Genomic DNA, 115,343 nt, shown 5'->3' on the forward strand with positions numbered 1-115,343 from the left:
GCCTGCGCCTGCGGCTTGGTGACCCACTCAAGGTGGGCAACGCGACGCTGGTGGTGCGCGATGTAGTGCTGCAGGAGCCGGATCGGCCGGTGAACTTCTTCTCGCTCGGGCCGAGGGTTTTCGTCGCCGCCGCGGACAAGGACGCCCTGGGGCTGATCGGGCTTGGCAGTCGTGTCGAGCACGTAACCCTGCTGAAGCTCGCACACAAGGGAGACCTCGACGCCATCGCCGCGCGCCTTTCCTCCGTCAGCGATGAAACCCGCGTGCGCGTCGCCACCTACAAAAACGCCGGTTCACGCGTAAAGCGCTTCTTCGACAACCTCTTGTTTTTCCTCAACCTGAGCGGCATATTTACGTTGCTCCTGTCCGGCTTCGGCATCCAGAGCACGCTCTTCGCGCTGTTGAAGGAACAGGAGCGGACCATCGCGGTGTTGAAGGCGCTCGGTGCCAAGAGCCGCTTCATTATCGGCCACTTCCTCACCGTCACCCTGGTCCTCGGCGCCATCGGCACCCTGGTTGGCCTCACCGGTAGTTTCGCCTTGCAGCACTTCCTCCCCTCACTGTTCAGCGGGCTGATTCCGGCCCAGGTCACGCTGCAGATCTCGTTCAGTGCGATCTGGCAGGGGGTGCTGATTGGCCTGCTGGTAGTGCTCCTGTTCACCGCCCTCCCCCTGTACCGGCTCAAGGAGGTGAAGCCCCGCGCCATTTTCGGCAAGGAGGAAGCCGCACGGATCTGGAGCCGCTCCACGTGGGTCATCGCGGGCGTGGGCGCGCTCTTTTTCCTGTCCATGGTGCTGATCCGGTTGCGCGACCTGAAAACCGGCCTGTACTTCGTGCTCGCGTTGGTGGGGTTGATCCTGGTCTCCTACCTCCTCGCCTCCGTGGTGCTTTGGCTGTTGCGAAAGAGCAGCCCCAAGAACCTCGCGCTCAGGCAGGCCCTCAAGGGGCTGTTCCGGCCGCACAACGCTTCGCTCTCCATCATCGTCACCCTTTCCGCCGCGCTCGGCGTGATCTTTTCCCTTACCCTGGTGGAAAAGAACCTCGACGCCAGCTTCATCGAATCGTTCCCCCCCGGCGCCCCCAACGTATTCCTGATCGACATCCAGCCGGACCAGAAGGAAGGTGTGGCGCGGCTTTTGGGTCCCGGCGCCACCTATTACCCCATCGTCAAAGGCACGGTCAGCGCGGTGAACGAGAAGCCGATCAACCCCGAGCAGGAGCGGAAATCGCGCGGCGACAACCTCGGGCGGGAGATGAACCTTACCTACCGCAACGACCTACTTACCGACGAACGCGTCGTTACCGGCGGCACGTTGTTCAGAAAGGATTGGGGCGACACTTTGCAGGTATCCGTGCTGGACACGGTGCTCAAGATGCACGACATGAAGGTGGGCGACAGTATCACCTTCAAGATCCAGGGCGTCCCGATGACGGCACGGATTGCCAGTATCCGGACCCGCACCAGCAGCGGTTTTACGCCCTTCTTCTATTTCGTCTTCCCGCCGGAGGCCATCGCCGGCGCACCGCACACCATCTTCGCGGCGGTCCGGGTGGACAAAAACAGGATCAGCCCGCTGCAGAATCAAGTCGTCGCCCAGTTCCCCAACATAAGCGTGATTGACCTCACCGAGACCGTGGTCATCTTCGGCCGCATCATGGCCAAGCTTTCCACCATCGTCCGTTTCTTCACCTCGTTCAGTATCGCCGCAGGGGTACTGATTGTGGTAAGCTCAGTCTTCGCGACCCGCTACGCCCGCATCCAGGAGGCAGTCTACTTCACCATCCTCGGCGCCAGGCGCAGGTTCGTGCTGGCCGTTTTCGCCGCGGAAAACCTGCTACTGGGGCTCGTCAGCGGCGCCATCGCGCTGCTCATGTCCCAGGTCGCGAGCCTGCTCATCTGCCGCAAGGGGCTCGATATGGAGTACCTGCCCTACCCCGCCGATAGCCTGTTGCTGCTGGCCGCGACCACGCTTCTGGTGGTCCTGGTCGGTATGGCGGTGACCCTCCCCCTGCTGCGCCAAAAGCCGGTGACCTTCCTGCGCGAGCAGTCGGACGAGTAAAAAAGCGAGGGCTCGGACTACTGGGACTGGCTCAGCAGGTGCCAGTCCCCGTAGTCTTGCTGTGCCAGTTTCACAGCTTAGCTTCGCCGCGTCAACCGCCATAGGAGAACAGCATGCGAAACCTTTTCACTATATTCACCTTGGCCATCTGCGCCATGACCGGTGCGGGCCCGGCCTTCGCGGCGGGTGCTGACAAGCCAGCTAGCAACGGCACCATCGTGGCCTTCGGCGACAGCCTCACCGCCGGTTACGGCGTGCCGGAGTCGGAAGCCTACCCGGCCCAATTGCAGCGCAAACTGCACCAGGCGGGCTACCAGTGGACCGTGATCAACGCCGGCATCAGCGGCGAGACCAGCACCGGTGCCCTCGCCCGCGTCGAATGGGTCATGAAGCTGAAGCCCGATATCGTCATCCTGGAAACCGGCGCCAACGACGGCCTGCGCGGCCAGGACCCCGTACTGGCCTACAGAAACATTGACAAAATCGTTGCCACGCTGCAGTCCAAGGGGGTAGTCGTGGTCCTCGCAGGCATGCGCATGCTGAAGAACCTCGGCCCCGCCTACACGACCAAATTCGCCGCCATCTACCCCCGCGTCGCCAAGGAGCGCAAGGTAATCCTGGTCCCGTTCTTCCTGGAAAAGGTGGCCGGCAAGGAGGGGCTCAACCTCTCTGATGGAGTCCACCCAACCGGCAAGGGGTACGCCATCGTTACCGAGACCGTCTACCCCTACCTCGTTAAAGCGATCAAACAAAAGGGCGGAGCGTGACTCACAGCTACTGTTTCAGATCTGTTAAAGTTGCCTGAACCCGCGTCTTGTCTTGCTTTTTTGCTCGATTTAATGTACACGTACTCTGTTAAACTGGGCGCCAATACTTACAGCCGAATCCGGCTATTCGTAGCAGCAATCGACATGATGCGTGGACCTGCCTTCTCCATGACCAAGCCTTGTCTTTCTGCCGATCCAGTACCATTACGCCATCACAACTCCGCTACAAATTCGTGGCAACAGGAGAATCCCGTTTGGATCTTTTTTCTCTTCAGGGCGAGTCTGGCGCTAGCTCTGGCAAATCCAAGAGTTCCGAGCCTGCCGTTATGAGTCTGAGAGACGCGCTCCGCGTCGTGCGTCACCCCCTGTACCTGGTGCAGCGGGACGGCGAACTGGTCCCCGAGCTTGGGGGCGCCGGCAGCGTCAATTCCTGCGTGGGTTATGCACCGGCCTGCCTCCCCGAAAACCTGGGCGACCCCTCTTTTTGCCGCGAGATCGGCATCCGCTTCCCGTACGTGGGAGGCTCCATGGCCAAGGGGATCAGCTCCGCCGCCATGGCCGAGGAACTTGGGCGCGCCGGCATGCTCGGTTTCTTCGGAGCCGCAGGCCTGCCCATCTCCACGGTGTCCGATACCGCTGACCGCCTCAAGCAGTCACTGGGCGACATCCCCTACGGCTTCAACCTGATCCACTCCCCGCACGAGCCGGAGTTGGAAAAGGAACTGGCCGAACTTTATATCCGCAAGGGTGTACGCATCATCGAGGCCTCTGCGTTCCTCGCCCTCACCCTTCCCCTGGTGCGCTACCGCCTGCACGGCATCAAGCGCGCCGCCGACGGCAGCATCGTCACGCCCAACCGGATCATTGCCAAGGTTTCCCGCGAGGAATTGGCGGCGAAATTCTTCGCTCCGGCGCCGGAGAAGCTTTTGCGGGCCCTCGTGGAGAACGGCTCCATCACCGCCGAACAGGCTGAACTTGCCGCGCACGTGCCGCTGGCGCAGGACGTCACCGCCGAGGCGGATTCCGGCGGTCACACCGACAACCGTCCGGCCATGGCCCTGTTCCCGACCATCAACTCGCTCGCAGCACGGTTAGAGCGCCAGTACGGCTACGACTGCAAGCTTCGCGTCGGTCTCGGCGGTGGCGTTTCCACCCCTGCCTCTGCCGCAGCCGCTTTCGCCATGGGCGCCGCCTACATCATGACCGGGTCCGTTAATCAGGCCTGCGTCGAGTCAGGCACCTCCGATACCGTGCGCGGCATGCTGGCCGGCACCCGCCAGGCCGACGTCACCATGGCCCCCGCCGCCGACATGTTTGAAATGGGCGTCACCGTGCAGGTCCTAAAGCGCGGCACCATGTTCCCGATGCGCGCGGCCAAGCTGTACGAGCTCTACCGCGCCTACGGCAGCATGGACGAGATTCCGGCCGCGGAGCGCGAAAAGCTGGAGAAGACCATGTTCCTGGCACCGCTGGAAGAGATCTGGCGCGGGACACGTGAATACTTCCTCAAGCGCGACCCGTCCCAGGTGGAGCGCAGCGAGCGCGACCCGAAGCACAAGATGGCGCTGGTCTTCCGGTGGTACCTCGGCATGGGGGCGCACTGGGCCAAGGACGGCGTCGAAACCCGCAAGATGGACTACCAGGTTTGGTGCGGCCCCGCCATGGGCGCTTTCAACGAATGGGCCGCCGGCTCCTTCCTCGAGGCGGCCACCGAGCGCAAGATCGTCACGGTCGCGCTCAACATCCTGCACGGTGCGGCGCACCTGACCCGCGCCAACTTCCTGCGTAGCCAGGGCATTGAGCTGCGCCTGGAAGAGATCGCTCCGCAACCCCTCGAAATCGCTCAAATCAAGGAGTACCTTTGTTGAAAACTGATGATCTGAAACCTGCCGTCTCCAGCAACGGAACTCAGCTTGCCATCATCGGCATCGGTTGCCTCTTTCCGCAAGCAGCGGATAAAAACGCCTACTGGGCCAACATCAAGGACGGGGTCGACGCCATCACGGAAGTCCCCTCGACCCATTGGCCGCTGGACGCCTACTACGACGAGGATCAGAAGAGCCCGGACCGCACCTACGGCCGCCGCGGCGGCTTCCTGTCGCCGGTCGACTTCAACCCGATGGAATTCAACATCCCGCCCAATGTGCTGGAGGCGATCGACACCTCGCAGCTTTTGGGACTGGTGGCCGCCGGTCAGGCCCTCAAGGATGCCGGTTACGGCCCCGATCGCGCCTTCGACAAGAGCAATGTCTCCGTTATTCTTGGCGTCACCGGAACGCTGGAACTCGTGATCCCGCTGGGCGCGCGCCTCGGGCATCCGGTCTGGCGCTCCGCCCTCAAGGACGCCGGGGTTGATGAGGCCACCGCCAAGGACGTGGTCGAGCGTATCTCCGACTCCTACGTCCCCTGGCAGGAAAACTCCTTCCCCGGTCTTTTGGGCAACGTGGTCGCGGGCAGGATCAGCAAACAGTACGACCTCGGCGGCACCAACTGCGTGGTCGACGCTGCTTGCGCCAGCTCCTTCAGCGCACTGCACCTGGCGTCCATGGAACTCATGTCCGGTAAATCGGATCTCGTCGTGAGCGGCGGCATCGACACCTTCAACGACATCTTCATGTACATGTGCTTCAGCAAGACCCCTGCCCTTTCCCCCACCGGCAACGCCAAGCCGTTCGACGTCTCGGCCGACGGCACCATCCTGGGCGAAGGGCTCGGCATCGTGGTGCTGAAGCGCCTGGCGGATGCGGAGCGCGACGGCGACAAAATCTACGCGGTGGTCCGCGGCATCGGTTCTTCCAGCGACGGCAAAGGCGACGCCATCTACGCCCCCAGTTCGGCCGGGCAGAAAAAGGCGCTCCTGAACGCCTACAGGAATTCGGACGTCACGCCGGAATCGATCGGGATGCTGGAAGCGCACGGCACCGGCACCAAGGTCGGCGATGCCGTCGAAGTGAGCGCGTTGCGCGAGGTGTACGGCAAGGCGGAGAACCCGTGGTGCGCGCTCGGCTCGGTGAAGTCCCAGATCGGTCACGCCAAGGCTGCGGCAGGTTCCGCAGGCCTGATCAAGGCGGCGCTCGCTCTGCACCACAAGGTGATCCCGCCGACTATAAAGGTGCAGACCCCGCAGCAAACGGTGATCGGAGATAACTCCCCCTTCTACCTCCCGAGCGGCAAACGCCCCTGGTTCCCCCGTCCCGATGCGCCGCGTCGCGCCGGGGTCAGCGCCTTCGGTTTCGGCGGCTCCAACTTCCACGTGGTCCTCGAGGAATATCAGCCCAAGAAACAGTGTGTGGACTGGGACGGCAACACCCAGATCCTGGCCTTCTCCGGTGCCGACGGCACCGCTTTGGCCGCGAAGCTCGATGCCGTTCCCGCCGATGCTGCATGGGGCGCCCTGCGCGACCTGGCGCTTAGTTCCCGCACCTCCTTCGACGCCAAGGCGTCCTGCCGACTCGCGCTGGTCGTGGAGCGCGGCAAGACCAACCTCGCCTCCTTGGTGAAGAACGCCCGTGCCATGCTGGACAAGAACGCGAAATCCGCCTGGCAGACCCCCGACGGCGCCTACTTCGCTTGCGGCGGTGCGCCCGGTAAGCTCGGCATGCTGTTCCCCGGTCAGGGGTCGCAGTACACCGGGATGCTCAACGACCTCGCCTGCAGCTTCCCGCAGGTGCTGGACGCCGTTGTCTCTGCCGACGAGGGATTCGTCAGCGCCGATGGCAAGATGCTGTCCGACCTGATCTACCCACCTTCCGCTTACGCTGACGATGCCCGTGCCAAGCAGGAGGACGAACTGCGCGCCACCCAGATCGCGCAGCCAGCCATCGGCGCCACCAGCCTCGGTGCTCTGCGCGTGCTGCAGACCTTCGGTATCGAACCTGACGCCGTTGCCGGCCACAGCTATGGTGAACTCACCGCCCTGTGCGCCGCCGGCAGGCTCGACGAGAGCGCGCTGCACGAACTGTCCCGCCTGCGCGGCAAGCTGATGGGCGCCGGCGCCGGTGACAAGGGAAGCATGCTCGCCGTGTCCGCGCCGCTGGAGAAAATCGCCGAAGTCGTCGCCGCTGAGAAGCTCGACCTGGTCATCGCCAACAAGAATGCCCCCACCCAGGCCGTTCTTTCCGGCGCCACCGCCGAGATCAAGCGCGCCGTCACCGTCTTCAAGGGACTCGGTCTCACCTGCAAGGAACTGCCGGTCGCCGCCGCTTTCCATAGCGCGCTCGTCGCCGACGCCGCCAAGCCGTTCCTGGCCGCGCTGGAAAAGATCGACATGCCGCAGGCGAAGATCCCGGTCTACGCCAACACCACCGCCGCCGTCTACCCGGCCGATGCGACCGCTGCCAAGGCGCAGCTCGCCGCTCAGCTTGCCAAGCCGGTTGAGTTCGTCGCCGAGATCGAGGCCATGTACGCCGCCGGGATCACCAACTTCGTCGAAGTCGGCCCGGGCAACCGCCTGGCAGGCTTGGTTCAGGCCATCCTCGGCAATCGCCCCCACGTCGCCTTCGCTATCGATGCCTCCTCCGGCAAGCGTGGCGGTGTCGCGGACCTGGCCCGCACCCTGGCGCAGCTTGCCGTGCTCGGTTACGGCGCCAACCTCGCGCTCTGGGATGATGGGCATACGCCCGCCCCGGCACCGACTGGCAAGAAGCCCGTGATGACGATCCCGCTGTGCGGCGCCAACTACGTGAAGGCCAAGCCGAAGAAACCGCCGGTCCAGCCGAAACCTGCCATGGTGGCAGCGCCGCAGGCACCGATCGCTCCCGCAGCAGCCTCCGCGGCTCCGGCACAGGCCGCAGCCGTGGCGCCGCAAACCGGATACTACAACGCCGCGCCCGCAGCGCCCGCCTACCAGCCGCAGGCTGGTGCCCAGCCGGCTTCGCATGGGTCGTTGAACGAATCCCTGCGCCTGGCCCGCGAAGGAATGGCAGTCCTGCAGAAGATGCAGGAAGACACTGCGCTTCTGCACCGTCGTTTCCTCGAAGGACAGGAAGCGGCAGCTAAGACTTTCCAGACGCTCCTTGAGCAGCAGCAACGAATGATCATGGGCGCACCGATGGCTCCGGCCACCTACGTGGCTCCGACCGCCGTTGCGCCTGCCTACGTGGCCCCGGTCGCAGCCGCCACTGCTCCTGTTGCCGCTCCGGTAGTTGCCAAGGCTGCTCCGTCGTCTACCGCCGCCGTCGCAGCGGGGACTGGCTCCGCAGGTGCCGGTCCCCTTTCTAACGTTACCGAAACCCTCCTCAAAGTGGTCAGCGAGAAAACCGGCTATCCCATTGAGATGCTTGAGTTGGACATGGGGATGGACTCCGACCTCGGTATCGACTCCATCAAGCGCGTCGAGATCCTCTCAACCCTCCAGGAACGCCTCCCCGGCTCTCCCGTGATCGGGCCTGAGCACCTTGGCACCCTGCGTACGCTGGGCGACATCGCCGGGCACCTTGCCGCCGGCGCCGTTTCTACTGCTGCTGTCGCTGCAGCGGGGACTGGCTCCGCAGGTGCCGGTCCCCTTTCCCCCGCCGCCAGCCAGGTAACCGAAACCCTCCTCGCCGTCGTCAGCGAGAAGACTGGCTACCCTGTGGAAATGCTCGAACTCGAGATGGGCATGGACTCCGACCTCGGCATCGACTCCATCAAGCGCGTCGAGATCCTCTCCACGCTGCAGGAACGCCTCCCCGGTTCGCCTGCCATCGGCCCAGAGCACCTTGGCACCCTGCGCACCCTGGGCGACATCGCGGGCCATCTCGCCGCCGGTGCCGTCTCAGCTGCTGTCGCACCTGCCGCTGCAGTCGCAGCGGGGACTGGCTCCGCAGGTGCCGGTCCCCTTACCACCGTAACTGAAACCCTCCTCGCCGTGGTGAGCGAGAAAACCGGCTACCCCGTGGAAATGCTCGAACTGGAAATGGGGATGGATTCCGACCTCGGCATTGACTCCATTAAACGTGTCGAGATCCTGTCCACGCTGCAGGAGCGTCTCCCCAGCTCTCCCGCCATCGGTCCCGAGCACCTGGGCACCTTGCGTACCCTCGGTGACATTGCCGGGCATCTCGCTGCGGGTACAGCTTCCGTAGCAGCGGTAGCCCCGGTAGCAGCACCTCAAACTGCGGCCGCGGCACCTGCCGGTGCAGACGTTGCCGCCGTCCTGCTGGAGGTTGTCAGCGAGAAAACCGGCTATCCGACCGAAATGCTTGAACTAACCATGGGCATGGACTCCGACCTCGGCATCGACTCGATCAAGCGTGTCGAGATCCTCTCCACGCTGCAGGAGCGCCTGCCGGGTTCACCGTCTATCGGCCCGGAGCACCTGGGCACCTTGCGCACCCTGGGTGACATTGCCGGCTTCCTCGGTTCCGGCTCCGCCGCAGCCCCGGTCGCTGCAGCCGCTGCAGCTCCGACTGCACCTGCTACGCCCGTCGCGTCTCCTGGCGCCGCCGTCGATCACGCCGCTGTCTGCCAAGCCCTGCTCGAAGTCGTCAGCGACAAGACCGGCTACCCGGCCGAGATGCTGGAATTGACCATGGGCATGGATTCCGACCTCGGCATCGATTCCATTAAGCGCGTCGAGATTCTGTCCGCCCTGCAAGAGCGCCTCCCGGCCTGCCCGGCCATCGGCCCGGAGCACCTGGGGACCTTGCGCACTTTGGGCGACATCGCCAATTTCCTTGCTGGCCCGGCACAGCCGGCCGCTTCAGCCGCTCCGGTCGCGCCTGTCGCTGTCGACGTTACTGCACCTGTCGCTACTGCAGCAGTTCCTGCCGTTGCAGCCGCCGCACCGATTGAAAGCCCGGCGCACCCGATTCAGCGCAGTTCGATGATCCCGGTGCTGCTCGGCGACAGCGACGACGACGCCATCACCCTCGCCAACGACGGCGAGATCTGGGTTACCGACGACGGCTCCGCATTCGCCGCTGAACTGTGCGGCATCCTGCTTGAGCACGGCTGCTCCGTCCGGAAGATCAACGCGGCACAGGCACAACAGATTGCTCCGGCAGGCAAACTTTCCGGCTTGGTCATCTGCGCGCCGGTAGCAGGCACCGATGACCTGTTCCTGGAGAACGCCTTCCAACTTCTCAAGAATGCCGCTGCGGCACTGGGCGAGTCCGGCCGCGCTGACGGTGCCGTCTGCGTTACCGTTTCCCGCCTGGACGGTGCATTCGGCTTCAGTTCTACCAAGAACTTGAAGGATCCCCTTTCCGGCGCCCTGGCCGGTCTCACAAAAACCGCCGCCTTCGAATGGCCGGAAGTTTCCTGCAAGGCGATCGATCTGGGCGAGTTTGCCCATCCCGCAGCCGCAGCGGGCGCCGTGGCCGTGGAAATGCTGCGTCGCGGGCCGGTCGAGGTCGGCCTGACCCCGGACGGTCGCTTCGGGCTGCAGACCGCCGTACTTCCCGCCGCACCCGCTCCGGTCGATCCGGTCCTGGCGAAGGGTGACGTCGTGGTGATCACCGGCGGCGGCCGCGGTGTTACCGCCGTTTCCGCGCTGGCACTCGCCAAGGAATACCATCCGTTCCTGGTGCTCCTGGGGCGGAGCCCCGAGCCGCAGGATGAACCCGCCTGGCTCTCCGGCATCACGGACGAGGCTGAGACCAAGCGCGCCATCATGCAAAACGCTACCGGCAAGCTCCATCCCCGCGAAATCGAGGAGCGCTACCGCTCCGTGGTGGCCGGGCGCGAACTGCGCGAGACCTTGAACGCCATCGCCGCCACCGGTGCCGAGGCCATCTACCGCTCGGTCGACATCCGCGACCAGAGCGCGATGGAACTCCTGCTCGGCGAAGTACGCCGCGCTCATGGCCCGATCCGCGGCGTTGTGCACGGCGCCGGCGTCCTGGCCGATCGCCTCATCGTGGACAAGACTCCGGAGCAGTTCGAACAGGTCTACAGCACCAAGGTGCACGGCCTGCGCTCCCTGCTGCACGCGACCCGCAACGACGACTTGAAGTTCGTCGCCCTCTTCTCCTCCTCCACCGGCCGCTTCGGACGGGTTGGCCAAGTGGATTACGCGGTCGCCAACGAGGTGCTCAACAAGACGGCCCAGGCCGAAGCGCGCCGCCGCACCAACTGCCGCTGCGTCAGCATCAACTGGGGACCGTGGGACGGTGGCATGGTCACGCCCGCGCTGAAAAAGGTATTCGCTGCCGAGGGGATCGGTGTGATCGATCTCGTCGAGGGGGGCGAGTTCCTGGCCCGCGAAATCTCCGCCGCCGATGCGCCGGTAGAGATCGTCGCCATTGCCCAGCTCCCCGAGCAGGCAGGCGCCACCGCACCGGCGGCCGGCAAGCCGCAGAGCCTGTCCGAGGCATTCTCGCTCACGCTCACCGTACCGGAGTACCCCTTCCTGCGCTCACACGTGCTGGACGGCAAGGCGGTGCTCCCGATGGCGGTCATCGTCGAGTGGCTCGCCCACGGCGCGCTGCACGGCAACCCTGGTTTCCGTTTCCACGGCTTCAACGACCTGCGCATCTGCAAAGGCGTTGTCTTCGAGGACAACACCCCGTTCAAGTTGAACGTGATGGCGGGACGTGCTGAAAAACGTGAGTCGTTCTGGTTGGTTCCAGTTGAAATGTGCAGCCCGGGCGTCAACGGCAAGACCATCCTGCACGCCCGCGCCGAGATCGTGCTGGCGACTAAGCATCCGGAGGGTATCCGTTCCATCAAGGAAATCCCGAGTACCCCGTACGCACCGCAAGACGGCATGATCTACAACAACGAGCGCCTGTTCCACGGGCCGGACCTGCACGGCATCGAGCAGGTGGACGGTTGCTCCGCCAAGGGGATCGCCGCTTCCGTCAAGGGCGCTCCGGCGCCCGCCAAATGGATCAGGCGCCCCCTGAGGAGCTCCTGGCTCACCGATCCGCTGGTCATCGACAGCGCCTTCCAGATGATGATCCTCTGGAGCTTCGAGCGTTTCGGCGCCGGTTCGCTCCCCTGCTTCGCCGGGCGCTACCGCCAGTTCCAGGAGTCCTTCCCGCGCGAGGGCGTTCAGATCGTCATCCGCGTCACCTCCGAGAGCCAGCACGGCGCCAGCGCCGACATGGAGTTCCTGGACCGCAGCAGCGGCAAGCTGGTGGCGCGCCTCGAAGGGTACGAGTGCATCATCGATCCATCCCTGAAACAGGCCTTCCAGCGCAACAAGCTTAGGACCGTAACTGTTGTGGGGGCTGCATAGGCATGAAGCAGCCTTCGCCTTCCGTGGCAATCGTCGGCCTGGGCGGGATCTTTCCCGACGCGCCGGAACTGACAACTTTCTGGGAAAACATCCGTAACGCCAAGAGCGCGGCGCGCGAGGTTCCGGCCGGACGCTGGGCCCTCGCGGCTGACGCCGCCTTCCATCCCGAAGCCGGCAAGCCCGACCACGTCTACTCCAAGCGGGGCTGTTTCATCGACAGCCTTCCTCCCCTGTCCTCGCTCTCCGGGCTGCACATCGACCCGAAGCTTACCGACGGGCTGGATCCCGCTTGCCACATGCTGCTGCACGCAGGCAAGAGAGCCTTCGACAGCGCGGTCACCGCCAAGCTGGACCGCTCCCGCGTCGGCGTCATCATCGGCAACTTGGCCCTCCCCAGCGAAAAATCCGCCGAGCTCTCCCGCGCCCTCCTAGGCCGCACCTTCGAGGAGAAACTCCTGGGGCACGCCGGCACCGACCCGATTCCCAACCCGCTCAACCGCCACGTGGCCGGGCTCCCGGCCGGGCTCCTGGCGGCAGCACTCGGCCTGGGCGGAGGGTGCAGCACCCTGGATGCGGCCTGCGCATCCTCGCTCTACGCCATCAAGCTCGCCTGCGACGAACTTCTTTCCGGCCGCGCCGACGCCATGTTGACCGGCGGCCTGTCCCGTCCCGATCCACTTTACACCCAGATGGGCTTTGCCCAGTTGCGCGCCCTTTCGCGGCGCGGCATCTGCTCCCCCTTCGATGCCTCCGGCGACGGCCTGGTGGTGGGCGAAGGCGCCGGCATCTTCGTGCTCAAGCGCCTGGACGACGCCATCGCTCAGGGCGACCGCATCTACGGCGTGATCAAGGGGATCGGCCTCTCCAACGACGTCGGCGGCAGCCTCCTGGCGCCCATGGCCGACGGGCAGTTGCGCGCCATGCGCTCCGCCTACGAGAAGGCCGGGTGGAAGCCGCAGGACGTTGACCTGATCGAGTGCCACGCCACGGGTACCCCGGTCGGCGACGCCACCGAGGTCAGCAGCCTTAGGGAACTCTGGGGCGACGCCCCCGGCAAAGGGTGCGTGATCGGCTCGGTGAAGTCCAACATCGGACATCTTTTGACTGCCGCTGGTTCCGCAGCACTCACCAAGGTGCTCTTGGCCATGTCCGAGGAAACCCTTCCGCCGACTGCTAACTTCAAGCAGGCGCCGGAGAATTTCCGGCTGGAAGAGAGCCCGTTCCGGGTCCTGCAGGGTGCGACCCCCTGGCAGCGTCGCGCGGACGGCGTTCCCCGCCGTGCCGCAGTATCCGCTTTCGGTTTCGGCGGCATCAACGCGCACCTGCTGGTAGAGGAATGGCTCCCTGCTGGCGCAGGTGCTGAATCTGCCAGCAGGGGGACAGGCACCTGGCGGAGCCAGTCCCCTGGTCCGGTCGCCGTGGTCGGCCTCGATGCCCGCTTCGGCAAATGGCAGGATCTGAAATCCTTCCAGGCCCGCGCTCTCGGCGGTGACGCTGGCGCCAAGACATCGAACCCCAAAGACTGGTGGGGTGCCGAGCAGAGCGCCTGGTTCGCCACTGAAAAGCTGAAGGACACCCCCTTCTCCGGCTATTACCTGGACGAGTTCGCCCAGCCGACGGACCAGTTCCGTATCCCGCCCAAAGAACTGGAGGAAATGCTGCCACAGCAGCTCCTCATGCTGCAATCCGCCGCGGCCGCCATCAAGGATGCGAGAATGGATCGCGGCGACAACCTGCGCGCCGGGGTTTTCGTCGGCATCGCGCTCGACCTGAACAGCACCAACTTCGCCTTCCGATGGACCATAGCGGAGAAGGCGAAGGTATGGGCGCGCCAGCTCGGCCTGCAGCTCTCACCGGAGCAACTGGAGCAGTGGATTGAGCAACTGCGCGACCAGGCGGGCCCGGCGCTTACCGCAAACCGCACCATGGGCGCACTCGGCAGCGTCGTCGCCAGCCGCGTGGCGCGGGAATTCCGCTGCGGCGGACCCAGCTTCACCATGTCCAGCGAGGAAAGCTCTGGCTTGCGTGCGCTGGAAACGGCGGTGCGCCAGCTGCAGTCCAACGAAATCGACCGCGCCGTCGTCGGTGCCGTGGACTTGGCCGGTGACTTCAGGGCCGTGATCGGCCAGCACCTGAACCGCCCCTACTCCGGCTTTGGCAGCGCCACCCCCTTCGACCAGTCCGCCGACGGCGCAGTGGTCGGCGAGGGCGCCGCCGCCGTGATCCTGAAGCGACTGGAAGACGCGGAGCGCGACGGGGACCGGATCTACGCCGTCATCGGCGGCGTGGGCAGTGCGAGCGGCGAAGTCATGCTCCCCGGCGTCCCCGCCTACCGTCACGCCTTGGAGCGCGCCTACGGCGAGGCGGAGGTTGCACCCGCCAGCATCGGTCTCATTGAGGCCCACGGCAGCGGCAACGCGGCCGAGGACCGGATGGAAGCGGCCGCCCTCACCGAGTTCTTCGATGAGCCTGGCCCTGCCGCGCAGGCAAGGCGGGTCCCCGTGGCCAGCGTCAAGGCCGACATCGGCCACACCGGCGCCGCATCGGGCCTGGCCTCGCTGGTGCGCGGCTGCCTGGCACTGTACCAGGAGATCATCCCGGGCACCCGTTCCGGCGAGCGCCCAGTCAGCCAACTCTCCGGCAACGGTGCCCTCTTCCTCCCCAACGGGTCGCGCTACTGGCTGAGAAACCGCAGCGAAGGCGTGCGCCATGCCGGTGTCAGTGTCTTCGGCGTGGACGGCAGCGTGAGCCATGTCGTGCTGCAGGGTTACGACAACCTGCCGGAGCGCGCTTCCGTCGAACGCGTGGCGCCGTTGGCTGGCTGGGACGAGTTCCTGTTCAGCGTCACCGGCGCGGATCGCCAGGAGCTCGCGGAAGGGATGCGGCAGTTGCGGGAAACGGCCGAGAAAAGGCCGGCACCGGATATGGCCGTCCTTTCCCGGCGCGTCTGCAAGGAAAGCAGCGCTTCCGGCGCACTGCTCGCCGTCTCCCTGGTGGCCCGCAGCGCCGACGAGCTTGTTTCGCTGTGCCAGCAGGGAGAGCGGTTCCTCCGTTCCGATGCGGCCTACGCCGAGGCGGTGCTGCACCCGTCCCAGCGCGATCGTCTTTTCTTCAACGACAAGCCGATCGGCAAAAACGGCAAGATCGGCTTTGTCTACCCCGGCTCCGGTAACCATTTCGTCGGCATGGGGATGGAACTCTCCGCCCGTTGGCCGGAGGTGTATCGCCGCCAGGACGCCGAAAGCCTCTACCTGCGCGAGCAGTTCCAGCCGGAGCAGTTCTGGAACGGCGCTCCCATCGACAGCGTGCACGAGAACCATTTGGCCGTCATCTTCGGACAGGTGGCCACCGGATGCGCCGTCACCGACGTAGTGCAGCGCTTCGGGATCAAGCCCAACGCGGTGATCAGCTACAGCCTGGGCGAATCCGCCGGGCTCTTCGCCACCCGCACCTGGACCGAGCGCGACCTGATGCTGACCCGCATGAAGGCCTCAACCCTGTTCACCCGCGATCTGGCCGGCGAATGCCGCGCCGCCCGCGACGCCTGGGGCGAGCCGGACGGCAAGGAGATCAACTGGAGCATCGGCGTCGTGGACGCACCCGCACGTGAAGTGCGCCGCGCCCTCAAGAAGACCAGCCGGGTTTACCTGCTCATCGTCAACACGCCGGACGAGTGCGTCATCGGCGGCGACGTGAAGTGGGTGAAGCACCTGGTGGCCATGCTCGACTGCCGCTTCTTCCCGCTGCAGGGGGTGACCACCGTGCATTGCGAGGTGGCGCGCCAGGTGGCCAATGCCTATCGCGACCTGCACGTATTCAATACCAACCCGCCTGCCGGCGTGACCTTTTACAGCGGTGCCGCCGGTAGCGCCTTCCAGGTGAACCGCCGCAGCGCGGCCGAGTCGATACTGGCCCAGGCCGTCGAGGGGATCGACTATCCCAAGGTGATCGAGGCCGCGTACGAGGAGGGGATCCGCTACTTCGTCGAGATGGGCCCCGGTGCTTCCTGCAGCCGGATGATCGGGCGCATCCTCAATAACCGTCCCCACGTGGCCCGCTCGGTCTGCCAGCCGGGCACCGATGCCAACTCCGGTCTGTTGCGGCTTCTGGCCCAGCTTACCGCCGAGCGCGTCCCGGTCGATCTGGAGCCGCTCTTCGTCACTACGCCGGATCTTCCGGTGCAGGCATCGGTCCTGGCATGCGAGCCCAAAGGGCTCCGCTTCTCTACCGGAGGCGCACCCTTCGCGCCGGGCTTGCCCCAGGCCGAACAGGCTACTCAGGTCACGGCAGTTGCAGCGACGCCTGCCGCGGTCAAAGCCCCGGCCGAACCGCGTGCCGCGCAGCAACCTGCTGGGATTGTTGTACCGGCAACCTCTGTTGCGCCGGTAATGCCAGGCGTAAATAAACCGGTAAGTACGACCAAGAAAATACCCACTACTGCTGGCTTCACGACCGCTTCCTCGGCTACTGCGACGACGTTTAACGCTGTGCCGCAATCGGTAGTTCAGCCGACGCAGAGTGCGGCGCCGCAGGTCAATGCGGCTACGGCCCCTGTCACACAGGTGCACGCCGCAGAGCCGGTCGCTGATCCCCTGCTGAGCGATTTTGCCCGTGCGCGGGACGCGCACCAGCAGGCTCACGATGCCTACCTCAGGGTGGCGAACGACTTGAGCCAGTCAATCGCTGACGCTTTGGCGCTGCAGATTTCCATCCAGGAGCAGATGCTGGCTGCAGGCATCGCGGTCGATCCGCAAATCCCCTCTGTCTCCCCTTCGCAAAGGGGAGGACGTGAGGCGCGTGCAGCGTTTGATGGCGGCAGCGCGGCGGTTTCGGGTCACGCTCGTGCTACGGCTTCGGCACCTGCTACGGCTCCAACTGCTGCTCCGGCTGTGGCACCTGCCCCCTACCCTGGCGCGCTGCCGGCGCTGTACGACTACGACATGTGCCTGGAGTTCGCCATCGGATCTGTCGCCAAGATGCTTGGTCCGGAATTCGCCGAGGCGGACAGCTACCCAACCAGGGTTAGGCTGCCGGACGTCCCGCTGCAGCTGGTGCACCGCATCGTGACGCTCGAGGGCGAGCCGCAATCGATGACCAGCGGCCGCGTGGTCACCCAACACGACGTCCATCCCGGCGCATGGTACCTGGACGGCGGTCGTATTCCGACCTGCATCGCGGTCGAGGCGGGACAGGCCGACCTGTTCCTGTCCGGCTACCTCGGCATCGACTTCATCACCAAGGGGCTTGCCGTGTACCGGCTCCTGGACGCCGTGGTGACCTTCCATCGCGAGCTTCCGGCACCGGGCGAGACCATCAACTACGACATCCGCATCGAGCGCTTCTTCAGGCAGGGCGAGACTTACCTGTTCCGCTTCCACTTCGAGGCGACCGTAAATGGGCAACCGCTCCTTTCCATGCGCAATGGTTGCGCCGGCTTCTTCACCCAGGAAGAGCTCGACGCCGGCAAAGGAATCGTGCGCGGTGCCATCGACCTGCGCCCGCGGACCGGTAAGCTGCCTGCGGACTGGCAGTACCTAGTCCCCATGCAGACGGCAGCTTACGACGCACGACAGTTGGACGCCCTGCGCCGCGGCGACCTCGCCGGGTGCTTCGGGCCGATCTTCTCCGGTCTGCCGATCCAGCGTCCCCTGACTATCCCGGGTGGCAGGATGGAACTGGTGCACCGCGTCATGGAGCTGGTGCCCGATGGCGGCCGCTGCGGTCTTGGCTTCATCCGCGCCGAAGCGGACATCCATCCGGACGACTGGTTCATCACCTGTCACTTCGTCGATGATCGCGTCATGCCAGGCACGCTCATGTACGAGTGCTGCATGCACACGCTGCGCATCTTCCTGCTGCGCCTGGGTTGGGTTGCTGAGGCCGACGGTGCCGCCTGGCAGCCTGTCCCGGGTGTCGCCAGCCAACTCTGCTGCCGCGGCCAGGTGCTGGAGACGACCAAGGTGGTGACCTACGAGGTTACTGTGCGCGAACTGGGCTACCGCCCCGAACCGTATGCCATTGTCGACGCACTGATGTACGCCGACGGGAAGCCGATCGTCGAAATTACGAACATGTCCGCGCGGCTGACCGGCACCACCCGTGAAGCGTTGCTTCAGTTGTGGCAGCCCAACGTGGCGCAATCGCACATCTTTGCCCCGGCGGCACTTCAGGTGCCTGCCTACGATCAGAAGCCGGCCATCTACACCAAACAGCAGATCCTGGCGTACAGCAACGGTAATCCGTCCGAAGGGTTCGGGGACCGTTACAAGGTCTTCGACAGCAAGAGGAAGATCGCCCGCCTGCCCGGCCCGCCGTTCCAGTTCATGGATCGCGTCACCGGCATCAAAGGCGAACCGTGGCAGATGGTGCCGGGCGCCATGGCCGAGGCGCAGTACGACATCCCGGTGGACGAGTGGTACTTCGCCGCCGACCGTCAGCCGCGTATGCCTTTTGCCGTACTCCTGGAAGCCGCGCTGCAACCCTGCGGTTGGCTTGCTGCCTATGTCGGTTCCGCCCTCACCAGCCCGACCGACATCTCTTTCCGCAACCTCGGTGGGACGGCAATCCAGCATCGCCCGGTCACGCCGCACAGCGGCACGCTGACTGCCACGGCCACACTCACCAAGGCGGCCACCAGCGGCGGCATGATCATCCAGGAATTCGACTTCTCTGTGGCCGACCGCGACGGCGTGCTGTACGAAGGCGAGACCATGTTCGGATTCTTCGCCAAGGAGGCGCTGGCCAACCAGGTGGGGATCCGTGAGGCGGCGCCGTACCTCCCGAGCGCCGAAGAAGTGGGCCGGGGTCGCTCCCTCCCCTACCCCGAGCAGCGTCCTTTCCCGGACAAGATGCTTCGCATGATCGACAGGATCGAACTGTACGTCGCCGATGGCGGCCCGGCCGGCCTTGGCTATCTGAAAGGTACCAAGACGGTCGTCGCTGAGGATTGGTATTTCAAGGCGCATTTCTATGAAGACCCCGTCACGCCGGGATCGCTGGGGCTCGAATCGTTCCTGCAGTTGATGAAGTTCGCGGCCGTCGATCGCTGGGGCTGGAACGAAGGCGACACCATCGCAGCGGTAGCCTTGGAGCGCAAGCACCGCTGGCTCTACCGCGGCCAGGTGGTGCCGACCGACAAGGAAGTCACCGTGATTGCCTGGATCACCGCCGTCGATGACACCAACCGCGTCCTTACCGCCGCAGGCTTCCTGTACGTGGACGGGCGGGCTATCTACCAGATGAACGACTTCACCGTGCAGATTGAAAGAGGCTAAACCCTTGTCCACACTCCCTCTCCCCCCGGGAGAGGGGATGGGTTGGGCGTCTAACAATTTTATTCTCTGTGACCCCTGTGGACCTCAGTGTCCTCTGTGGTCACGCTTTCAGCTTTTCAGCTTACGTTTCTTAAGGTGCTAGATGAAGTATTCCAAGGTATATATCGAATCTTTCGGTTACGAACTCGCTCCAGTGGTGGTCACCTCGGACGAGCTCGAGGCGCGGCTGGAGCCGCTTTACAAGACGCTGCACTTCACTCCGGGACAATTGCAGGCCCTGACCGGGATCCGCGAGCGGCGCTGGTGGGAACCTGGCTTCCAGCTCTCTAAGGGCGCCATTGCCGCCGGTAAGAAGGCTCTGGCAACGGCCGGCATCTCGCCCAACGAGATCGGCGCCCTGCTCTACACCGGCGTCTGCCGTGAACGCTTCGAGCCGGCCACCGCCTGCCGCGTCGCCGCCGGTCTGGGCGTCTCGGGCAACGCCGCCGTGTACGACCTCTCCAACGCCTGTCTGGGCGTGTTAAACGGCATCCTGGAAGTCGCCAACCGCATCGAGTTGGGGCAGATCCGCGCCGGCCTGGTGGTCTCCTGCGAGAGCGCGCGCGACATCAACGACGTCATGATCGCCAAAATGCTGGAAGACCGCAGCATGGAAAACTTCGCCAGCTCGCTCGCCACCCTCACCGGCGGTTCAGGCGCGGTAGCGGTGCTCCTCACCGACGGCTCCTTCTCCAAGTCCGGCCGCAGGAGGCTGCGCGGCGGCATTGCCCAGGCGGCACCGGAACACCACGGCCTCTGCCTCTGGGGCATGACACCGGACGGCAAGGGCGGCTACGAGCAGTCGATGAGCACCGACGCGGTGAGCGTCATGAACTACGGGGTGGAACTGGGACGCCGCACTTGGGAAGAGTTCCTCCCCGAGGTGGGTTGGCGTGAGACCGACGTAGACCGCGTCATCTGCCACCAGGTGGGAAGCGCGCACCAGAGTGCCATCCTGAAAACCCTTGGCATCTCTCTGCACAAAGACTTCACCAGCTACGAGTTCCTGGGCAACATGGGGACCGTTTCACTGCCCCTTACCGCCGCGCTGGCCGATGAGCGCGACGTGCTTTCCGCCGGCGACCGCGTGGCCCTGTTGGGCATCGGAAGCGGGCTCAACTGCCTGATGCTGGGAGTGGACTGGTGAGAGACGCCGTGAAAAAATACTACCCCTTCACCGGCTGCACCCTCGACCTCGACGGCCTCGCCTACCACTATCTCGATGAGGGGACCGGCGCGCCGGTAGTCATGGTGCACGGCAACCCGTCTTGGTCCTTCTATTACCGCAACCTGGTGCTGGCGCTGCGCGACAACTTCCGCTGCATCGTGCCGGATCACATCGGCTGCGGTTTCTCGGACAAGCCCGGCGACGACCGCTATGACTACACGCTTTCGCGCCGCATTGACGACCTGGAGCGCCTGATCGACTCGCTCGATCTGCAGGGGAAGATCACCCTCGTGGTGCACGACTGGGGCGGGATGATCGGCATGGGGTACGCGAGCCGCCACCCGGAGCGCATCGGTCGCATCGTGGTGCTCAACACCGCCGCTTTCCATCTCCCCAAGGAGAAGACCTTCCCGCTGGGACTGAAGATCTGCCGCGACACCATGCTCGGCACCCTGCTGGTGCGCGGCTTCAACGCCTTCAGCGTCGGCGCCTCCCTCGTCGGCTGCAAGATAAACCCGATGTCGCAGGAGCTGAGGCAGGCCTACCGCGCCCCCTACGACTCCTGGCAGAACCGGATCGCCACCCTGCGCTTCGTGCAGGATATCCCGCTCGCTCCCGGCGACCGCGGCTATGACCTCATCAGTGAGATCGCCGCCGGGCTGGAGCGCTTCGTCGACCTCCCCATGGCCATCTTCTGGGGCGAGCTCGACTTCGTGTTCGACACCACCTTTCTAGCCGAGTGGCAGCGTCGCTTCCCCAAGGCGCAGGTGAAGAGTTACCCCGACGCCGGACATTACATCCTCGAAGACATGAAGGAGGAAGTGGTGCCGATGATCGTCCAATTCCTGCAGCAGACCGAGACCCGGGAGACTGCCTGACCGATGGCCGAAACCGAATTCGTCAACATTGCCGCGCACCTGCCGGAGATGGCCCGGCGCCAGCCGGAGACCAGGGCGATCATCTTCCCCAAGGGGAAGCGGAGCCTCACCTTCTCCGAGTTAAATCGCCTGAGCGACCGTATTGCGCGCGGGCTGATCGCCAACGGCATCCGCAGCGGCGTGCGCACCGTGCTCATGGTGACGCCGAGCCCCGAGTTCTTCGCCCTCACCTTCGCCCTCTTCAAGATCGGCGCGGTGCCGGTGCTGATCGACCCGGGGCTGGGGATCAAGAACCTGAAGCAGTGCTTTTCCGAGGCGGAGCCGCACGCCTTCATCGGCATCCCCAAGGCGCACATCGCCCGTAAGCTCTTTGGCTGGGGCAAGGAGACCATCCGCACCTGCATTACCGTGGGACCGCGCCTGTTATGGGAAGGGACCACCCTGGCCAAGATCATCGCCGAGCAGGATGACGATACCCCCTTCACCCTCGCCCCGACCCAACAGGAAGACGTCGCCGCCATCCTCTTCACCAGCGGCAGCACCGGCATCCCCAAGGGCGCCATCTACAGCCACGGCAATTTCTCCGCCCAGGTGAAGGCGCTCAAAGAGGTCTACGGCATCGAACCGGGCGAGATCGATCTCCCCACCTTCCCGTTGTTCGCCCTCTTCGCACCGGCGCTGGGCATGACCGCAGTCATCCCGGAGATGGACTTCACCCGTCCCGGATCCGTCGATCCGCGCAAGATCGTGGGGCCGATCAACGAGTACGGCGTCACCACCATGTTCGGCTCCCCCGCGCTCATCAACCGGGTAGGACGTTACGGCGTCGAGCACGGCGTCAAGCTACCGACCCTGCGCCGCGCCATCTCGGCCGGTGCGCCGGTCCCGGCCTCGGTGCTGGAACGTTTCACGAGCCTCCTGAACCCCGGCGTCCAGGTCTTCACCCCCTACGGCGCCACCGAGGCGCTCCCGGTTTGCTCCATTGGCAGCACGGAAATACTTGAAGAAACCCGCAAGATTACCGATGCCGGAGGCGGGGTCTGCGTCGGCCGCCCGGTCGAGGGGATTCGCCTGGAGATCATCCAGATCACCGACAATCCCATCTATGGGTGGGATGATTCGCTGCGCGTCCCCGTCGGCAAGATCGGCGAGATCGTGGTGCAGGGAGAGCAGGTGACCCGCGGCTACTACAACCGCCCCGAATCCGATCACCTTTCCAAGATCATCGACTCGGCCACCGGTTCCTTCTTTCACCGCATGGGCGACCTGGGCGGCAGGGACGAGGAGGGGCGCGTCTGGTTCTGCGGCCGCAAGTCGCACCGCGTCGAGACCGAGGGCGGACTGCTCTACACCATCCCCTGCGAGGCCGTCTTCAACACCCATCCCGCCGTGTTCCGCAGCGCCCTCGTGGGCGTAGGTGAACCGGGGGCGCTCACGCCGGTGATCTGCATCGAACTGGAGAAGAACGTCAAGGTCGACCAGGAACAGGTTCGCAAGGAGCTGGAAGCACTGGCGGAGGAGCACATCCACACCCGCTCCATCGAGACCATCCTGTTCCATCCCGCTTTCCCGGTGGATATCCGGCACAACGCCAAGATCTTCCGGGAGAAGCTGGCGGTCTGGGCCGCAGAGAGCCTGAAATGCGCGCGCTAGTCACCGGAGGAGGCGGTTTTCTCGGTTCGGCCATCGTGAGACAGTTGCACGCCCGCGGCGACGAGGTGGTCAGTTTCTCGCGCGGCGACTACCCCGAACTTGCCGCGCTGGGCGTCGAGCAGCGCCGTGGCGACCTCTCCGACCTGAACGCCGTCGTCGAGGCGGCAAAAGGGTGCGATGTCGTCTTCCACGTCGCGGCCAAGGCCGGCATCTGGGGTGATTTCCAGGAGTACTACCTAGCCAACGTCGTCGGCACAGAAAACGTCATCGCCGCCTGCCGCATCCTCGGCATCGGTCGCCTGGTCTACACCGGGTCACCGAGCGTGGTTTTCGACGGATCCGACGTCGAGGGCGCCGACGAGTCGCTCCCCTACCCCTCCCATTTCGAGGCACCCTACCCGCACACCAAGGCGCTGGCCGAAAAGGCTGTGCTCGCCGCCAACTCGCGCACCCTGTCCACCGTCTCCCTACGGCCTCACCTGATCTGGGGCCCCAACGACAACCACCTGGTGCCGCGCATCGTGGCAAAAGGACGCGCCGGCGCCTTGAGGCGCATCGGCACCCGCACCTGCCTGGTAGACACCGTGTATGTGGAAAACGCCGCCGAGGCGCACCTGAACGCGGCGGACCGCCTCAGTGCAGATGCACCGCTGGCCGGAAAGGCCTACTTCATCTCCAACGGTGAGCCGATACCGCTATGGGACATGGTGAACGCGATTCTCGAAGCTGCAGGCGTGCCTCCCGTCACCCGCACCATTCCTGCCGGAGTGGCCTATGCCGCCGGGGTCGCCTGTGAAGTGGCATGGAAGACGTTGCGGCTATCCGGCGAACCTCCCATGACCCGCTTCGTTGCCAAGGAACTCGCCACCTCCCATTGGTTCGACATCTCCGCGGCCCGTCGTGATCTCGGCTACTCGCCGCGCATCTCGACCCAGGAGGGACTGAGGTTGCTGCGTGCATCGTTCGAGGCGGGGGCTTGATCCCCGTCGCCGGGCTGGAGGCTGTGCGTGCGCAATACCGGCTCGAACCGTTGCAGCGCCCGGATCACGAGAAGGAGCGCCTGGTTGGCTTTTTGAGCGAAGGCGAACTGCGGCGCGGCGCGCGGCTGCTCGATAGCGGCAAGCGCGAAGAGTTCCTGGTAGCACGGGGACTGCTGCGGGAAATCCTGGCTGGCCTCACCGGCGACGAACCGGCAAGTATCCAGTTTGAGGAGGGCGAGTTTGGCAAGCCGTACCTGGCACCACGCCAGTGCGACGACGGCTTGCGCTTCAACGCTTCCCATGCCGGCGGGCAGTTGCTGGTAGCTGTGTGTTACGGAGCCGAGATAGGTGTGGATCTGGAAGAAGTACGGCAGGATCTGGCGTTTCGCCCCATGGCGGAGCGCTATTTTTCTGTGCGGGAGCGTGAAGAGCTGTTCGGCTTGGAGCCGCGGCAGCAACTGGAAGCGTTTTACCGTTGCTGGACCAGGAAAGAGGCCTACATGAAGGCGACCGGGAGCGGTTTCTCGCAACCTTCCACCGGATTCGACATGTCGCTACGTCCGGGTGAACCGGCGGCCCTCCTGGGGCATGCCTCCGCCCCCGGCGACGTTAATCGCTGGCGCATAGTGGACCTGCCTGTCCCCGCCGGTTATTGTGCTGCTTTGGCAATTCAGAGGCAGGGCGAATAATTATTCGCCCCTACAGGGTTCCCATTCTTCACATCAATCCCATAGTCCCCATCAGCCCCACAAAACCGAGCCCTTACTTACCCTTCCCCCTAAACGCCCGGTAGGCGTCCATGTGGCTTTTGTACTTCACTAGGCTCACCTCGCTGTTCAGCCAGGCGTAGATGATGGCGTTGGTCTCCCTGTCCCACTTAAAAAAGAGCCGGTGCTCTTTGGTCGGCTTGGCCCGGCGCCACTGCCGGTAGGCATGCCCCTCGGCCTCCCCTTGGTAGTACGCAGCGTGCTGCGGGTCTGCCGGTATCTCGTCCTTGATGGCCCGGTACACCCGCGCCAGGAGTTTCGCCTGGGGCGACTCCTTGTAGGTCTGCGGATTCCGCTCCTTTTCCTTGGCCACCACGGTAATCAGTTCGTCCAGCACCTGTTCGAACGCGGCGTGAAACCGTATGCGCGACTCGTTGCTGACCATCTATACCTCCACGCCTTTGACCAGTTCCTCGATTAGCTTCATCTTGTCGGGGTCCGGGACCTTGATGGTGTCTGCGCTGAAGGCAAGTTCCCGCTCCATGCAGTCATACAAGTCGTAGAGGGTGCCGTTCTCGACGGAAAAGGAGAAAGCATCGAAGATGCGGGGATGGCAGGCCATGGTGGCGAGCCTCTCGGAAACCCGGTCCTCGTAATAGGTGGCGACCAAGCTGTCCGGGAGGACGAAACGGTAGTGGATGAAGGAGGAATCCTTGGTGCGGACCAGTTCGTAGCTGTAGTGCTGCAGCATGGCGTCGGTTTCGCTGAAGGCCGTCCCGATGGCGGAGAGCACCGTCTTCAGGTCCTGCTCCACCAGCCCCTGGCGGGCCAGTGCTTCGGTAACCGCCTCGTCATCGCCCTGGCGCGGGTGACGCACGCCCTCGTGCTCATCCTGCCACTGAGACAGCAGTTTCTTCAGTAGCGAAAATCTGCCAGTCAACGGGGCGAGATCGATGGCCGCGTTCAACAGCTTCGGCTCCTGGGGGGCACGATCCAGCGCGAGCAGGGCATACTTGGCTGCATCGTTCCAAAGGCAGCACTTTTTAAGGGCGAAGGCGTAGTACATCAAGGAGAGATAGGAGTCGGAGAGTTCGATGGCCTGGAGGTACTGGGCGTGCATCGACACGATATCGTGTTCCAGGCAGGCAACAAGCCCGAGCAGGAGATGAGCGGATACCGGATCCTTTTTCAGGAGCGTGTGCGCCGCCTTCTTGTATTTCGCCAGCTTCAGTCCTTGCGTCACGTCCCGGCGGGTGAAGCTTCCCAACTCCCGCAGGAGTTGGCCGAAATCGGGCTGTTTGCGGAAGAACATGGTCGGGCTCAGCTAAGCCCGGTGCCGCAGAACCGGCACGAGGTCTCGCGCCATTTGCTGAACTCACTGCACTTGGGACATTGCCGATAATGCCCCTGTACCGGGCGGAGCGGGCGTTGAAAGAGGGTGATCATTACGGTGGGAGCGAAGAGGCCGTTCAGCAATAACCACAGGAACGGGTTACGCCCCTTGGTGTATGCGACATAGGCACCGATGGAGCCCGGCAGGATAAAGAAAATCAGGACGAATCCCCATTCCATAACGTTGGTAGGCATGTATGCTCCAGTAATCGGTGAGCCCCCCTCCCTTCCGGGACAGGAGCAGGGAATCAGGTTCTCGGTTCGGTCCTGGTGATGGTGCTGCGCAGCTCAAGCCCCAAAAGTCCAGCTGCTTCGTGGACCGCGTTCAGGTAGCGCTCCTTGAAGTGCGGCAGGGCGTCGGTCGGATTGCCATCCTCGTCCCAGGGAAGCTCGGTGCGCGACAGCACGATCAAGATCTCCTCCATCGCATCCCTTTGCTTTCTCAGTTCGCGAATCTCTTGCACAGCCTCACGCAACAACTCAGCCGTGGCCGGATCGTCGGATGTCGCTGCCTGCAACTTCTGTAGCATATCGGTCATCGGTCGCTCCTCTTGAGTGGTGGCATGGTAGCAGTGAGGCGTATACGAGTCAACAGCCTTTATAAGTCCGTATTGCCGGTCTGTTCCATGCACCGGTCATGTCTTCCCCGCCGCAAAGCTGATTTCTTTTAATTGCCAAAGCGTAACAAAGGCTTTATGCTCTCCCACTTGCAGTCACCACTACTCAAACAAAGGACGATCATATGAACAAGCTCGTAACTCTACTCATCGGCTCCGCTCTCACCTCTCTCATTGCCGCCAATGGTTTTGCGGCTGAGGCAGCCCCCGCCGCGGCCGCGGCAGCAGCACCTGCCGCAATTGTGGCCCCTGTTGCACCGGCTGCCCCTGCCAAGGACGATGCAAGCGCAACAGTGAAGATCGCCTATATCGACATGGCGAAGGTCGCTGCGGAATCTCCCGAAGGGAAGGCGGCAGGCGAGTCGCTCAAGAAGAAGTCGGAGCAGTTGCGCAGCAAGCTCGACGCCAAGACCAAGCAGCTCGAGAAGCAAAAAGCGGCCATCGAGGCAAAGCTCCCTACCATGACCCAGAAGGAGCGCGCCGCCAAGGCGGCCGAGTTCCAGAAAAAGGTCGAGGAGTACCAGAAGCTGGCCCGCGCAAGCGAGTTGGAGGTGAGCAAGTTGCAGGACAAGCTGACCAACGAAATCGGCGGTGTGATCAAGAAGGCAGCTGCGGATTATGCCAAGGCTAATGGGTACCTGCTGGTGGTCGAGGAGAAAGGTGTGCTCTTTGCTGATGAAAAGGTAAAGCCGAAGGACATCAGCGAAGAGGTTGCCGCCGAACTTTCCAAGAAAGGCAAGAAATAACCTCGCTACCAGACACAACCGCATCATCCCTTTCGCTTCATCGATTCGCCGCCTCGTGATTCACTGGCGGCGAATCCTTTTTCCCCCCAAGACACATCTCTCCCCTTCCGGTAAAAAAACAACAAGCTCTAAGACAAAGCAATAATCGTTGGTAGAATGTCTTCTTGTTTCTGGATGACAAATTCCGAGCGGTACAGGGGACAACGATGAGGCTAAGACTTCGGCTTATTTCGCTCTGTCTGGCGCTGGTCATCTCCTGCCGGTGCGGGGTTGCGGAAGCGACCCTGGGGGAGCCGGCCGAGACCATCGCCAGGGACACCAAGAGTTTCGCGGGCGTGCTTCAGAAGTCGGCAACCCGGGGCAAGTACCGCGTCCAATCCATCGCATCAGGTACCACTGCCACCACGGTGCGGGAATACGTAGCGCCTTCGGGCGTCGTCTTCGCGGTGGCCTGGAACGGCTTAGTGCACCCGGACCTGAAGGTGTTGCTGGGAAACTATCACAGCGACTACCGCAAGGGGCTGTCCCACGCCGCGCGTCAGCCCGGGCGCCGGGGTGCCAAGGTAGCGACGGAGCGACTGGTGGTGGAGACCTGGGGGCACATGCGTAACTTGCAAGGGCGGGCCTATCTTCCGGAACTGCTGCCCGAAGGAGTGAGCGTCGATGAGATCCGTTAAGCTGTCGGCAGTCATGGCCATGGTCGCAGTGCTCGTTGGTTTGCTGGGATGCGGCGGAGGAGGAAGCAAGGGACCCGCGCTCACCTCGATAACGGTTACCCCGGGAGATTCAACCCTCTCTGTTGGCACGACCGGTCGCTTCACAGCTACCGGCACCTATTCCGACAACAGCACACGTGACATCACCAACCAGGTTTCCTGGAGTTCCTCCGTTACCGGGGTAGCGACCATTAGCAACGCGTCGGGGAACAAGGGGGTGGTTACCGCGGTGTCGGTCGGGACCACGACGCTAACGGCCAAGGTGGGATCGTTCAATGCAAGCACCACTCTCACCACCACGCCGGCATTGACCCCTGTCGCCAACGTGATGCCGTTGACGGTGAACGGTTCCCTCTGCTCCCCGGGCAGCTATCTCAACAAGGCCTGCGTCAGCGTCACCATCTGTAACCCCGACCTCTCCGCATGCCAAACAGTGAACGACATCCTGCTTGATACCGGCAGCTATGGGTTGCGGGTCTTTCAGCAGGCGATTCCTGACCTGACGTTGCCGCCTGTCGCCAGCGGCACCGGCTCTCTTACCGGCTGCGTCCAATTCGCCGACAACAGCTCGCTTTGGGGCCCGATCAAGACGGCGATGGTGAAACTGGGCAACGAGCCGTTCGTTTCCGTACCGATCCAGGTGATTAACTCCAGCTTCGGTTCGCTCCCCAGCGCCTGTGCCAATGCCGATCCGACCCCGGTATCTTCCGGATTCGCCGGGATACTCGGGGTTGGCGTCGCCAAGGAAGATTGCGGCCCCCTCTGCACCTTCACATCGGCCAATGGCGTGTATTTCAGCTGCAGCGGAAGCGTCTGCGTTGACACCACTGTCCCGCTCGCCGACCAGGTGCAGAACCCGGTCGCGACACTTCCCGTGGACAACAACGGCCTGATCGTCAGCCTGCCACCGGTTCCCGTTGGCGGTGTCCCTTCCATCGCAGGCTCGGTGATCCTCGGGATCGGCACCAGCACCAACAATACCCTTACCAGCTCGGTGGTACTGAAAACCGATGCAGATGGAGACTTCACCACCATCTTCAACGGCACCCCCACCAACGGGTTCGCAGACACCGGTTCCAACGGGTTATTCTTCCCGAGCACGGATTCGACTCTGCTCCCGGTATGCCCCTCGCCCAATACTGACTGGTATTGCCCGCCGGTGACCAGGACCCTTCTGGCGACCAACGTCAGCGCCACTGGCGCACCGAGATCGACGGTCAGTTTCCAGATTTCAAATTTCATCAGCCTCGTCAACAGCTCCAACCATGTTTTCAGCGATATCGGCGGACAATCGAGCTTCGGCTTCGACTGGGGACTCCCCTTCTTCATGGGGCGCAGCGTTGCCTTCGGGATAGAAGGTGAAACCTCCCCCCTCGGTACCGGACCCTACGTCGCCTATTGATGTGACCGCACCTAGATCACAAAAAGCACCTTGCAATATGCGGGGTGCTTTTTTAGTTTTTATGCCAATGGACCTCGTTAAGCGACGCTTCAGTTTGACCTGACCGACGCCATCCGATAGTATCCTCATTGTTGTAATATCAATCGGCTGCAATGTGAGGGGGCATCCTTGTTCAAGTCATTACTGTTGGTTTCGGTTTTCCTTTTGGCCTTGGCACAAGTACATGCTGTTGCCGCTTCCGCAGCCGCTGAGAGCAAGCCACAAAGCGTGGAACAGCAAGAAACCTCGAGTAAGCCGGCGACAACGGCACGAGCCGTGATAACCAACCACAAGGTACAGATCGGCGGCAAGGAATTGTCGTACCAGGCCTGTGCCGGAACGCTGCCGGTGCAAAATGACGCGGGCGAGACCGAGGCGGAGATCTTCTACGTCTCCTACCGCATGCCGCAACCCGCCTCGGCACCCCCTCGCCCCCTGCTCTTCGTGTTCAATGGAGGCCCCGGTGCCGCCTCGGTCTGGCTCCACCTTGGGGCGCTCGGGCCTAGACGGGTGCAGATGCTGCCCGACGGTAACATGCCTGCGCCCCCCTTCCACTTGGTCGACAACGGCTCCAGTTGGCTCGATGTTGCCGATCTCGTCTTCGTTGACCCGGTCGGCACCGGCTATAGTCGCGCCGTCAAACCCGATCTTGCCAAGAAGTTCTCCGCGGTGCAGGCCGACATCGATTCGCTGGATCGTTTCATCAGGCTCTACCTTACCCGCAACGGGCGCTGGAACGCTCCCGTGTTCCTGGTCGGCGAGAGCTACGGCACCTTCCGCTCGGCTGGGCTGGCGGAGCATCTGGTAGAGCATGGCGTCGCGCTGAACGGCGTCATCCTGATTTCCAGTGTCCTCAACATGCAGACCATTACCTTCGACTACGGCAACGACCTCCCCTACCAACTCTTCCTCCCCAGCTACACCGCGACGGCTTGGTACCACCATAAACTCGCGCCTGAATTGCAGGCGGACCTGGACCGGACCCTGGCCCAGGCCGAGCAGTGGGCGGGATCGGAGTACCTGTGGGCGCTCAACAAAGGGGATCGGTTGACCCCGGCGGAACGCAAGGCGGTTGCGGAAAAACTGGCGCGATTCACCGGGCTCGGCATCGACCTGGTGGAAAACCGGAATTTGCGGGTGGATAACAGGGATTTTGCCAAGGAGTTGCTGCGCGGCGAGGGGCGCATGGTGGGGTTGATGGACAGCAGGCTGAACGCGGAGAACCCTGAGCCGGGCAGGCACTTGGGCTTTGACGCGACCGTGACCACCATTCGCCCCCCTTTCACCAGCGCCGTCAACGCGTATCTAAGGGAGGAGCTTGGCTATCAATCCGATCTCGAGTACTTCGTGCTGGGAGGGGGCATCGGCCGCTGGGACTGGGAGGCCAAGAACAGCTATGCCGATACCGGCGAAAACCTGCGCAACGCAATGGTGAAGAATCCCTACCTGAAGGTGCTGATCGCCTCGGGTCTCTTCGACCTGGCCACACCGCATTTCGCCACCGACTACACCGTGGCGCACCTGGGAGTGGGAGGTGAACTGCGGCGCAACATCTCCATCAAACGGTACCGCTCGGGGCACATGATGTACCTGGAGTCCGACGCGTTGGCGCAGCTTAAAAAGGATGCGGCGGAATTTATCGGCCAAACCCTCAAGCGTTAGTTCAACTTATTGCCACAGTGCAGGCGGCGTCGGAGTCTCAATCCTGTCTTGCTCCTCCTTGGGGAGGATAGAAAAGAAATCCAGGCCGGTCTGTCTTTCCACCTCGCGCACCGGTACCAGGTACTTCGGCATGTCGTCGGACTCCAGCGGTTGGTTCGGCATGATCAGCGCCAGCGCCTCACGCCGGGCCGGATCGAGGATCACCTTGTACAGCGCGGACGGTACCGCCACGTGGTTGCGGCCGATAGTCTTGACCGCCCCCTTGGGGTAGATCGGCCCGCTGTAGATGAAAAGCTCTCCCCGCTTCTCCACCCACGCACGCACCTTCCCCTCCAACTCGGCCCAGATGCCGCGGTTCATCCCCTCGCCCGCCTGCGGCACCATGTTGGAGAGGAAGAAACTCTCCGACATCGCCTGTTCGTCCCACGCCATGTCAGCGGCCGGCGCCATATGGCCCCGGTCGTAACCCGATCCCCGGTAATCGGAAAGCTCCGCGCGCTCACCCTTGAGAAGATCGAGATCGGGGCGGAAGTTGTTGGATCGCTTCAGCTTCACCAGCAGCCGCTCCCTGGTCATCCGCTCGACAACCCAAAGCGGCGTCTTTCTCTGCGCGTCGTGGCTCAAAAGGAAACCCTTGCGGCAAAGGAGGTCCCCGCTTTGCCCGGGAACGCCGTAGGCTGCGAATTCCCGGCACTCCTCGACGGGTCCGCCGAACGCTGAGGTTGCCGTTACCAGAAAGAGAACAATGAATTGGAGGAATCGGATACGAGGCATGGGTCCGCCGCAAGGAATCCGCCTGGCGGCGGGTTGATTTGGCGGCAGTTTAGCAGGAGGACGCTGTCCGGCGCAACAGTGTTGACAAGCTTCAGAGCAGGTCCCGCTCTGTCTCTACGTTGTGCAGGTTCAACTTCTTGTTAATTTCTCGCACATATTGAGGACTGCTGTTGTCCGTGCTGTCGTCCTTGAACTCAAGAAGGAGCTTCAAGAGATAATAGAAAAGCCCCAGCCCTAGGCAAGGCAGCACCCCTCCCAGCACCAGCATAACACCTGAATATTCCACGCCGACCTCCTTCGTCAGAATGTTCAGACTGCAGCGGAACACAAATATATATTAGCCTGAATTAATGTCAAGCGAATGCCATCACTGATGTCGTGGGCGATAGTGGCGAGAAGCAGGCGTGGGTAGGGGTATGTGGAAGGTGAAAAAAAATTTAGCTGACAGTTTACACAATTGAAAAGTCGATTATCATTGACACAATGAAAACAGCCTAATACTTACAACGCGAGGTACCACTGACAATGCACGAGGGATTCCAGTCAGACCACAGCCGAGATGCTGCAGCAGAGACTTTCCATCGGACGGGTATGACCGAGCAGTTCACAGAGGTAAAGGCAAAGCTGATTCACAATGTCAGGCGCAATTCGAAGAGGTATGGCGCATTGACCTCCTCCCGCATCCTGTCCGTACTCGCCAAAGGGCTGCCGGGCGAACTGCAGCATGGAGTGTTGGAAGCTGTCTCGACAGGGGCGCTGGCCAGTGACATAAGAGCCCTGGTAACGCCGTCGGGTCAGCTTTTCCTCTACTCACAGGACTATATGACCAGTGATGATGCCTCCGCCAAGGGTAAACTGGAAGAAGTGAAGCATGCCATGGCTGAAAGGATCCGCAGGGACTCCAGGGTAATTACGGCCCTCACCCCGTTGAACGCCATATTCACGCTGTGCCCGGAAATAAAGCCAGTGAAGGTATGTTCGCTGCTCAACGAGATGCAGACCCAGGTGCAGTACCGGGACATCAAAACCGTCTCCGCCTTCAGCGGCGAACTGTACCTGTACTGCGACGCGCATATCACCGAGAAGTACGCGGGGCTCCTGGTCCGTTCCGCCGTCACCGATGCCTGCAGCACCATCGTGGAAACGGTACGGGAAGAATCCCGCATCTACCCCAGGCCGACCAGGGTGAGCCTCTTCACCAGCCATGTGTATGGCATCCCCGCCGCGACCCTACATCCCTGCATTGTGCGGGTACTCAACTCGCCGCAATTCAGCGATATCCGCAAACTGGTGCACCCCGAAACCGACGCCGAATACCTCTATTCCACGCTCCACATGAACGAGGAGCAGGCCTACTCGCTTATGAAATGGATGGAGGAAGAAGGGACTGCTGCAGGGAGAGCGCTGTAACTTCCGCGATGTCCTTCACCTGCGTCGTGACTCCGGTCACGTCCTTGATACCGTCCTCAAACATGGTCATGCAGAAGGGACAGCTGACGCAAATGGTCTCCGGCTTGTGCGCCAGCGCCTCCTGGACCCTGCTGCGGTTGATGGGTGTCCCTTCGTGTTCCTCGAGCCACATGCGCCCTCCGCCTGCCCCACAGCACAAGGCGTTTTCCCGGCTGCGCCCCATTTCCACGACCTCTTGCCCGGCGGCCATCCTCAGTACCTCGCGCGGAGCCTGATAGACATTGTTGTGCCGGCCGAGGTAGCAGGAATCGTGGAAGACGGTGCGCCCGATTTCGGCGGTGCCGGACAGGGTGAGCCTTCCTGCCGCCACTAGTTCATCGATCAACTGGCTGTGATGCATTACCTCCAGCTCTAGCCCGTACTGGCGGTAATCGTTCTTCAGTGTTGTGAAGCAGTGCGGACACTGGGTGATCACCTTGGTCACCCCCTTGGCCACAAACTGCTCAACGGTCGCCTTGGCCATCTGGTCGAAGAGGTACTCGTTACCCAGGCGCCGCACGCTATCGCCGCAGCACTTCTCATCCTTCCCCAGCACCCCGTAGGAAACGCCCGCCGCATCGAGTACGCGTGTCAAAGCCACCGAAACCTGCTTGTTGCGTGCATCGAAGGCGCCGGAACAGCCGACGAAGAGCAGGTACTCCGTCTCCCCCGCCTCGAATGGGCGCAGGTTCAACTGTGAACTCCACTTGCTCCGCTCCGCAGGGGCCATGCCCCACGGGTTGGAGCGCTGCTCCATGTTCTCGAAGAGGTTCAAGAGCTCCTCAGGGAAGCTGGCATCCATCTGCACCAAGTGCCGGCGCATCTTGACGATCTTGGGAAGGTGTTCGATGAAGACCGGGCAGGCCTCCATGCAGGCACCGCACGAGGTGCAGCTCCAGAGGGCCGCCGGCTTGATGCTCCCCTTTGTTTCGTTACCGATTAGGGATATGGTGCGCTCAGCCGCAAGGTCCCCGGCGAGCTTATCCATGACCGCGCCGTTTCGCAGCAGGTTCTCCTTGATGGCATGGATCACCTCGCGCGGGTTGAGCGCCTTGCCCGTGCTGGATGCGGGGCAGGATTGCTGACAGCGTCCGCACTCGGTGCAGGAGAAGGAATCGAGCAGATCCTTCCAGGAGAGCCGGTCCACGGTGGCTGCGCCGAACCGGTTTCCTTCGAGAAAGGACTCGCGCTCCTGGGTGTTGCTCTCTCCCATGGTGCGCAGGAATACGTTGGGTATGGCGGTAAGTATGTGCATATGTTTGCTGTAGGGAAGAAAGTTCATGAATCCCAGCAGCACCACGGCATGGATCCACCAGAAGACGTTGCCGGTAGTCTCCAGCTGTGTAGCTGCCGGAGTGGCTCTGATCAGGCTGGCGGCGAGAGCGGACACGGGTGTGGCGGTCGTGGCAGGCAGCATCCCCTGTGCGATGCGGACGCCGTTCAGCCCGAGGTACGCCAGCATCAGGGTGGCGATCATGGCGAGGATGATGTAGGCCTCGAGAGTGCGGGCGCCATCGAAGGGTGGCTGCACCGTGCGGTGGACCGCCGCGACCACGACAGCGAACAGGGTTGCCACTGAACAGATGTCGAAGAGGAACAACAGCGCGCCATGTACGGTCGCGGGGAGCAGCGCGAAGGAAACCGCGGGGAAGATTCCCGAGACCAGGAATTCCAGGTTGGCTAGGGCCAGTGCCAAAAAGGCCCAGAAGATGACGCCGTGGTTCAGGCCGAAGGGGCGGCTTACCACCCTCTTCTGACCGACGGCGTAGATGAGCATCTCCTTGAGACGATCCAGGGGGCGGTCGAAGCGGTCCTCGCTACTGCCGACGGTTACCAGTGCCAGCCTGCGGTAGCAGCTGAAGGCGAACCCAGCAAGGGAGACCGTCAGCATGGCGATGAAAAGTGTCTGTTGCATGTAAGCTCCGTAAATGTTCAAGAAAAATATGATTTTGCTGTGAAGTCCCCCTTTCGCAAAGGGGGATTGAGGGGGATTTGCTTTTGATTGTGGAGAGGCAAATCCCCCCTGTCCCCCCTTCGCAAAGGGGGGAACTCTGGTTCGGGTGCGGTGCTTTGTCGGCGGCATACTCAGTGGGACGGGACTTCACTGAAAACTGGGGAAGCTTTTCAGGCCGCGGCGCGGCTCTTCATCTCCCTCACCCGCGCCGTCAGCGCCGGGACCACCTGGAATAGGTCGCCTACGATGCCGAACGTGGCTACCTCAAAGATGGGTGCATCGGAATCACGATTGATGGCAATGATGGCATCGGAATCCTGCATGCCGACCAGGTGCTGGATGGCACCCGATATGCCGCAGGCGATGTAGATCTTGGGACGCACCGTCTTCCCGGTCTGCCCGACCTGCCGGTCTTGCGAAAGCCAACCCGCGTCCACCGCGCTGCGCGACCCACCCACCACACCTCCTAATTCCTCGGCAAGTTCCTCCAGCATGGCGAAGTTTTCCTTGGCCATCAAGCCGCGCCCCCCCGAGACGATGAACTCGGCACCGGCGACGTCCACCTTGTCCTTGGCGCCCTTTTCGGTGATCACCTCGAGCACGCGCGTGAAGATGGATGACTCGCAAATGGGGCAGCTTTCGTGGATGATGGTGCCGGTCCTGCCTGGACGCTGCTGTGGCATGGGCATCACGTGCGGTCGCACGGTCGCCATCTGTGGCCGGAACCGGTCGCACATGATGGTGGCCATGATGTTGCCGCCGAATGCAGGGCGGGTCTGCATGAGGTTCCCTTTCCCGTCGATGCCGAGAGAGGTACAGTCAGCCGTCAGCCCGGTCTTGACGCGCGTGGCCACCGCGCCGGCCAGGTCACGCCCCATGCCGGTCGCACCCATAAGCACCACTTCAGGCTTGTGCTTGTCGATCAGGCGACACATCACCTCGAGGAAGGGCTCGGTTCGGTATTGCCGGAACACCGTGTTGTCGACCAGGTAGGCCTGGTCCGCGCCGTAGCTGAAGGCGAGGTCGGCAAGCCGCTCGACGCCGCTGCCGATGATCACCGCCGAAAGCGGCACTCCGAGTTGGTCGGCCAGCTCACGTCCGACCCCGGTCAACTCCCAGGACACCTTTGCCGCTTCACCATCGTTTTGTTCGATGAAAACCCAAACGCCTCGGTAGGCCGCGATTCTGCGCCGCCGCTCAACTTCTTCCTCATCCATTTCCTCGCCGCCGTGCTTCTCGAAGCTGGCGATAATGGCGAGTTCCTCTGGGGTGTAGAACATCTCCAGTGCGCCTGCCGGGCACGCCTTAACGCATTTCACGCAGCCGATGCACTTTTGCGCCTCGATGATCGGTTCGCCCTGTTCGCTCATCTCCACGCCGTTCACCGGGCAGACGCTTTGACAGCGAGCGCCGCAGGCGATGCATTTGCCGGAAATGACCCGTGCCTTGCCGCGCGGTTTCTTTTGTTTTTGTTGCTCAGCCATGGGCTACCCTCTGTTATCCGGTTTTGTCCTGTAGGGGCGAATAATGATTCGCCCTGTTCTTCCTCCCTCGCCCTTCGGGAGAGGGTCGGGGTGAGGGCGTTTGTGGCTGCGTGGGCGAATGATTATTCGCCCCTACAGCGCGAGGAACCTGCTTTTCCTAAACGGCCAGCACGTCTCCCTCGATCAACTTATCGAGCAGCAGGTTTGCCGCTCCCACCGGGTCGTTCATGCCATCGCCGATGATCTCCCCTTCCTTGCGCTCTGGTGAGAAGATGCGGCTGACCCAGGTCGGTGAGCCTTTCAGCCCGACGCTGTTCACGTCCAGCTGCAACTGCTCGTTGCTCCAACATTCCACCTGCGCCTTGGCGGAGGAAAGCCGCATGGGGACCGTAGGGTAGCGCGGCCGGTTCAGTTCGCGCACCACGGTGATCATCACCGGCAACCGCGCCTCGACGACCTCGTAACGCCCCTCCAGCTTTCGGCGCACCACGATGGTCTTCTGTACCAGGTCGATCTTTTCGATCCTGTCCACCAAGGTAAGCTGTGAGTACCCCAGGCGAACAGCAATGCCAGGTCCCACTTGGGCAGTATCGCCGTCTATGGTCTGTTTGCCGCACAACACAATCCCGACTTCTTCCTGTTCACCCAATTTTCTGATGGCCGCGGCGATGACGTTGCTGGTCGAGAGCGTATCGGCTCCGCCAAAGACCCGGTCAGAAAGAAGAATGCTGCGGTCGACGCCGAGTGCCAGCGCCTTCCTGAGTGTCGCCTCCGCGTTGGGCGGTCCCATGGAAAGGGCAACAGCCTTGAAGCCATGACTGTCTTTTAGTCGCAGACTTTCTTCCAGTGCGTGGCTGTCATAGGGGTTGATGATGAACGGTATGCCGTCCCTGATGAGAGTATTTGTTGCCGGATCTATCTGTACCTGGGTGGTGTCCGGAACCTGTTTAACACAGGCGACAACTAACATGTATCACTCCTTGTAGAGCCCCTCTGGATGCAGTGTATTTACTTACCCGATTATTGCTTTACCGCGACACACCTTTGTCTTGCTCTTGCTTGCTTATCCCATGCTCCCCATGCTGGCCAACGCAAATACCTTCTGTGGCGCGTACTTCGGCCGCGCGCCAAGGTACATCAGCGTGTTGCTTCCCTTGATGGAAAACCCCTTCCGCGTAAGCAAAGCTGCAGCCGCCAGGTTGCCGGAGGGAACATCGAGGAAGACGTGCCTCGCTGAGGCTGCAAGGGCAGGATCGAGCAGCGATGCGGCCTGTCCTTCGATGATGGCGCCCCAAGGCCCGAGTTGCGTCCCCTGCTGCCAATGCTGGATGCAGACGAACGAGTAATTGCCGCACATGACTTGGCCACGGCTGATAGCCACGTCCAAAAGGGCATCGCGATGATCGCCCCACCCGGCCTTGTCCACGAGCCGAATTACTTCCCAGTCGCAGGGGGGCGAGGGAGACCAACCAGAGCCACCCCTCCCCTCCCCCACCCAGCGGTTGATGCTGTCAATGGGGATAAAGCCAAGTTTCCTGTACAGTTCCACCCCTTTTGCCGATGCCGTCAGCCAAACTGTTTCCACACCTGCTTCAAGTAAGGCCTGCAAGGCCGCCTGCATCAATTCGCTGCCGATACCGCCTCTGCGCGCCTCAGACGACACCAGGAGGTTCCCGATCCAGCCGCTCTTGTCGTGGCGCAGGGTAGAGATGTATCCCAACGTCTTATTGCCGGTGCGCTTCACGAAACAGCCTTGGGGGAAGGCCTGCAGCAGGAACTCCATCTCCCACTTCCCGCAGATCCATCCTTCCGCCAGTGCCAGTCTGAGGAACGGGGCGATGTCCGAACTGAGAAACCGGCTGGGCATGTCAGCCTTCGGTTGCCACGGTCAGTTGCAGGTTCTCGCCGATAAGACCTACGGCGTCGGCGCGGCATTGCTTGCAATGCTTAAACTGTCCGATGGTCTTTTCATTGTCGCGGCGCAGCGCGTCCAGGCGCTCCGCTGACGGAGGCTCTACGTGGGCAAAATCCGCCTGCGGGATGAGCGGCATGATGTTCATGACGAACGCGCCCAGTTCTTTTACCTTATTGGAGATGAGCGGTATCTGGGCGTCGTTGACTCCGGGGATGAGGACGGTGTTTATCTTAATGGTCATCCCCAGTTCCGCCGCCTGGCGTATCCCTTCAAGCTGGTTGCGCACCAGGATCTCGCCTGCCTCGCTACCGCTGTAGGTCGTTCCCTGGTAATGCACGTAGGAGTAGATCTTTCCGCCGACAACAGGGTCCAGCGTGTTCAGTGTCACGGTCAGACTGTGCAACCCCAGCGCCTTGAGGATCGGCATCTTGTCCGGCAGCAGTAGGCCGTTGGTGCTCATGCACTTGATCAGGTCGGGGAACTCCCGGTCTACCAGTTGGAAGGTCTCGAAGGTCTCATCATTGAAGAGCGGATCGCCGGGTCCGGCAATACCGATGACCTTGATGATGGGGCCGGTGACCGGGCTTGCCATCACCTCACGAACCCCGACGATTGCTTCCTCGGGCGACAGTAGGCGGCTGGTTACACCGGGGCGCGATTCATTGGCGCAATCGTGGCGCCTGGTGCAGTAGCCGCACTTGATATTGCACTTTGGAGCCACAGCCAGGTGCATCCTGCCGTTTTTGTGATGGTTGCCCCCGAAACAGGGATGGCCCTGAATCTTCTTCATCTTCTCGCACGACGTTGCCATGGTATCCTCCTTGACCCTTACAGGCTTTGCGCCTGAAAAAGAAAATGCCCGGTCGGAAAATAATCCGCCGGGCATCGTTGCCGTCACTGTCAGATACATCGTTGTACCTTTGCATCCTATGAGCATTTAGCGTGCCACAGACGTCATGCGGTGCTGTCTACGTTGTTATGGGCTGTACGGGGTGATCGCTGTATGAGAGAAGATCCGGCAGGAAAGGTCTGCAGAATAGGCCGTTTATCTAAAGTAACGTGTCTGGTGTGCCCTCAGCAGCGGCCCTGCCGGGTGCGCTGCAGCCCCTCCTGGTACTTATCAATATTTCTTTGCCTCACGCCACTGGCTCTCGTCTATTTTTTGGGCATTGCCTAACCTCGCGGCAGCATCCCTATCCTATCACTCAATGCTCACACCACGAAAACAGGCGAACTAGGAGGCTCTGCCAGACTGATCAGTCTTCCCTGAGCAACGGATTGGATATTGCAGCATTTCGCCTATGACCACTTCTTCAGGACATAGAGAAATTATCAGTCGCGCCCGTGGTGCGTTCCTCGGCCTCGCGGTTGGTGATGCGCTCGGGGCGCCGGTCGAGTTCATGACTCGCGGGGAGATCAAGGACAAATACGGGGTGTTGAAGGAGATGGTGGGAGGCGGTTGGCTCAGATTGAAGCCCGGGCAGGTGACCGACGATACGGAGATGTCGCTTTGCCTGGCACGAGCAACCGTCAAGGCAAAAGGATGGGACTTGCAGGCGGCGGCCGAACATCTCGCTGGATGGCTGAAATCCAAACCCATTGATGTCGGTGACACCTGCCGGCGTGGCATCAGAAATTATATGCTGCGCGGGATGCTGGAGACTCCGCCCAACGAGTGGGACGGTGGCAATGGCGCGGCCATGCGGACGCTGCCCATCGCCCTCTGCACCGTCGGCAACGATCTTTTACTGGAGCGTCTGACCATCGAGCAGGCCCACCTGACCCACAACCATCCCTACTCCGACGCTGCCTCCGTATACCTTGGACGATTGCTGCACTTGGCTCTCACCGGGCGCTCCATGCTGCAACTGCGCCGGGAAGCGGACCGGCTTATTTCGAAGCACCCTTCCTTTGCCTTTGATCCATACAAAGGACTGGCCACAGGCTACGTGGTGGACACCATGCAAACCGTCTTCCACTGTTTCTTCCGGGCGCGTTCTTTCGAAGGGTGCGTCATTGAGACCGTCAACCAGGGTGGCGACGCGGATACGACCGGTGCCATAGCAGGCGCGTTCGCAGGTGCGTATTACGGAGAAGAGGGAATTCCAGCCAGATGGAGGAAGAAGCTGGCAAAGGAGTTAGTCGCCGAGATTTCCTATTTGGCCGAACAACTAGTGCGGCTGTCGCCGCGGTTGCAGGGGATGTAGTCGGCTGCGGAGATGTCGCAGGCAACGGCTGATAACGATGGAAAGTGATTCACAACTTCTCAACTGCGGTTCATAACTTCTCAGCAGGGGATCATAACTTCTCAGGAGCGATTCATAACTTCTCAAGAGCGATTCATAACTTCTCTAGAGCGATTCACAACTTCTCTAGAGCGATTCACAACTTCTCTAGAGCGATTCACAACTTCTCTAGAGCGATTCACAACTTCTCAAGAGCGGTTCACAAGTTCTCTAGAGCCGTTCACAAGTTCTCTAGAGCGGTTCACAAGTTCTCTAGAGCGGTTCACAACTTCTCAAGAGCGGTCCACAACTTCTCAAGAGCGGTCCACAACTTCTCAAGAGCAGTTCATAACTTCTCAAGAGCAGTTCATAACTTCTCAACCGCGATTCACAACTTCTCTGGCTCGCCGAACCTAAACCGTACACATAAGACGCTTCACGCGGTATTCCCCACCTACCACCAAGCATTCCCCCTCCCCCTTCAAGATCGAGTTGGGCAGAAGTTCACTATAGAAGAATACCTTCGCCAGCGGGACCTGCACCTGCCACACGATGAAACCGAATTCCCAAGCACGTTCTTCGTCGGTCGTGAAGGAGTTGAGGTTGTTAAGCCGAACGATCTCTTCTCGTTTTGAGATCGTATCCAGGACATCATACTCGGACTTGTCGAAAGTGCCGCGATACAAGGTGAGGTGTTTGCGGTCGGGATACCGTTTGGCGAGTTCGTACTGGCAGTATTCGTAGAGTAAGTCCAACTGAGAGTTGATGGCCGAGGTGCGTGCGCTCCCCTTGGTGCGATCCACCGCGTACTGCAGATAGTTCTCGTCGTGAATCCCCGAGATGCGGACATTGTGGAACGTTGGCGCGAGGCCCATCCGGCTCTCAACCCATCCCTTCAGTACTGCTCCCTCCACCGAGTTGGAATCCATCATCCATCCACGGAGAAATCGCAGGTAGCTGTTCTTGAGGCTTTTACGCGCCGTGGCCGTCTCCTGCTGCCACTGGTGCAGCTGGAACTTCACGGACATGTAGTCGTTGAAGACGGAGGCGCGTTCCTCGTGGGTGGCTATCTGGTCCAGCTTCTCGAAAAGAAAGCGGTTAACGGCCCGCACCCCCTGGACCTCCAAGGGCTGCGGGTTATCGTTGAAGTGGCGGGAGGCGATGACCCAAGGTGGCAGGTTACAGTGGTTGAATGAATTCTCCATTGAATCACCACTAAAAGACAGATTGAGATTAAGACTAAGATTGAGATGGAAAGTTTATGTACACGGACAGCATCTACAGCACCTTGGCGAGATCCTTTAGGACCGGTATGATCTCCCCTTCGACGACGTAGGGCTCGACACCTAGACGGTCCAATTCAATCCTGGGGGCTTCCCCAATCATTGAGCAGACCACGGCACGGCAGCCATGGAGCGCGTCAGCGGTGTCTTTGAGCGTGTGGGCGCGCAGCGGATGGTCCGGATCGAAACGGCAATACTTCTCGACGGGCCGCTCTTCCAGAAAGGTAACGCTCTCGCCTTCTACCTGGTAGATGAGGAAACGCTCAACGTGCCCGAAATGCTGGTTCACTTCCTTGCCATCCTTTGATGCAACGGCGAAAAGCATGTGGAACCTCCATTTGATATATACCCTCGCCCACCGGGAGAGGGTGCCCGGAGGGCGGGTGAGGGCATTGCCTCTAGCACAAAGCCCTCACCCCTGCCCCTCTCCCGGAGGGCGAGGGGTACACTTTACATCTCGGTGTGTTACGCCTCTACCGGTGCAAAGGTGAAGCATTTCTTGGAACAGGTCCGGCCGCAGGCCCCGCAGCCGATACAGTTCCCGGCATTTTCGACCTTCATGTACATCTTGGCCGAATCATCCTCGTCCAGTTCTTCAAAGCTCAACACGTCATGCGCGCAAACTTTGTAACAGCGGCCACAGCCGATGCAGGTCTGTTCGTCGATCGCGACAATAAATTCGGGGGTCCATTCTTTCTTGTTTTTGGTCAGTCCGGTGATGTAGGCCATGGTAGTTCTCCTTTTCATTGTTGATACGGATTATGTCTAAAGCTTTACCTAAACTGTTGGCGCGTCTCCCCTCGCCCTCCGGGAGAGGGGAAGGGGTGAGGGATCACTATCTCGCCGTGGCACACCCCTCACCCTAACCCTCTCCCAGGGGGAGAGGGGATAGAACTAGTCCTCGTCCATAAACGATGTCGCCTGATCCTTGTTCATAGCCTTACGCAGCCAGGGCGGCGGGTTGCCTTGCAGCACTTCCTGCATCTTTTCGATTGACTCCTTCAGCCCCACCTCTACGTTGGTCTTCATCGGGTGGATACGCTTGGCCACGAGTTTTGCCGCAGCCGGCCCACCGATCTGCATGGTATAGACGATGGCGCATTCCGAGAGCAGGTTGGCGCGCGCGGCGATCCGATCTTCCTCGTCGCTGCCGTGCTCGCCAACGGAGACGGTCTGGACGTAGTGCGCCTCATCGGGTCCCACCTCCCAAATATGGAAGGAATCAGCCTGGCCGAAGTGCATGTCAATGGTGTCGCCTGTCCTGGTAGTAAAAGCGATCTTCATAGCTCGGTCTCCTTAAATGCAGACTGAGATTAAGATAAAGATTTAGAATAATCCGTTTCCCCTTAGTCTTTATCTCAGTCTTAATCTGCCTCTTAGTTGTGCGCCAGATTCTGCGCTTCTTTTGCATTAGCCTGGAAGATGTTGGCGAGCTCGAAAATCAGGTTCAACGTTCCCTGGTAGCCTACCCACATCTTGTGGTGCGAGCCCAACCTATCGAACACCGGCATCCCCGTTCTCAGATGGGCGCCTATCCCCAATTTTTTCGCCGCCTGGCGGCCATTGGAATTGGCCACCAACAGGTCCGCTCCAGCCGCCGTCTGTTCCAGGTCCTCAAGGTCACCGACAAAGATGTTCTCGACCGGCAAAAGGTCGAGCCCGCGTGTCCTGGTGGCGGTGATGGCGACCTGGATGTCGCAGCCAAGCCCGGCCAGGAAATCGGTCATACCTTTCAGGTGATCGGCCTCCAGCGCCAGCGCGACTTTCTTCTGGCCGAACTGGTAGTGGCAATCGACCATGGCATCCATCAGTCTGCTTCTCCAGCGCCTGAACTTCTCCGGCACAGGTCTGTCCGAGATCACTGAGAGCGTAGCCATCAGGAGATCGGACTCGGCGAGACCGGTAATCGAAGTAAACCCGTAGCTCGGGATACCAAACCTCTCCTTGAGAATGCCGGCGGCATCGGCGAGCGAGTCACCGAAATAGAGCGTGGCGATGCTCCTTCCCGCCGCCTTGATCCGTTCAACGCCGACGCCCCCAACAGAGAGTGCGGAGACAGTAGCGTCGATGTGTCCATCCAGTGCATTGGATATGTCGGGCACCACCACTGGATCCAATCCAAAGCCCTTGCATATTTCAGCAATTTCTTCGACCTCTGCAGGAGTTAGCTGACAGCCAGGCAGGATACTTACCTGTACAGGTACAGGAATGCCGCCTTCCGGGATGGTCTGAACGATCGCTTCGACGGCTGCAGCGTACCCCTCCTGCATCGAGCCGCAATAATCCGGGGTGGACGCGTGGATGACCGGTATATGGTTGTGCTCGGGATGCGCCTCGCGAAACTTGAAGATGGCGCTTCGAACATCGTCCCCCATGGTCTCGGTTAGCCCTGTCGTCATCACTCCCACCACCGCCGGTTTGAACTTCTCCATGACACGGTTGAGGCCAAGTCTCACGTTGTCCCAGCCACCGAAGATCGCTGCGTCCTCGCTCATGCTGGTCGAGTTGAGGGCGATGGACTCCTTGAAGTGCCGTGAAAGCTGCAGCCTGATGAAGGTGGAGCACCCTTGCGCGCCGTGCAGAAGGCCCAGCATTCCGTCGATGCCGAGGTAGGCGAGCGTGGCGCCCAAGGCCGGTGAGTTCTTCTGCGGGTTGACGGTGGCGTTCTTGGTCGGCACCTTGACCCGCGACCCTTTCATGTCAATCGCGGCAACCCGGACTGCATGTCCCGCGGTGCGGGCCAGGTCGATTTCCAGCGCCGTAGCGTCCTTTTCCCATGGGGCCTTTCCGTTCAAGACCGGCCAGATCGGGTTGTTGACGGTTAGGTCGAGCTGTTTGGCGAAGGTGACCATGCCGGCATAGCCAGCGTAAGGGTGCGAGCGACCGTGGTTTATGTCCAGAAACGGCGTCTTGGTCTTCAGTGCGAGGTACTTGGTCTTCCCCCCCGCCACGATAAGGTCGGGAAGCTTGTCGTACATGACCGAGAGCAGGCCCGCGGTGCTGGTGTCGGTGATGATGGAGGCGTCTTCATGCATCAGCGCCTTCATGCGGTAAAAATCTTCCAGCGTCGAGTTCTGCGTCCCAGCGGCGAGTATCTCGACGCCAAGCTCGGCAAGCGCGTTGACCATGGACCAGGTCTTCACCCCGCCGGTGAAGAGGACAGCCCTTTTCCCTTCCAGTCGTGCCCGGTACGGAGCCAGTTCCGCGCGGCAGGCAGCCTCGCTCTCGGCGATCAGTTTTTCCACCCTGTCCTGCATGACCCGTTTTTCCAGGCCGTTCACCTGGTCATCCAATTCCCGCGCGATGTCGCGTAGCGCCTTGGCAACGTCGGTCATGCCGTAGAAGGACTCTTCCAGATACGGGATGCCGAAGTTCTTCTGCATCTTCTTGGCGAGGTTGGTGAGGCTCTTGGAACAGACGATGATGTTCAGCTTGGCGCGGTGCGCGTAGCGCAACTCCTCGAACTTCGCGTCGCCGCTGATACAGGAAAGGACGCGGATGCCGAGGCGTTCGAAGAGCGGTAGCATGCCCCAAAGGTCGCCGGCGATGTTGTACTCGCCGATGAGGTTGATGTCGTAGTCCGTGGTGTACTCGGGTTCGGCGGTGCCGATGACATATTTGAAGAGGGTCTCCCCCGCCAGGCGGTTGCCGATGTTCTTGTCGCCGATGAAGCCGGGTGTGTTCACCGGAATTACCGGGATGTTCACCTTGTCCCTGGCTGCATCGCAGACCGCCTCGATATCGTCGCCGGTCATGGAGGTAACGCAGGTGGCGTAGACGAAGATCGCCTTCGCCTCTGGATAGCGCGTCGCGAGTTCCTGGATGGCGCGGTACAGCTTCTTCTCTCCGCCGAAGATGACGTCGTTTTGCAGCATCTCGGTCGTGAAGCCGCGGCGGTAGATCTGGGAATCGGAGGAACGGGCGCCCCGGTTGTCCCAGGAGTTCCCGGCGCAGGCGATGGGGCCGTGCACCAGGTGAATGACGTCCGTGATGGGCATGAGGACCACGCGCGCGCCGTCATAGGCGCAGCTTCGTTCCGTCCCTTCGCCCGGTTCGGATTTTTTGCAAAACTTGGGAGCCCCGGCGTCGTGTGTGTCGCAATCTGTCGTGTCGTACCAATCCGGCTTCGCCATTGGAGCCTCCTTTAGAAGCGGTTAAAAACTAGGGGCTAGGGACTGGGGACTAGGGGCTAGTAAAGCCAAGACCTTGCTCTTGAAGCAGCTAGGGATGCCGCTTTTAGTTATTGCTAGCCCCCAGCCCCTAGTCCCTAGTCCCCGGGTGTTATCTCATCATCTCGAACTTACGGTCTTCGCAGGTCTCGTCCACGACCTCTATGAACTTGTTGCAGATGGTGGTCAGCATGTTGATGGCGCCCTGATAACCGATCAAGGGAGCGCGGTGAAGGTTGACACGGTCGAAGACCGGGAAGCCGAAACGAAACAGCGGGATATTGGCGTCGCGTGCGGCGAACTTGCCGTGGGTGTCGCCAATCATGGCGTCCACTGGGTCGGTCATCAGCAAGCTTCTCATGTGCCAGAGGTCCTTGCCCATGTAGATCTTGCACCCCTTGCCGTCCGGGGACGCGTCCAACAGCGCCTGAATCTCTTTCTCTACCTTTTTGGTCCCCTTGCTGCAGAGGATGTGGTGCGGTCGCGCGCCCATCTCCAGCAGGAAGGAAACGTAGCCCAAGAGGTAATCCGGGTCGCCGTAGAGCGCGAACTTCTTGCCGTGGATGTACTGGTGCGCGTCGGTCATGGCGTCGACGGCGTTGCCGCGCTCGGCCTTAAGCGACTCCGGCACCGGCTTGCCGAACAGCTCGGAGAGCTTCAGAAGCAGGGCATCGGTCTTGGCGACGCCGAACGGTGTCGGCAGGGAGGCGTGGACGCCGGAGTAGCTGTCCTTGATCCAGGCGAAGGTCTTGGCGCTTGCAAAGGGAGCTACGGTCAGGGTCGCCTTGCCGTTGATGGAATCCGCCGCGTCCTCCAGCTTGGTGCCGCCCGGGTAGGGACGGTAGGTGCCGTCCAGGGGCGAATCGAAGGTGTCGGAGATATCGGCGAGCAGCGTGTAGGGGATGCCGAATTCCTTGAGGATTCTCTTGTACTCGCGGTAGTTGCCGGTGTTGCAGTCAAAGCCTGGGATCAGGTTCAGCTTCCCGGTGCAGCGCCCCTCGATTTTCTTGCCCTCGGTCAGCGTCTGCAGGATGGAGAGGAGCATCGAGTCGTAGCCGTGAACGTGGGAGCCGTTGAAGCTCGGAGTGTTGGCGTAGGGGAGCGGGTAGTCCTGCGGCACGATCCCTTTGTTCCTCGCGTTCTTGATGAACGCGGTCAGGTCGTCGCCGATGACTTCCGGCATGCAGGAGGTGAAGACCGCCATCATTTTCGGCTTGTAGATGGTGTAGGCGTTCTCCAGTGCCTCGTGCAGGTTGTTCTGCCCCCCGAACACGGCGCCGTCCTCGGTCATGGAGTCGGACACGGCCGGAGCCGGCTCGCGGAAGTGACGGTTGAAGGTGGAGCGGTAGTACGAGGCGCACCCTTGGGAGCCGTGCACGAAGGGGAGCGTCCCCTCGAATCCGTGCGCGGCGAGCTCGGCACCCAGCGGCTGGCAGGCGTGCGGCGGGTTGATCACCAGTGCCTGGCGGGCGAAGTTCTTTTCCTTGTACTCCTCGGTATTGATCCACGCGGAAACCCGTTTCACTTCCTCTTCGGGTGTCTCGGTAACGTATTTCACGGCGGCTTCTGCAGTCATGTTTATGCTCCTTTAGGCCGGCGACAAATCCGTCGCACGGCGGTAGGTCAGATTGATAAATCCTTGTCTTGATCTGCGCTCTAGAAGGGCGCCTTCACCAGTTTCCAGGTCGGGCTGTTGACGGCCATGTCGACGTCGCGGGCGAAGATCGGGAAACCGTTGTAGGCGTGGTACGGGCCGGAGTAATCCCAGGAATGCATCTGGCGGAACGGGATGCCCATCTTCTGGAACAGGTATTTCTCTTTGATGCCCGAGCCGACCAGGTCAGGACGGAGTTCGTCAACGAACTGCTCCAGCTCGTGCTCGGAGGCGTCGTCGTAGATGACGGTGGCTTCCGGCATCTCCACGGAGGTCCTCTCGTAGTCGTCGCCGTGGGCGAATTCGTAACCGGAGCCGACCACCGTCATGCCGAGGTCAGCATAGGCGTTTACGGTGTGACGGGGGCGCAGACCGCCGACGTAGAGCATCACCTTCTTACCTTCCAGGCGCGGACGGTACTCGTCGATCACGGCCTGCATGATCGGGTCGTACTTGGCGATGGCCGCCTCCACCTTCTCCTTGATGTTGTCGTCGAAGTACTCGGCGATCTTCCTCAGGCTCTCGCGGATCTTGGTGGGGCCGAAGAAGTTGAATTCGAGCCAGGGGATGCCGTATTTCTCTTCCATCACGCGGCACATGTAGTTCATGGAGCGGTAGCAGTGGATCAGGTTCAGTTTCACCTTGTGGGTCGCCGCGATCTTCTCGAGCTCGCCGTCGCCGGTCCAGACCGCCTTGACGTTAAGACCTATTTCTTCAAGCAGAGGTTTAACGCTCCAGACGTCGCCGCCGATGTTGTAGTCACCGATGAGGGCGATGTCGTACGGGGACTCCGGCTCGGCGAACTCGCGGGTGCCGATGATGTGGTCGCGGATGGTATCGTTGGAGATGTGGTGGCCAAGCGACTGCGATACGCCGCGGAAACCCTCGCAGTTGCAGGGGATGACCGGGAGGTCGAGTTCCTTGGAGGCGGTCTTCGCCACCGAGTTGATGTCGTCACCGATGAGGCCGACTGGGCACTCCGAGAGGACCGAGATGCCCTTGGCGAGCGGAAAGAGTTCGTGCGCCTCGTTCAGGAGCGTCTTCAGCTTCTTGTCGCCCCCGTAGACGATGTCCTTTTCCTGGAAATCGGAGGTGAACTGCATGGCGAACTGGGTGACGCCGTTAATCCCGGTCACCAGATTGCGACGTGTGCCCCAGGAGTACCAGCCACAGCCGACCGGGCCGTGGGAGACGTGCACCATGTCGCGGATCGGTCCCCAGACCACCCCTTTGGCGCCTGCATAGGCGCAGCCGCGGGCGCTCATGATACCGGGAATGGTCTTGCGGTTACTCTTGACGCAGGCCCCCTCCCCTTCGTTGGGAGCCAGGTGCGGCGCCCTCTTCTTCTTGGCCTTATCCGGATAGATCTCCATGGCGTGATCGATCATCGCCTGGGTAGATTCCTTTGTGATCCCAGCTACTTTCTTTACGGGTGCTCCTGACATATAAGGCTCCTTTTCAGGGGGGGATGCCGATTCCACCCCTGCAGAAAATTAAACCGCTGCCGACTCTGCCACGCCCACGATCGACTCGTCCTCGGCTTCCATGATGCCAAACTCCATCAGCAGTTCTTCCAGCTCCTCCATCTCCAGCGGTGTCGGTACTACCAGCATCTTGTTGTCGTAAATCTTCTGCGCTAGGGTGCGGTATTCCTGTGCCTGGGGATGCTCGGGGGAGTACTCGATGACGGTCATCCTGCGCAACTCGGCGCGCTGTACCTGGTTGTCGCGCGGCACGAAGTGGATCATCTGGGTGCCGAGTTTGGCGGCGAGAGCCGAGATCAATTCGTACTCCTTGTCCGTCTTCCTTGCGTTGCAGATGAGGCCGGCGAGGCGGACCTTGCCGGAGGAAGCGTACTTGAGGATACCCTTGGCGATGTTGTTGGCGGCGTACATGGCCATCATCTCGCCGGAGGTCACGATGTAGATCTCTTCCGCCTTCCCTTCGCGAATCGGCATGGCGAAACCGCCGCAGACGACGTCGCCTAGGACGTCGTAGAATACGAAGTCGAGGTCCGGGGTGTAGGCGCCGTTTTCTTCCAGGAAGTTGATGGCGGTGATGACGCCGCGCCCTGCACAGCCGACACCCGGCTCCGGACCGCCGGACTCGACGCATTTGACATCGCCGTAGCCGACCTTCATGACGTCATCAAGCTCCAGGTCCTCGACGGTACCGAGTTCGCGCACCAGGTCCATGACGGTGGACTGGGCCTTGGCGTGGAGGATAAGCCGGGTAGAGTCCGCCTTGGGGTCGCAACCGACGATCATGACCTTCTTACCGAGGGATGCCAGACCTGCCACAGTGTTCTGGGTGGTGGTGGATTTGCCGATGCCGCCTTTGCCGTAGATCGCGATCTGTCTCATGTTCCTTCTCCTTTTTTGTGCCCCGCTGCCGCCACCGTCTACCGGTAACCGCTGGACCGACTTCGTCAGCCGCTCTGACGACCCCGCCGGTCTGGTCCGATCACCTCAGATGCGGAGGCGACGCGGAGCTCTTTTAGTTTTCGAGGCCAATTCCAAATAAAAAGGGCGCTCCGTACTGCTACGGTGGCGCCCTTGCCTTCTTGCTTTGGTTGGAATACCTCGGTGTATCCCTATTCGGTTTTGTTGTTACTTTAGCAGCTACCGTGCCAACTTGTAACTTCTCGTTTTTACTTCGCTATACCGTTTACAAAATCATCATTCTTTGCGGCTCGGGGCTTTTGGGTGAGGCATATGCCTAACATTTGTGCACCGTTCAGGCAGTGCTCGGTGTGTATCGAACCTCGTGATCTATGCCGCCAACGATACCGCTAAGGACTGGTGCAGCTTGAGCAGGTCTTTTGCCGCAAGCGGCCCTTTGATGCGCTGAGCGGTGCTTCTGACCTGGGCCATCAGTTCCTGCGCCTCGTCACGGGAAATCGGGATCCCGATCTGGCGGTAGCTTTCCACGATGCCATTAGTGCCAGAGTGCTTGCCGGCCACGATGTGCCTGGTGAGGCCGACTTCTTCAGGCGGAAACAGCTCGTAGTTACGCGGGTCCTTCAATACCCCGTCCGCATGCAGCCCGGACTCGTGCGAGAACACCTTCTCCCCCACCACAGCCTTCCAGGCAGGCACCTCGCGGTTGGAGGCGCGTCCTACCAGCCTGGATACGGCTCGAAAGCGCCTGGTGTCGATGCCGACATCGATGCCGCAGGCGACCTTGAGGGCCATGACCACCTCTTCAAGAGCCGCGTTTCCGGCTCGCTCGCCCAGGCCGTTGACGGTAGTGCTGATGTAGCGCGCCCCTCCCCTCACCCCCGCGAGAGCGTTGGCGGTGGCCAGTCCTAGGTCATTGTGGGTGTGCACCTCGATATCCATTTCCGGGACGGCACTTTTCAGACGCGCTACCTTCTCGTACATGGCGAAGGGATCGAGGATGCCCAGCGTGTCACAGAACCGGAAGCGGTCCGCACCGTTTTCGTGCGCGATTCGCAGCAACTCGGCCAGGAAGTCACCGTCGGCGCGGCTGGCGTCCTCGCCCCCGACACAGACGTACAGCCCCTTCCCCTTGGCGAAACCCAGTGCGCGCTTCAACTGTTCCTTCACCCAAGTCCTGCTCTTGTTGATCTTGTGCTCGATCATGATGTCGGACACGCTCAGCGAAATATCCACGGACTCAATGCCGCAGGCGATGCTCGCTTCGATGTCCGTTACCAGTGCCCGGTTCCAGGTGATGAGTCGGGCCGATAGCCCGAGATTAACCAGGGCCCGGATCGATGTGCGTTCCTCCTCGCCCATGGCCGGGATGCCGCACTCAAGCTCGTGCACCCCCATGTCGTCGAGGTGCCTCGCGATGGCGATCTTCTCGCGGGTGCTGAAGACGACGCCAGCCGTCTGTTCGCCGTCGCGCAATGTCGTGTCGCCGATGAATACCCTTGCTTGCTCACCCATAGCGCCTCCTTCCGAAGCCGAAACTCCATTTCCAAAGCGTAGCGGGCGACGTTGCCCTCCAGTTGCCGTGAGGCATTGACCTTGTAGAGCAGAAGCTATGCCAGTAGACGGAAAGAGTCGGTATACGCGAACCGCCGCTTACTCAAGTAGCCGAAGTCACATGGAAAAACACGGCGCTCAACTTTGCTTGGCGGGGTGACGTCTGAAAGTGTACATGGCATGACAACCAGCAGGACGCTTAAATAAATGGCAGAAACCGCCTTGGACCCTCATGCGCGACATCTTCTCTGCTTATATTGCTGGTAGACTGTCAGTGATAGACAAACAAAGGAGTCGTTATGTCAGAGATGCCTGATCAAGGCGCGACGGTCGTCATCACCCACCGGGTGAAAGACGGGCAGCAGGCGGGCTACGACGAGTGGTTGGAAGAGATTGGGCCTTTATGCAGAGCCTCCCTCGGTCATCTCGACTGGCATATCGTCCGCCCTCTACCCGGCCTGTCCGAGACCTATACCATAGTCATCCGATTCGACACCGTAGAGAACCTGCAAGTATGGATGAATTCGGAGGTGCGCCGGCAACTGATAGAAAAGGTCCGTCCATTGCTCGCCGGCGACGACGACTTTTTTGTTCGTAGCGGCCTGGACTTCTGGTTCACACCGCAGGGGGCGAAAGCGAAAGTGCCGGTCCGTTGGAAACAATTCCTGGTGACGTGGTCGGCGATTTTCCCGCTAGCGACATGCGTGCCGTTGGCCTTAATACCGATGCTGCGTTGGCTCGGTCTGCCTCATCTTTCCTACCTCGACACGTTCTTCGTCTCCGGCGCTATCGTGTTCCTCATGGTCTACTTGGTCATGCCGCGCTATACGCGATTGGTGCAGCGCTGGCTCTTTCGCTGATCAATCCCTGCTGCCCCCTCCCCTCGACGTTCCAACACACTTGATGCGCCTTTCTTTGCCACAATGCTCGCGGAGCGCTCCCAGAAGGCCGCCGCGGAAATCTCCAATCTGTCCCAGGGTAGCGTGGAAGTGGCGGACAAGGCAGGCGAGATGCTGGCGCAGATGCTTCCCAATATCCAGAAGACGTCGGAATTGGTGCAGGAGATCACCGCCGCCTGTAAGGAACAGGATGCCGGCGTGGTGCAGATCAATCAGGCGATTCAGTAACTCGACCAGGTGATTCAGCAGAATGCGTCGGGCGCGGAGGAAATGGCGAGCACCGCCGAGGAACTTGCCAGCCAGGCCGAGCAACTTCAAGGCGCCATTGCCCAGCTCACCACTGGCGATAAGGGCGAGAAGGCGATTGCGCCGATGCGCAGGCCCGCAGTAAACCCCGCAGCGAAGAGAGCTGCCGCGAAGCCCACCGCCAGCAAACTCACTTGCCAGTGCGGTGCTCGATCTTGAAGAACAGGACGAGCGGTTCGAGAAATACTAGTAAAAGGTTGCTAACTGTGATCCAAGTTACATCTAAATAGTACGAATTACTCCAATCTGCCGTTTACAGTGTGGATGCTTTCAGTCTCGAGTGTGGCGGGAACAACGTCATTAGCTGAAAAGGAGGACGTGATGGCTTCCAAAGATCGCAGCGGCGGTGCCAGGTTGGATTCGGCGGATTTTTGTGTCCTGCAGGTGCAGCTTTCCAGCAAGGGAGCAGTGGCAAGCTCCTATCCACAGACTCACTTCGTGACGGTAGACAACCAGATGGAGACACTGGACTTCGTACACAACAATCTGGACCTGTGCGCGAAAAACATCCTCAAGCTGCTCCGCTGCAAAGACAACAAATAAGAAATCCCCGGGAGCACTCTCCCGGGGATTTCAAAAAAACTCCTTCGTAATGTCTGGCACCGGCGATAGCCCAGCCTCGCCTACTTGTGCCCTGGTGCCAGTTTGGCGAGGACTGCCCGCACCCGTTTGGCGTTGGTATCAACGCCAGACATGCCGACCAAAGACACGGAGCGGGCGTCGAGTAGCGACCGCTCTCCTGCAGGAACAACACGAATCACGATGTCGTCCTTGAAACCGAACCACCGTGTCGTGGCGGTAGCCTCAATGGTCTCTTCCGCCGGGCGCTCCGCCACTATGTCCCAGCCCAGATTCCTTGCCGTTTAATCCCCTGTTGTAAGCCTCGTTCCCCGACAACGCCAAAACGCCCCTCTTCAGTTCAGGGTACGCTTTCATCTGCTGGATAGCGACATCCCCCCGCCGTTGCTTCTAACACTCCCGCTCGACCTGTTTGCTGTACCTACTCATAGCGAGTAGTAGTTTATCTGCATATTCGAAACCAACACCTGAACGATATAGGCGAGGCTCGCGATTAAACATAATCGAGATTACAATCAAGTAATCGCTATATTAAATTGTGACTTTATATTCTATGGTATAGGTAGTTACTGAGTAAATTTATAAGACAATACGTTACGTAATAACAATAATTGTTTAGCCGAAAATAATACTTCCTTCTCTACAATCTACTCAAGATCCCTTGTACCACTCCGATAATCAATAAACCTTGTATGACATTTTTGGCATCGCTTCACAGAAATGTACCCCGACGGCATCACCGCCCGTGGTTCTACACGCACGTACATCACACAAGCTGAACAACACAAGGAGGTTTTACATGAAGTGGTTCTGGGACCTGAAAGTTGGAGCAAAGCTCATCACGGGGTTTTTGATCGTTTCTTTGATTACCGCGTGCGTCGGTGCTTTGGGCATCAAAAACATGGGAACTATAAGTGCCCTCACTGACCAGATGTACGAAAAGGAGCTGCTGGGAACTTCCCATATCAAAGAGGCAAACATAAACCTGCTGTACATCGCCCGAGCGGAAAAGAACTTCCTTCTCGCCACTACACCGCAAGAACGGGACAGGTACCTGGCGAACGTAAACAAATACAAGGCCAAATATCAAGAAGAACTCAGCATTGCGAAACCTCTATTCTATTCTGAAAAGGGGAAAGCACTTTTCAGAAAATTGGAGGCTGCCAGCGACGAGTGGCTAAAGGTCCAAGAGAGGGTAATCGAGCTTGGCAGTAAAGACCGGTTAAACGATAAGAAAGATTCCGTCGCTCTTTCCTTTGGGGAAGCAAGGAACAAGATTAACGTGGTGGACACAACCATTGACGAACTGACAAAGGTCAAGCAGGAGAGGTCGAAAGCCGCTTCTGACGAGGCCCACACTATCTACAAGTCCAGCCTGATAGTCATGATCGCTCTGGTTGTCTTTGGCGTGCTCGCCGGTATAGCGATCGGTCTTTTCCTCTCTCGCTTCATAAGCCGGGCTCTTGCCAAAGGAGTTGATGCAGCAAACAAACTCGCCCAGGGTGACCTGTCATTTACCATCGAGGAGACCGGCAAGGACGAGACCGGACAGTTATTGGCGGCAATGCGGACGATGATCGGCAGCGTCAAGGCTTTGGTCGCCGACGCGGTCATGCTTTCCGGCTCGGCTGTGGAGGGGAAACTTGCCGTACGCGCCGATACGTCCAAACACCAGGGTGCATACCGGGAAGTGATCGAAGGCGTCAACGGGACACTGGATGCCGTGATCACCCCGCTGAACGTAGCCGCCGGTTGCATAGATCAGATTTCCAAAGGCGACATGCCGGAGAAGATAACTGCTGAATACAAGGGTGACTTCAACGAGATAAAGAACAACCTCAACGCGCTGATAGACGCGATGGCAACCATTACCGCAGCGGCCAAAGAGGTGGCAGGCGGGAACCTCACCGTCGCGATCGTGGAGCGCTCCAACAAGGACGAGCTGATGCGGTCCCTGGCAAACATGGTGGAGAAGCTCTCTGAAGTGGTCAACGATGTGAAATCGGCTGCCGACAACGTAGCGGCAGGAAGCCAACAGATGTCCTCAGGTGCGGAGGAGCTTTCCCAGGGCGCAACCGAGCAGGCGGCATCCGCCGAAGAGGCTTCTTCCTCGATGGAGCAGATGTCCTCGAACATCAGGCAGAACGCGGACAACGCGATGCAGACCGAGAAGATCGCGGTGAAGTCAGCGGCCGACGCCCAGGAGGGTGAAAAAGCCGTTTTTCAAACGGTGACCGCCATGAAGGAGATCGCCGGCAAGATCTCGATCATAGAGGAGATCGCCCGCCAGACCAACCTGCTCGCACTGAACGCGGCGATCGAAGCGGCGAGGGCAGGCGAGCACGGCAAAGGATTTGCCGTGGTCGCAAGCGAGGTACGAAAACTGGCCGAGCGTTCCCAAAGGGCTGCCGCAGAAATCTCTGAGCTGTCGTCCTCCAGCGTCGAGGTAGCCGAAACGGCCGGCGAGATGCTCGCCACCATGCTCCCCGACATCCAGCGCACCGCAGGGTTGGTGCAGGAGATCTCCGCCGCCTCGAAGGAGCAGGATTGTGGCGCAGAGCAGATCAACAAGGCCATCCAGCAACTGGACCAGGTCATCCAGCAGAACGCTTCGGCTGCGGAAGAGATGTCGGCCACGGCGGAAGAGCTCGCCAACCAGTCCGAACAGTTGCAGGCTACCATCAGCTTCTTTACAGTGGCGGGATCGCATACTCGGCAGGCTGGTCCGGCAAGAGCTGCAGCCACAAAGGTACCGGTCAAAAAAGCGGCGACAGGGAAAGGGCGCCCGAAGCTCACTCAATCAGGTGCACTGGGCGCGAGCATCGAGCTCAATGCCGCAGATGATGCTTTCGAGGCTTTTTAGTAGTTTGATCGACTAGGGAACTATGACCAACGCCACAATAATCGAGGCGGATCCAAGGCTGATCCGCCTCGCGTCACCAGACATCATCATGTTGATGCGCGGAAAAGGTGGCAAATGAGGCACTGCTCTTTGGGAGGATGCTTGTCGGGAAGTGGGATCGAGCTTTGACCATGACAGGTGGCGCAGACAAGTTCCGTCGCCGCCTGGGTTCGCCCGGTCTTCATGGCGTCGTACAGTGGCTTGTGGCGCTCATCGAGAGGAACGTTCTTCCCCCTCCCTTTCTCCGACCCAAGGGCCAGAAGGCCGATCAATGCCATGCCGCCGGCGGCCATAAGCCAATCCCTGCCGGTTAGTTTCATGAACTACCCTCCCCTAAAAAAAAATCCCCAAACGGGGGACGTTCGGGGACATAGGTAACACTTTTCACCCTGCAGGGCACCCTTTATTTTCCGGGCGCCCTGCAGGGTGTTATTTTTGCGACGGGCCCAGTTTCGCCAGGAAGGCCCGCACCCGTTTCGCGTTGGTGCCGACGTCCGATATGCCGACCCGTGACACGGAGCGGATGTCGAGTAGCGACCGTTCTCCGGCAGGAACCACGCGGATCACGATGTCATCCTTGAAGCCGAACCACCGCGTCGTGTCGGTGGCCTCAATGGTCCCTTCCGCCGGGCGCTCCGCCACGATGTCCCACCCCAGATCCCTCGCCGTTAACAGCGCCGTCTTGTAAGCCTCGTTCGCAGGCATCCCCAACACGACCGTCTTCAGTTCCGGGTATGCCTTCATCTGTTGCGTTGCGACGTCCACCCCGCCATATCTGACACCGGCTCGGCGCAGGGTGCTGATTGCCACGAAGCGCGGCGGGTTGTTGAGATCCGTGCTGATGTCGTGGATACGCGGGAAACTTTGCGCCTGAACCTTCCAGTACAGCGGAATCCCGAACGAGATCAGGGCGAGGATTAACGCGATCAGCGAAACGAAAATCCCCCAGAAGTGTCTTTGCCTGACTGAGACCACGCTCGATGCGAGTGCGACGACGGCGCATCCCAACCCGATATAGCCTGCCGCCGTGATCATGGCGAAGCCGGTCCTGAAGTTCCAGGCGTGGAGCCTGGCACCGGGGCCGGAAGAGAAAAGGAGTAAGGCCGCAAAGACGGCGCAGGCAACTGCAAAAAGCGGCAGCAGCATGGCGGTGCTGCGGATGGAAGTCTTTCTTTGCTCCTGTTCCATGTTGCCCCCCTTCCCGCTGATACTCTCCCCTATCCCCTCCGCCTTTCCTGCCATGACCGGGAAACTACCGCGCTTCCTTTCAAGGCACGACGCCTGCTATGACGCCTGCGCCGTTGGGAAGTTCGATCGGGAGTCGGCGCACCTCGGTCGCCCCTGCTTTCAAAAGCATGTCGAAGAGTTCCCCCTGGCTGTAGGCCTGCCCCTCGGGCGTTCCGAGCAGCATGTTCAGCGAGAACAGTGCCGGGAATACCGGGGCGTCCTTCTTGTCGTCCAGTATGAATTCCTGGATCAGGATCATGCCGCCGTGCTCCAGGGTGGCCACGGTCTTACCGAGCACCCTGGCGCAGGCATCGGGACCGATGCCGTGCAACACGTGCGACAGCCAAGCCACGTCGAACCCTTCGGGCAGGTCTTCCTGTTCGAAGTCCGCGGCGACAAAGCCGATGCGGTCGGACAAGTCGAAGCGCGCCACGGTCTGCTCGGCGAAGCTCCTGGTGGTAGGGAGGTCGCAGATGACGGCATCGAGTTGAGGGTTTTGCCGGCAGAAGTGAATGGCGTAGGTGCCGGGGCCGCCCCCGAGATCGAGCAGGCGTCTGCGTCCTCCCAGATCGATCTGGGGGACGATCTTCGGTGCGATCATCATGGCGAGGTTGAACATCCCCATTAGGAAGCTTTCCCGCGAACTCTCGACGTCCTCATGCGAGACCCGTTCCAGGACGGGATGCCCTGTCTTGACGGCCTCGTCCAGACAACTCCAGCCGGCCACCAGGTGATGGTGGTGCATGATGATGTGGCCCAAGTAGTCAGGCGAGGTGCGATTGAGGAATTTCGTGGAAAACGCGGTGGCCGCGTAGAGGCGACCTTCTTTTTTCAGCAGGCCGAGCGCGGTGAGTGCGTCGAGCAGCATGGTGAGACCGCGGGCATCGCACGTCAGCGTGCCGGCCAGTTCGGCTGCCGTCAGCGGGTTCGAGGCAAGAGGCGTGAAGATGTTCAATTTGACCCCGGCATGCAGGGCGCAGGTGCTCCAGTAACCACCGGATAATTCGAGAAGCGTTGCGGGCGTCCACTCTTTCAATTCCACTATCCCCTCCCCTTGATATGTCCCCGGCTACTCCGGGATCTCACATGAAATACGGCGATGCTGCTGAAATCATTAGACCGGGCAAGTCTACCCGGCCATGAGAGGGGCGTCAAGCAGCACGCGACGCGCAGGCCGGGCAAAAGAAGAGGGTGTGCCGGTCGGCCCACCCTCCCCCAAACGCCCATATCCCGCCCGCCTTGCTTATTTGATCAAGGTCGGCGGCAGGATCTCGTGCTCTTTTTTGAACTGCAGCTTCTTGCTGCCGCGGTTATTGGTGTACTTGGAAAGTTCCAGGTCGATCTTCTCGGGGACGCGCTCGCCGGCCTTGGCCAGCAACTGGCGCAGGTGCATGTCGGCTCCGGCGGCATGACTGGAGGCGTCCTCGATGACCCGCATGGCCTCTGCAGGGTTGTGGAACCCGGTCGAGTTCTCCGCCCCCAGGAAGATCAGGCGGTAGAACGCCTGATCGTAGTGTTCCCTGGCCATCTCGTACAGTACTTGATCGATCTGCTTGCCGGCCGCTCTCGCCTTGTTGGCCATCTCGAACAGTTTGGCGTCGGTGGCGACGGCATAACCGGTCGTCAGGTAGCGGTCGATGAAACGGTCCTGGATGGCGATCACCTTCTGCCGCAACTGCGCCGGGGTCTCGCTGTGGCAGGCGGCGCAGGCGGACATGCTCCCCTTAAGCGGGCTCATGATCCTGTGATCCGTGAGTTCCTCGTTGTTGGACGTCATTATCGGCATGTGGCAGTCGGCACAGGTCACCCCGGCAAGGTAATGCGGGCTCTGGTTCGAGTAGAACTCGTACTCGGGATGGCGCACGAAGGCGAGCTTGAACCCGGTTACCGCCTGGGTCCATTCCAGGTTGGCCGGGGAGCTCTTGATCTGCTTGATGATGTTCTCGATGGTGATATGCCCTTCCTTGCTGCCGGCCCAGGGGAACACGACGTCGGTGGAGTGCATATCCTTGTCCTTAGGGATCATATAGGTGACGTGGCACTGCGCGCAGACGAAGGTTCTCTTCTGGTCCCGGTTCAGGGTCGAGGCGTCGAGACCGATCTCCCTTAGCGCTTTGCCCAGGGTGAATCCGCGGGAGATCTTGAGCGACATGGACCTGTTGTCGTGGCAGTCGATGCAGGCGACCCCCAGGGTCTGGTTGGCCTTCGGGAGGCGCGCCAACACCTCTTTGTACGGCGTCGAGAAATAGGCAGGTCCCATTTCCTTGGCGAGCTTGGGTGCGTAGGGGGTCTTGCAGGTGAGACAGGCGCCGCCGGCCTTGATCCTGCCTGGATCGACCTCGAGCTGATCCTGCACCATGTAGTAGTGCCCGCGCGGCTCGTTGTATTCGGCACCGAAGCCCCAACCGTTGTACAGCAGCGCCAGGAAAGGGTACTCGTCCAGTTTGTCGCGCCTATCCTCGCCTACGTCATAGCCCCGCTTGTACTTGCTGAGCCCGGCAGGGGTCGGTTCGCTGGTAAGCTTCCACTGCTGGTAATGGATCGGGTACAGCTTGCCCCAACGCGCCGGGTCAATGGCGGCGTCGGCCGGATCAAGCTGCGCTTCGGCCGCCTGGGTTGGTTGCACCTCGGTAGCGCGGTGGCTGCAGCCGGCCCAGATTGCGGAGGCCGCCAGCATCGCAAGGACGGCGACAGTGCATCTCGTGGCGATCTTGACACCCATCTTTAGTTCCTCCCTTTTCATGGCGTTGGACAACTACTGTTTAGGAGCGCAAGCCACATGAGTCTACCATCTTTTTTTTCGATGGCTGCTGGAAGAAGGTGTAGCGAATGAGAAAAAGGGCGTGAAGAAAGTGCAAACGGGTCTGCTTAAGGGGTGAGTCGGGTGGGGGGGGACTATGGCAGACGCAGACAACTCAGCCGATAGTGAGTCTGTTCTTGCCGGCGGCCTTACTCTGGTACATCAAGGCGTCCGCACGAGACAGCAAAGTCTGCACGGTGTCGTTTTCGACGGCCATGGTCGCCCCGATGGAGATGGTAACGCGGAGCGGTTCGCCTTCCACGAGGGCGAAGGATTTCTCCACCAGCCGGCGCAATCGCTGCCCCATGTGCTTCAGGTTGGCGGCCGTCACGTTGCGGATGATACCGACGAACTCCTCCCCTCCCCAGCGCCCGTAGAGGTCGAAAGGGCGTGAGTTGGCGCTCAGGGTGCCGGCGACGAACTGCAGCACCCGGTCTCCGGTCTCGTGGCCGTAGCGGTCGTTGATGGCCTTGAAATCGTCCAGGTCCATGAAGAGGATGCCGAAAGGGATATCGTAACGGTGCAGCTCCTCGAGGCGGGACTCGAGCTCGCGGTCGAGGTAGCGTCGGTTGGCGAGCTGGGTGAGGCCGTCCAGCAAGGCCAACTTCTCCAGCTCCTGCAGCCGTTCTTCGTTGTCGACCTGGCCGCTGTTGTCGGAGAACACCTCGACGCCGCCTATCACCTTGCCGTCGTCGTCGGTTAGGGGGATGACGCGGACCGACACCGGTATGCGGTGCCCGTTTTTGTGATGCAGAAAGACCTGGGCGTCGTGCGGGGCACCCGAGTCGATGGTGGAAGCGAGGGGACATTCGCTGCAGCAGAGGTTGAGGCCGACGTCGTCGACGTGGCAAAGGATGTTGTCGGCACACGGCTTCCCGACCACCTCTTCAGCGCGGTAACCGGAAATCCGCTCCGCAGCACGGTTCCAGAACACGATCTTGCGGTCCAGGTCGACGATATAGAGCCCGTCCCGCAGGTCATCCATGATTTTTCTGTAGGACTCTTTGCTGAGATACATCGACAACAGGCTCCTTCGGTAAATCGGGAGGCCGAACCGCAATCCGAAGGATGGACGGAGGCAACCGGTGCATTAAAAGGTTACGGGCTAACGGCTAATGAGTATAACGTTCCCGCCGAAGTTGTCAAAACAATAAAGCTCAGGGTGCGGCGTGCACCCCGAGGATCAGCCCTTCCAGCAGTCCCGAATCGCTCACCTTGAAGGTCGGAAAACCGAACTCGCGCATGGTGGTCAGCACCACAAGGATGCCGGCGATGATGAGATCCTCGCGCCCCGGCTCCAGGCCGGGCACCTGAAGGCGCTCATGCGGCGTAAGGGGGAGCAGTCGGTTGAACATCTCCTCCACCTTCGCCAGAGGCAGGGTGTGGTTGTTGACTTTTTTGTAGTCGTAGTCGGTCATGCCGAGGTCGATGGCGGCCAGGGTGGTCGCCGTCCCGGCCGTCCCCACCAGCGTCGCCCGGCTGAAGCGCTCGGCAAGCCCTGCCTGGGAAAGCTCCGCACCAAACGCGCGCAACTCGCGCCGGATCTTGTCCTCCATCTCGACCACGCCCACTTTCCCTTCGGTAAGCCGCACCACGCCGATCGGGAGGCTCCGGGAGAAGAGCGGCTGCCGCGCGGTGGCCAGGGTATACTCGGTGCTCCCCCCGCCCACGTCGAAGACAGCGAGGTCCTCGTCCTTGCGATCCAGGATGGACGCCACCCCTCTCAGGGTGAGCATGGCCTCCTCGTTGCCGTCGATGACCTCCAGGGCGATGCCGGTCTGCTCCAGCACGCGCTGGCAGAAAGCGGCTCCGTTTTTGGCATCCCGTACCGCGGAGGTGGCAACGGCCCGCACGCGCACCACCCCGTGGCTGGCCATGTCGGCGGCGAACTCCTTCAGGGCCGCCAGGGAGCGCTCCTGCGCCTCGTCGGAGAGTCCGGTTGCGCGGGTGAAGCCGCCGCCCAACCTGGTGATGATGCGCTTCAACTGCACCTGCTGGTAAGGGTCCTGGGTGGCGATAAGCAGCCGGGCGGTGTTGGTGCCGAGATCGATGGCGGCAACCTTGTCGGTCATGGGTTGAGTCCTTTTCTTTGGGCGATTATGGAGAAGCAGAGCTGCGATATCTTCGAGAAGCTGATGATGATGTCGCCGTAGAGGAGCCCCGCCACGATGCTGCACTTGCCGCTTTTGAGTCGGCGCAGGTGACTGGTCTGGAGTTCGCTCTCCATCGACGCGATCTCGAGCTTCAGCGCAGCCACATCCTGGACCTCGTCACCTTTCAGCACGGCCTCGCACATGGTGACCACCTCCCCCACCTTGGCGGCGACACTCCGCAGTTCCTCCATGGCGGAGGCGGAAAACCGGAGCCGTTCCTCCTTTTTGCGCATGAGGTAGTTGAGGATCGCCTCGGTCTGGTCCCCCACCTGCTCGATCTCGTTCACCAGTTCCAGCATGGTCGGTATCTCGACGGCGCGCTCAAGCGAGAGCGTCTCGCGGGAAAGCGCCACCAGGAACTGGGACATGTCGCGGTGCAGCACGTCCAGCACCACCTCCTTGTCCCGCACGGCGGCGGCGACCTTGGGGTTGAACCCGTCGAACTGGGAGATCAGCTCGGCATACATGGCCGCGGCGATGCCGCCCATCCGCTCCAGTTCGTTCCACGCCTGCACAAGGGCGATGGTCGGGGTCTTGATGACGCGCACGTCGATGAAGCGGGGACGCGGCTCACTTTCGGCGCGCCTGGTGGGGAGCAGGGTCTCCGCGGAACGGGCGAAGAAACCGATGGTGGGCAGGAAAATGAACAGCGACGCGACCGTGAACAGGGTGTGGGCGTTGGCCAGGTGCCGGGCGATATGGGGGCGCAGGGCCTGCACCACCGCCTCCGGGGGTGCCCCGCGGTGCAGCAGGGATAGATCTCCAGGAGAAACCAGCGCCACAGCATTCAGGAAGAGAGGGAAGAAGATCAGGGCCAAGGTGATGGCGACCAGGCTGATACCGAGGTAGATGACCACGGCGCGCTTGGCCGTCTGGCTGCCGCCGATGGAAGCGATGAGCGGAATCAAGGCCGCACCGGCCACCTCGCCGATGACCATGGCGATGGCGGCGTCATAGGGGAGGACGCCGGCCGACGCGAGCGCGATCACGATCCCGAGCGTGGCGCTCCCCGACTGCACCAGGAAGGTGAGCAGCGCGCCGAGCAGGACCGCGACCAGGCGCAGCGAGGGGAGCCCCTGGTGCAGCCCGGCGATGATGGCGCTTTCGCTCAAGGGGAGGCAGGCCCCTTCCAGGATCGACAGGCCGAAGAACACGAGGCCTATCCCCAGCAGCATCCCTCCGGCGTCCGAGAGCTTGCGGCTGCGGGAAAAGAAGTTGAGAAATACCCCGACGGTGATGGCGGGGAGCCCGAGGGCCGAGACGCGAAAGGCGATGAACTGTATGGCGAGGGTGGTGCCGATGCCGGTGCCAAGCAGCACCCCGAGGGCCTGGTACAGGGAGAGAAGCCCGGCGTTGACGAAGCCGACCACGAGGACCGAGGCGGCGGAACCCGACTGCAGGATCGAGGCGAGGCAACTGCCGACCAGGGGTGCGGTGAGACGATTGCCGGTGGTGCGCTCCAGCACGCGGCGCAGGCGTTCTCCGGTTACCTTTTGCAGCCCCTCCGACATGGTGCGCATGCCGAGTATGAAGAGCGCAAGGCCACCGAGAGCTTCGGCGATATAGGACCAAGAGGTGGGAAACATGGTAGGGCCAGTCCAGCAGTTAAGGCTAAAGACGCTTCGGGAATAATGGGCGCCCGCCGGCCATGGCGGCCGGCGGGCGCAGTAGTGGTGTCGAGAGTGCGTCGCTTAGGTGACGGTCAGGGTGACAAGGGGTCAGCCGGAAACCTTTTCCTTAAGCTCCTTGCCGACCTTGAAGAAGGGCAACTTCTTCGCCTTGACCGAGATCGATTCGCCGGTCTTGGGATTTCTGCCGGTATAGGCCTCGTATTCCTTGACGACGAAACTGCCGAACCCCCGGATCTCGATCCGGTCACCGGAGAGGAGAGCTTCGGTCATCGAGGCGAAGACGGCGTTGACGACTTCCTCCGCCTTCTTGAAGGAGAGGGTCTTTTTAGCTGCGAGAGATTCAATGAGTTCGGATTTGTTCATTGCCCACCTCCGGAAACCAGCTTCTTTTAACAACATCCCTTTAGATATTTCTTGGTTAGGTACTTCACGTCGTCGCTGCGCCCCTGGCGGTTCAGGATCGGGATGAGACGCTCGGCCGCTGCCTTGGCCATGCTCGGGTGTTCCAGCGACTTGGTCCAGAGCTCCATGGCCCGCTCAGTGTCCCCGATGGTCTCGTGCAGCTCGCCCATCATGAACTGCGCCTGGTCCGGGAGGATATTCAGCTCCAGCATCTTCTGTACGGTAGCTATCGCCTCAGGGTAGCGCCGGCCGCCGGCAAACAAATGAACGAGCGCCAAATAGACGGCTGCGTTTTGCGGGTTGAGCGCCAGAGCCCGGTTCAGGAGAGATTCGCTCTCATGAATTTGCCCCGCACGGAACATTATAAGTGCCACTTCGTATAATACAATGTCATTTTCACAAGATAACAACATTTCCTGCAAAATTGTGAACGCGTCGCGGTCATTGCCCTCATGAATCATGAGGTAGGCCTTGGCGAATTTGGGACCGAGGGCGGCGTAGCGGCCGGGAAGATCGCCGGGGAGCGGCTGGACCATAAGGAAGAACTGGTCTTCTTCGGAAAGACTCATCTCCATCGGGGCGGGTTCCTCGTGGTGGTGGTCGCCATGCCCCTTGCAGGTGGTGCAGGAACCGCCGCTGTGCGGCTTGTAGTTGCCCGCGCCAGCCGGTGCGGCGGCCGGCTTGGCTGCCGCGGCGGCGGCCTCGGGCTGCTCGAGCTTGGCAGCTTCAGCGCGGGCACGCGTCTTAATGGCGGGGTCGGCGGCCAACTCGGCGGCGAGACAGAAGTGGTCGTAGGCTTTCTGTGCTTCGCCGGCACGGAGAGCGTGCTCGCCCTCCTGAAGGTTCAACTCGCCCAGGTGATTCCCCGCCTGATCCAGCCCCTGGCGGATGGCGGCAGCGTCCTGGGGGGCGTCCGCAGGACAAAGTTTCAGCGCTTCCTGGAGATCGACGCGTGCGTCGGCGTAACGCTCAGCGGCGAGGTGCTTGGCACCCAGGTTCTGGTAATGACGAAAATCCTTCTTGCCGAACAGTCCGAAAAACATGCAGCCTCCGATAGGTGGATTGAATTAGGTCAGGCGAGTACCAGTTCGGTGACGCTCTCGAGGTGGTAGGTCTGCGGGAACATGTCCACCGGCTTGGAGCGGGTCACCTGGTACCCATTAGCGCAAAGTGCAGCGAGATCGCGGGCCAGTGTGGCCGGATCGCAGGAAACGTAAATGATTTTGGGTGCTGCCAGACCCGCCAGCTCGGCGGCAGCCTCGGCGCCCCCGCGAGGAGGATCGAGCACCACCAGATCGAATTTTTCCTTCCGTTTGACCAACCGCCTGACCGCTTGGGCCGCATCGCTGACCTGGAAGGAGGCGTTTGCTATCCCGTTCGCTGCAGCGTTGGCCACGGCATCGGCGATGGACGGGGCGTATCCCTCGACTCCATGCACCTCCGCGGCGTTCAGCGCCAACGGCAAGGAGATGTTGCCGTTGCCGCAATACAGGTCGAGTACCCGCTCCGTGCCGGTGAGTCCCGCCCATGTGCAGGCGGTGCGGATCAACTCCAGGTTCTGCCGGTAGTTGACCTGGGAAAAGCCGCCGCGCCCGAAACGAAACTTCAGCTCGCGCACGCCCGGGATCAGCTCGGCCGGGACCCGGTAGCTCAGGGACTCGATGCCGAAGGCTTTCTCCAGTTCCCCTTTGCGCCCGGCGGCTACGAAGACGCCGGCAACAGAGGGAAGCCGGGCCCGGTCGCGAGCCAGGCGTTCAACTAGAGCATCCCCTCCTCCCCTGCTGTGCACGATGGCGATCCCTTCCCCGTCGTCGCCGATGGCGAGGTCGATCTGGTGGATCGCTTGCAACAGCGGCAATCCGGGAAGGAGCGCCCGGAATTCGGACGCCATCCGGTTCAACTGCGGTTGAGCCAGCGGACAACCGGCGCCGAAATCGACCACGTCATGGGAACCGGTGCGGAAAAAACCGAGCAGCGGCGCACCGGCGCGCGACGAAACCTTCACCTGCACGCGAGAGCGGTAGCCGTAGGCATCAGGCGACGCCGCCACCGGCAGGACCTTTTCCCGGGCGATCTTGCCGATGCGCGCCATGGTGTCCGCAAAGATGGAACCCTTGTGCTGCAACTGCTCCGGGTACGGCAGGAACTGCCAGTCACAGCCGCCGCACTGGCCAAAGACCGGGCAATCGGGAGCGACGCGCAGCGCGGAGGGCTCCACCAGTTCGACAACTTCCCCTTCCAGGAAAGAGCGTTTTTCCTTCGCCACGCGAATCCTGACCCGGTCGCCCGGAGCGGTGAAGGGGACGAAACATGCCTTGCCGTCCACCCTGCCGAAGCCGGCGCCGCCGTAGCAAAGACTCTCTATGTCTACCAGCAACTCAGCCATTGAAACCGCGCGGAACGAAAGCGGTCTTGCGCCCACCGACGCGGGTCAGCTCAGACTGGACCAGCTTTTGGGGGAACGCAGGCGTATTGAAATAACCCAGCGAGTGGGCCGCGAAGTCGGCGACGACCCGCTCCACGGTCTGCTCGATGGACAGCGTAGCCACCCCCTGGTGCTCGATCTCTTTCTTATAGACCACGCTGGCCCCGAGCAGCTTGCGGGCGGCCTGGTGGGATTCCTCGTCGGGGAAAAGATCGGGCGTGAGCGGGACTTCGCAGCATATATGTATGCGGACCTGGTGGTAGTCGCCGAAGTAGCGGCGCGTGGCGTCGAAGAAGCGAACGGTGAGCCCGTTGGACAGCGGGATCTCCCTGATCAGTTTTTGCATGTAACCTCAGTACTCCTTGGGAAAATCTGGCCATTTTTTTAGCATGTTATGGGAGTTCTGTAAATAGCGATGATTTCGAAGGGAAAATGGCGACTGGGGCGAAATGCAGCTTGCTTTTTGACGTAAAAATTTGTAGACTCACAGATTGTTAAAAGATGCCACAAACTCCCAGGAGCAAAAATGAGCAAGGAAGAAGCAATAGAAGTAGAAGGGACGGTCATCGAGCCGCTTCCCAACGCGATGTTCAAGGTGAAGTTGGAAAACGACCACATGGTGCTGGCGCACATTTCCGGCAAGATGAGGAAGTTCTTCATCAAGATCCTGCCTGGCGACAAGGTCACCGTAGAGCTCTCTCCTTACGACCTGAGCCGCGGCCGCATCACCTATCGCGCCAAATAAACCCCTTCCCCGTACGTCACCGGCGTCTGTCCCTGCCACTCTCAGCATCGCTGCAAGGCACCTACGGATAATATAGGACCCAATACCGGTTTAGCTGCGTGCTCCGCGCGCAGCACACTGAACCTTTATTCAATCTCACAGCAAGAAGAGGAAGAATCAATGTACACTGCAGCCGATCTGAGAAAGGGCTTGAAGATCACCATCGACAACGAGCCTTACATCATCACCCACTTTGACTTCGCCAAGCCGGGCAAAGGGCAGGCCCTTTACCGCACCAAGATGAAGAACATGATCACCGGTTCCACCCTGGACCGCACCTACCGCTCGGGCGAGACCTTTGAGCCTGCCAGCCTGGAAGACCGCGTGATGCAGTACCTCTACAAAGAAGACGATCACTACTGCTTCATGGACAACACCACCTTCGAGCAGATCCACATCAGCGAAGACGCCATGGGCGACGCCAAGAACTACCTGATCGACAACCTCCAGGTGGACGTGCTCCTGTTCAGGGAGAAGGCGATCGGCGTGGACGTGCCCAACTTCGTCAACCTGCGCGTCGTGCAGACCGATCCCTGGGTCAAGGGCGACACCTCCGGCAGCGACTCCAAGCCCGCCACCGTCGAGACCGGCTACGTACTGCGCGTGCCGCCGTTCATCGAAGAAGGCGAACTGATCACCATCGACACCCGCACCGGCGAGTACTCCACCAGGGTCAAGGGGTAAGCCATGCCGGGAAGTTGGCCACTGGCCAGGCGCTCTCAAGCCCTGGCCCAGCGTGGCGCGATCTTCACCAGGGTCAGGATGTTTTTTCAAGAAAAGGGGTATCTCGAAGTCGAGACCCCTTTTCGCATACCTGCTCCCGCCCCCGAAGCGCAGATCGACGCCATACCGAGCGACGGCTGGTTCCTGCAGACCTCGCCCGAACTGTGCATGAAGCGCCTTCTGGCGGCGGGTTATCCCCGTATCTTCCAGATCTGCCGCTGCTGGCGCGACGGCGAGCGCGGCACCCGGCACCTGAGCGAATTCACCATGCTCGAGTGGTACCGGGCCCAAGCCGACTACCGCGTGCTGATGGACGAGACCGAGGAGATGGTCCGCGCGGCGGCCGCGGCGGACAGCATCACCTACCGTGGCGGAAAGATCGACCTTTCCGTCCCCTGGGAGCGGATCAGCGTCCGTGATGCCTTCCTGCGCCACACCGATACGACGGCGGAAGCTGCCCTTGCCGCCGGAAACTTCGACGAGCTCATGGTCGACAAGATCGAGCCGATGCTCGGCATGGGCCGCCCTACCTTCCTCTACGATTACCCCGCCAGCTGCTCCGCCCTGGCCCGCCTCAAGGCAGACGACCCTACCGTTGCAGAGCGTTTCGAGCTTTACATGGGAGGCCTGGAGATCGCCAACGCCTTTTCCGAATTGATCGACCCGGTCGAGCAGCGGGCCCGGTTCGAGGCGGAAGCCGCCGAGCGCGCCAGGAACGACAAGCGGGGCTATCCCATGCCCGAGAAGTTTCTCGCCGCCCTCGCCGAGATGCCGGAGGCCGCAGGGATCGCCTTGGGACTGGACCGCATGGTGATGGTGCTGCTTGATGCCCAGAGTATCGATGAAGTCGTCGCCTTCACCACAGAGGAGCTTTAGGGGCGTGCCGGCCGGTAACGCATCGCAGAACCAGCGCCCTCACCTCTGATCCTCTCCCTCACCCCTGCCCCTCTCCCGGAGGGCGAGGGAACTTCAATCCGTCTACCCTTCCCGCTTAATCGTCAACCTTACACTCCGAATTGGTTGACAAGCACCTCTCCCGCGTGCTAAATCACCCGCTGGAGGATCTCTCATGGAAAAAATCATTGCTGAAATAGCGGAAAGAATCATCGCAGGCGGCTCCATCACCCAGGAAGAGGCAACCCAGCTTTCGGGAGCGGAAGGCTCGCAGCTCTACGACCTCTTCCGCGCCGCCAGTCGCGTCAAGGAACACTTCGTGGGCAACGAGGTGCACCTCTGTTCCATCATCAACGCCAAGTCCGGCCGCTGCGCCGAGAACTGCGCCTTCTGTGCCCAGTCCGCGCACCATACCACCGATGCACCGGTGTACCCGCTGGTCCAGGAAGATCAGATGGTCGAGTGCGCCAAGACTGCCGAAACCAACGGTTCCGCCTGTTTCGGCATCATCACCAGCGGCACCACGGTGAAAGGGCAGGAACTGGAGCAGATCCTTGCCGCCCTGCGCCGCATCCGCAAAGAAACCACCATCCTCCCCTCCTGCTCCCTCGGCATCATCGACGAGGAGACCGCACGGAAACTGAAAGATGCTGGGATGGATACCTACCACCACAACCTTGAGACGGCGGAGAGCTTCTTCCCCAACATCTGCACCACCCACGAGTACCGGGAGGACGTCGACACCGTCCGCGCCGTGAAGAAAGCCGGTGTCAAGGTCTGCTCGGGCGGCATTTTCGGCATGGGGGAGAGCGCGGCACAGCGCGTGGAGATGGCCTTCACGCTCAAGGAACTCGGCGTCGACTCGGTGCCGATGAACTTCCTGAACCCGATCGAGGGAACCAGGCTCGAGGGGGCCCGCAACATCACCGCCCAGGAGTGCCTGAAGACGATCGCCATCTACCGCCTGATCCTGCCGCAGAAAAGGATCACCATCTGCGGCGGACGCGAGAAGAACCTGCGCGACCTGCAGTCATGGATCTTCTTCGCGGGCGCCAACGGCACCATGATCGGCAACTACCTGACCACCGCGGGTCGCAACGTCGACACCGACCTGACCATGTTCAGCGACCTCGGCCTCACCACGGTGATGTGCGCGCATTAGCGCAGGAAAAATCTGAAAGGAATACTGGATATGCCCGCCAAAAGCATCTTCATCACCGGGACCGACACCGGTGTGGGAAAAACTATCGCATCGGCCACCCTCGCCATGCTGCTGCGCCGGATGGGCCACAGCGTCGGCGTTATGAAGCCGATCACCAGCGGTTGCATCGAACGCGACGGTGCCCTCATCTCTGAAGACGCAGAACTGCTCGCCTTCGCCGCCGGCGTCCCGGTTACGCCGGACACTACTCCGTATCTGCTCAGGGCACCCCTGGCACCTTCGGTATCCGCAAGCCAGGACGGCGTCCGCATCAGCTTCGATGTCATCAAGGACGCATACCAGAGGCTCGCCGCGCAGTACGATTTCGTCATCGTGGAAGGGGCCGGCGGCTTGATGGTGCCGCTGGCCGGCGGGCTGCTGGTGGCCGACCTCGCCCTGCACCTGGGGCTCCCCGTCGCCGTGGTCGCACGCCCGAACCTGGGCACCATCAACCATACCCTGCTCACCACCTTCACCGCGCGTACGCTCGGGCTCAAGGTGAAAGGCGTCATCGTGAACCGCTACCCGGACACCCCGGACCAGGCGGAAGCGTACGCTCCGCACATGATCGACTCCCTTTCCGGGTCCCAGCTCCTCGGCCTCTTCCCCGACCTCCAGGCCGACAACGAGCGCGAACTGGTCACCAAGCTGGCCGACCGGCTGCTGCAGATGCCGGCCACCGGGATCATGCTCAGGGAAATGTTCGAACCGACATAGAAACCGTTCTGCGTTCCATGTTCTACGTTCTATGTTGACGGCATTACATCCTTGATGGACACTTCACTCGCGCTGCCACCGCTTGATGCCTCAAAAGGTGCGGCGGTGGCTCTTTTTTGGGAGGACAAAATGAACGAACTCGATACCGAAACGCTCAGGCGCTATGACAGCGAATACCTCTGGCACCCCTTTACCCAGATGAGCGAGTGGGAAAACGCCGAGAACATCATCATCACCAGGGGGGAAGGTTCCTACATCATCGATTCCGACGGAAACCGCTACCTGGACGGGGTCGCCGCCATCTGGACCAACGTGCACGGCCACTGCCGCCAAGAGATCAACGAGGCGGTCAAGGAACAGGTGGACCGGCTGGAACACTCGACCCTGCTCGGCTTATCCAATGACCGCGCCGCACTGCTCGCCAAGCGCCTGATCGACATCGCACCTCCCGGACTCGCCAAGGTCTTCTACTCCGACAACGGCTCGACCGCCGTTGAGATCGCCGTCAAGATGGCCTTCCAGTACCAGCAGCAGGTCGGCAACACGCAGAAGCAGAAGTTCATCCGCTTCGACAACGCCTACCACGGCGACACGGTCGGCTCGATGAGCGTGGGCGGCATCGCCATCTACCACGAGGTGTACGCCCCACTGCTCTTCCCCACCATCAAGGCCCCCTCCCCTTACTGCTACCGCTGCGCCCTCTCCCCGGAGGGGGATTGCCACAGCTGCGGGTTGTTGTGCCTGCAGGAGCTGGAGCGGCTCATGAAGGAGCACGCGCACGAACTGGCCGGCCTCGTCATCGAACCCTCGGTGCAGGGCGCCGGCGGCATGATCGTGCAGCCTCCCGGCTTCGTGAAGGGGGTGCGCGAACTCTGCGACCGCTACGACGTTCTCATGATCGCCGATGAGGTGGCGGTCGGCTTCGGCCGTACCGGCGCCATGTTCGCCTGCGGCAAAGAAGGGGTGACGCCGGACATCATGGCCATATCCAAAGGGATCTCGGCAGGCTACCTCCCCCTGGCGGCGACCCTTACCACCCGCAAGGTCTACGACGCCTTCTGGGGCGCCTATAGCGAGTTGAAGACCTTCTTCCACGGCCACACCTTCACCGGCAACCCGATCGCCTGTGCGGCAGCCCTGGCGAGCCTCGAGCTGTTCGAGAAGGACCGCCTGCTGGAGCAGCTCCCGGAGAAGATCGAATACATCCAGGACCGCCTGCAGCGTCTCATGGAGTTGTCCCACGTCGGGGACGTGCGCCAGGAGGGGATGATCGCCGGGATCGAACTGGTACGCGACCGCCACAGCCGCGATCCCTACCCGTGGGAGGAGCGCGTCGGCGTCCGGGTCTGCCTGGAAGCGAGGAAACACGGGCTCTTCCTCCGCCCCTTAGGGAACGTGATCGTCGTATTCCCGCCCCTCTCCATCTCCCTGGACGAATTGGCCATCCTCATGGACGGCATCGAGGCCTCCATCCGCAGCGTCACCGAGTAAGGCTGCCGACGCGCCGCACCTGCCGTAGAAAGATCTGGCATCCAGCAAATTCATCCAGTAATATAATGAACTTCGCCTCTGCCTCTCTCTCCCACTGGGAGAGGAGGCAGGGGTGAGGGCGCACCAGCCAAGCAGCAGCATCCCCCCTCGCCCTCCGGGAGAGGGGCAGGGGTGAGGGCCTTGCCGTCTGCGCCAAAGCTGCCGAAAAGATCCCCTCACCCGCCCTGCGGGCCCCCTCTCCCTGAGGGCGAGGGAATGGCGGCGAGCTCTCACCAGTCGGCAACATTAACAATCGGAGCAGGTTACCCGCTTCCGTCTCAAGGAGTACTTCATGGAACTGATCGACAGCCATTCGCACATATACGGCAGTGAGTTCGCAGAGGATTTCGAGGAGATGCTGGACCGGGCCCGGGAGGCGGGGGTCGGCACCATCATGGCGGTCGGCGCCGACATGGAGTCGAGCCGCGAGGCGGTGGCCCTGGCCGCCAGCCGCCCGAACATCTACTGCTCGGTCGGCATCCACCCGCACGACGCCGCCGGCGTGACCGAGGCGGATTACCAGGCCGTGCGCGAACTGGCAATCGGCAACCCGAAGGTGGTCGCCATCGGCGAGGTAGGACTCGACTTTTTCCGCGACCGCTCGCCACGCCCGGCCCAGGAAGAGGTGTTCCGGCGTTTCATCCGCATGGCCCGGGAACTCTCGCTGCCGCTCATCATCCACGACCGCGACGCCCACGAGCGCATCGTCGCCATCCTCAAGGAGGAAAGGGCCGACGAGGTGGGAGGGGTGCTGCACTGCTTCTCGGGTGACCTGGCCATGGCGCAGGAATGCATCGATATGAACTTCATGATCTCCATCCCCGGGACCGTCACCTACCCCTCCAACGAGGCGCTTCGGGAGGTGGTGCGCGGGGTGAAGATAGAAAAGCTCATGGTGGAAACCGACGCCCCCTACCTCACCCCGGTGCCGCACCGGGGCAAGAGGAACGAGCCGGCCTTCGTCAGGTTGGCCGCCGAGCGGATCGCCGAGCTGAAGGGGCTATCCCCGGAGGATGTCGGGCGCATCACCTCGTTCAATACCAGGAGGGTGTTCCGGATCGACCAGCCGGCGCAGGAGGACACCATCGCCTACAAGATCCGCACCTCGCTGTACCTGAACATCACCAACCGCTGCTCCAACCGCTGCACGTTCTGCCCCAAGTTTGAGGAACTGTCGGTCAAGGGACACGAACTAAAGCTTTCGCACGAGCCGAATTTTGCCGAGGTGATCGCCGCGGTGGATGCGGCATCGGATTACGACGAGGTGGTGTTCTGCGGTTTCGGGGAGCCGTTGATCAGGCTGGACCTGGTCAAGGAGGTGGCCGCCGAGCTGAAGCGGCGCGGGTTGCGGGTGAGGATCAATACCGACGGCCAGGCGAACCTGGTGCACGGCCGCAACATCCTGCCGGAGCTTAAGGGGCTGGTGGATGCCCTGTCGGTGAGCCTGAACGCGGCCAACGCCACCGACTACGACCGGCTCTGCAACACCCCCTTCGGGGCGGCTGGCTTCGAGGGAATCTGCGAGTTTCTCCGGCAGGCTCCCAGGCACGTCCCGCAGGTGACAGCAAGTGCCGTGACGGTGCCCGGACTGGACGTGGAGCAGGTCCGGGAGCTGGCCCGGTCGCTGGGGGTAGAGTTCCGCGAGCGGGAATACTCGGAGGTCGGTTAGGGCGTATCGGCCGGCGGGAGGGTGAAGTAGAAGGTCGCCCCCTCGCCCGGCCTCCCCTCGCCCCAGACCTTGCCGCCCATGCGCTCCAGCATGCGGCACACCATGGACAGGCCCAGCCCGTGCCCGGGGAAACGGCTGCCGTCGTGCAGCTTCTGGAACGGGATGAAGAGCTTGCCCGCATGCCTCATTTCGAAACCTTCCCCGTTGTCCCTTACGTAGCAGACCCCGTCCTTTTGTCCGAAGGCGATCCTGGTGCAGCTCTTCAGGGCGCTGTACTTCCAGGCATTGCCCAGAAGGTTCTCCATTACGCCTGCCAACAGCCTCTCGTCGCCGGTGACCAGCACCCCTTCCTCGATTTCCAGCGTCACCTCGCGGGTCGGGTCCGTGATCCTCAGGTCGGTCAAGACACGCCGGGCCATGGCACTCAGGTTAACCGGTTCCAGGGACAGCTGCGCCGACTTCACCTCGGAATAATCGAGCATGCGGTCCAGGGTCGCCTCCATCCGCTCGCCGCCGCTGATGATGCTGGCCAGGTATTCCCTGGCGGAGGCGTCCAGCGTGGCGCCGTACCCGTCCAGCAGCAGCTCGCCGTAGCCGTAGATGACCCGCAGCGGGGTGCGCAGGTCGTGCGATACAGAATCGTAGAGGAACTCGAGCTCGGCGTAAGCCTGGCTCAGCTCGGAAGTCCGTTCCGCCACCCGCCGTTCCAGGTGCTCCGAAGCCCTCCGGAGCTGGTCCGACAATCTCCTCTCGTTGGCAAGACGCATCGCGTTGCGGACGCTGATCCCCACCACCGGGGCGATTCCCTGTATCAGGTTGAGGTCGCTTTGCAAAAGCCCCCCCTCCCTGGTGGCGTCGTCGACCGCGAGCACCCCCAGGGCCTCCCCTTCGCAGAGGATGGGGGCGCAGATGAAGGAGCGAACCCCCAGGGCACTGATCAGGTCGAAGTTTTCCGGCACCGCCTGCCCCCTGATTTCCTCGATGTCGCCGACCAGTACCGGCTGCTGGGTATGGAAACAGGTGACCAGCACCCCGCGGGGAGCCGCTCCGGCAAGGGGAAACTCGATGCCACGCACCCTCTCCTCGTCCTCGGGGGTGAACCCGAAACAGCCGCGCAACACGAGGACGTTACGCTGCGGGTCGAGCAAGTACAAGATGCCGCGGCCGTAGCCCAGGCGCTTGTGCAGGACCTGGTTCACGCTGGATAGGATCTCCTCCAACTCGGTCCTGGTGGAGATGATCTGGCCGATCTCGTTGACAGCCAGGGCGCGATCGAAGTTTTCCTGGACCTGGCAGAGGAGCCGCTCGCTGGAGCTGCGCATGCTGGTCAGCGACGAAAGCAGGGCCTTGCGCTCGAAGTGACGGCTCATCAGGGTGAACCCCAGGTAGCACAGAAGCGCGATAAAAAGAGCCGACCCCGCCAGGCTGCGGTTGTAGAAGAGCTCGGCGGAGAGCCCGGCGACCAGGAGCAGCGAGCTGATGCGCTGCGCCAGCAGCAGCCGGTAGGTGGCCGAAGGGCGCCACCTGATCACGTAGCGGCATACCTCCCCCCCCCTGAAAATGCACTCGGGGTGCTCGATCTCGGGAAAATCATGGTCGAAAAGCAGGAAGGCGGCTTCGAAAAAGCCGATCCTGTTGTCGCACTGGCGCGGGTTTTCCTGCACCCCCTCGTTAAAGGCCACGGTTAGTTCGATCTCGCGGGGACCGGTCTTTCTTGAGCTGCAGCGGGAGGAACGGGTGAATCTGGGGGCGATCTTGTTGATCAGATAAAAGATGTACTCGGGGCCGACCATGCCGAGCAGGAACGACCTGAGCGGGCCCAGGGCGTCGGGTGAAGCGCAGTAGCGTCCCGCCTCGCGGGAGATGCCGGGGTCGCCGGTAACTTGCACCAGTTTTTCGTGAAAACGGTCCACCTGGCGCTGGCTGAACCAATGCCCAGGATCGGCAATCTCGTGTTGCTTCATGCCGGCGTATGCCAAAAGAGCCTGCGTATCGACGTGCGGATACCTGCTCTGAAGGAGCTTCAGGTAGGAGTCGAAGATACGACTGTTATATAGGGGGGTGTCGGGGGTCGTGGGCATCTGCAACCTTTTTCTACATCGATGGTGCAGGATCTTACCGGCATCCAAAGCGAGAATCAATCAGTTTATTCCCTATGCGGCATCCTCATAGGGCACGGACGGTCACTCTATAAGCAGCTGTTTGACCTGTCATTACTTCCTTTGGGGACTATTGACCCCGCTGCATGCGTGCGGCCTCCCCAATCTTCACCTCTCGACCGGACAATCTGATTTCTAAAAACACATTAAAATGTGATTCAAATTACTGACTTTAATACCGTGAACTCCGATATTAACATTGCCAGATTCCCTATCGACTCTACCAGGAGGTGTTGATACTGTAAGGAAATCGAATCACGGCCAAGACTGAGCCAATAACGCGTAATTATTGAATTGTAATCTGTATAGGTTGAGACTGAACCGCTGTCTTGTTGAGCTTGCATTCATTCCGGTTTGGCGTAGAACGTGCACAAAAATATATTTTTTGCCAAGTGTCCTCCGGCCTCGGGGGCGCATGGATCACTTAAGCTGGAGCTCGACCTGTGACACAGGACCTCGCGAACATGCCTTTTGGGGATTTGCTGACGGAGTTGAAAGAACTCCCCATGCTGGCACGCTACAGCCTTACGCTCTATTGCAAGCGTAACGGCACCGTTGCGACCGCACGGCGTTTCGAGTCCTGCGCCACCGTCATCGAGGATGCCTTGTGCCGGGAGGTCTCCAGACACTTCTTCGAGGAGGACATGGATGTGTTCTTCGAAGAGGGCACCCCCTCGGTCTGCCGCTACGGCGGCGGGTTCTTCGGCTTCCTCATCCCCTTCACCCTCTCCGGCGAAGAGTTCTGCCTGGTGGGTGACGGCGTCCGCGAAGAATCCATAGATCTGTGGCAACTGGCCTCCCTCGCCCGCAACGGCGGAGATGCCTTTTCGCTGCTCCCTTACGTGGAATCGCTTTGCACCGCGAGCTACGAAGAGGTCGAGGAGGTCGCCGAGCAGGTCAGGCGCAGGATCGAACTGTACCGGCTCCCCGCAGCCTCGCACCAGGAGCAGGCCGCCGTGGCACGTTCTCAGGAGCCGGTCGGCGACGAGGCGTTGCACGCCGTGTCCCAAACTGTGGAAAGGCTGGACAAGGTCGGCACCGTCACCGCCTGCCTCGCCGTCTGCTGTGAAACCATCGTTACAGTATTCCAGGCCACGCGCATCGCGGTCGCACTCCCCGACGCAGATGGGAAATCGTTCTCGGTGACCGGCATGTGGGGGCTTCCCGAGGAGCTGGGCACCCTAAGCGTCGAAACGCTGCAACTGTTCGTGGCGCCGGACCGTGCGAAAAAGACCGTGCTCTGGGACGGCAAGCTGCGCGCCGCTCTCCCCGAAGTCAGGGCCACCGTCTGCACCGCCTTCCCGCTCAAGGCCCATGGCGAGCGGCTCGGGTTTATGGCTATCTTCGATACCGAAATCACTCCCAACGCCGCGCTGCTCATCTCCATGCTGGCCGGCGCCATGGCCGGGAAGCTCTCCTCGATCGACAGGGACGCAGCCCGCTGCAAGGAAAACGCCCTCTCCGAGCGCCTCATGTCGCTCACCGACACCCTGCTGCAGATCGACAGCAAAGACCTTCTGTACGAGTCCATCCTGAAGATCGCCTCCGACTTGATCGAGGCCACCCAGGGCTCCATCATGCTGATCGACAAGGACGGCGTCGCCATGCAGATCGTGTTCACCCTGGGCATGACCCTCAACATAGCGCGCTGCCTGCAGCTCAAGGTCGGCAAGGGGATCGCCGGTATGGTCGCCAAGACCGGGCAGCCGCTGCTGGTCAACGACGTGGAGAAGGACAGCCGCGTCGCCATGGCCAACAGGCTCCGCTTCAAGTCCAAGTCGCTGATCTGCATCCCGCTCAAGCTCAAGGACAAGGTGATCGGGGTGCTGAACCTCTCCGACAAGAAGAACCTGCGCCCGTTCACCCACGCCGACCTGCAGCTCCTCACCTCCTTCGCCAACCTCGCCTCGCTCATGATCGAGCGCACCGAGGTGCGGGAGGAATCCGAGCGCTTCGAGCAGCTCTCCGTCACCGACCCCCTCACCGGCCTTTACAACCGCCGGTTCCTGAAGAGCAGGCTCGAAGAGGAGTTGAACCGGAGCATGCGCCAGGGGCTGAACCTCACCGTCATCTTCATCGACCTCGATTTCTTCAAGAGTTACAACGACCTCTGCGGCCACCTGGCCGGCGACGAGGCGCTCAAGCTCACCGCTGACATCATCAAGGAATCGCTGCGGGAGATGGACATCGTGGCGCGCTACGGCGGCGAGGAATTCTGCGCCGTACTGCCGGGAACGTCCAAGGGCGAGGCGATGATCGTGGCGGAGAGGATCCGTTCCGAGATCGAGAACAAACGTTTCCGCGGCGAGAGCGACATCCCCCTGCGCCGCCTCACCGCAAGCCTCGGCGTGGCCTCCTTCCCCGAGGATGGCAGGACCTTCAACGACCTGGTGCACGCCTCCGACATCGCCCTGTACGAGGCGAAGGCGCGCGGCCGCAACCGCATCGTGGCGGCTCGTACCTCCACACAGCAGGGCGAGCCCAAGCACGATGTGCTGGAACCGCGCCGCGAGGCGACGCAGTCGAACCTCGCCAAGACCCTGGATTTTAACGCTTATCTGGAAGCGTCCCTGCAGTCGAAAGGGTGAAGCCGACCGCGGCGCCACCTTCCTCACCAAGCACCAATCCCACCTGCACCTTTCATGACCCGACTAACTTGATTTTTTATATGTGACACAGCGTTTTAATAGTGAAATATCATAAAAAATATGCTAATAATCCCTACGCGTAATGGATGGATGCTTAGCATCCCTTTGAGAAGCTCTGGCTCACAGACAAAACCGCCACCGCCATAGCTTCTCCAGTCGTCAGTAGGCGGCCATGAGGTAGTGATGACAGACGCCAGCAAGATTTTACAATTTGCCCGGCCCGATACTGTAATAGAGTTTTCTCCCGGATCCGAAAAAGAGGTCGGGCTCAATAAGCTGATCAATAAACTTAATTTCATCAATTTCCAAGAAGACTCCATCCTCGTCAATTTCAGACACGCCAAATACCCCCGCACGGTAACGCTCGAAGCAATCCCCCTCCCCTGTTTGAACAACAAACTCGAATGCCGCTGGGTCGATGTGGACTCCATCAGCGCGATGACCAACGGCTGCGCCTTCGAGAGCATCTTCGTGGTCAGCGGCCACCGCATGATCACGGCGATCCCGGAACTGATCAGCATCAGCGACCAGGGGGCGATCTTTCTTTTGCCCGAGAAGTGCATCGAGGTGAATTACCGCAAGTCCCGGCGCCACCCTTGCCAGGGGGTCTTCGCAGAGCTGTTCCAAAACGGGGCCCGCTTCCAGGGGACGCTGGTCGACTTCAGCGCCCTCTCTCTCCGGGTGCAGGTCAAGGGGGACAACAGCCGCACCTTCAACTGGATCAACAGCGACGCGCCGCTGCAGGTGGTTTTGACCAACGACAGCACCACCCTGTATTCCGCCGAGTGCCGCATCACCTCCCAGACCCTCGGGCACCGGGACCGGATCTACCTGCTGGAGCCGCTGCAGGAACGCATGCAGCGCTTCAAGGCCAAGGAGATCCGCAGTTGCCGCCACGAACTGCTCCCGCTGCCCAACGCCGTGTTCCGACATCCCTTCAGCCAGAAAAGCATCGACCTCAAGGTGCTCGACATCTCCGGTTCCGGCTGCTCCGTCTGCGAGGACGTCGAGGCGAGCGTGCTCCTGCCGGGCATGATCCTGCCCGAGCTCGAACTGCGCATCGGCAACAGTTTCGCCACCAAGTGCGTGGCCCAGGTGGTCTACCGCGAGGACGCCGCCAAGACGGAAAAGGCACCCGTGGTGAAGAGCGGGCTCTGCTTCCTGGACATGGACATCCGGGACCACGTCAGCCTGTTGTCGCTTTTGTACCTGGCCAAGAACAGGCACTCCTACGTGAGCACCCAGGTGGACCTGGACGATCTGTGGCAGTTCTTCTTCGACACCGGCTTCATCTACCCGGAGAAGTACCACTTCGTGCAGGTAAACAAGGCGCACCTGAAGGAGACCTACCAGAGGCTCTACACGGAGAACCCCGGCATCGCGCGCCATTTCATCTACCAGGAGCACGGCAACATCCTGGGGCACATGGCGATGCTGCGCTTTTACCAGGGGACCTGGCTCGTGCATCATCACGCCGCCAACAAGTCCGAGTCCAACCATGCCGGGCTGATCGTCCTCGACCACCTTTCCAACTCCATCAACGACTCCTACAACCTGAAGTCCTCCCACATGGACTACCTGATCTGCTACTACAAGCCGGAGAACCGGTTCCCGGCGCGGATCTTCGGTGGGTACGAGAAGCAGTTGGACGACAAGAAGGGGTGCTCCACCGACACCTTCGTCTATTTCCACTACCAGCGCACCTTCTCCGACAACTGGAACTTCGCCGGCCCCTGGAGCCTCACCAGCACCACCCGCGACGACCTGCTCGAACTGGAGGCGTTCTACGAGCAGCACTGCGGCGGCTTGATGCTGAACGCCCTCGACCTGGAGCCCGGCATGAGCACCTGCGAGGAGTTGTCCCACGACTACCAGCAGGCCGGCTTCACGCTGCAGCGCCACCTCTACACCCTCAAGCGGGACGGGATGGTCAAGGCGGTGCTCATGATCAACATCTCCGACGTGGGGTTGAACCTCTCCGACCTCACCAACTGCGTCAAGGTGCTGATCCTGGACCAGGAGCACTTCCCCAAGGACATCCTGCTGATCGCCCTGTCGATCATCACGCACCGGCACCAGCAAAACGAGATACCGGTAATGGTGTACCCGGAAAGCTACGCGGAGGCCACCAACCTCCCCTACGAGAGGAAGTACACCCTTTGGACCTTCAACACCCAGACCCAGACCTCGAACTTCATCAAGTTCCTAGGCGACCTCCACAGCCGCAGCAAAAGCAGAAAAACGCAGAGGGCGGCCGCTAACGATACCTAGGACGAGCAGATGAATACACCGCTATACAACAGCAGCATCATCGATACGTACATCAAGCTCATCAAGAGCAAGTACAACTTCGTCAACATCGGCGAACTGCTGAGTTACGCCAACATGAGCCCGCTGGAAGTCGCCGACCAGGGACACTGGTTCACCCAGGAGCAGGTCAACCTCTTCTACGAGCGCCTGCTCAAGCTGACCGGCAACGATAACATAGCGCGCGAGGCCGGGAGGTACGCCGCCTCCCCCGAGGCGATGGGGATCCTCAGGCAGTACTTCCTCGGGCTGGTGGGCCCCGCCCGCGCCTACAGCCTCATCGGCGACACCGTCAACAGCAACTTCGTCAGATCCTCCGTCTACACCTCCAAACAGCTCAGCAGCAACTGCTACGAAATCACGGTCACCCCAAGGCCGGGCACGCACGAGGAGCTCTTCCAGTGCCAGAACCGCATCGGCTTCTTCGAGGCGGTCGCCAACCTGTTCCAGCCCAGGCTGCCCCGCATCGAGCACCCCGAGTGCATGTTCCACGGCGACCCGGTCTGCCGCTACATCGTCACCTGGGAGCAGACCAACGCCGGCTTCTGGCAGTTCACCCGCAACTATGCCGCCATTGCCCTGCTGATCATCATCGCCTTTTGTTACCAGGCCAACCAGGTCAAAACCATCTACATGCTGGCCCCCTGGGCGCTGGTCCTTCTGCTGCTCATCAAGACCTGCGCCCTGCGCAGCGAGAAGAACGCCCTGCTCACCAGCCAGAAAAGCCTCAAGGACCTGACCGACAACCTTTTCAAACGGATGGAGATCAACTACAACAACGCGCTGGTCACCAACGAGATCGGCCAGGTAATCAGCAGGCAGACCGAGGTCCGCGAGATCCTCTCCAGCGTGATCCAGATCCTGGAAAAGCGCCTGGACTACAGCCGCGGCCTGATCCTGCTCAGCAATACCGAGAAGTCGAGGCTGGTGTTCCAGGCGGGTTTCGGGTACCAGGACGAACAACTGGCCTTCCTGGGCAAGACTACCTTCCACCTGGACCGCCCCGACTCCCGGGGGGTGTTCGTGATCTCCTTCCGGGAGCAGCGTCCCTTCCTGGTCGCCGACGTCAAGGACATCGAGGGGAACCTCTCCGGCAAGAGCCAGAACTTCGCCAAGCAGCTCCTGTCCCAGACCTTCATCTGCTGCCCGATCATCTGCGAGGGGGAATCGCTCGGGATCATCGCGGTCGACAACCTGAAGTCGAAGCGGCCGCTGGTGCAAAGCGACGTGTCGCTCCTGATGGGGATCGCCCCCGTCATCGGCATCAGCATCCGCAACGCCAAGCTGCACGAGGCGAAGTCGAACCAGTTCAGCTCTTTCTTGCAGGTCATGGCGGCGTCGATCGACGCGAGGGATCCCCTAACCGCCGGCCACTCCGAGAAGGTCACCGAATATTCGGACGAAATCTGCGAGGAACTGGGGCTCCCACGCGCGGAGCGCGAGATGATCCGGGTCGCGGCGCTTTTGCACGACTACGGCAAGATCGGGGTTCCCGATGCGATCTTGAAGAAAAACGGCAGGCTGTCCGACCTCGAGTACGAGATCGTCAAGACCCATTGCCACAAGACCCGGGACATCCTGGAGCAGGTAAATTTCGAGGGGATTTATCGGCAAGTACCGGAAATAGCCGGCGCACATCATGAAAAAATCGACGGCACCGGCTATCCTAAAGGACTCAAGGGGAAGGACATCCCGCTGGGGGCGAAGATCATCGCCGTGGCGGACTTCTACGAGGCGGTGACTTCGCAACGCCACTACCGCGCCCCGATGCGGGTCGACGAGGCTTTCCGCCTGCTCCGGGAAGGGGCCGGGACCCATTTCGACCGCCACATCGTGGAGGCGCTGATCACCTGCCGGATGCGTGCCGGCGAGGAGAGCAAGCCCGCGGTGCTCCAGGAAGCCTAGGGCTTACGGCCGCGGCAGGAGATGATCGGGGTGTAGGTGAAGCGGCGGGGATTGGCGAAGAAGGCCCGGAACTCCTCCAAGAACTCCTCGTACCCCCCTTGGTACTCGTTGAAGTCGTAGCCTGACCTCTTGGCGGCCACCTCGACCTTCTTGGTCCAGTTGAATTCGTCCACCTCCTTCAGCTCCCCGAAGATCTGGTGGTGCGCTTCGACCTTCACGTCGATGTCCTGGAACCCCAAGTCGTAGAGGAAGGAGTACAGCTTCCGTCCCACGTACGGGTCGAAGTTGTCGTTTGCCTCGAGGCTCTTGATGGTGGCGGCGACGGCGCGCTCCATGCGCGGGGAATGTCCGAAATGGCTGAGGCAGTTGTGATCGAGGTCGATCAGGCAGAGTATGCCGCCGGGTTTCAGCGCCGCCGAGATGTTGCGCACCAGTTCGAAGCAGTTGGAGAGGTGGTACTCGAGGACGAAGCGGCACCAGGCGAAATCGAACTGCCCGAACCCGGTGAGCGGCTGGTACAGGTCGCAGCGCTCAAAGCTTACCGTGCTTGAACCGTAGTGCTGGCGGGCAAAGTCGAGACGCTGCTCGGACAGGTCGACGCCGACGGCACGCCCGCCCGGCTGCACCAACTCCCCGAGCATGCTGGTCGTCTTGCCGGGGCCGCAGCCGATGTCGATGACGCTCATGCCCGGCGCGAGCCCCGCCCAGCGCGCCTGTTTCCCGGTCACCGCGTTGTCTGTTTTCATATCAAGCCGAACGGATTCTTCGGCGTGTTCCATCAGGTACCGTCTTTCTGAGCGCATCAACTGCTCCCGTTAAACATTTTGAATAATTAAGGTTTTAACACATAGCACTTGGCGTAGTCAACCACGACAGCCATGTTACCCGTTGCCATGGCGATTCGTCAACGTCGCCGCACCACGGTAGCCCAAATCGTACTTCACCAGGAGGGTTTATGAACTACAGGAAGAGCCTGATGGCGGGGATGCTCGCCTCAGCGGTCGCGCTGGGGGCAGGTATGCCGTCGTCCGCGTTGGCTGCAGGCTATGCGGTATTCACCCACGGGGCCGGCGCCCTCGCCCAGGGTAACGCGGTGACCGCCCACGCAGCCGACGCCAGCACCATCTTTTACAACCCGGCCCTGATGAACAAGCTGGACGGGACCCAGATGCTGATCGGCACCACCGCCATATTCTCCGCCCGCGAGTACACCAGTTCCGTCGGCGGCAATGCCGACTCCGACGACTCGGTCTTCTTCCCGAGCCACCTCTACGTCACCCACAAGTTCAACGACCAAATGAGCGCCGGCCTCGGCATCTTCAACCCCTTCGGCCTGGGCACCAAGTGGGACACCAACTGGGACGGCCGTTACATCGCCACCAACTCCACCCTGAAGACCTTCGACATCAACCCAGTCTTCTCCTACAGGGTGATCCCTTCCCTCACACTGGCTGCCGGCCTCGACGTGATGCTCCTCGACGCCACGCTGGAGCGCAAGGTCTTCACCGGCGGCCCGGACGTGGGGTCGAAGTTCAAAGGGAACGGCACCGGGGTCGGCTACAACCTCGGGGCGGCCTACGACATCACCCGCGACCTCACCCTGGGCGCATCGTATCGCAGCCAGGTCCACGTCGACATTTCCGGCGATGCGACCTTTTCGGTGCCGGCGCTCAACACTGGCGGCAAGACCGACCTCACCCTGCCGCCGCAGTTCACGGCTGGCTTAGCCTACAAGGGGATCGACAAGCTCACCGTGGAAGCAGGTGTCCGCTGGGAAGGGTGGTCCAAGTTCAAGAATCTGGACATTCGTCTCGACAACGGCCAGTCCCTGGTCACCCAGAGGGACTGGAAGGATAGCTGGGGGGTGAACCTTGGGGGAAGATACCAGCTCGACCCGAGGGTCGCCCTGTCGGCGGGCTATGTCTACGGGGGAAGCGCGGTCCCCAACAGCACCTTCGACCCCTCCATCCCCGATGCCAAGACCCACGTTTTCTGCGTCGGCACCGACGTGGACCTGAAGCCCTTTACTGTCGCCTTTGCCTACGGCTACCAGTACTACGAAAACCGCGACAAGAACAACAACGTCGGCTTCAACCCCTTCGTCCCCACCAGCACCGCCAATGGCACGTACCAAAGCGATGCGCACCTCGTGGCGCTCTCGCTCGGATATAAGTTCTAGCTCGCCCTTCGCCACCGCCAACGAGAAAAGGCCTCTCCCGGATCGGGAGAGGCCTTTTTGTTTTTCAGGGCGAATTCGCCTCGACTACTTCTTGGCGAACTTCGGGTCCAGGCTGCGCGCCAGGTCGTCGTAGGCGACCAGCGCCTTGATCTGGGGGGTGGTCTTCTTCACGGTAGCGTCGAAGAGTTGCAGCTTGCCGTTGAAGGTATGGGCCTTGTTCCTGAGCGAGGTGGTGCTTTCGGCGAGAAAGCTCTTTTCTGCCTTCTCGTCGCTCTTCAAAAACGACTTCGCCTTGGTCAGCGCCTCGTCGCCTGAACCCACGTAGTGGTTCACGCTCTCCAGGAAGGAAAGCGAGGAAGCGGACAACTGGGAGGTGGTGGTCAAGCGGTCCTGCACCTCGGTCATCCCCTTCAAAAGGTCCTGGTCCGCAAAGCGCACCAGTTCCGAGACGTCCTGGTTGTAGGTTGGCTTGTTCGGGTCCAGCGCGTCGGCGCGGGACAGGAACTGCTGCGAGGTGCCCAGGTACTTGTTGATGGAGACCGACGCGGCGCCGAGGGAGACCGCGGAGTCTGAGACGAACTTGGTGAAGAGCGAGGCCTGCCCCGCATACGGGATCGGGAAGAACTTCACGAAGCGCGCGGCCACCGAACTGGCCTGGATGTACTTGGAGTAGCCGGCCACGTGCCCGGACATCCACTTCACGTAGCTCTCGAACTCCGCCATAGACTGACGCTGGGCGCGCACGTCTGCGGTGATCTCCTTGAGCTTCTTGGAGTTGCGGGCGGCGAGGTCGGTGGAACTGATGCTGCAGCTCTCCAGCGCCTTGATCCTCTCCTGTAGGAGCGCGTTCTCCTTGGTGAGCGCCGCGAGGGCTGCCGCCTGATCGGGTGCTGCGGCGGCAACAGGCGCCGGGTTGGCCTGGACGGGGGGCACGGCGTCGGCGGCATAAGCAAAGGGCGCTGCCACGCAGGCGGTGAGCAATGAAAGTGCGATAACGGTGCGAATCTGCACGGGTAAACTCCTGGATCGTTAATGTCGGACCGCTAGGAACGATACATCAATCGCCCCGGCGAGACAAGGCAAAAGAGCTGAAGCAGGGGACTGGCTCCGCCAGGTGCCGGTCCCCTTACTGCTTCGCAATCGCCCCGGCGAGACAAGGCAAAAGAGCTGAGGCAGGGGACTGGCTCCGCCAGGTGCCGGTCCCCTTACCGCTTCGCAATCGCCCCGGCGAGACAAGGCAAAAGAGCTGAAGCAGGGGACTGGCTCCGCCAGGTGCCGGTCCCCTTACCGCTTGCGGAAGGTGGCTGAGCTGAAAGGAGCGTTCCGCTAGAGGGACAGGCACCTGACGGAGCCTGTCCCTTCTGCCGCGCTCCCTCTTCACGAAAAAGGCCGCGCCTTGCGGCGCGGCCCGGGTCGGGTCGGAAGTCCCTACCCTATTTTTCCTTGAAGGTGATGCGGTAGCTAAAGCCCTTCGGGTCGTACCAGTCGAGCACCTTGCCCCCCACTTCGGCGTAGGGATAGCCGAAGGTGTTGAGCGGCGCGCCCGCCTGCGGCGGGTTCAGCACCAGGTCACGCCCGGAGGCGAGCTTGAAGCGGTAGGCATCGATGCCGCCCCAGAAGTAATCGCGGTACTCGCGGGTCTTGGCGTCTTTCAGTTCCAGCTTCTCGACCAGCATCGCCTTTCTCACGTCGGCGGGGTCGACCGGCACCCAGCCGGTGCCCGGAAGGAAGAACTCGACCCAGCAGTGCTGCCAGGTGGTTACGTCCTCCTCCGCCTTCTTGCCCAGGCGCAGGCCGAACACCTCGCGCGCCGGCACCCCGGCCGCACGCGCCAGCGCGATGTACACAGAGGAGATGTCGGTGCACTTGCCGCCCGGCTTTTTCAGCAGTTCGCAGACGTCACCCTTGCCGCAACCGACCGTGGCCGGGTCGCGGTACATGTTCTCGCAGGCCCAGTCGTAGATTGCCTTCGCCTTGTCGAGTACCGTCGTCTTCCCCTTAACGATGCTTTCGGCCAGCTTCTTCACCTCGCCGTCCACCGGCCCCAGCGAAGTCGGCTTCAGGTACTCCGCGTAGTCGGCACGGTTCCAGGCGGGCTCTTTTGCAGCCAGGTCCTTGATCCGGACCTCGTCGCGCTGGACGTTGAAGCTGTAGGTAAGCTTGCGGCTCTTGGCGTCCTTGTCCCACTGGGCGTAGAGCATCGGCGTGCCGTTGGCCCGGTCGGTGTAGACCGCCGAGGAGGCGAAATCGCCACTCACCTTGACGTCGGTGACGTTCTGATACGAGTCGGAGACCGCGTAGGGGATCCAGAGCCTGGTCTCCTTGCCCGCCTCCTGCTTGGAAAGGTCGACCTCTACGGTGACCTGCCCGCTGCGGCTTTTGGCCCAGGCGGCAGGGGTTACGCAGAGTGAAAGCGCCAGCATGGTCAACAACAACCTTTTCATCGATGCTCCTTTGTTTCTCGAAGTATTGGATTAACTACGGTCTTTAAAGCTGCGATTTAACGACCGGCAAGCCGGCTTCCTTCCACTCGGCAAGGATCGCCTGGAAGATGGAGGGATAGGCGAGCTTGGTCAGTTTTCTATAGGCGGAGTAGCTGCGCCCGCCGCTGTTGCAGTAGACGATGATCCCCTTTTCCTTGGGGAGGACGCCCGACTTGGCTGCGAAGGTCTCCGCGGGAATGTTGATCGCCCCCTCGATGTGCCCCTCCGCGAACTCGAACTCGTCGCGGACGTCAACCAGCACGTAGCCGACCTTTTTCTCGGCCAGGATCCGTTTCAGTTGGGCCGGGCTGAGCTTGGTGGTATCGATCTTCTTGGCGTACTCGGGGCCGGCCACGATCGGGAACCCCTTCTCTTCCCACACGGGGAAGCCGTCGGCATAGATGACGAGGTTGGTGTAACCCGCCTCCTTCGCTTTCAGGGCGACCTTCTTGCTCTTGCCGCACTTGACCCCATTACAGTAGAAGACGATCTGCGCACCCTTGTCCTTGGGGAGCAGCGCGATGTTCTTTTCGAACTCCTTGTCCGAGATGTTGACCGCGCTCACGAGGTGGGCTACCTGGTACTCGTCGTTGGTGCGGGCATCAACCAGTGTGAAGGCCCGCTTCTCTTCCAGCATGTCCCTCAAAACCTCGCTCGAGACGGTTTTGAAGTCGGCATCGCCGGCAAACACCGGCATCGCAGCAGCGAGGACCAGAAATAGCGTTGACAGGAAAAGGACCGACGTACCGAGCAAGCGGGTGATGCTTTTCATGGTGATCTCCTTTTGATGTACATGGCATAACAAACTCGAGATGAAATCTGCAGTCGTGGAACAACATACCGTGCGACATACCTGTCACGGGCGCCCTCCCTTCCCGGCGACGACCATTTCCAGAAATGCCTCGATGCGTAACCTCAGTTGCTCGGTGTCAAATTCGGAATAATCCGTTTCGATCTGCAGGAAAGGAACCTGGGCCGTCTCCTGCAGGTGGCGCTTCACCGTGAACGACTCCACGTTGTAGGTATGGCATCCCTGCCAGGTAAGGTCGATCACACCGTCGGCCTGAAACTCCCGGACCAGTTCCTCGAGCAGTTGCAGACGCCCGGTGTTGGGAGACATGCACGAGCAGGGAACGCGCAGGTACTTCTCGGCTATGGAGCGCAGCAGGTCATGGCCTGGGAGCACCGGATCGACCTTCTTGTAACCGCCGCAACTTTCGAAGCAGACCACGCTCCCGCCAACCTCCTCGATCAGGCGCACGACCTTCTCGGAACCAATGCCGACCGGGACACCAGTCAGCACGATGCGCGGCGTGGCGGCAGTGAAGGGGGAAACACCCTGGTCGCTCAGCTGCGCTAGCTCATCGGTCAGTCGATCGATCAGTTCGATGGATTCCCTCTTGTCCACAGTGAAGCCACGGTTATGAAGCACGGTCAGCAGATCGAGACCGGAGATCGGTGCCGGTTTGCGCTTCAACAGGTCCTGAAGCCTTTTCAGAGAGCGCCGCTCCTCGTTGAGCAGCAGGACCGCTGCCGCCAGCTTCTCGGGGGTGATCTGCACCTCGAACTCCTGCTCCAGGCGTGCCACCAGCCGTTTCAGTTCCAGAACCCAGTAATCGAGCGCCACCTCATCGCGCACCTGGGGGAGTTGCATAAGGTGCAGCGGCTTGATCTCGGCAAGCAACTCGTACATCTTCTTCTTGCCGTCGCAGGTGGTCTCGGCGAGCAGCAGGTCTGAGAAGTGGAAGAAGGGGCAGGTATCGGTGAGCGCGAAACCGTAACTTGATTTGATCAGCGGACAAAGCGATCGGGGCAGTACCTTCTCTGCCGCCGGAATGGGCGTCGCGCTGCTGCCGCACAGGGAGACCGGTATGGCCCCTGCGGCGACGATCAACTCTACCGGGGAAAAGAGGCAATAGGTACCGACGACCTTCCTGCCGCGATCCTTGGCGACCTTTACGGCGATGGCGTTGCGCTCTCTGAGCCCGGATATCTCGCTGAAGGCTGCACAGACCTCGGTCCTATCGTTACCAGCTACTGTCATCGGTGTATCTCATTGAAAAAAGAGTGTCGGAACAACTTGAGAAATCGTAAAAAACCAGCGACATGAATAACTTATTGACCGTCCTGAGTCAAATTGATAAATTCGATAAAATAAATAACCTGGATCGCATTCTTTAATGGGAGGTACTGTGAACCTGAAGCAGTTGGAAGTCTTCATCAAGGTCGCGGAAAGCGGCAGCTTCTCCAAAGGGGCCGAGGCCACCTTCATCACGCAGTCGACGGTAAGCCAGCATATCTCGGCCCTTGAGAGCGAATTCGGCATGAAGTTGCTCGACCGCACCGGCAAGGGCGCCCTCCCCACCGAAGGAGGAAAGATCCTACTGGAACGGGCGCGCAAACTGGTGGAGTACGCCAAGGAGATACCGGTCGCGCTGGCTCGTTTCAAGGGGATCGAGGAAGCGGAGCTGAACATCGCGGGGAGCAGCATTCCCGGCGAGTACATGATCCCGGCCGCCCTCCCCCTGCTGATCAATCGGTTTCCCGGTGTGACCATCGTGCTCAGGCAGGGAGACAGCCGCGACGTGCTCGGCAAGTTGTTGTCGGAGGAGGTGGAACTGGGCGTGGTCGGCGGCCGTTTCGACGAGGAAACGCTGGAGTTCGCCCCCTTTGCCGAGGACGAACTGGTGCTGATAGCGCGAGCCGGGCACCGCTGGGGCAAGCAAAAGGCGATCAACAAGGAGGAACTGCTCGGTGAGTCGGTGGTGTTGCGCGAAACCGGATCCGGGACCGGGAAGGCAGCGGCGCAGGCCTTGCGCGAGGCGGGCATCGATCCCGCACGGCTGCGGGTGGCGGCGCACCTGGGGAGCAACGAGGCCGTGAAGCGGGCGGTTATTGCCGGCATCGGTGTTTCCTTCGTCTCCGCGATATCGGTGCGGCACGAACTGGAACAAGGGACGCTGATCCAGGTTCCGGTGGACCAGGTTTCCATCAAGCGACAATTTTATCTCGCCAGCCGCAAGGGGCGCGAACTGTCACCGGCGGCAGTCGCTTTCAAGACCATCATGCTGGAGATGTTTAAGGGCGATGGGCAATTGACCGCAATCGATAATTGAGTTCGCAGACTGCACGGGCGAGAGCGGAGGGAAAGTTCTCTTTACGCATAACTCTGTAGGGGCGAATAATCATACGCCCCATCCTCCTCACACTGAAGCCCGCCCTTTACCACCCTTTTTGTTCCCCATCGCGATGGTTTCTGGTTGTTCAGGTGTCGGTATTGCCGACTCGAGGCTTTAAGGTGTCAATTATCAATCACAGACCGCTGTCTCTTGCGTTCCCCCACCGCCTTCTTGTCGGAGAGCCGCCGCTCCTTGGCGCCGCGCGGCACCTTGGTTGCGACCCGCTTCTTCCGCTTCTGCTCGCGCCTGCGTAACAGTTCGGCCAGTCGTTCGAGCGCCTTCTCCCTGTTTTGGGCCTGGGAGCGGCTCTCACTGGCCTGGGCCACGATCCCGGTCGGCAGATGCCTGATCCGCACCGCCGAGTCAGTCGTGTTGCGATGCTGCCCTCCCGGCCCCGACGCGCGGTAAAATTCAACCTTTATTTCAGATTCCTTTATCTCTGCCATCTTCCTCTTCCTTGTTGCTGCCGAATCCGGTGAATATACCACGACTGCTGCATGCTCCCAAGCCTTCTTATCAGCCTTACAAACTCGACACACAGATACTTACCTGCACAGGCACTACGCACCACGTATGTGTAGGGGCGAATAATCATCCCCCCCCTTCCGTCACACCACGACAATAGGGCAGCGGTTGATGTAACCGGCAATATTTGCTACATTGGCACTCTTTCAACATTACATCCGCTACAAGGAGAGTTGAACATGCCCGTTATCACCATAGATCTCGGCATCATCGAGAACAAAGAGAAGAAGGGCCAACTGGTGCAGGCGTTGACCGAAGCCGCCAGTTCCGTCACCCAGATCCCCGCCGACAAGTTCATCGTTTTCATCAAGGAGATGGAGCGTGAGAACATTGGCGTAGGCGGCAAGTTGCTGTCGGACATCCTCAAATAAAGGCATAGGAGGCCATATGAAAAAGAGCTTGGGCATAGGCACCCACGTCATGCCGACCCCGGTCTGGCTGGTGGGAAGTTACGACATAGCTGGCAAACCGAACCTGGCCACGGTGGCCTGGGGCGGCGTCTGCAGCTCCGACCCCGCGGCGGTCACCATTTCCCTGCGCAAGTCGCGCTACAGCTACGACGCGATCCTCAAGCGCGGCGCCTTCACCGTGAACATCCCGTCGCAGCAGTTCGCCGTCGCGGCCGACTACGCCGGGATTGCGTCCGGCAAGAACGAGGACAAATTCGCAAAAGCGGGTCTCACCGCGGCGAAGAGCGACCTGGTCGATGCGCCGTACGTGGCGGAATTCCCGCTGGTCATCGAGTGCCGTCTGCTGCAGACGGTCGAGATCGGCGTGCACACACAGTTCATCGGCGAGATCGTGGATGTGAAGGCCGACGAGTCCGTTCTCGATGCCGCGGGACTCCCCGACCCGGCCAAGGTGCTGCCGCTCATCTACAGCCCCACCAATCGCATCTACTACGGGCTGGGCGAGGCGGTCGGCAAGGGATTTGACATCGGCAAAGAGATGATGAAGTAACTGGATGGTTGCCGTTCCTACGGTATAATCGTTCCCGTCTTTAAACCAAGGGGTGCCCATACCCTGCCGATGGCAGGCATGGCCCGAACCGGGGACGACCATGGACGACGAGACCTTCAAGAACGAAGTACTGGGCCGATTGCAGCAGATCATGGAGATGCTGGCCTCCGTCCTTCCGGAAGCGTGCATCGAGGAAGTTGAGGAAGAGCCCGCCCCCCTTCCTCGAATTGAGGCGGAGCAGGCGCACAACCCGTACGGCATCGGTGAGGAAATGCAGGATGACTACCGGTCCGCCCTCGAAAAGTGGAACCAGAAACACGGCAGCGCCTAACAGGGCGCTGCCGCGCAGGAACCGGCCGATGGTCCGGCGCCTAATTGCGCCAAGGGCCACCGGCCTTTCTTTTATGCCTAAGGCACCCCCCCCCCGTCCCCCCTTCGCAAAGGGGGGCGCCCGAGTTCACCTGCGACTCTAAACACCAACACTCCCAGAGCTCCCCCCCCCAAAAAATGCACCCAGACACTCCCCCCGCCTTTCATCAAAGACCGAAACTACTCCGACTCTTGACCACTGTCAGTGCGCGTGCCCTAGCGTCCCCCCCTTTGCAAAAGGGGGGACAGGGGGGATTTGCCCATCATCCGCCCCTCTCCCCGCCACGAACCGCCCCTCAAACTCCAGCGTCACCCTTCTCAGCGGCTCGTCCAGAAACCCAAGCGCGCGCTGCGCGATATAGGCCGGAACCCCGCCGTAAAAGGCCTGTGCGATGCCCCCGGTGATGCATGCCAGGGTATCGGAGTCGCCCCCAAGGGACACCGCCAGCCGCAGTGCGCTCTCAAAATCCTCCGAATCAAAGAAAGCGGCCAGCGCCTGGGGGAGCGTCCCCTGACAGGAGACGTCGAAACGATAATCCGGGCGGATGTCATCGCAGTCACGGGAAAGATCGTAGCCGAAGCGACCGGCGATGAAACTGCGCATCTGCTCCTTGGTGGCGCCGGTCCGCGCGAGATAGATCGCCGCCGCCGCGGCCTGCGCCCCCCGCACCCCTTCCGGGTGGCCGTGGGTGGGGAGCGAGTACTCTTTGGCCTTTTGCAGCACTTCGTCGAGGGAATCGAAGGCCCACCCCGCCGGCGCGATGCGCATCGCCGAACCGTTACCCCAACTATCGTAGGGGGCGGCGTCCTCGCTTGCCGCCCAGCGGGCGAAGTTCTTGCCGTACCCGGCCTCGGGGTAGCTGCGATAATAGCGCCGCATGACCTGCGCGTATGGCTCACCGCTCATGATCGCCTCGGCGAGCGCCACGGTGAGCACGGTGTCGTCGGTGAAGCGGCAGTGGTCCTGGAACAGCGGGAAGACGGTAGTCTTGATGTTGTTCCACTCGTAGATGGATCCGACGATGTCGCCGGTCAGCGCCCCAAGCATGTCACTCCCCCTACCCCTTCTGCCGAGGTTTTGGTATCATTTCCTGCCATGAACTACCTCTTCCATCTATACCTCTCCGGGGACGACCCCGCCATCCTCACCGGCAACTTTATGGGGGACTTTGTCAAGGGGCCGCTGTCCGACCGATTCCCGGAGCGTCTGAGCCAAGGACTCGCGCTGCACCGGCGCATCGACTCCTATGCCCAGGGGCATCCCGCCTTCACCGCCAGCCGACTGCGCATCGCGTCGGAGTTCGGGCTCTACCGCGGCATCCTGGTCGACCTGTACTACGACCATTTCCTCGCCAGCGGCTGGCGTCAGTGGCACGAGGAACCGCTGCCGGTCTACCTCGAGCGGGTCAGGAAGATCGTAGAGGGGAACCGGGCCCTGCTGCCGGAAGCGTTGCAGCGGCTGGTTCCGGTCATCTTCGAGGACATGATTCCCTCCTACCTCACCACCGACGGCATCGCCGGCGCCCTGCAGCGGATGTCCAGGCGCGTGCCGCGCGCCAACCCCCTGGGGGGGGGCGGCAAGGAGCTTACCCGCAACTACCAGGCATTGCAACAGGATTTCCTGGAATTCCTGCCCGAGGTACAGCGCTACGCCAGCGACTTCCGGCTACGCTGACACAGGCTCCGCAGTTGCCCCTTTGCTACTGTCAGCGCCTGGATAATTCCATGAATTGCAAACCTCTGGCATTGTCACAGCAACACCGGTAACTGTATTTCGCCTGCCCGCCGCATCCTCACGATCACGATTTAAAGAAAGGAAGTTCCTGCCAATACTCCAACAAGAAGCTTCCACTGCAAAAAATCACACGACAGCCCGTCAAATGACAACAATCCGCTTGAATAGAAGCCCGGCTCGCGGTAAATTAAAGCGCCGTAGTGAAGTCTTACTTGGAGAAGACCGATAGATACGATCCACCTACTCATCTTCGCCCTCGACGGCAAACGCTACGCCTTGAGACTCGACCAGGTCACCAGGGTCATCAGGGCCGCGGCGCTCACCCCGATCCCCCATGCCCCGGACATCGTACTCGGCATTCTCGATCTGCAAGGGGAGGTCCTCCCCGTCATCAATCTGAGGAAACGGTTTCGGCTGCCGGAGCGAGGCATCGGCAGCGAGGATCAGTTCGTCGTGGCCCGCACCGACCGGCTCGCGCTGGCGCTCCACGTGGACGCCACCGAGGCGGTATGCGAACAGGCTGAAGGGGCGCTGGTACCCGCCGACGGGATCATCACAGGAACCGAGTTCCTGGCCGGCGTGACCCGAACCCCGGACGGCCTGGTGCTGATCCACGACCTGGACACCCTGCTCTTCCCTGATGAAGAAGCGCAGATCCGGGCGGCGCTGGAACAGGTGTAGCGTGAGCGGCCATCATCAGCACGCACTGAGCAGTTTCGCCCGCTTCATCGGCAGGAACATGGGGTTGCACTTCCCCGAGTCGCGGCTGCCGGACCTGGCGCAGAAGATGACCGCGCTGGGAAGGGAGGCGGGCTTCGACGATCTGGACCACTACCTGTTCCAACTCATGTCCGCTCCGCTGACCCAGGAACAGATGAAGTCGCTGTGCGGCGCACTCACCATCGGCGAGACCTATTTCCTGCGCGACCCGAAGAGCTACCGCGCGCTCGAGCAACAGATACTCCCCGGGCTCATCGCGGCCAGGCGACGCGGCGGTAAGACCCTCAAAATCTGGAGCGCGGGATGTTCCACCGGCGAGGAGCCCTACTCCATCGCCATCATCCTGAGCCGGCTGCTGCGTGATCTCCCCGAGTGGAAGATCAAGATCCTGGGAACCGACATCAATGAAGAAGCGCTGGAGCGCGCCCAAAGGGGAGTGTACGGCAAATGGTCCTTCCGTAACGCCCCGGAATGGCTCATGGAGTACTTCACCCCGCTGGGGGAGGGCCATTTCCAGATCGTCCCCCGTATCCGTCACATGGTGCACTTCAGCCAACTGAACCTGGCCGGCGACTTGGGGAGCGCCCTCACCAGCGGCACGGACATCATCTTCTGCCGCAACGTGATGCTCTATTTCCATCCCGAGCTGATCGAAACGACGGTAGCCCGGTTTTATGCGGCCTTAAATCAAGGCGGCTGGCTTTTCGTAGGCCCGACCGAGGTGGATCACCAGAAGTTGGTCGGCTTCAACTGCCACCATTACGACGGTGCGTTGGTGCTCAGGAAAGGGGAGCGCCGGAAGACGCCGCGCCCCTCCACAAAAGGCGCCGGTGCGCCGCCTGCGGCCGAGGGTGCCCTCTTGACAGATGTCTCCCCGGCGCGCCCCGGGTTCGACGCAAGCGCCTCCGCCCCACATGTGGACCTGCCGGGGAGCGTCGAGCAGGCCCGCGCCGCGTACGAGTGCGGTGATTATCAGCAGGCCGCGCGCCTGGCCCTGTCAGCGCCGCACCTCCCGGAGTCCCTCGCCCTCGCGGCGCGCTGCTACGCGAACCTCGGGCGCTACCAGGAGGCGCGGGAGCAATGCGAAAAGGCGCTGCTGTTGGATCGCTTAGACGCGCACACGCACTACCTGCTCTCCATGATTCTGGAGCAGATGGGTGAAGGAAGCGCCGCCGAGGCGGCCTTGAAGCACACGCTCTACCTAGACCACGACTACCTGCTCGCCTACTTCGCCCTGGGCAACCTCTGCCGCAAGCGCGGCGAGCTTCGGGAGGCGGAGCAGAGTTTCGCCAACGCCCTGCGCCTTCTGCAGCGCTACGACCCCGCGCAGGTCCTGCCGGACGCGGAAGGGATCACCGCGGGGCTACTGACGCAGTTGATCAAGGGGATGAACGCCGGGTTGAACCGCCGCTAGTTCCAGCGGCAGCACTGTTTTTGGAGATGACGGATGTCGGTAAAGAGTTCCAGCATAGACTGGGCGGCCCTGCTCAAGCGCCAGGAGGCCGCCTTCGCCGCGGCGGATGCACCCTCGCGCGACCCGGAGCGCGAAAAGGCGCTGCTTGAGGAACGGGCACGCCAGTTGAGCCGGCAGCCCGAGCGCGCAGCCGGCGCGACCGGCATCGAGTGCCTCGAATTCCTGCTGTCCGGCGAACGCTATGCCATCGAACTCTCCTACATAGCGGCCACCCTGCCGCTCACCGATTTCACGCCGCTTTTTTGCGCCCCCTCCTTCGTACTGGGGGTCACCAACCTGCGCGGCCGCATCATCTCCATCCTGGACCTGCGCCGCTTCTTCGAACTGCCGGCGCTGGGTCTTTCCGACCTGAACCGGGTCATCGTGGTGGCGGACGACCGGATGGAGTTCGGGGTCCTGGCGGACAGCATCGTCGGCACCAGGTCCGTCGCCGATGGGGAACTGCTCCCCCTTCCCGACACCTTCACTGGCCCCAGGGAGGAATTCGCGGCAGGGGTGACCGCCGAGCGGATGGCCCTGCTCGACATGGGTCGCATCCTGTCCGATCCGAGGATGGTGGTGCACGAAGAGGTGGGGTGAAAAAGCAGGTAGAGATCAAGATTAAGATTGAGAATATGATTGTGACGTTTGATGAGTGAGGTCGAGTTCAGGTTAGGTTGAGAGACTTTCTTAGTCTTAACCTTTTTCTTGGTCCTGTCTTTAGGGGGTTCCATGCTGAGTAATATGAAGATCCGTTCCCGACTGGCCATCGGCTTTTCCGTGCTGGTGCTGTTTCTCATCTTGACCGGGGGGCTCTCCCTGAAGAACATCGCTGCCGAAGGCGACCTGCTGAGCGAGTTTTACGAACATCCCTTCGCGGTCACCAATGCCATCCACCAAGTGGACAGCAATATCGTGCGTATGCACCGTGGCATGAAAGACGTGGTGCTCTACGCGAGCGACCGGGAGGATATGGAGGTCACTCTCGCCGAGATCGACGGCTGCGAGCGCATCGTGTATCAGCAGCTCGCACTCGCCCGGGAGAGATTCCTTGGAGACAAGGGGAAGATCGACCAGATCAAGGAGTCCATGGACCAGTGGAAGGAGGTCAGGGGCAGAACCATCGCGCTGGTGCGTCAGGGCAAGATCAAGGAGGCCATCGCCTTCCATAAGACCTACGCACGCCGTACAGTCACCAAGATCGATGCGCAGGTCAACGAGGTGCTCAGGTTCTCCTTCGGCAAGGCGGAATCCTTTGCCCAAGAGTCTCAGCGCAACCAGCGCTCCACCTTCGCCCTCACCGCCGTCCTCGTGGCACTTGCCGGCATCCTCGCCGCGCTGATCGCTTTCGCCATCACCGCTTCCATCACCAAGCCGCTCACCGACGCGGTGCAGGCGGCCGAGCGGCTGGCCCAGGGGGACGTCTCGGTCGAGATCGGCAGCGACTCGGCGGATGAACTGGGGCAACTGCTTCGGGCCATGGGCAAGATGGTGCATTCCATGCGCCGCCTCGGCGAAACAGCGAACCGCATCGCGCTGGGCGACCTCGATGTCGACGTGGCGCTGCTGTCGGAACAGGACGTGTTCGGCTCCGCCATGCGCAACATGGTGGCGTCGCTCAACAGCCTCGCCGAAAACGCCGACCGCATCGCATCCGGCGACCTCACCATCGAAGTGCTCCCCGCCTCCCCCAAGGACCGGCTGGGGCACTCCTTCCGGACCATGACCAGCAACGTCAGGGAGCTCACCGTCGAAATCGCCGAGGTGGTCAACGTCCTTGCCGGTTCCGCCGCCGAGATCATGACCACGGTGAGCGAGCTCGCCTCCAGTTCGGCCCAGACCGCCACCTCCATCTCTGAAACCAACGCCACCGTGCAGGAGATCCGTCAGACCACCGACCTCACCTCCCAGAAGTCGCGCCAGGTGTACGAAGGCGCCCACCGCTCGGCCCAGATCGCCCGGACCGGCAGGGAGTCGGTCAACAGCGCCATCGGCGGCATGCAGGGGATCGACGAGCGCATGGGCTTCATCGCGGAGCGCATCGTCAACCTCTCCGAGCAGAGCCAGGCCATCGGCGAGATCATCGCCACCGTGGCGGACTTGGCCGAGCAGTCCAACCTGCTCGCGGTGAACGCGGCCATCGAGGCGGCCAAGGCGGGCGAGCACGGCAAAGGGTTCGCCGTCGTGGCGCAAGAGGTGAAAAACCTGGCCACCCAGTCCAAGCAGGCCACCTCCCAGGTCAGGAGCATCATCGGCCAGATCCAGAAGGCCACCACCGCCGCGGTCCTCGCCACCGAGCAGGGGAGCAAGGCGGTCGAGGCGGGCGTGAAACAGTCCAGCGAGGCGGGGGAATCGATCCGGCAACTGGCCGCCAGCATCGAGGAATCCTCCAACGCCACCCTGCAGATCGTCACCTCCACCCAGGAACAGGCGATCGGCATGGACCAGATCGCCATCGCCATCCAGAGCATCAACCAGGCGAGCGACCAGAACGTGGAAGGATCGCGCCAGATCGAGGCGGCGGCCCGCAATCTCTACGAGCTGAACCAGAAGCTGCAGCAACTGGTCAGCGGCTACAAGGTGGCATGACACCCATGACGGCAGAAAACAGGGGGAGTGCGCAGCATGTTTGACAGCGACGCCCTGCTCAAAGAACTGCTGGCGACCTTCGAGTTGGAGGCCCAGGAGCACCTGGGGGAGCTTTCCTCCCTGCTCCTCGCGCTGGAGCGCGACCCGGAGCTCGCCGAACGCAAACGGCTCATGGAGTCGGTGTTCCGCCGCGTGCACACCCTGAAGGGGGCGGCGCACGCCGTGAACCTCCCCGACGTCGCCCTTGCCTGCCAGCGGCTCGAGGACGTACTCGCCGATCTGAAGCGGGGCGACCTCGCGCTCGGACTGGAGCAGTTCGACGCGCTCCACGCCAGCATCAACGATCTGGGCGAGCGGGTATCCATTGGCCTGCCGCCCGCCGCGGCTGTGGCTCCCCGGCGCGAAACAGAGGCTTCCCTTCCCGCCCCTGCTTTGTTATCGGCGTCCGTGGAGGCTGCCATACCTGCCAAGGCAGCCGCGGCGCCTTCCATTGCTCCGGCGCTGTCAACCGGGGCCGGTCCTCAGGCCCACCAGCCGCCTCCCCGCGTCCCGGAAAGGCGGCCGATCGAAACGCCTCACGCCGCAGCGCGCCCGCAGGGGGACGAGACGGTCCGGGTATCGGCGCGGCTTCTGGAAGAACTCCTGTTGCAGTCAGAGGAGCTGGTTTCCGCCAAACTCTCCGCGTCCGCGCTGCACGAGGAGATGGCGGCCGTCACCGGCGAACTCGCCATGCGCCAGGGAGAGCGCAGCCGCGCCCAGGAAATCGCCCGCAGAGGGATGAAGGGAGCCAGCGGCCGGGAGGCGGCGCTGGCCGCCCTCTTGGAGCAGAGCTGCCAGGCAGAGCGGCACCTGGAGGGGCGCCTGCGCCTGCTGGATAAGGGCGCGGAAAAGCACCTGAGGTCGCTGCAGTCGTTGCTCGACCCGCTCCTGGAGGAGATGAAGAAGCTGCAGCTGCTCCCCTGCTCCACCATTTGCGACCCCTTCGCCAAGCTGGTGCGAGACCTGGCCCGCGAGCTGGGCAAGGAAGCGGAGTTCAGCCTGCGCGGGGGCGAACTCGAGATCGACCGCCGCATCCTCGCCGAGCTGAAGGAACCCCTTTTGCACCTGGTGCGCAACACGGTCGACCATGGCATCGAGGAACCGCACCGCCGTGAGCGCGTGGGCAAACATGGCAAAGGGTCGATCCGCATCGAGGCCAGGCTGCAGGACGCGAACCGTGCCGAACTGATCCTCGAAGACGACGGCGCCGGCATCGACGTGGCCCGGGTCAAGGCGGCAGCGCTATTGCTCGAAGTCGCGCCGGCGGAGGTCATCGAGCGCATGCCGGACCACGAGGCGCTGCAGCTCATCTTCGAGTCCGGCCTCTCCACCAGCAGGTCGGTCGGCAACGTGTCAGGCCGGGGAGTCGGTCTCGCCATCGTGCGCGAGTCCCTGGAGCGCCTGGGAGGCCACGTCGCCATCACCAGCGCCCCCGGGGTGGGCACTACCTTCCGGCTGGTGTTCCCGCTCTCCTTCGCGCGGATCCGCGGGCTGCTGGTGCAGGTGCGCGGCCGGGACTGCGTCATTCCTGCCACCAACGTGGAAGTGAGCGCCCGGGTGCCGCTTACCGATGTGAAACGGGTGGAAAACCGCGACACGGTGCTCGTAAACGGCGAGGTGGTCGCGCTGGTCTCTTTGGCGCGCATCCTGGAGTTGGAACGAAGCGCGCCGGGGGGCGAGGAGAGTCTCTGCTTCGTGCTCCTGCACACCGGCGAAAAGAGGATCGCTTTCGCCGTGGACCAGGTGCTTGGAGTCCAGGAGATCCTGGTCAAGCCCCTCGGGCGACAGCTTTCCCGGGTGCGCAACGTGTCAGGGGGAACGGTGCTCGGTAACGGCAGGGTGGTGCCGGTCTTGAACGTGGCCGACCTGTTCCGCTCCGCGCTTGCCGTCGAGGCGCCCGCGGTGACGCCCCCCTCCCCATCGCCGCTGGCCAGGCGGCTCACGGTCATGGTGGCGGAGGACTCGATCACGTCGCGTACGCTGTTAAAGAACATCCTGGAATCGGCAGGGTACGAGGTGCGCACTGCCGTGGACGGGGCCGACGCTCTGTCACAGCTGCGCGCCGACCCCTGCGACGTGGTCGTCTCCGACATCGAGATGCCGCGCATGGACGGCTTCCAGCTCACCGCTGCAATCCGCGCCGACGATAAGCTCGCCGCGCTCCCGGTGGTCCTGGTGACCGGGCTGGAATCGCGCAGCGACCGGGAGCGGGGCATCGACGTAGGCGCCAGCGCCTATCTGGTGAAAAGCAGTTTCGATCAGGGGAACCTGGTCGAGGTCATTCAAAAACTAAGCTGATGAGGAACCGCGTGTTCAGACTGTTGGTGGTAGAGGATTCGAAAACGGTGCAGCGCGCGCTGGTGGCTGCCTTCGAGGCCGATCCCGAGCTCAAGGTGATCGGCACCGCCGAGTCCGGCGAGGAGGCCGTCGAGGCTGCCAGAACGCTACGTCCCGACCTGATCACCATGGACATCAACCTCCCGGGCATGGACGGCTTCGACGCCACCCGGGCCATCATGTCGACCTGCCCGGTCCCCATCGTCATCGTCACCGGCAAGATGAACCCCAAGGACAGCGCGACCCTGTTCCGGGTCATGGAGGCCGGCGCCCTGATGGTCCTCGCCAAGCCCGATCCGTTGGGAAGCCCCGGCTACCAGGCCTCGGTGGAGAGCCTGATCCATCACCTGAAACTGATGGCCGAGATCAAGGTGGTGCGCCGCATCTTCCCCTCCGGCAAGGTGGCGCCCCACCCCGAGCGCCCGGTGCCCCTCCCCCCCGCGCAGACGGTGAAGGTGGTGGCGATCGGGGCCTCGACGGGAGGACCGCCACTGCTGCGCCAGATCCTCGCCGGGCTCCCCCCCGACTTTCCCGCTGCGGTCGTGGTGGTGCAGCACATGGCGGTCGGGTTCACCGAGAACTTCGTGCACTGGCTGAACCACACCTCGAAGCTCCCCGTGCAACTGGGCACCGACGGCGCGCAGCTCAAACCGGGCCAGGTCTACGTGGCGCCGGACCACTGCCACATGGAGGTCACCTCGGCCGGAAAGATTCTGCTCAGCGACGCCGACAAGGAACATGGCGTGCGCCCTTCGGTCGCGGTCTTGTTCCGGTCCGTCGCGCAGAGCTACGGACGGCATGCAATGGGGGTGCTCCTGACCGGTATGGGGAAGGACGGGGCGCTGGAGTTGAAGGCGATCCGCGGGCGCGGCGGCATTACGGTCGCCCAGGACCGGGAAAGCTCGATGGTCTTCGGCATGCCGGGAGAGGCCATAGAGATCGACGCGGCCCAGCACGTGCTGCCGCCCGGGGCGATCATCGACCTGTTGCGCAGAGTTACCAGTAAAGGCGCAAGCGCCGTTTCAAGCTAAGGAAAGAGAAAAGATGCAGACCTACCATACCGCTGGCGCCGCAAGGCACCACATACTGATCGTCGACGACAGCCCGACCCAGGCGAAGCTCCTGGAGCAGATGCTGGCCGAGCAGGGCTACCGGGTGCTCAGCGCCCGCAACGGCAGCGCCGCGCTGGAGGTGATCCGGTCCGACTGCCCCGACCTGGTCATCAGCGACATCCTCATGCCCGAGATGGACGGCTTCGAGCTCTGTCGCCAGGTGAGGCAACTGCAGGGGAAGGAGCGGCTTCCCATCATCCTGCTCACCCACCTGAACGACCCCGCCGACGTCCTGCACAGCCTCGAGGTGGGGGCGGACTATTTCGTCTCCAAACCCTACAGCCGCAAGCTCCTCTTATCCCGCATCCGCGCCGTGCTCGAAGGGGAGCGCCTGTGCCGCCAGGGGGATGCCGAGGGGGCGGTTTCAGTCGGATACCGGGGGCGTGAGTACCATGTCCACGCCGACTGCGCCCACACCCTGGAACTGCTGCTGGCGACCTACGAGATGGCGGCGGAAAAGAACCAGGAACTGCTCGGGGCGCAGGCGCTTTTGTCCAACCTGAACCGCGAATTGGAGCAGCGGGTGCTGGAGCGGACCGCGGCGCTTACCCTGGAGACGGCGGAGCGCCTGCAGGCGCTGGAAGAACTGCGCAAGAAGGACGAGGTGCTCATGCAGCAAAGCCGGCAGGCCGCCATGGGCGAGATGATCGGCAACATCGCGCACCAGTGGCGCCAGCCGCTGAACGCGGTCGGGCTCCTGGTCCAGGATCTCACCCTCTCCTACGAGTACGGCAATTTCAGCCGCGAGTACCTCGAGTCCAGCACCGGCAAGATCATGCAGATGGTGCGGCACATGTCCCAGACCATAGACGACTTCAGGAACTTCTTCACCCCCGACAAGGAGAAGACGGAGTTCCACCTGGGCCACGTGCTGCGGCGCACCGTGGCCCTGATCGATGGGAGCCTCAACGACAAGGGGATCGTCATCGAGCTGGTGACCGGCGAGGTCCCCTCCGTGGTGGGACACCCCAACGAGTTCTCCCAGGTCCTGTTGAACATCATGAACAACGCCATGGACGCCTTCGGCGAGAGAAAGACCCGGGGGCCGAGGCTGAAGGTGACCCTCGCCAGCCACGAGAACCGGGCCGTGGTCACCATCTCCGACAACGCCGGGGGAATCCCGGAGGACATCATCGACCGCATCTTCGAGCCCTACTTCACCACCAAGGAGCAGGGCAAAGGAACCGGCATCGGCCTGTTCATGGCGAAAAATATCGTGGAAAAGAGCATGAACGGCTCCCTGACCGTGTGCAACACCGGGGAAGGCGCCGAGTTCAGGATCGAGGTTTGACATGGCGGTAACGGCAGCACCCGGCAGCGGATTTAAGCTTTTATACGTAGAGGACGACGAGATCACCAGGCAGACGGTGCTCACCCTGCTGACCCGCCGGTTCCCCGACCTTGCCATCGAAGCGGCTCCCAACGGCGGCGAGGCGATGGATCTCTACGGCACCTTCGTACCCGACCTGGTGGTCACCGACATCAGGATGCCGGTGATGAGCGGCATCGAGATGGCGCGGCGCATGTTAGTGCAAAAGCCGTCCCTGCCCATCATCGTCACCAGCGCACATAGCGACATGCAGTACCTCATGGAGTCGATCGAACTGGGGATCGCACGCTACGTCCTGAAGCCGATCGACAGCGGCAAACTTTTCGCCTCCATCGAAGCCTGCCTGGGCACCCTGTCGACCGAGCGTGAGCTGCAGGCGCAGCAGGCTTTCGTGCGCAAGCTGTCGCGCGCCGTGCAGCAAAGCCCGAGCTGCATCGTGATCACCGACCCCGCAGGGACCGTGGAATACGTGAACCCGAAGTTTACGGAGCTCTCTGGCAGGGAGGAGGCGGAGGTGCTGGGACACTCCCTGGCCGAGCTGCTGCCTGGTGGCGATGAGATCTGGGCCCGGGTTTCCTCCGGCGACACCTGGCACGGCGAGGTGGCCGGGGTGGGAAAAGAAGGCCGCCCCCTGTACCAATCCAGCTCGGTATCGCCCGTCCACGACGAGGCCGGGGCAACCACCAACTTCGTCGCGGTGCTGGAGGACATCACCGAGCGGGTCCTGAACGAGAGAAAAATTGCGCAGTTGAACCAGAGCCTTTCCGCACGCGCTGAGGAACTCGAAATCGCCAATCGTGATCTCGAGGGTTTCAGCTACACGGTCTCCCACGACCTGCGCACGCCGCTCACCAACATCAACGGCTACTGCCAGGTGATCCTGGAAATCTACGGCGAGACCCTGGAGACCGGGTGCAAGGATTTCATAAACACGATTCTCAACGAAACCATCAACATGAACCAGCTGATCAAGACCCTGCTGGAGTTCTCCCGAGTCACCCGTGCGGAGATGATGAAATCGCCCGTGGACCTGAGCCAGATGGCCACCCTGATAGCTGCCTCGCAGCAGCTCGCCGCCCCCGGACGCAGGCTCTCCTTCACCATCGAGCCCGATATCACCGCCTATGGCGACCCCGACCTTTTGAAGGTGGTGCTGGAGAACCTCATCTCCAACGCCTGCAAGTATTCCGGGAAGAAGGAACAGTCCCTGGTCCAGTTCCGCAGCACCAAGCTGGAGGTTGAAACGGTGTACCAGGTATGCGACAACGGGGCGGGATTCGACATGGCCCAGGCGGACAAGCTCTTCAGCCCGTTCCAGCGCCTGCACACGGAGCGGGAGTTCAACGGCTTCGGCGTGGGCCTTGCCACCGTCCAGCGCATCATACAGCGCCACGGGGGGCGCGTGTGGGCCGAGGGCGAGGTTGACCGTGGTGCTTGCTTCTACTTCACCCTTCCGGAACCGCAGTCATGACGGCGGCGCCGGGAGTTCTTACAGTTAGCAGGAGGTCTCATAAGTGAACGCGATGAACATGCACTCACAACGGATTTTGCTGGTCGACGACGAGGAACTGATCCTCGAAGGATGTCGCGCCTGCCTGAACAACGCCGGGTGGCACGACGTCCTTACCGAAAGCGACAGCCGCCTGGTGCTTTCGCTTCTTGAGCGGGAGGAAGTCGACGTCATCGTGCTCGACCTGCGCATGCCCAACATCACCGGCGTGGAACTGCTGCCCCAGATCGTGAAGCAGCATCCGCAGATCAAGGTGATCGTCTCGACCGCCAACAACGAGGTGGAGACGGTGGTGAACTGCATGAAGGAAGGCGCCTACGACTACATGGTGAAGCCCATCGACGTGAAGCGCCTGCTCACCTCGGTGAAAAAGGCGATGGAGATGCGCAGCCTCGCCAACGAGCTGTCGGCGTTGAAAACCTACATGTTCACCGACCGCCTGGACCACCCGGAGAGCTTCGACGGGATCGTCACCGGCAACAAGGCGATGCGGGCGGTTTTCCAGTACCTCGAGGTGATCGCCGCGACGCGGCAGCCGGTCACCATCACCGGCGAGACCGGTACCGGCAAGGAGCTGATCGCCCGCGCCATCCACGACCTGAGCGGCTGCAGCGGCGACTACGTGGCGCTCAACGTGGCGGGGCTGGACGACAACATGTTCTCCGACACCCTGTTCGGCCACCGCAAGGGGGCCTTCACCGGCGCCGAGCAGAACCGCGACGGCCTGATCACCCGCGCCGCCGGCGGCACGCTCTTTCTCGACGAGATCGGCGACCTGAACGAGATGTCGCAGATCAAGCTGCTCAGGCTGTTGCAGGAACAGGAGTACTACCCGGTCGGATCCGACTTCATCAAGAAAAGCGACGCCCGTATCGTGCTGGCCACCAACCGTGACCTGCAGGAGATGATCAAGCAGGGCAAGTTCAGAAACGACCTGTACTACCGGCTCTGCGGCCACCGGGTGCACCTCCCTCCCCTGCGTGAACGCCTGGACGACATCCCGCTTCTTTTGGACCACTTCCTGGAGAAGGCGGCCGCGCGCCTGGGCAAGAAGAAGCCCACCCCTCCGCCGGAGCTGGCCGTGATGCTCACCCTGTACCCTTTTCCGGGTAATGTGAGGGAATTCGAGGCCCTAGTCTCCGATGCCGTACTGCGGCACACCTCGGGCGTCCTTTCCATGGACACCTTCAAGGCTGTGATAGGCGACCAGCGTCCCGCACAGCAGGTTGCCGCGGGCGCGGGCACGAGCGGTTGCGGCAACGCGCTGTGCGACATCTTCGGGCACTTTCCCACCATCGACGAGGTCGAGCAGTACATGATCGCCGAGGCGATGAAGATGGCCAAGGGGAACCAGGGGTTGGCCGGCAAGATCCTCGGCATGGGTCGCCAGACCCTCAACAAGCGCCTCAAGGCCCAGTCGGCCTGAAAAGACAAAAGCAGTTACGCAGAAAACGCAAGGCATTCGCGAAGCGCACCGAGAGAGGCTGAAGGGTTACTCCCCTAAAAGCCTCTCTTTTGCGTTCTTTGCGGATACTCCGCGTACTTCGCGTAACTGCTTTTTGGGTTCTTGCCTGTCCTTGCCTTTACTAAAAGTGCTGTGCCACGATCCCCTGGGCGAGGTCCATCGACGAGGTGAAGGCGGGAGAGATCGGATTCAGCACGTGGACCGTCGGCCCGTCCGCCACCACCAGGAAGTCCATCACCAGCTGCTTGGTGTCCCAGTCCACGAGCTGCGGCCGGATCCCCACTTTGGAGGCGGCGACCACGTCCTGCGGCGAGAGTTCCTTGACCAGGCGCGCGGCATCCTTGAAGAAGACGGAGGGGATGTACTTGGCGGGCTCGGTGAGCGCCACGTTGCGGAAGGGCTTGTTGGTCAAGAACAGCACCAGGTCCTGGAAAGCGATGGAAAGGCCCTCGGCGTCGATACCCTTAACGATGCCGTAATTCTCCCTGCCGAAAGCGGGGATGGCGGTGGGGCCCAGGTAGACGTCGCCGTGCACGCTGCGGGTGAAATGGACCCCGAGAAACGGGTTGCGGATGTCCGGGACCGGATAGATGCTCGAATTGACCGTGTACGGCGCGTCCTTTTTAAGAAGCCGGTACACCCCCTTGAAGGGGATCAGCCGGTAGTTTTGCCCCACGCCGAAGAAAGCCGCCACCTTGTTGCAGTATGCCCCGGCCGCGTTGACGAACCTGTTAAAGCCGATCTCGCCCTTGGTGGTGAGAGCGACGCCGCTCCCCTTGAGGCCGGTCATCCGGCACCCCATCACGAAGCTGACCTTGCCGCTCTCTTCCAGGTCCTTTTTCAGGCTCTTCAGCACGGCCTTCGGGTCGACCACCGCGGTGTAGTGCGAGAAGAGCGCCCGTTGCACCGTGCGGGCGTTGGGCTCGATGGCGGCGAGTTGGTGCTCGTCGATCATGTCCACCTTGGCGCCGTTGGCCGTGGCGCGCCGGAACAATTCGTCCAGGACCGGCAGTTCGGCCTCCGTGCGCGTCACGATCACCTTGCCGTTTTCCAGCAGCGGCAGTCCCTTCTCCTTGCAGTAGGCCCGCATCAGGAAGTTGCCGTTCAGGCAGGATTTCGCCTTCAGGCTGTCCGGTGAATAGTAGATGCCGGCGTGCAGCACACCCGAGTTGCGGCCGGAGGCGTGCACGCCGAGTTCCGCTTCCTTCTCGATGATCACGATGTCGCCGTGTCCGGTCCGCACCAATTCCCGTGCGATGGTGAGCCCGATAATGCCCGCCCCGACGATCAGTATCTCAGCCTTGTCGATGCTCATGTCATCTCCGTATCCAATCGGTTTTAAAAGCTTCAACGCAAAGACGCCAAGTCGCTAAGCCGCAAAGCCAAGACTAACGGAACTGCAAAACCATTAAGCCAGATACTTTACTTCTTGAGTAACGCAAAGCCGCAGAGACGCAAAGAGCATGGTGAGGATTAAAGCCTTTGCTTCTCCCCCCAAAAGGTTTTCTTAGCGTCTTTGCGTCTTTGCGTTAACAAAGCCTTGAAGCCTTTTGCCTGGTTTTTCGCCAGGTTCACTTTTCTTCGCGGCTTTGCGGCTTTGCGGCTTTGCGTGAGGCGCATTAGGTCTTATTCCCGCACCGAGAACCTGGCGTACGCGTCGCAGCGCATGATCTGGACCGCGCTCGTGTTGCCGCGCGGATAGATCTCCCGCGCCAGGTAGGCGAGTTCTTCCGGCTCCTCGTGTGCCGGCACATCGCGCCACCAAGCCTTGCTCCCCCCTTGCGTCCCGTCGCTCCAGCGATAGCCACGCTCCTTGAGGACATCCTTCTTGTCATACGGCGCGGACACGGCATAAATGCGCGAAGTGACCTCATGGGCCCGCTTCAGAAGCTCCAGGAAGATCGGCGCACCGCTCACCGGCAGTCGCTCCAGCAACAGCCCCAGCCCCCCTTCGGCATCATCCAGCGCGCGGTGCGCGTTGATGGTGAGGGAACCGGTCTTGAACAGGAGGAATTCCAGGGTACGTGAGGAAAGCCGCTCGGCGCTCCAGTCCACCTGGCACACGGTGCAGGCCCACGGGAGTTTTACGAAGGAGGGGAAGCGGGTTTCTACGAATTTGCGGTCAAAAGCAGCGTTGTGCGCGATGACCAGGTCGGATTTATCTGCCAGTGCGTTAACGAAGGCGTCGTCGAAAGCCTGGCCGCGCACCATGTCATCGCAGATGCCGGTTATCTCCTGAACCTCGGGGGGGATGGCGAAGCCGGGATCCTCGAAGCCGGAATAGCGGTCCGTGATCCGGAAGATCTCGCCGCTGTCGGGGTCGAACTCGAAGGCGACAATGCCCAGTTCGATCACCTTGTCCTGCTTGTGGTTGAGGCCCGTGGTCTCGGTGTCGAGGCAAAGCGCGACCTTGGCGTGACGGGGACCGGGGCGCCCGAGCCGCGTGTCCCGCGCCAGGTTCAGGCGGCGCAGCACCTGGTAATCGCCCGTCGAGTGCAGCGAGGCGATGGCAACCTCGATTTCCAGGGGGTTCATCTCGAAGACTTTCTTCTTAGCTGGCGGCATGATCAACCTTTGTCGTGCGGAGGGATAGTTTTAGCAATCGCTGGTGGTCGCAAACGATACCATACAGGGAGGTTGCTAGGCAAGGAGAGCTGCGCGAATCGGCTGAGACAAAGCAACCGGGGCCTGATCCAGTATGGACGGCCCCGGTGCCATGCGTATCGGTACTGAACCTCTAAGAGAGATACTTCTCCCTGAGAGCGACCTTGTTGATCTTGCCCACGCTGGTCTTGTCAATGGCGTCAACGAACTTCACCTTAACGAGCACCACCTGCTTACTGACCACCCCCTTGTCGGCGTACTGCCTGACGTGGTGGGAGATGTCCTTCTCGGCTATCTTGACGGAGGGTTTGGGGACAACGAGGGCCAGCGGGCGCTCGCCCCATTTCTCGTCGGCCCTGCCGATTACGGCCACCTCGGCGACTGCGGGGTGGTGCGCGATGATGTCCTCCAATTCCAGCGAGGAAACCCACTCACCTGCCACCTTGATGACATCCTTGCTACGGTCGGTGATGCGCAGGTAGCCCAACTCGTCGCGCACGGCGACGTCGCCGGTGTGCAGATATCCTCCCACCCAGAGACGCTCGGAGGCCTTGTGATCCTTGAGATACCCTTGGGTGAGCCAGGGAGAGCGGACCACCACGTTGCCGGCGCTGGCGCCGTCGCGGGGAAGTTCTTTCAGGTCCGCGTCGACCACGCGCAGGTCCACCAACGGCAGGGTAAGCCCCGTCTTGCAGCGGATTTCCGCCTGCTCCTCGGGGGAGAGTTCCAGCATCTCGGGCGTCAGTTGCGAGATGGTAAGGATGGGGCAGGTCTCGGACATGCCGTAACCGGTGAAGACGTCCATCCCCGCTTTCAGCGCCTCGACGCAGAGGTTGCGCGACAGGGCGGCGCCGCCGATGATGAGCTTCCAGCCCTTGAGATTCATGCGCGCAGCGTGGGGGTGCTTCAGGAGCATGTGCAGGATGGTCGGCACGCAGTGCGAGAAGGTGACCCCTTCCCTCTCCTTCAATTCGAGCAGCGTTTCCGGAAGGTAGCGCCCCGGGTAGACCTGCTTCAGCCCCAGCATGGTGGCGATGTAGGGGACGCCCCAGGCGTGGACATGGAACATCGGCGTGATGGGCATGTAGACGTCGTCGCGGTGCAGGCAGCCGTGCGCGGTGGCGGTGCCCAGGGTGACCATGAGCGCCATGGTGTGCAGCACGAGCTGGCGGTGGCTGAAATAGACCCCCTTGGGCATCCCGGTGGTGCCGGTGGTGTAGAACGTGGTGGCGCGGGTGTTCTCGTCCAGGTCGGGGAAATCGAACTGCGGCGAGGAGTTGGCCAGGAGCGTCTCGTACTCACCGGCGAAGGGGACGGTGTCGTCATCCTGTGCCTGCTCGTCGCTGATCAGGATGTAGGTGCGCACGTTGTCGATCCTGCCGCGGATCTGCTCCAGGATGGGGAGGAACTCCGCATTCACCAGCAGCACGTCGTCCTCGGCGTGGTCGATGGTGTAGAGGATCTGCTCCGGAGACAGGCGCACGTTGATGGTGTGCAGCACGGCGCCGATCATGGGGACGGCGAAGAAGAGCTCCAGGTAGCGATGGCTGTCCCAGTCCATCACCGCGACCGTCTGCCCGGGACGGACCCCGAGGCTGGTCAGCATGTTGGCCGCACGCCCTACCCGCTCCCGGAGCTGACGGTAGTTGCCCCGGTAGTGGTCGCGGTAGACGATCTCCTGGTCCGGGTTATCAACCACCGGGTAGAGCAGCATGTTCTTGATCAGCAGCGGGTAGTCGTAAGCGGACGGGGTGCGGGGAATCAGCAAATCACTCATCTAGAGCCTCCTCGTTGAAGCGATGGTTAAACTTTTTGGCAGTCATCCAGGAACGTCTGCAGCACGCCTTCTTCGACACCGGCCAGGGACGCGATGCGGGACAGGCGCGGGAAGGACCACAGGGTGCGCCCCTCGGCGAGACGCTGGCCGCCGGCGTCGTAAATGGCCATGACCACCTCCGCCTCAGGCGGATCGAACTTCAGCACCTGCCCCACCACCTTGATCTCGGTGCCGGTGGCGACCGGCTTCAGGAAGCGGACGGTGATCTCCCGCGTCACCCCGAGCCTGCCGTGGCAGGCGAACAGCGCGTAGGCCGCAGCCTCGTCCATGAGCGCGGAGATGATCCCGCCGTGCACCATGCCGTCGAAACCGCAGTAGCTGGCGGGAACGGTGGTCAGGCAGGCGACGCCGTCGGCGGTATGGTGGAAGCGAAGCCCCAGTCCGTGGGGGTGCCCCTCCGAGCAGACAAAACAGGAGCCGGGCCAGCGTCCCTGTACCGGCGGCAGGTTCAAGACGGACGCATGATGGTCCGCGTTGCAACATTCATTCATCGCTTCCTCCTGGAAATAAACTTGATCGGCAGTGGTCAGCACCGCATGCAGCGCACGTTCCCCTTTTCGCCCCAGCGCCCCAGCGCCTGGTTCAGCTGCTCCATCCCCTCTTGCACCGGTCTGCCCAGGGCAAAACGGAACAGCGGGGCAAGCACGCCGCCAAACTCCCAATTGAGCCGGACCTTCAAGCGCTCTGGGCTCACCGGCTCGATACGACAGGTAAAAGTCCAGACCAGCAGCGGACGCCCGAGGAAAGTACTGCGCCAGGTGAGTACCCCTTCCGCCTTGTGCTCGAGGGTCGCCGGTACGGTGAAGGGGTCGATGCCCGGAAGATGAACCACGAGTTCGTGGCGGTCTCCCACCGTCCCGGGTCCGGTGACCTTTGGGAACAGGGGGTTCCACTGCGGGTACAGGGAAAAATCGGATAGGAGATCCCATACCCTGTCAGTCGTCGTCTGCAGAACTGTTTCGCAATGGAAAGGTATCACGGCGCCTCTGAACCTGGTCGAGTGACAAGACCAGCAACTTTACTATTTTTCGGTTCCGGATGCCATAATTGTTTGTATACGACGGGTGAAAAGTTTGATCTCGCAAACAAAAAGCCGCCCCTTTTTTGGGCGGCTCTGCGTGAACATACTCTTGGTGGAAAGGCTACTTCTGGAAAATAGACCCTTTCTCGATCTGGCTCTTGCGAATCTCGTATTCCCTCCTGTTGATCCTGCCGGCCTTGTAATCATCCTCCACCTGCTGCATCTGCCGGATCATAAGCCCCGACGCCTACCGCCGCGCCACCTAAGGCGCCACCAACCGCACTCCCTTCACGGGATGCACACCCGGAGAGCGATGCAGACAAGAGCATACTTACGATGAGTATTATCCTTTTCATAGCTGCACTCCTTTGGTCGTAGTTTTGGGCTCATCGCCTAAACCAGAATAGCATAATGTTAATTTTTTCACATTTTTTCACTAATTAGGGTTCTTTCCCCTCAGGAGGGATTTCCGGTGCTGGTTCGCCGCGGAAAGTCCAATACAGAAACCAGAGCGAGGGCACCAGGATCACGGCCCCTATGGGAAGCACGGCGAGGTAGGCGATCAGGGTGCTGCGTGGAGCGGCGGCCGCGTGCAGGGGCATCTCCTGTATGATGAGATCGGGATGGAGCGCGGCTGCGAATCCGGCCAGGGTAAGAACGACCGTTGCCCCGGTCGTCATCTGTGCCAGGCGGTAGCGTCTTAACAAAAGCAGCAGTTGCGTGGCAACACCGGCGAGTACCGCCAGGACGACGCAGAGCATGGGCCAGGACCCAAGCAGCCTGTGGGAGAACTCGGGGGCCGTCTGCAAGGCCAGCGGGATCATGGCCGCAGTCACCACGCCGAGGGCCACGCCGGCGGCTATCGCTGCGTTTCGGAAATCTTCCTGGAGCGCCCCCCTCACCCGCACCGTCATGTACACCGGAGCGAGGCAGGCACAGATACAGATTCCCACGACCCCACCCATGACGGTGAAAGGGTTGAGCCAGACGCCGGTTCCGGTGGCGACCACGTCGTTGTCGATGGTAATAGTGCCAGCCGCAGTCGCCGAAACCGCCATGCCCAGGGCAAAGGGGGTGAGCACGCTGGCGATTTCAAAAACCCGGGCGCTGAAGGGAACTTCCCTGCCGGATGCCCTGCCGTAGTGCCGGAAAGCGTAAGCGGCGCCCCTGAAGTTGATACCGACCAGGGCGACCACCAGCGGGGTCATAAGTGCGATGAACAATGCGGCAAAGCCGGTGGGAAAAGCCGTGAAAAGCGTCACCACCACGAAGATGAGCCAGACATGGTTCGTTTCCCAGACCGGTCCTATGGCGTTGAAAAGCGCCTCCCTCTGTTCCCGTGCGCGGGGGCCGAACGCCAGTGCAGTCCAGATGCCTCCGCCGAAGTCGGCGCCGCCGAACAGCGCGTAGAGCACCAGCCCCAGGGCGGCCACCAGCGCGGCGAGCGATACCGGGTCAAACATGGCGCACCTCCCCGGTGTGGCGCCCCTGGTGACGCAGTAACAGTTTCAGCATCCCCGCGGTGAGACATAGGTAGACAATGACGAAGGTGGTAAAGACCGTAACCATCCCGCCGTTGGGAGTCACCGCCTGCGAAGTGCGCAGGTACCCCTGCACCACCCAGGGCTGCCGGCCGAACTCGGTTACCAGCCAGCCGCTCTCCAGCGCGATGATACCGAAGGGCGAGGCGAAGATGAGGTATTTCAGCAGCCGCGGCTGATCGGGCACCGCCTTTTGCCGCCAGCGCAGCCACCAGAACCAGCCAAGGCCGATTGCCATGACAAAGAAGGAGCCGACCATCAGGTCGAAGAATGGGTGCACCAGCCTTGGGTCGGGCGTGGTCCCTTGCGGGAAGGCATCGAGCCCCTGCACCACGGCGTTGGGGTCATCCGCGGCGAGTACGCTCAAGAGC

The 115,343-nt window shown here is 61.6% G+C and carries 90 protein-coding genes and 2 pseudogenes (2 of these 92 cut by a window edge); 45 read left to right on the plus strand and 47 right to left on the minus strand.

Annotation, left to right across the window (positions count from 1 at the left end):
* The 10 genes from JFN90_RS12060 to JFN90_RS12105 form a co-directional block, all read left to right on the plus strand.
* Positions 1-2,060, plus strand: the 3' portion of a protein-coding gene (locus tag JFN90_RS12060; RefSeq protein ID WP_199395365.1) for an ABC transporter permease. Its footprint begins 439 nt before the window's first position; only the last 2,060 of its 2,499 coding nucleotides appear in the window; its start codon lies beyond the left edge, outside the window; it ends in the stop codon at positions 2,058-2,060.
* A 113-nt stretch (positions 2,061-2,173) separates the two neighbouring features.
* Positions 2,174-2,827: an arylesterase gene (locus JFN90_RS12065; RefSeq protein ID WP_199395366.1), complete on the plus strand. Its 654-nt coding sequence runs from the start codon at positions 2,174-2,176 to the stop codon at positions 2,825-2,827.
* A gap of 326 nt (positions 2,828-3,153) precedes the next feature.
* Positions 3,154-4,695, plus strand: coding sequence for a PfaD family polyunsaturated fatty acid/polyketide biosynthesis protein (locus JFN90_RS12070; RefSeq protein ID WP_236018976.1), 1,542 nt, complete (start codon positions 3,154-3,156; stop codon positions 4,693-4,695).
* Positions 4,692-11,990 (plus strand): type I polyketide synthase, encoded by a 7,299-nt coding sequence (locus JFN90_RS12075; protein ID WP_199395368.1) that lies wholly within the window; start codon positions 4,692-4,694, stop codon positions 11,988-11,990. The genes JFN90_RS12070 and JFN90_RS12075 overlap by 4 nt, the downstream gene beginning before the upstream one ends.
* A 2-nt stretch (positions 11,991-11,992) precedes the next feature.
* Positions 11,993-19,264, plus strand: a complete 7,272-nt coding sequence (locus tag JFN90_RS12080; protein WP_199395369.1) for a beta-ketoacyl synthase N-terminal-like domain-containing protein — start codon at positions 11,993-11,995, stop codon at positions 19,262-19,264.
* A 142-nt stretch (positions 19,265-19,406) separates the two neighbouring features.
* Positions 19,407-20,450 (plus strand): 3-oxoacyl-ACP synthase III, encoded by a 1,044-nt coding sequence (locus tag JFN90_RS12085; protein ID WP_199395370.1) that lies wholly within the window; start codon positions 19,407-19,409, stop codon positions 20,448-20,450.
* 8 nt (positions 20,451-20,458) lie between these two features.
* Positions 20,459-21,349, plus strand: a complete 891-nt coding sequence (locus tag JFN90_RS12090; RefSeq protein ID WP_407931923.1) for an alpha/beta fold hydrolase — start codon at positions 20,459-20,461, stop codon at positions 21,347-21,349.
* Positions 21,350-21,352: 3 nt separating this feature from the next.
* A complete protein-coding gene (locus JFN90_RS12095) occupies positions 21,353-23,002 on the plus strand; it encodes a fatty acid CoA ligase family protein (protein ID WP_199395372.1) in 1,650 nt (549 codons plus the stop codon).
* Positions 22,990-23,982: an NAD-dependent epimerase/dehydratase family protein gene (locus tag JFN90_RS12100; protein ID WP_199395373.1), complete on the plus strand. Its 993-nt coding sequence runs from the start codon at positions 22,990-22,992 to the stop codon at positions 23,980-23,982. Before JFN90_RS12095 ends, JFN90_RS12100 begins: the two co-directional genes overlap by 13 nt.
* Positions 23,979-24,671, plus strand: a complete 693-nt coding sequence (locus JFN90_RS12105; protein WP_199395374.1) for a 4'-phosphopantetheinyl transferase family protein — start codon at positions 23,979-23,981, stop codon at positions 24,669-24,671. Before JFN90_RS12100 ends, JFN90_RS12105 begins: the two co-directional genes overlap by 4 nt.
* A gap of 73 nt (positions 24,672-24,744) precedes the next feature.
* On the opposite strand, the gene JFN90_RS12110 is transcribed toward JFN90_RS12105, so the two are convergent.
* Genes JFN90_RS12110 through JFN90_RS12125 form a run of 4 tightly spaced genes read right to left on the minus strand, consistent with a single transcriptional unit; the run spans position 24,745 to position 26,620 of the window.
* Positions 24,745-25,134 (minus strand): type II toxin-antitoxin system YhaV family toxin, encoded by a 390-nt coding sequence (locus JFN90_RS12110; RefSeq protein WP_199395375.1) that lies wholly within the window; start codon positions 25,132-25,134, stop codon positions 24,745-24,747.
* Entirely contained in the window at positions 25,135-26,001 is an 867-nt protein-coding gene (locus tag JFN90_RS12115; protein WP_199395376.1) for a hypothetical protein, read from the minus strand.
* An 8-nt stretch (positions 26,002-26,009) separates the two neighbouring features.
* Complete coding sequence (locus JFN90_RS12120) at positions 26,010-26,276, minus strand: hypothetical protein (RefSeq protein ID WP_199395377.1); 267 nt, start codon at positions 26,274-26,276, stop codon at positions 26,010-26,012.
* Positions 26,277-26,329: 53 nt separating this feature from the next.
* Positions 26,330-26,620 (minus strand): hypothetical protein, encoded by a 291-nt coding sequence (locus JFN90_RS12125; protein WP_199395378.1) that lies wholly within the window; start codon positions 26,618-26,620, stop codon positions 26,330-26,332.
* 203 nt (positions 26,621-26,823) lie between these two features.
* Here JFN90_RS12125 and JFN90_RS12130 point away from each other — a divergent pair, with 203 nt between their 5' ends.
* From JFN90_RS12130 to JFN90_RS12145, 4 genes are all read left to right on the plus strand, one after another.
* On the plus strand, positions 26,824-27,444 hold the full coding sequence (locus JFN90_RS12130; protein WP_199395379.1) for an OmpH family outer membrane protein: 621 nt from the start codon (positions 26,824-26,826) through the stop codon (positions 27,442-27,444).
* Positions 27,445-27,650: 206 nt separating this feature from the next.
* Positions 27,651-28,121 carry a DUF2844 domain-containing protein gene (locus tag JFN90_RS12135; protein ID WP_199395380.1) on the plus strand — a complete coding sequence of 157 codons (471 nt, stop codon included), beginning with the start codon at positions 27,651-27,653 and terminating at the stop codon, positions 28,119-28,121.
* Complete coding sequence (locus tag JFN90_RS12140; protein ID WP_199395381.1) at positions 28,108-29,562, plus strand: DUF3443 family protein; 1,455 nt, start codon at positions 28,108-28,110, stop codon at positions 29,560-29,562. Before JFN90_RS12135 ends, JFN90_RS12140 begins: the two co-directional genes overlap by 14 nt.
* A 267-nt stretch (positions 29,563-29,829) precedes the next feature.
* Positions 29,830-31,263 carry a S10 family peptidase gene (locus JFN90_RS12145; protein ID WP_328755632.1) on the plus strand — a complete coding sequence of 478 codons (1,434 nt, stop codon included), beginning with the start codon at positions 29,830-29,832 and terminating at the stop codon, positions 31,261-31,263.
* 6 nt (positions 31,264-31,269) lie between these two features.
* Here the strand turns inward: JFN90_RS12145 and JFN90_RS12150 are convergent, their stop codons facing one another.
* Complete coding sequence (locus JFN90_RS12150; protein WP_199395383.1) at positions 31,270-32,037, minus strand: DNA/RNA non-specific endonuclease; 768 nt, start codon at positions 32,035-32,037, stop codon at positions 31,270-31,272.
* 91 nt (positions 32,038-32,128) lie between these two features.
* The gene (locus JFN90_RS12155) at positions 32,129-32,323 is read right to left on the minus strand and encodes a hypothetical protein (protein WP_199395384.1); all 195 of its coding nucleotides are present in this window, start codon (positions 32,321-32,323) and stop codon (positions 32,129-32,131) included.
* 380 nt (positions 32,324-32,703) lie between these two features.
* Here JFN90_RS12155 and JFN90_RS12160 point away from each other — a divergent pair, with 380 nt between their 5' ends.
* On the plus strand, positions 32,704-33,447 hold the full coding sequence (locus JFN90_RS12160) for a hypothetical protein (RefSeq protein WP_199395385.1): 744 nt from the start codon (positions 32,704-32,706) through the stop codon (positions 33,445-33,447).
* Here the strand turns inward: JFN90_RS12160 and JFN90_RS12165 are convergent.
* The 5 genes from JFN90_RS12165 to JFN90_RS12185 form a co-directional block, all read right to left on the minus strand.
* Positions 33,398-35,401 (minus strand): (Fe-S)-binding protein, encoded by a 2,004-nt coding sequence (locus tag JFN90_RS12165; protein WP_199395386.1) that lies wholly within the window; start codon positions 35,399-35,401, stop codon positions 33,398-33,400. The two genes, JFN90_RS12160 and JFN90_RS12165, sit on opposite strands and share 50 nt — an antisense overlap.
* 209 nt (positions 35,402-35,610) lie before the next feature.
* Complete coding sequence (locus JFN90_RS12170) at positions 35,611-36,924, minus strand: electron transfer flavoprotein subunit alpha (protein WP_199395387.1); 1,314 nt, start codon at positions 36,922-36,924, stop codon at positions 35,611-35,613.
* A gap of 157 nt (positions 36,925-37,081) precedes the next feature.
* Positions 37,082-37,894, minus strand: a complete 813-nt coding sequence (locus JFN90_RS12175; RefSeq protein WP_199395388.1) for an electron transfer flavoprotein subunit beta/FixA family protein — start codon at positions 37,892-37,894, stop codon at positions 37,082-37,084.
* A 93-nt stretch (positions 37,895-37,987) separates the two neighbouring features.
* Positions 37,988-38,791: a GNAT family N-acetyltransferase gene (locus tag JFN90_RS12180; RefSeq protein WP_199395389.1), complete on the minus strand. Its 804-nt coding sequence runs from the start codon at positions 38,789-38,791 to the stop codon at positions 37,988-37,990.
* 1 nt (position 38,792) lies between these two features.
* A complete protein-coding gene (locus JFN90_RS12185; protein ID WP_199395390.1) occupies positions 38,793-39,650 on the minus strand; it encodes a radical SAM protein in 858 nt (285 codons plus the stop codon).
* A gap of 490 nt (positions 39,651-40,140) precedes the next feature.
* Between JFN90_RS12185 and draG the strand changes: the two genes are divergently transcribed.
* Positions 40,141-41,046 (plus strand): ADP-ribosyl-[dinitrogen reductase] hydrolase, encoded by a 906-nt coding sequence (gene draG, locus JFN90_RS12190; RefSeq protein ID WP_199395391.1) that lies wholly within the window; start codon positions 40,141-40,143, stop codon positions 41,044-41,046.
* A 431-nt stretch (positions 41,047-41,477) separates the two neighbouring features.
* Here draG and JFN90_RS12195 read toward each other — a convergent pair whose 3' ends face one another.
* From JFN90_RS12195 to nifV, 9 genes are all read right to left on the minus strand, one after another.
* Entirely contained in the window at positions 41,478-42,269 is a 792-nt protein-coding gene (locus JFN90_RS12195) for an NAD(+)--dinitrogen-reductase ADP-D-ribosyltransferase (protein ID WP_199395392.1), read from the minus strand.
* 73 nt (positions 42,270-42,342) lie between these two features.
* Positions 42,343-42,672: a NifB/NifX family molybdenum-iron cluster-binding protein gene (locus JFN90_RS12200; protein ID WP_199395393.1), complete on the minus strand. Its 330-nt coding sequence runs from the start codon at positions 42,670-42,672 to the stop codon at positions 42,343-42,345.
* Positions 42,673-42,812: 140 nt separating this feature from the next.
* Positions 42,813-43,076 carry a ferredoxin III, nif-specific gene (gene fdxB, locus JFN90_RS12205; RefSeq protein WP_199395394.1) on the minus strand — a complete coding sequence of 88 codons (264 nt, stop codon included), beginning with the start codon at positions 43,074-43,076 and terminating at the stop codon, positions 42,813-42,815.
* Between the two features lie 165 nt (positions 43,077-43,241).
* A complete protein-coding gene (gene nifX / locus JFN90_RS12210) occupies positions 43,242-43,631 on the minus strand; it encodes a nitrogen fixation protein NifX (protein ID WP_199395395.1) in 390 nt (129 codons plus the stop codon).
* Between the two features lie 92 nt (positions 43,632-43,723).
* On the minus strand, positions 43,724-46,480 hold the full coding sequence (locus tag JFN90_RS12215) for a bifunctional nitrogenase iron-molybdenum cofactor biosynthesis protein NifEN (protein WP_199395396.1): 2,757 nt from the start codon (positions 46,478-46,480) through the stop codon (positions 43,724-43,726).
* A gap of 148 nt (positions 46,481-46,628) precedes the next feature.
* Positions 46,629-48,092 carry a nitrogenase molybdenum-iron protein subunit beta gene (gene nifK, locus JFN90_RS12220; protein WP_199395397.1) on the minus strand — a complete coding sequence of 488 codons (1,464 nt, stop codon included), beginning with the start codon at positions 48,090-48,092 and terminating at the stop codon, positions 46,629-46,631.
* 80 nt (positions 48,093-48,172) lie between these two features.
* A complete protein-coding gene (gene nifD, locus JFN90_RS12225; RefSeq protein WP_199395398.1) occupies positions 48,173-49,615 on the minus strand; it encodes a nitrogenase molybdenum-iron protein alpha chain in 1,443 nt (480 codons plus the stop codon).
* Positions 49,616-49,663: 48 nt separating this feature from the next.
* Entirely contained in the window at positions 49,664-50,533 is an 870-nt protein-coding gene (nifH, locus tag JFN90_RS12230) for a nitrogenase iron protein (RefSeq protein WP_199395399.1), read from the minus strand.
* 408 nt (positions 50,534-50,941) lie between these two features.
* Positions 50,942-52,084, minus strand: coding sequence for a homocitrate synthase (gene nifV, locus JFN90_RS12235; RefSeq protein ID WP_199395400.1), 1,143 nt, complete (start codon positions 52,082-52,084; stop codon positions 50,942-50,944).
* Between the two features lie 338 nt (positions 52,085-52,422).
* Here nifV and JFN90_RS12240 point away from each other — a divergent pair, with 338 nt between their 5' ends.
* From JFN90_RS12240 to JFN90_RS12250, 3 genes and pseudogenes are all read left to right on the plus strand, one after another.
* Positions 52,423-52,983: an antibiotic biosynthesis monooxygenase gene (locus JFN90_RS12240; protein ID WP_199395401.1), complete on the plus strand. Its 561-nt coding sequence runs from the start codon at positions 52,423-52,425 to the stop codon at positions 52,981-52,983.
* Positions 52,984-53,049: 66 nt separating this feature from the next.
* Positions 53,050-53,487: pseudogene (locus tag JFN90_RS12245) on the plus strand (methyl-accepting chemotaxis protein); the annotation flags it as partial.
* A gap of 162 nt (positions 53,488-53,649) precedes the next feature.
* The gene (locus tag JFN90_RS12250; protein WP_199395402.1) at positions 53,650-53,871 is read left to right on the plus strand and encodes a hypothetical protein; all 222 of its coding nucleotides are present in this window, start codon (positions 53,650-53,652) and stop codon (positions 53,869-53,871) included.
* Between the two features lie 80 nt (positions 53,872-53,951).
* Here JFN90_RS12250 and JFN90_RS12255 read toward each other — a convergent pair whose 3' ends face one another.
* The gene (locus tag JFN90_RS12255) at positions 53,952-54,164 is read right to left on the minus strand and encodes a DUF1499 domain-containing protein (protein WP_328755635.1); all 213 of its coding nucleotides are present in this window, start codon (positions 54,162-54,164) and stop codon (positions 53,952-53,954) included.
* Positions 54,165-54,706: 542 nt separating this feature from the next.
* Here JFN90_RS12255 and JFN90_RS12260 point away from each other — a divergent pair.
* The gene (locus tag JFN90_RS12260; RefSeq protein ID WP_199395403.1) at positions 54,707-56,770 is read left to right on the plus strand and encodes a HAMP domain-containing methyl-accepting chemotaxis protein; all 2,064 of its coding nucleotides are present in this window, start codon (positions 54,707-54,709) and stop codon (positions 56,768-56,770) included.
* Between the two features lie 86 nt (positions 56,771-56,856).
* Here JFN90_RS12260 and JFN90_RS12265 read toward each other — a convergent pair whose 3' ends face one another.
* The 11 genes from JFN90_RS12265 to JFN90_RS12315 all read right to left on the minus strand — a co-directional run bounded on the left by JFN90_RS12265 (position 56,857) and on the right by JFN90_RS12315 (position 67,793).
* Positions 56,857-57,129 carry a cytochrome C gene (locus JFN90_RS12265; protein WP_199395404.1) on the minus strand — a complete coding sequence of 91 codons (273 nt, stop codon included), beginning with the start codon at positions 57,127-57,129 and terminating at the stop codon, positions 56,857-56,859.
* 109 nt (positions 57,130-57,238) lie between these two features.
* Entirely contained in the window at positions 57,239-57,997 is a 759-nt protein-coding gene (locus JFN90_RS12270) for a DUF1499 domain-containing protein (RefSeq protein ID WP_199395405.1), read from the minus strand.
* Positions 57,998-58,076: 79 nt separating this feature from the next.
* Positions 58,077-59,078, minus strand: coding sequence for a methyltransferase (locus JFN90_RS12275; protein ID WP_199395406.1), 1,002 nt, complete (start codon positions 59,076-59,078; stop codon positions 58,077-58,079).
* Positions 59,079-59,279: 201 nt separating this feature from the next.
* Positions 59,280-60,758 (minus strand): ammonia-forming cytochrome c nitrite reductase subunit c552, encoded by a 1,479-nt coding sequence (locus JFN90_RS12280; RefSeq protein WP_199395407.1) that lies wholly within the window; start codon positions 60,756-60,758, stop codon positions 59,280-59,282.
* 193 nt (positions 60,759-60,951) lie between these two features.
* Entirely contained in the window at positions 60,952-61,854 is a 903-nt protein-coding gene (locus JFN90_RS12285) for a sensor domain-containing diguanylate cyclase (RefSeq protein ID WP_199395408.1), read from the minus strand.
* A 139-nt stretch (positions 61,855-61,993) separates the two neighbouring features.
* Positions 61,994-62,908, minus strand: a complete 915-nt coding sequence (locus JFN90_RS12290) for a Ppx/GppA phosphatase family protein (RefSeq protein WP_199395409.1) — start codon at positions 62,906-62,908, stop codon at positions 61,994-61,996.
* A complete protein-coding gene (locus JFN90_RS12295) occupies positions 62,905-64,575 on the minus strand; it encodes a Na/Pi cotransporter family protein (RefSeq protein ID WP_199395410.1) in 1,671 nt (556 codons plus the stop codon). Before JFN90_RS12295 ends, JFN90_RS12290 begins: the two co-directional genes overlap by 4 nt.
* 132 nt (positions 64,576-64,707) lie before the next feature.
* The gene (locus JFN90_RS12300; RefSeq protein ID WP_199395411.1) at positions 64,708-64,983 is read right to left on the minus strand and encodes an HU family DNA-binding protein; all 276 of its coding nucleotides are present in this window, start codon (positions 64,981-64,983) and stop codon (positions 64,708-64,710) included.
* A 26-nt stretch (positions 64,984-65,009) separates the two neighbouring features.
* Positions 65,010-66,065: a tetratricopeptide repeat protein gene (locus JFN90_RS12305; protein ID WP_199395412.1), complete on the minus strand. Its 1,056-nt coding sequence runs from the start codon at positions 66,063-66,065 to the stop codon at positions 65,010-65,012.
* 29 nt (positions 66,066-66,094) lie between these two features.
* The gene (rlmD, locus tag JFN90_RS12310; RefSeq protein ID WP_199395413.1) at positions 66,095-67,408 is read right to left on the minus strand and encodes a 23S rRNA (uracil(1939)-C(5))-methyltransferase RlmD; all 1,314 of its coding nucleotides are present in this window, start codon (positions 67,406-67,408) and stop codon (positions 66,095-66,097) included.
* On the minus strand, positions 67,401-67,793 hold the full coding sequence (locus tag JFN90_RS12315; RefSeq protein WP_199395414.1) for a hypothetical protein: 393 nt from the start codon (positions 67,791-67,793) through the stop codon (positions 67,401-67,403). The genes rlmD and JFN90_RS12315 overlap by 8 nt, the downstream gene beginning before the upstream one ends.
* Positions 67,794-67,973: 180 nt before the next feature.
* Here JFN90_RS12315 and infA point away from each other — a divergent pair, with 180 nt between their 5' ends.
* The 7 genes from infA to JFN90_RS12350 all read left to right on the plus strand — a co-directional run bounded on the left by infA (position 67,974) and on the right by JFN90_RS12350 (position 74,965).
* Positions 67,974-68,192: a translation initiation factor IF-1 gene (infA, locus tag JFN90_RS12320; RefSeq protein WP_012530490.1), complete on the plus strand. Its 219-nt coding sequence runs from the start codon at positions 67,974-67,976 to the stop codon at positions 68,190-68,192.
* A 159-nt stretch (positions 68,193-68,351) separates the two neighbouring features.
* Positions 68,352-68,915, plus strand: coding sequence for an elongation factor P (efp, locus tag JFN90_RS12325; RefSeq protein ID WP_199395415.1), 564 nt, complete (start codon positions 68,352-68,354; stop codon positions 68,913-68,915).
* A gap of 3 nt (positions 68,916-68,918) precedes the next feature.
* Positions 68,919-69,830: an EF-P lysine aminoacylase EpmA gene (gene epmA, locus JFN90_RS12330; RefSeq protein WP_199395416.1), complete on the plus strand. Its 912-nt coding sequence runs from the start codon at positions 68,919-68,921 to the stop codon at positions 69,828-69,830.
* A 193-nt stretch (positions 69,831-70,023) separates the two neighbouring features.
* Complete coding sequence (gene bioB, locus JFN90_RS12335; RefSeq protein WP_199395417.1) at positions 70,024-71,010, plus strand: biotin synthase BioB; 987 nt, start codon at positions 70,024-70,026, stop codon at positions 71,008-71,010.
* Between the two features lie 30 nt (positions 71,011-71,040).
* Positions 71,041-71,766: a dethiobiotin synthase gene (gene bioD / locus JFN90_RS12340; protein WP_199395418.1), complete on the plus strand. Its 726-nt coding sequence runs from the start codon at positions 71,041-71,043 to the stop codon at positions 71,764-71,766.
* A 129-nt stretch (positions 71,767-71,895) separates the two neighbouring features.
* Complete coding sequence (gene bioA, locus JFN90_RS12345) at positions 71,896-73,257, plus strand: adenosylmethionine--8-amino-7-oxononanoate transaminase (protein WP_199395419.1); 1,362 nt, start codon at positions 71,896-71,898, stop codon at positions 73,255-73,257.
* A 331-nt stretch (positions 73,258-73,588) separates the two neighbouring features.
* Complete coding sequence (locus JFN90_RS12350; RefSeq protein ID WP_199395420.1) at positions 73,589-74,965, plus strand: TatD family hydrolase; 1,377 nt, start codon at positions 73,589-73,591, stop codon at positions 74,963-74,965.
* Here the strand turns inward: JFN90_RS12350 and JFN90_RS12355 are convergent.
* Positions 74,962-77,046, minus strand: coding sequence for a sensor histidine kinase (locus JFN90_RS12355; RefSeq protein ID WP_199395421.1), 2,085 nt, complete (start codon positions 77,044-77,046; stop codon positions 74,962-74,964). The genes JFN90_RS12350 and JFN90_RS12355 overlap by 4 nt on opposite strands.
* Positions 77,047-77,588: 542 nt before the next feature.
* Here JFN90_RS12355 and JFN90_RS12360 point away from each other — a divergent pair.
* The 3 genes from JFN90_RS12360 (at position 77,589) to JFN90_RS12370 (ending at position 83,984) form a co-directional block, all read left to right on the plus strand.
* A complete protein-coding gene (locus tag JFN90_RS12360) occupies positions 77,589-79,712 on the plus strand; it encodes a sensor domain-containing diguanylate cyclase (RefSeq protein ID WP_199395422.1) in 2,124 nt (707 codons plus the stop codon).
* 447 nt (positions 79,713-80,159) lie between these two features.
* Positions 80,160-82,043, plus strand: a complete 1,884-nt coding sequence (locus JFN90_RS12365) for a PilZ domain-containing protein (RefSeq protein ID WP_236018977.1) — start codon at positions 80,160-80,162, stop codon at positions 82,041-82,043.
* A 9-nt stretch (positions 82,044-82,052) separates the two neighbouring features.
* Positions 82,053-83,984, plus strand: coding sequence for an HD domain-containing phosphohydrolase (locus JFN90_RS12370; protein WP_199395424.1), 1,932 nt, complete (start codon positions 82,053-82,055; stop codon positions 83,982-83,984).
* Here the strand turns inward: JFN90_RS12370 and JFN90_RS12375 are convergent.
* Positions 83,981-84,787 carry a methyltransferase gene (locus JFN90_RS12375; RefSeq protein ID WP_199395425.1) on the minus strand — a complete coding sequence of 269 codons (807 nt, stop codon included), beginning with the start codon at positions 84,785-84,787 and terminating at the stop codon, positions 83,981-83,983. The genes JFN90_RS12370 and JFN90_RS12375 overlap by 4 nt on opposite strands.
* Positions 84,788-84,939: 152 nt before the next feature.
* Between JFN90_RS12375 and JFN90_RS12380 the strand changes: the two genes are divergently transcribed.
* Positions 84,940-86,163: an OmpP1/FadL family transporter gene (locus JFN90_RS12380; protein ID WP_199395426.1), complete on the plus strand. Its 1,224-nt coding sequence runs from the start codon at positions 84,940-84,942 to the stop codon at positions 86,161-86,163.
* An 84-nt stretch (positions 86,164-86,247) separates the two neighbouring features.
* Here the strand turns inward: JFN90_RS12380 and JFN90_RS12385 are convergent, their stop codons facing one another.
* From JFN90_RS12385 to JFN90_RS12400, 4 genes are all read right to left on the minus strand, one after another.
* Positions 86,248-87,174: a hypothetical protein gene (locus tag JFN90_RS12385; protein ID WP_199395427.1), complete on the minus strand. Its 927-nt coding sequence runs from the start codon at positions 87,172-87,174 to the stop codon at positions 86,248-86,250.
* Between the two features lie 422 nt (positions 87,175-87,596).
* Positions 87,597-88,607, minus strand: a complete 1,011-nt coding sequence (locus JFN90_RS12390) for a transglutaminase-like domain-containing protein (RefSeq protein ID WP_199395428.1) — start codon at positions 88,605-88,607, stop codon at positions 87,597-87,599.
* 43 nt (positions 88,608-88,650) lie between these two features.
* The gene (locus JFN90_RS12395; RefSeq protein WP_199395429.1) at positions 88,651-89,418 is read right to left on the minus strand and encodes a rhodanese-like domain-containing protein; all 768 of its coding nucleotides are present in this window, start codon (positions 89,416-89,418) and stop codon (positions 88,651-88,653) included.
* A gap of 84 nt (positions 89,419-89,502) precedes the next feature.
* Positions 89,503-90,690 (minus strand): double-cubane-cluster-containing anaerobic reductase, encoded by a 1,188-nt coding sequence (locus JFN90_RS12400; RefSeq protein WP_199395430.1) that lies wholly within the window; start codon positions 90,688-90,690, stop codon positions 89,503-89,505.
* A gap of 148 nt (positions 90,691-90,838) precedes the next feature.
* Here JFN90_RS12400 and JFN90_RS12405 point away from each other — a divergent pair, with 148 nt between their 5' ends.
* The gene (locus JFN90_RS12405; RefSeq protein ID WP_199395431.1) at positions 90,839-91,762 is read left to right on the plus strand and encodes a selenium metabolism-associated LysR family transcriptional regulator; all 924 of its coding nucleotides are present in this window, start codon (positions 90,839-90,841) and stop codon (positions 91,760-91,762) included.
* Between the two features lie 185 nt (positions 91,763-91,947).
* Here the strand turns inward: JFN90_RS12405 and JFN90_RS12410 are convergent.
* A pseudogene (locus tag JFN90_RS12410) lies at positions 91,948-92,265 on the minus strand (peptide chain release factor-like protein); the annotation flags it as partial.
* A 264-nt stretch (positions 92,266-92,529) separates the two neighbouring features.
* On the opposite strand from JFN90_RS12410, the gene dmpI reads away from it, so the two are divergent.
* The 3 genes from dmpI to JFN90_RS12425 all read left to right on the plus strand — a co-directional run bounded on the left by dmpI (position 92,530) and on the right by JFN90_RS12425 (position 93,641).
* On the plus strand, positions 92,530-92,721 hold the full coding sequence (gene dmpI, locus JFN90_RS12415) for a 4-oxalocrotonate tautomerase DmpI (protein ID WP_199395433.1): 192 nt from the start codon (positions 92,530-92,532) through the stop codon (positions 92,719-92,721).
* A 16-nt stretch (positions 92,722-92,737) separates the two neighbouring features.
* Positions 92,738-93,310, plus strand: a complete 573-nt coding sequence (locus JFN90_RS12420) for a flavin reductase family protein (protein ID WP_199395434.1) — start codon at positions 92,738-92,740, stop codon at positions 93,308-93,310.
* Between the two features lie 100 nt (positions 93,311-93,410).
* Entirely contained in the window at positions 93,411-93,641 is a 231-nt protein-coding gene (locus JFN90_RS12425; RefSeq protein WP_199395435.1) for a hypothetical protein, read from the plus strand.
* Positions 93,642-93,881: 240 nt separating this feature from the next.
* On the opposite strand, the gene JFN90_RS12430 is transcribed toward JFN90_RS12425, so the two are convergent.
* Positions 93,882-94,727 (minus strand): ADP-ribosylglycohydrolase family protein, encoded by an 846-nt coding sequence (locus tag JFN90_RS12430; RefSeq protein WP_199395436.1) that lies wholly within the window; start codon positions 94,725-94,727, stop codon positions 93,882-93,884.
* 30 nt (positions 94,728-94,757) lie between these two features.
* On the opposite strand from JFN90_RS12430, the gene JFN90_RS12435 reads away from it, so the two are divergent.
* From JFN90_RS12435 to JFN90_RS12480, 10 genes are all read left to right on the plus strand, one after another.
* A complete protein-coding gene (locus JFN90_RS12435) occupies positions 94,758-95,354 on the plus strand; it encodes an acyl carrier protein phosphodiesterase (RefSeq protein ID WP_328755641.1) in 597 nt (198 codons plus the stop codon).
* Positions 95,355-95,660: 306 nt separating this feature from the next.
* Positions 95,661-96,095 carry a chemotaxis protein CheW gene (locus tag JFN90_RS12440; RefSeq protein WP_328755645.1) on the plus strand — a complete coding sequence of 145 codons (435 nt, stop codon included), beginning with the start codon at positions 95,661-95,663 and terminating at the stop codon, positions 96,093-96,095.
* A 1-nt stretch (position 96,096) separates the two neighbouring features.
* Entirely contained in the window at positions 96,097-97,548 is a 1,452-nt protein-coding gene (locus tag JFN90_RS12445) for a CheR family methyltransferase (RefSeq protein ID WP_328755642.1), read from the plus strand.
* Between the two features lie 33 nt (positions 97,549-97,581).
* Positions 97,582-98,187: a chemotaxis protein CheW gene (locus tag JFN90_RS12450; RefSeq protein ID WP_199395438.1), complete on the plus strand. Its 606-nt coding sequence runs from the start codon at positions 97,582-97,584 to the stop codon at positions 98,185-98,187.
* 132 nt (positions 98,188-98,319) lie between these two features.
* Positions 98,320-100,176: a methyl-accepting chemotaxis protein gene (locus JFN90_RS12455; RefSeq protein ID WP_199395439.1), complete on the plus strand. Its 1,857-nt coding sequence runs from the start codon at positions 98,320-98,322 to the stop codon at positions 100,174-100,176.
* Between the two features lie 36 nt (positions 100,177-100,212).
* Positions 100,213-102,513 (plus strand): hybrid sensor histidine kinase/response regulator, encoded by a 2,301-nt coding sequence (locus tag JFN90_RS12460; protein ID WP_199395440.1) that lies wholly within the window; start codon positions 100,213-100,215, stop codon positions 102,511-102,513.
* A gap of 11 nt (positions 102,514-102,524) precedes the next feature.
* Positions 102,525-103,583: a chemotaxis-specific protein-glutamate methyltransferase CheB gene (gene cheB, locus JFN90_RS12465; protein WP_199395441.1), complete on the plus strand. Its 1,059-nt coding sequence runs from the start codon at positions 102,525-102,527 to the stop codon at positions 103,581-103,583.
* A gap of 13 nt (positions 103,584-103,596) precedes the next feature.
* Positions 103,597-104,955 carry a hybrid sensor histidine kinase/response regulator gene (locus JFN90_RS12470; RefSeq protein ID WP_199395442.1) on the plus strand — a complete coding sequence of 453 codons (1,359 nt, stop codon included), beginning with the start codon at positions 103,597-103,599 and terminating at the stop codon, positions 104,953-104,955.
* A gap of 1 nt (position 104,956) precedes the next feature.
* Complete coding sequence (locus JFN90_RS12475) at positions 104,957-106,465, plus strand: sensor histidine kinase (protein ID WP_199395443.1); 1,509 nt, start codon at positions 104,957-104,959, stop codon at positions 106,463-106,465.
* A gap of 52 nt (positions 106,466-106,517) precedes the next feature.
* Complete coding sequence (locus JFN90_RS12480) at positions 106,518-107,930, plus strand: sigma-54-dependent transcriptional regulator (RefSeq protein ID WP_236018987.1); 1,413 nt, start codon at positions 106,518-106,520, stop codon at positions 107,928-107,930.
* Positions 107,931-108,090: 160 nt separating this feature from the next.
* Here the strand turns inward: JFN90_RS12480 and lhgO are convergent, their stop codons facing one another.
* The 7 genes from lhgO to JFN90_RS12520 form a co-directional block, all read right to left on the minus strand.
* The gene (lhgO, locus tag JFN90_RS12485) at positions 108,091-109,284 is read right to left on the minus strand and encodes an L-2-hydroxyglutarate oxidase (RefSeq protein ID WP_199395444.1); all 1,194 of its coding nucleotides are present in this window, start codon (positions 109,282-109,284) and stop codon (positions 108,091-108,093) included.
* Positions 109,285-109,595: 311 nt separating this feature from the next.
* Positions 109,596-110,534 (minus strand): 3'-5' exonuclease, encoded by a 939-nt coding sequence (locus tag JFN90_RS12490; protein ID WP_199395445.1) that lies wholly within the window; start codon positions 110,532-110,534, stop codon positions 109,596-109,598.
* Between the two features lie 172 nt (positions 110,535-110,706).
* Positions 110,707-112,350 (minus strand): fatty acid--CoA ligase, encoded by a 1,644-nt coding sequence (locus tag JFN90_RS12495; RefSeq protein WP_199395446.1) that lies wholly within the window; start codon positions 112,348-112,350, stop codon positions 110,707-110,709.
* Between the two features lie 26 nt (positions 112,351-112,376).
* A complete protein-coding gene (locus JFN90_RS12500; protein WP_199395447.1) occupies positions 112,377-112,901 on the minus strand; it encodes a PaaI family thioesterase in 525 nt (174 codons plus the stop codon).
* A 35-nt stretch (positions 112,902-112,936) separates the two neighbouring features.
* Entirely contained in the window at positions 112,937-113,389 is a 453-nt protein-coding gene (locus tag JFN90_RS12505) for an SRPBCC domain-containing protein (protein WP_199395448.1), read from the minus strand.
* A 482-nt stretch (positions 113,390-113,871) separates the two neighbouring features.
* Positions 113,872-114,894: a cytochrome d ubiquinol oxidase subunit II gene (locus JFN90_RS12515; protein WP_199395449.1), complete on the minus strand. Its 1,023-nt coding sequence runs from the start codon at positions 114,892-114,894 to the stop codon at positions 113,872-113,874.
* Positions 114,887-115,343 carry the 3' portion of a cytochrome ubiquinol oxidase subunit I gene (locus JFN90_RS12520; RefSeq protein WP_199395450.1) on the minus strand. Its footprint extends 854 nt past the window's final position, so only the last 457 of its 1,311 coding nucleotides appear in the window; the start codon falls outside the window, past its right edge; it ends in the stop codon at positions 114,887-114,889. The genes JFN90_RS12515 and JFN90_RS12520 overlap by 8 nt, the downstream gene beginning before the upstream one ends.

Origin of the sequence: Geomonas propionica (assembly GCF_016458235.1) — a bacterium.
In the GTDB taxonomy this organism is placed as follows: domain Bacteria; phylum Desulfobacterota; class Desulfuromonadia; order Geobacterales; family Geobacteraceae; genus Geomonas; species Geomonas propionica.

Coding starts and splice junctions, on each gene's coding strand:
- JFN90_RS12065 (WP_199395366.1), top strand. CDS start 2,174: ATGCGAAACCTTTTCACTATATTCACCTTGGCCATCTGCGCCATGACC.
- JFN90_RS12070 (WP_236018976.1), top strand. CDS start 3,154: ATGAGTCTGAGAGACGCGCTCCGCGTCGTGCGTCACCCCCTGTACCTG.
- JFN90_RS12080 (WP_199395369.1), top strand. CDS start 11,993: ATGAAGCAGCCTTCGCCTTCCGTGGCAATCGTCGGCCTGGGCGGGATC.
- JFN90_RS12085 (WP_199395370.1), top strand. CDS start 19,407: ATGAAGTATTCCAAGGTATATATCGAATCTTTCGGTTACGAACTCGCT.
- JFN90_RS12095 (WP_199395372.1), top strand. CDS start 21,353: ATGGCCGAAACCGAATTCGTCAACATTGCCGCGCACCTGCCGGAGATG.
- JFN90_RS12100 (WP_199395373.1), top strand. CDS start 22,990: ATGCGCGCGCTAGTCACCGGAGGAGGCGGTTTTCTCGGTTCGGCCATC.
- JFN90_RS12110 (WP_199395375.1), bottom strand. CDS start 25,134: ATGGTCAGCAACGAGTCGCGCATACGGTTTCACGCCGCGTTCGAACAG.
- JFN90_RS12115 (WP_199395376.1), bottom strand. CDS start 26,001: ATGTTCTTCCGCAAACAGCCCGATTTCGGCCAACTCCTGCGGGAGTTG.
- JFN90_RS12120 (WP_199395377.1), bottom strand. CDS start 26,276: ATGCCTACCAACGTTATGGAATGGGGATTCGTCCTGATTTTCTTTATC.
- JFN90_RS12125 (WP_199395378.1), bottom strand. CDS start 26,620: ATGACCGATATGCTACAGAAGTTGCAGGCAGCGACATCCGACGATCCG.
- JFN90_RS12130 (WP_199395379.1), top strand. CDS start 26,824: ATGAACAAGCTCGTAACTCTACTCATCGGCTCCGCTCTCACCTCTCTC.
- JFN90_RS12135 (WP_199395380.1), top strand. CDS start 27,651: ATGAGGCTAAGACTTCGGCTTATTTCGCTCTGTCTGGCGCTGGTCATC.
- JFN90_RS12140 (WP_199395381.1), top strand. CDS start 28,108: ATGAGATCCGTTAAGCTGTCGGCAGTCATGGCCATGGTCGCAGTGCTC.
- JFN90_RS12150 (WP_199395383.1), bottom strand. CDS start 32,037: ATGCCTCGTATCCGATTCCTCCAATTCATTGTTCTCTTTCTGGTAACG.
- JFN90_RS12165 (WP_199395386.1), bottom strand. CDS start 35,401: ATGCAACAGACACTTTTCATCGCCATGCTGACGGTCTCCCTTGCTGGG.
- JFN90_RS12170 (WP_199395387.1), bottom strand. CDS start 36,924: ATGGCTGAGCAACAAAAACAAAAGAAACCGCGCGGCAAGGCACGGGTC.
- JFN90_RS12175 (WP_199395388.1), bottom strand. CDS start 37,894: ATGTTAGTTGTCGCCTGTGTTAAACAGGTTCCGGACACCACCCAGGTA.
- JFN90_RS12180 (WP_199395389.1), bottom strand. CDS start 38,791: ATGCCCAGCCGGTTTCTCAGTTCGGACATCGCCCCGTTCCTCAGACTG.
- JFN90_RS12185 (WP_199395390.1), bottom strand. CDS start 39,650: ATGGCAACGTCGTGCGAGAAGATGAAGAAGATTCAGGGCCATCCCTGT.
- draG (WP_199395391.1), top strand. CDS start 40,141: ATGACCACTTCTTCAGGACATAGAGAAATTATCAGTCGCGCCCGTGGT.
- JFN90_RS12195 (WP_199395392.1), bottom strand. CDS start 42,269: ATGGAGAATTCATTCAACCACTGTAACCTGCCACCTTGGGTCATCGCC.
- JFN90_RS12200 (WP_199395393.1), bottom strand. CDS start 42,672: ATGCTTTTCGCCGTTGCATCAAAGGATGGCAAGGAAGTGAACCAGCAT.
- fdxB (WP_199395394.1), bottom strand. CDS start 43,076: ATGGCCTACATCACCGGACTGACCAAAAACAAGAAAGAATGGACCCCC.
- nifX (WP_199395395.1), bottom strand. CDS start 43,631: ATGAAGATCGCTTTTACTACCAGGACAGGCGACACCATTGACATGCAC.
- JFN90_RS12215 (WP_199395396.1), bottom strand. CDS start 46,480: ATGGCGAAGCCGGATTGGTACGACACGACAGATTGCGACACACACGAC.
- nifK (WP_199395397.1), bottom strand. CDS start 48,092: ATGACTGCAGAAGCCGCCGTGAAATACGTTACCGAGACACCCGAAGAG.
- nifD (WP_199395398.1), bottom strand. CDS start 49,615: ATGTCAGGAGCACCCGTAAAGAAAGTAGCTGGGATCACAAAGGAATCT.
- nifH (WP_199395399.1), bottom strand. CDS start 50,533: ATGAGACAGATCGCGATCTACGGCAAAGGCGGCATCGGCAAATCCACC.
- nifV (WP_199395400.1), bottom strand. CDS start 52,084: ATGGGTGAGCAAGCAAGGGTATTCATCGGCGACACGACATTGCGCGAC.
- JFN90_RS12240 (WP_199395401.1), top strand. CDS start 52,423: ATGTCAGAGATGCCTGATCAAGGCGCGACGGTCGTCATCACCCACCGG.
- JFN90_RS12250 (WP_199395402.1), top strand. CDS start 53,650: ATGGCTTCCAAAGATCGCAGCGGCGGTGCCAGGTTGGATTCGGCGGAT.
- JFN90_RS12260 (WP_199395403.1), top strand. CDS start 54,707: ATGAAGTGGTTCTGGGACCTGAAAGTTGGAGCAAAGCTCATCACGGGG.
- JFN90_RS12265 (WP_199395404.1), bottom strand. CDS start 57,129: ATGAAACTAACCGGCAGGGATTGGCTTATGGCCGCCGGCGGCATGGCA.
- JFN90_RS12270 (WP_199395405.1), bottom strand. CDS start 57,997: ATGGAACAGGAGCAAAGAAAGACTTCCATCCGCAGCACCGCCATGCTG.
- JFN90_RS12280 (WP_199395407.1), bottom strand. CDS start 60,758: ATGGGTGTCAAGATCGCCACGAGATGCACTGTCGCCGTCCTTGCGATG.
- JFN90_RS12285 (WP_199395408.1), bottom strand. CDS start 61,854: ATGTATCTCAGCAAAGAGTCCTACAGAAAAATCATGGATGACCTGCGG.
- JFN90_RS12290 (WP_199395409.1), bottom strand. CDS start 62,908: ATGACCGACAAGGTTGCCGCCATCGATCTCGGCACCAACACCGCCCGG.
- JFN90_RS12295 (WP_199395410.1), bottom strand. CDS start 64,575: ATGTTTCCCACCTCTTGGTCCTATATCGCCGAAGCTCTCGGTGGCCTT.
- JFN90_RS12300 (WP_199395411.1), bottom strand. CDS start 64,983: ATGAACAAATCCGAACTCATTGAATCTCTCGCAGCTAAAAAGACCCTC.
- JFN90_RS12305 (WP_199395412.1), bottom strand. CDS start 66,065: ATGTTTTTCGGACTGTTCGGCAAGAAGGATTTTCGTCATTACCAGAAC.
- rlmD (WP_199395413.1), bottom strand. CDS start 67,408: ATGGCTGAGTTGCTGGTAGACATAGAGAGTCTTTGCTACGGCGGCGCC.
- JFN90_RS12315 (WP_199395414.1), bottom strand. CDS start 67,793: ATGCAAAAACTGATCAGGGAGATCCCGCTGTCCAACGGGCTCACCGTT.
- infA (WP_012530490.1), top strand. CDS start 67,974: ATGAGCAAGGAAGAAGCAATAGAAGTAGAAGGGACGGTCATCGAGCCG.
- efp (WP_199395415.1), top strand. CDS start 68,352: ATGTACACTGCAGCCGATCTGAGAAAGGGCTTGAAGATCACCATCGAC.
- epmA (WP_199395416.1), top strand. CDS start 68,919: ATGCCGGGAAGTTGGCCACTGGCCAGGCGCTCTCAAGCCCTGGCCCAG.
- bioB (WP_199395417.1), top strand. CDS start 70,024: ATGGAAAAAATCATTGCTGAAATAGCGGAAAGAATCATCGCAGGCGGC.
- bioD (WP_199395418.1), top strand. CDS start 71,041: ATGCCCGCCAAAAGCATCTTCATCACCGGGACCGACACCGGTGTGGGA.
- bioA (WP_199395419.1), top strand. CDS start 71,896: ATGAACGAACTCGATACCGAAACGCTCAGGCGCTATGACAGCGAATAC.
- JFN90_RS12350 (WP_199395420.1), top strand. CDS start 73,589: ATGGAACTGATCGACAGCCATTCGCACATATACGGCAGTGAGTTCGCA.
- JFN90_RS12355 (WP_199395421.1), bottom strand. CDS start 77,046: ATGCCCACGACCCCCGACACCCCCCTATATAACAGTCGTATCTTCGAC.
- JFN90_RS12360 (WP_199395422.1), top strand. CDS start 77,589: ATGCCTTTTGGGGATTTGCTGACGGAGTTGAAAGAACTCCCCATGCTG.
- JFN90_RS12370 (WP_199395424.1), top strand. CDS start 82,053: ATGAATACACCGCTATACAACAGCAGCATCATCGATACGTACATCAAG.
- JFN90_RS12375 (WP_199395425.1), bottom strand. CDS start 84,787: ATGCGCTCAGAAAGACGGTACCTGATGGAACACGCCGAAGAATCCGTT.
- JFN90_RS12380 (WP_199395426.1), top strand. CDS start 84,940: ATGAACTACAGGAAGAGCCTGATGGCGGGGATGCTCGCCTCAGCGGTC.
- JFN90_RS12390 (WP_199395428.1), bottom strand. CDS start 88,607: ATGAAAAGGTTGTTGTTGACCATGCTGGCGCTTTCACTCTGCGTAACC.
- JFN90_RS12395 (WP_199395429.1), bottom strand. CDS start 89,418: ATGAAAAGCATCACCCGCTTGCTCGGTACGTCGGTCCTTTTCCTGTCA.
- JFN90_RS12400 (WP_199395430.1), bottom strand. CDS start 90,690: ATGACAGTAGCTGGTAACGATAGGACCGAGGTCTGTGCAGCCTTCAGC.
- dmpI (WP_199395433.1), top strand. CDS start 92,530: ATGCCCGTTATCACCATAGATCTCGGCATCATCGAGAACAAAGAGAAG.
- JFN90_RS12420 (WP_199395434.1), top strand. CDS start 92,738: ATGAAAAAGAGCTTGGGCATAGGCACCCACGTCATGCCGACCCCGGTC.
- JFN90_RS12425 (WP_199395435.1), top strand. CDS start 93,411: ATGGACGACGAGACCTTCAAGAACGAAGTACTGGGCCGATTGCAGCAG.
- JFN90_RS12430 (WP_199395436.1), bottom strand. CDS start 94,727: ATGCTTGGGGCGCTGACCGGCGACATCGTCGGATCCATCTACGAGTGG.
- JFN90_RS12450 (WP_199395438.1), top strand. CDS start 97,582: ATGTCGGTAAAGAGTTCCAGCATAGACTGGGCGGCCCTGCTCAAGCGC.
- JFN90_RS12455 (WP_199395439.1), top strand. CDS start 98,320: ATGCTGAGTAATATGAAGATCCGTTCCCGACTGGCCATCGGCTTTTCC.
- JFN90_RS12460 (WP_199395440.1), top strand. CDS start 100,213: ATGTTTGACAGCGACGCCCTGCTCAAAGAACTGCTGGCGACCTTCGAG.
- JFN90_RS12470 (WP_199395442.1), top strand. CDS start 103,597: ATGCAGACCTACCATACCGCTGGCGCCGCAAGGCACCACATACTGATC.
- JFN90_RS12475 (WP_199395443.1), top strand. CDS start 104,957: ATGGCGGTAACGGCAGCACCCGGCAGCGGATTTAAGCTTTTATACGTA.
- JFN90_RS12480 (WP_236018987.1), top strand. CDS start 106,518: ATGAACATGCACTCACAACGGATTTTGCTGGTCGACGACGAGGAACTG.
- lhgO (WP_199395444.1), bottom strand. CDS start 109,284: ATGAGCATCGACAAGGCTGAGATACTGATCGTCGGGGCGGGCATTATC.
- JFN90_RS12490 (WP_199395445.1), bottom strand. CDS start 110,534: ATGCCGCCAGCTAAGAAGAAAGTCTTCGAGATGAACCCCCTGGAAATC.
- JFN90_RS12495 (WP_199395446.1), bottom strand. CDS start 112,350: ATGAGTGATTTGCTGATTCCCCGCACCCCGTCCGCTTACGACTACCCG.
- JFN90_RS12500 (WP_199395447.1), bottom strand. CDS start 112,901: ATGAATGAATGTTGCAACGCGGACCATCATGCGTCCGTCTTGAACCTG.
- JFN90_RS12515 (WP_199395449.1), bottom strand. CDS start 114,894: ATGTTTGACCCGGTATCGCTCGCCGCGCTGGTGGCCGCCCTGGGGCTG.